The following is a 112,263-nucleotide window of genomic DNA, read 5'->3' on the forward strand; positions in this document are numbered from 1 at the left end:
ACGCACACCGGGTCTGTCGCGATACGCCCTGTAACCAAGAGGGGGAACGATGTCAGTGGATGGATTTCGGGCGATTATGAAGTCGGTAAGGGGCCCGGTGGAGCGCCTCGACCCGCCCGTCGTGGTCGCTCAGGCGGTGGCGTCGGTGATTGGCGCAAGCTCGATCGAGAAGGCCGCTGTTGCTAAGAACGACATCCGGAGCGAAGGCGAGGCGCCGGCAACGACGTGGCGCTATGTCGCTTTGACTGCTGGTGGCCTGGTTGTGGCGGAGGTGACGAACGACGTCGCGGATTGGGAGATGGGCTCGCAGGACACCGACCCCGAACCGTCGATCGACGCGCGCCTCGTTCCGATCCGGGAGATCACGTTCTGCCGTGTCGATCGTGTCGCGAGGTTCTCGACCGGCCCAGAGGAGTGGAGTGTGAGCTGGAGCATCGGTCTACGCGGTGAGAAGCCCGTCCAACTTCCCGTGGGAACGGTCGAGAGAGCAAGGACGCGGCCTCTGATCTCGGCTACGCGATCGCAGCCAGGTTGAGAGCCGAACGCTAGCCGCGCGTCTGGTCGATCGTGCGCTCGAACTGTCGGTGCCGCCGAAGAGCTTGCGGAAATTGTGATTCCGTCAGCTATCCCGCGCCTCGATCCGGGCCCCGGATCCGGCGCTGATTCCGGCGGCATCACCGGTGTCGGCGGCACGGAGCTCGAGCTCGTCGACGGCGGTCAACACGACCGCCGTTGATACGCACACCGTGCCACGATGGACAAATGGAGGAGGCTCGCGACCTGCTGGAGGCGCAACGACGACAAGCGCTCCGACGGCTGGCGAGCCTGACAGGAGACTTTCACGAGGTGGTCGCCGCCTCACGAGACTCCAATGCCGACGACGAACACGACCCCGAGGGCGCGACGATCGCCTTCGAGAGATCCCAGGTCACGTCGCTTGTGCAACAGGTCCAGAACCAGCTGGCGGAGATCGACGCAGCATTCGACCGACTATCAGTCGGCACCTACGGCACGTGCGAACACTGCGCCCAACCCATCCCTCGAGCCCGCCTACAAGCCAGACCCGCTGCTCGCACCTGCATCACCTGTGCCCAGCTCAGTCCACGTGAAGTGAACCTCGAGGGAGACCTCGAGCTTCGTGTCCCCGGGGGTGATGTGGATTTCGGACTCGAACCCGGCCTGGGCGCCCAGAGCCTGTTCATGGAAGCCGTGGTGGCTGTAGGTCTCCGAGATCCCGGTGACCGCGCCGAGGTTGCGCCCGGCCAGTTCGGCCAACTCCTCGGCCTTCTCCCGCGCCTGCCGAAAGGCCAACGCCCGAGCCTTCGTCAACGGCGCGGCCTTGTCCCCGACGTCGAACCGGATCGCGTGCAGGTCGAGACTGTTTCCGGCCGCGTCCACAGCCACGTTGAGCAACCGCCCGAAGCCGAGCAGGTCCCGGCTCGTCACGGTCAAGCAGATGCGCCGCGCCGTACATCTGCGGCCGCCCCGGCTCCCGGTAGTGCTGGGAGACCTCGACTTCGGTGGTCCTGATCGCGGACGTGTCCACGCGTTCGGCCCGCAAAGCTGCCATGACGGCATCGGTACGCTCGGACACCTCGGCGACAGCGGTCGCCACGTCGTCGGCGTTGTACCCGACCGCGAACGACATCCGCAACACATCGGGCGGCGCACTGGCCTACCCCGACCCCACAACTGTTATCCCTGCGTCCATCTCGGCAGTGTGCCACTGGCGACAGAGGTTCGATGCCGGCGTTGGCAGGAGGCCAGGGCGTGGATCTGGCAGTAGAGGTCCTGCTTGCGGGTGGACACGCGCGTACCCCACTCGATTCCGGTAGGCACCACCGCGTCGATGTCCCCAGCCCTGTCAAAACTGACGGCACTGCATCGGTGCGACTGGGACAGTTTCGGGAGGTGGCGAGGCGGGGGGCCAGCGGGCGTCCCAGAAGCCGGGTTCAGAACCGTGATTCCGAGACACCGCTGAAACGACATACAGGGCTTGGTAGCACCGCGGGTCAGCCGCCCGGCGGTCCACTTGGGGTTTGAGAAAGGCGCGCTCGTCTCGCAGGTGCTGGCTGATTCGACGGGCACAGATGAATGTTCGCGGCCCGCAGGAGATGGAGCGCTAGAACGCGCCCGGGTGCGGCGGGCGGTATCAGAAGAGGGACAGGCGCATCATCTACTGGTGGGTCTATCGGGAGGAACGCATGGTCAAGCCTTTTATGCTCCGCAGTAGACGCGAGGTAGCCGAACTGCGCGCTGAGCTAGAAGCGGCCCAGCAAGAGAATGCCCAGCTGCGCACAGAGGTCAAACGGGTCGCAGCTGATGCGCAGGAACCGACGCGGCAGCGTGGCCGTGGATGGCGGCTAGCGGCGGAAGCTGCGTTCGTAGCGCTGATCGGCGTCGGCGGTTCCCTAGGTGGCGCCTACCTCGGCGCAGATGCGGCCAGCCAGGGCGTGACTCTTCAGTTGCAAGCAGAACGCGATCGCGAGGCCAGAGAGAAGGTCGGTCAGGTGTACGCAGACTACCTGTCCGCACTTGCCACCTACTCAGCCGAGGTTGGAGAAGAATTCAGCCCTAAAAACGGAGTACCCACCCCGGACGACCTGCAGCGCCTCTTCCCGCTGTACCGAGCGTTCAGGGACAAAGCCGATCTAGTCGCCGTCTACGGCAGCGACGATGCGCAGCGCGCGCACCAGCTGATCAAAGCCGGCCTGCCTGAGATAGTTGCGCTCGGTACCCGCCGTCGTCTCGAGGTCGTGTGGCCTCAAGGTTCCGCCGCCAACGAGTACTCGCGCGGTTACGCGGACTTTCAGGCTGCCTTCTGCAGAGAGGCCTCCGCGCGGCCGCGCAGCGGATGCGCGTGAAACTACGCAAGCGAGCGTTCGAGAGCATGTGGCCGAGCGATCCAGCAAAGCTGCTCCGCCGGGGTGAGCCAGGACGAAGAAGGCCTGCTCCCTGAGCGCGCTCGGGTTCGTGGCAGCTCTTGACGGTCGTCCTGGGATGCAACACGTACCGCGGCAACTTTGTTGGCGTCGATCATTCGGGATCGTCGGTCGATGGAAACGCCTCCTCCCCGGTGGCGAGCGGTGTATCAACGGCCGGACGTGAATGCTCCGTCGGTGTGTGGGAGGTTCGCAACCTGCCGATCCAGCCGGGGGCATGTCATGGGTATCCGTAAGAACGCCAAGTTTCTGACTGCGGCCGAGCGAGAGGGCTTCGTCAAGGCGTGCGTGCTGATGAAGGCCGACATCGTTAACCTGGGCGCGTCGGCGGCCGCGCAGTACAGCCGGTGGGACGAGTATGTCGCCGTACATCAGATGATCCAGCGGGGCCGCGCACCCGGGGCGACGGTCGGGGTGAACTTCGGGCACGGTGGTACCGGCTCGTACAGCTTCCTCAGCTGGCACCGCTATTTCCTGCACCGGTTCGAGCTCCAGCTGCAAAGCTACGTACCCGGCGTGATGTTGCCGTACTGGGACTGGACCGATCCCACTCCGTTGCTCGTCGACTCGTTCCTCGGTCCGAACGGCGCGGCCGGGTCCCAGATCGTCAGCAGCGGGTACTTCGCCCCGAACCGGCCCGGCACCGTCGGTAATCCGACGCCGCTACCGCCCTGGTATCCGGCCGGTCTGAATGGCTGGAGCCTGCATTCCGACTTTGGAACCGGGGCCGGCGGGCTCAAGCGCAACCTGGGTGGGTTCGGAGGCCTGCCGTCGGTCGCGGACCTCAGGACGGTGCTCGGGCAGACCGGCTACCGCAACTTCCAGGTCATGCTCGAATCCGGGCGTGACGAGTTCGGTACCTCGGTCCCGTCCGGCAACCAGCTCCACAACGGCATGCACGGCTACATCGGCGGTCACATGGGCAATCCGATGATCTCGCCGTTCGACCCCATCTTCTATCTGCACCACTGCAATATCGACCGGCTGTGGGCGATGTGGCAGGCCGACGGGCACGCGACCGAGTACCCGGCTGCCGGCGCCAAGCCCGAGCACGGGCCGGCAAGCCCGATGTATCCCTGGGTCGGCGCCATTCCCGGCTATTCGTCGACCGCTTCGTTCCCGACGATCGTCATGCCGGACACCTCCCCGCTCGGCACAGTGCGGAACCAGGACACTTTGAACTACCGCGCAGCCTACGGTTATTCCTACGACACGCTGGCGGTGATCGGCATCGGCCTCGACCGTACCGGCAGCATGGCCGCGTTGACTCCGGACCCGATGACGGGCAGCGGAACGGTCACCAAGTGGGAAGCAGCCCGGCGTGGCGTCTCGGCCTTCCTGCAGGATGCCGAGACGGTCCAGCAAAGCGGCGCGATCTACGTCACCGCTGGGGTCAAGACGTTTCGCTCGCTGGCCTCGAACGAGTTCAGCCCGGTCTTTCCCGGAACGCCGTACGGTCTGGTCAAGGCGGGTACGTCGTACAGCAAGGCGACGTTCGACGGGGCCGCCGCGGGTATGACGCCAGGTGGAGGTACGCCGCTGGCCGACGCTCTCCAGGATGTGGAGGACACGCTCGTCGAGCCGCCCGAAGGCTGGACCCCGGCCGACGAGCCGCGCTACCTGGCGATGCTGACCGACGGTATCCTGACGTCCGGATCACCGCTGTCCGCCATTCCCGATGGATCGTTCGCCGGTACCGGCATTTTCGCGATGGGCTTCGGGACGGCCGCGGACGTCGACTATGCGACGCTGGCTGCTCTGGTCGCGAAGGGCCGGTCGCTGGGCTTCAGCCAGGTCTTCCACGGTGAGAACGCGGGCACGATCGACAAGTTCTACTCGAACGCGCTAGCTCGTGCCATCGGCTTCACCACCGTGTTCGATCCGGTCGTCGAGCTCTACGCGGGCGAGCACACCCATCTGGAGTTCTGGGCGACGAGCGGCGAGGAGGTCTTCCTGATCACCGCCCAGGGAATGGACTTCAGCGACCCGAACTGGTCGTTCCATCTCCAGGCACCGGACGGCACTATCGTCTATGCCGACGGATCCGGCCACGACGAAGCGGGCGGGACGTCACAACGGCACAGTGGTCACGCGGGCCATGGCGGCGGTTGCGGCTGCTGCCGTAACCCTGACGTGACGGTCAACCGGTCGAATGGCCGGCTGACTCTCGTCCTGCAACGCGACAGCGCGGACGCGCCGTGCTGGGTCGGGCTGTGGCGGCTGATGGTGTCGTACCGCGCTCGCGACGAGACTGCGATGACGATGTTCCTGCCGGGTGAGTTGATGATCCCCGTGAGTGCCGGACCGGTCCGCGGGCCGCGCTACGCGCGCATTCTCGACCAGAAGCTCCAGACGAGCCCGGTGCGCGGGATTGCTTCGCCGGCTCGGCATCGCCTCGACGTCGGAGCGACCGGTACGAACAACGACGACGCGGATGCGTGTGCCATCGTAGTCAACATCTACGCCCGGAGCCGGCTGCGCGTGGAGCTGGCGCCCGAGCGCGAGCTCGTGGATCGCGCGGACGGGTTCAAGGTCTCCGTCGCCGCAGATACGCTCGCGGGCGGCGTCGCCGGTACGGCGGTCTTCGGACGGCTCGTCGGTCCCGCGGTCGACCTCGCGGAGATCGTCCGCGGTACCGGATCGGCGGACGTTCCACGTCGGGCGACGTACCGCGTTCCGGGCGACAAGCGATCGCGGCGCCGGATCGACACCGCGATCCTGCTGGCGCTCCTCGAACGCGACCGGCCGGAACTGACCGAGGTGATCGACGAAGAGGTTCTGGTCTCCGAACACGGCGACGGTCCGCCACACTTCCATGTCGAGGAGAGGCCAGCCGCCGGCGGCTGGCACCTGGGGGTCTATGTCGAGGGTTCTTACTGCCCGGAGCACGACGCGATCTCCGGCGGGCACGAACACGAGGAGGCCGACCACGATCACCACGATCAGGTCGAGGCAGACAGCCTGCACGCAGGTTGCACGCTGGAAACGTTTACTCGGTTCCTGAACACCTCGGTCGCGACCGTCGAGCCACGAAAGTAGCGGCCTTATCCAATCTGTTGGTGATGGCAACGGGGCTGTGGTCTTTGGGGACTAGCATCGCTGCACGTCTCTAGGTGCATGCGGGGGACTAAGGGCTGATTCCGCCAGGATCGAATCAACGTTGTCGGTTCGAGCTGTAGTCGTACCCGGCCGGCACCTCGCGCTCGATCGTGGCATGGAACTGCTTAGGCCCGATCGTGCGGTGCCGGGCATCCAGCGATCCCATGACGGGTGCCGGTGGTGATGTCGAGTGCTTGCGCACGCCGAAGGTGCCAACTCGGTTGTGGCCGTGACTGGCTCGTACCGGCGCGCCAGGCATTGTCGGGCGCGGTGCGTCGACGAGTCCGTGGCGTCATTGTCGGAACGGTCGCTGTTCTCCTGCCGGAAGTCGTAACCGGCATGCTCGGCTCGCGGTCAGCAAGAGGCATGGACCCCTCTGCCCTGGAGATCAGTCGAGGAGGTCCGGGCCTGCTGACGGCCGGTCGTGGGTGCACATCGCACGTCGTATTTGACGGATGCGGTTGAAGGCGCCCTCGACGCACACCTCAAGAGGTTCCCTGAACCCCGCAACGGCCGCGTAGGTTGCGGTGGTGCTCGAGCAAGCGGGCGTGGTGGAGATCCATCTCGCTCGTCCAGCACATGTCAGGCTGTCACCAGACTCGTAAGCAGGCCGCGGACTCGTTGAGAATGTCAGTCCGCGCGTGGTGGCCGGGCGACCGCGAGGAGTTCGAAGCCACAGCGCGATGTATCACTGCTTCCTCGCGCCGCTCCGTATGTTGGGGCGGCCACGCATTGGTCGCAGAGAGGCGGCGCATGCCGTGTTCACCATCATGACGTGGAACGTGGAGAACTTCTTCACGCCGAAGCCCACTGACCGTGCAGCCTATGACGTCAAGGTGGCCGAGCTAAAGAACGTGATCGAAACGGCCGCGCCGGACCTGCTCGCGCTGCAGGAGATAGGCGACGAAGCCTCGTTCGAGGCTCTCCGGGCGGCACTAGGCGGCAATTGGACTGGAGTGCTTTCGACGCATTTCGAGAGTCCTCACACGATCCGCGTTGGCTGGCTCTCACCCGGCGACCTGTCCGATGTGCAAGAAGTCGTGGACCTGCCGGCCGCACTGTCGCCGGTGACGGTCGACGACCACGGCACCGCAATGACCCAGCTGGGCCGCGGGGCGCTCGCAGTCACCTACACGACCCCCGCCGGTGCCACGATCCGGGCGCTGACCGCGCACCTCAAATCGAAGCTGCTCACCTTCCCCGGTCACCGATTCGACACCAAGGATGAGACCGAGAGAGCGCGCTACGGGGTGTACGCCCTCGACCGGCGCGCCGCCGAGGCTGCCGCCGTCCGGGACTGGGCCACCGCCTCGCTAGCCGACACCTGGGAAGCCAAACCACTGCTGGTCTGCGGCGACCTCAACGACACCATGGACGCCGCGACGACCCAACTGCTCTACGGCCCACCCGGCTCGCAAATCGGCACAGGCGGGTTCAACCACCCCGACGACGGCGACCCTCAGCGGCTATGGGACATCGGCTACAAGATGACCCCTCCCAACGACTACTCCCGCATCAACCAAGGCCGCCACGAGCTCATCGACCACATCCTCGTCTCGCACGCCATGATCAGTCACCTCACCGACGCGGCGACCGTGCCACTCGACGTGCCCAGCGTCGGCCTCCAACCCAACACGGCGCCGCGAACAGACCCACCCTCAGATCACCGACCGGTCGTAGGCCACTTCGACATCTGAGATCTAACGCAAACGAAGCACTGGCGACTCGCACGGACTGGGTTGACCCGCTGCTGCGGTTGGTCTGATCGGCTGCCAGGGGCTTGTTGGTTCGGCGCGGCTTAACGCGCGATCGTCCCGCCGCGCTTCGCCTGCAGGCGCGCAACCCACGCGCTGTCTGTGGAGACGAGCCAGTTCGGGGCCGACGAATACGACCACGTCATCGCCCGGGAAGATCAGGCCGCGCAGGTAGATGAAATCCGCCTGTAGGTCGGCAGGCGTCACGTCATTGGCGAACAGGTCCGTCGCGCCGCTGACAGTTGCGATGCCGAGCCCGGACTGCGCGGCACTCAGATCCGAAGCGCCTGTCCCGTCCTATGAGGCGCAGGTCAGTCACCACTCGACTGCCAGGTCCCGCAGCTCCTCGACGGTGCCGCACCGCTGTGCGGGTGGCTCTGACGGCGTCGGTGTGACGCTGACAGTCGAAGGTGCCGCACACCGGCTGATTCCATCGCCTTGTTGCAGCCGGTGGCGGTGAGGGCGTCGAACTGGCGGTGCAGGTTCTGGTCGCGGGTGGGCACGCCTGCGTAGCCGAGCGGCGTGCCTCCGCCGATGACATCGAGGGCGTCGGGATCGACCAGCAGCGCGGGGCGGTGGGCGAGTTCGGTGGCCGTCACAGCCATGACAGCATGGAAAAGGGCGGGTCCTGGGGTTGTTGGACACTCCGAGTTCGCAACACGCTTCTCGACACCATGGGTCCGGTGCTTCCGGCTACGCGCGGCGTCAAGATCCGGGGTGTTGAGAAACGATCGATTCTCAACACTGGGTGCGAACTGGTCACCTTCAGATCAGGTGGGGCTGTGCAAGTAGCCGACAGGACGCTGCCCCGACTTGAGATCGGGGGCAGCGCTCTTTGGGGCACAATCGCGTCAGCGGCCACCTTTCTCTCCGACTTGTGCACCGGGAAGACCGAGCAGAACACCTCGGACACGGCGCTGATGAGAAGAAGCAGCAGACCCGGTCCGAGGGGCAAAACCAGAGACGTCAACCCGCCGGATGGAACATGGGGTCGATGAGCCAAGGCCGGCATGAGCGGGTTGAGAATGAAGGCAGCAAAACCGAGGTTGGCCGTGCTGATCCTCGCAAGCCCCGTCAGTCGTGCGGCGCTGCCTGACACAGCCGCGCAGAGCAGGTAGGCAGTCACCGCGATCCAGACGTCAACCTGACCAAACGTGGCGAACGCCGTGCGTGTAAGCCCAAACGCAGATTCCCCAGGCTTCGTGCTGTAATTTGATCGCCCTAGACGGCAGGGCAAATTTACAAACCCTGCCGTCTAGTTGTCTTCTCGGCACCCGCCCCGACCGAAGTGCTGAGGTTCTACCGCGAAGTCGGCAGCGGTTCGCACGCCGGTGCAAAGCATTCGTGGCTGGCTCAACGATCGAGGCAGCCTGGCCGCCGTGCCCCGGGGAGCGGATTGCTTCATCTCAGGCGGTTGTCGTCACTGCACGCCCCGGACGGTGCCGCCGTCGACGCGCAGAGATGCTCCGCTGATGTAGTCGGCGAGGGGGCCGCACAGATAGGCCACTGCTCCGGCGATCTCGTCGGGGCGGCCGAAGCGATTGGCGTCGTTCGGGACGAGTTCGCGGACGGAGTTCGCCTCGATCTCGGTCCAGGTGCTGCCCCAGCCGCGCTCGTCCGCGATGCCGGTCAGCAACTCCTGGACGGCGGGGACGAGAATCGCACCGGGGGCGACCACGTTCGAGGTGACGCCGGTGCCTTTGAGTTCGCGGGCGAGGGAGACGGCCAGGTTGTGCCGGGCCGCGAGGGTGGCGTTGTACTGCGGGTGGGTGTTCATCGGCTGCCCGCCGAGGCCTCCGCCGATGGTGATCACCCGGCCCCAGCCGCGTTCGCGCATCGCCGGAACCAGACGCTGGATCATCCGGACACCGGAGATCACGTTCTGGTCGTAGGTGACGGCCCACGCCTGCGACGTCGCCTCGTTCCAGTTCAGGTGCTCGTACGCGCCGGCATTGTTGACCAGGATGTCGACCGGTCCACCGGCCAGAGCGGCCTCGGCGACCGTGTCAGCTCCGGCGTCGGTGGTCAGGTCGCCCACCGCGACCGAGGCGCGACCGCCGGCCGCGATGATCTGGTCCGTGATCACCCGGGCCCGCTCGGGGTTGCGCCCGTGAACGATCACGGCCGCGCCCTCCGCGGCGAGCATCCGGACGGTCGCTTCGCCGAGTCCGGAGGTCGAGCCGGTCACCAGTGCGCGCCGCGACGTCAACTGCAGATCCATGGTGCTGCCTTTCGGTATGTATACGACTGTAGACTTAGGATTCGAGTATACACGCGTAGACTTGGTTCATGGAAAAAAGATCACGCAACGCCGGCGCCACCCGTCAGGCGATCCTCGACTCCTCGATCGCGGCGTTCACCCGGCACGGGTACAACGGGGTGGGCGTCCGTGAGATCGCTGCGGAAGCCGGCGTGACGGCCATGCTGGTGAACCGGTACTTCGGGTCCAAGGAAGGCCTGTTCACCGAGGTTGTCGACGTCGTGTTCGCGCCGCCGACTGTTGTTCCGGTGGACGCCGAGGCGCCGGTCGGCATGGCGCGGACGATGGCCGAGGCGCTCGTCGCCCGGACCGCGATCGGTGCTGAGCATCTCGGCCCATTCGAGCTCATGCTCAAGTCCGCAGCCAATCCGCGCGCGGCCGAGATCGTCAGGGCCGGAATCGAACGCCATGTCGGTGCCCGGTTCGAGGCCGCCCTCACCGGCTCGGACACCCGGGAGCGAGCCGAGATCGGCCTGGCGGTCCTCGCCGGCATCTGGCTCATGCGCTCGGTGATCGCCACTCCCGCACTGCGCGACGCCCAACCGCATCAACTCGCAGACCGGCTGAGCGCGATGCTCGCCGTCGTCGTCGAACCGTGAGACGGAGCGGCGCATGCCTGGGCTGCGTTCCGGTTGAGCAAGCCGGCATTGCTGTTCTTCAGCGGGTGTTCGTCGTCAGCCTCGTTGTACGGGCGCGCTGCCGGCTACCGCTGGTGCCGGCGAGTTTGCGGCGCTGTGGCGCGCGGAGGTCCGGGAGCCCAGGAGTACGACTACCGCCAGGATCACGGCCAGGACGAAGAAGACCGCGGCGCCGGTGAAGGTGGCGTGGAAGGCGGCCGCCAGTTGAGCGGGGTTCTGGGAGTCGGTGTCTCCGGCGGCCTTGGCGAAGACGATGGTGAGGATGGCGATGCCGAGGGAGCCGCCGAGCTGGTGGGCGACATTGACCAGGCCTGAGGCGGCGCCCGCGTCCTGCGGCGCGACATCGGAGACGCCGGCCTGGGTCATCAGGATGATGGCGATGCCTTGGCCGACGCCGATGACGAGCAGGGGCAGGACGACGTCGGGGAAGTACGACGAGCCGGCGTCGATCTGGGCCAGCCAGATCATCCCGGCCAGCGCCACGACGAGCGACGCGACCAGCAGGATCGGCCGGCCGAGCAGGTTCACCAACGGCCGTACGACGTACACCATCGCGAAGAACATGCCGGTGATCGGGACGTAGGCGAAACCGGTCTGCAAGGCGCTCAGGCCGAGGACGCCTTGCAGGTACTGGCTGAGGAAGTAGAAGGTGGAGAAGGTGGCGCCGACGATCAAGACGCGTCCGGCGTAGGCCCCGGACCGCTCGAGGCTGGCGAACAGCCGCAGGGGAGTGATCGGCTGCGGCACCCGTCGCTCGATCAGCACGAAGGCCACCAGCAATACCGCGGCGAGTACGAAGGAGCCGATGGTCACCGGGTCGGCCCAGCCGGCGGCCGCCGCCTGGATGAAGCCGAAGACGAGCGCACTCATGCCGATCGTGGAGGTGAGAGCGCCGGCCAGGTCGAAGGTGCCGGTCCGCCGCTCGGTCTCGGGCAGGAAGCGGAACGCGAGGGCCACGATGGCGATTCCGATCGGGACGTTCACGAGCATGCCCCAGCGCCAGGACAGCAGGTCGGTGAAGACACCGCCGATGACGATCCCGACGCTGCCGCCGGCGCCGATCACCGCGCTGTACAAGGCGATCGCGCGGGTCCGGCCTGCCGGGTCGGGGTAGTTGGCAACCAACAGGGCCAGCGTGGAAGGGATGGCGAACGAGGCGGCGATGCCCTGCCCGACGCGGGCGATCACCAGCCACTCGTCGCTCTGTGCCAGCCCGGCGGCGAGGGAGGCGACGGTGAACAGCGCGACCCCGGCGACGAAGACCCGGCGGCGGCCGAGCAGGTCGCCTGCCCGGGCACCCAGCAGGAGCAGCCCGCCGAAGGCGAGGACATAGGCGTTCTGCACCCAGGACAACCCGGCTTGGGTGAACCCGAAGTCACGTTGCACGTGGGGAAGGGCGGTGGTGATGATCGAGGTGTCGAGCACCATCATCAACTGGCAACCGAGGATGAGAGCGAGTGCGACGGACCGGGCGCGGGGCGGGGCGGGCGTGGACATGTTGACGCTTCTTTCGTGGGGTTCGCAGTCACCCCTTTCCGGGGTGAGCAGGGTGGGTTCAGAAATCGGTGGAGGTGGTGACGTCGGCCCAGCGGGCGGCTTCGTCGGCCCGGGACGTCGAGGCTTTGGCGGCCAGCTCGAAGGCGTCCTTGCCGAGCAGGAGCCGCAGGGGTGGCTCGTCGGTCGCGACGATGCCGACGATCGCCCGAGCCGCCTTGGCCGGATCGCCAGGCTGGGTGCCGTCGGTCTCCGCGCGGTACCGGTTGATCTGGCCGACCGTGGAGTCGTAGTCGTCGCCGACCTGGTGCAGCGTCATCGACGAGCCGCCCCAGTCGGTGCGGAAGCCGCCGGGCTCGATGATCGTCACCTTGACGCCGAACGGCTTGACCTCGTTGTTCAGTACTTCGGAGAAGCCCTCGACCGCGAACTTCGCCGTCTGGTACGCGCCCATCCCGGGCGTTCCGCCGGCGCGGCCGCCGATGGAGGAGAACTGCAGGAAGTGGCCGCTGCGCTGCTTGCGGAACAACGGGAGAGCTGCCTTGGTGACGTTGACGACGCCGTACAGGTTGGTCTCGAGCTGGGCGCGGAAGTCGTCCTCGGCCATCTCCTCGATCGGGGCGCTGTTGGCGTAGCCGGCGTTGTTCGCGACGACGTCCAGGCCGCCGAAGGTGTCGACCGCCGCCTGTACTGCGGATCGCGCGGCGGCGGCGTCGGTGACGTCGAGCGCGAAGGGGCGGATGGCGTCGCCGTACTCCTTCACCAGGTCGTCGAGCTGGTCCAGCCGGCGGGCGGTGGCCAGGACGCGGTCTCCGCTGTCGAGCACCGCCTTGGTCAGCGCACGGCCGAGGCCACGCGAGCTTCCGGTGATCAGCCAGGTCTTACTCATGATGATGTCTCCAGTACTTGTCGAGAAAGTGGATGCGGCGGACGGTCGAATCGCTGGTGTCAGAGGACCGCGGGGCCGCTGCCGGGGTAGTCGGTGGAGTGAGCCAGTTCCTTGCCGGCCTCGAACTCGCGCTGCAAGGCTTCGAGCTTCACGCCGATCCGGCGGTAGGCGTCGCTGCCGAGCGGAACCCAGTGCGGTGGGTTCTCAGAGGTGACGACCTCGTAGACGGCCTTCGCGGCTCGCGCCGGGTCGCCGGGGAACATCTCCGGCGTCAGCGAGCCCATCATCTGGCGGAAGGCGCCCGCGGTCGCCGCGTAGGCGTCGATCGGCTGACCCGACACCAGGGTGCGCTGCTCGATGCCGGTCCGGAAGGAGCCGGGCTGGATCACGATCGCCCGCAGGCCGAGCGGCTCGATCTCCTGCCACAGCGCCTCGGTCAGGCCTTCGAGGGCGAACTTGCTCGCGGAGTACAGGCCGTTGGCGGGCAGGCTGGCCAGGCCGTCCATCGAGGAGATGTTGACGATCGTGCCGCGGTCGCGTTCCCGCATCCCGGGAAGGACCAGCCGGGTCAGCGCGAGCGGGGCGAAGAAGTTGACCTCGAAGACCGCTCGGTAGTCGCTCTCGTCCTGCTCCTCGATCGCGCCGACGAAGTCGATGCCGGCGTTGTTCACCAGGACGTCGATGCCGCCGAACTGCCGCTCGGCGCGGGCCACGACCTCGGCCCGCTGGTCGGCGTTCGTCACGTCGAGGCTGAGGACCAGCGAACTGTCGGGGTACTTCGCCGCCAGGTCGTTCATCGGTTCCAGCCGCCGCGAGGTGAGAACGACGTTCTCTCCGCGGCCGAGCACCTCCTCCGCCAGTGAGTGCCCCAGGCCGCTCGCTGCTCCCGTGATGAGCCACGCGCTCATGGTCTACCGCCTCCTTCAATCGTTTACTGTCACACGAATGTAGCAGTTAATGCAGAAATCACCACATGAGCGAGGTCACACGGCAAATTTCTGTCACGCGCGATAGATTGGTTCCGTGAGAGCTGACGCAGTACGGAACCTCGAGAAGATCCTCAGCACGGCCGCGCGTGTGCTGGCCGCCGATCCGGGCGCGAGCATGGTGAAGATCGCGGCCGAGACGGGAGTGGACCGCCGGACCGTCTACCGTCAGTTCGAGTCCAGGGAGGCGCTGCTCGCCGCGATCTACGCGGCGCGCTACGACGCCGTCGACATCGTCTTCGAGAGCGCCAGGCTGACCGAGGCGCCCGTGGCGGTGGCGCTGCACCGGTACGTCGAAGGCATCATCGACGCGACCCGTCAGTGGCCGGTGGCCTTCGACCAGATGGTCGCCGACCCCACGACCGCGGCCCGGCGCGAACTGCTCGGCAAACGGCTCGACGCCTTCATCGGCCGCGCTGTCGACGAAGGCCTGTTCCGCGCCGACCTGCCCGCCGGCTGGATCGAGGCGCTACTGCGCCAAGTCATCCGAGTCGCTGCTGAAGACGTTCCCCACATCAAGGCAGCCCAGGCGGCCGACCTCGCGGTCGACGCCCTCCTGCACGGAGTCGGCCAGGCCTGAGAACGGCATCGCCGGTCAGAGATGGTCCGCGTCGACGACGGCCTGCGCGAAGGCGGTGGGGGCCTCCTGCGGGAGATCATGGCCGATGCCCAGCAGGGTTCTGTGCACGTACGGGCCGGTGAAGAAGTTGCGGTACGTCGAGCCGTCGCCGGGTGCGGTGAACGGGTCGCGTTCGGGATCCAGAGTGACGGTCGGCACGGTGATGACCGGCCGGGCCGCGAGCCGCTTCTCCAAGGCGTCGTAGCGTCGTTCGCCGGTGGCAAGGCCGAGGCGCCACCGGTAGTTGTGGATCACGATCGCCGCATAGTCAGGGTTGTCGAAGGCAGCCGCTGTGCGCTCGTACGTGGCGTCGTCGAAGTCCCAGGTCGGCGAGACGATGTCCCACACCAGCCGGCACAGGTCGTGGCGCAGGTCTGGGGTGTTCATCGCGGTGCGGCCCCGCTCGGTGGCGAAGTAGTACTGGTACCACCAGGTGTGCTCGGCTGTGGGCATCAACGGGGTCTGCTGAGCCTCGACGTTGGTGATCAGGTAGCCGCTGACCGAGACCAGCGCCTTGACCCGCTCGGGCCACAGCGCCGCGATGATGTCGGCGGTGCGCGATCCCCAGTCGAAGCCGGCCAGTACGGCTTTGTCGATTCGCAAGGCGTCCATCAAGGCGATGATGTCGAGCGCGATCGCCGACTGCTGCGCATTGCGGAACGTTCGGCCGGACAGGAACCTCGTCTCGCCGTGGCCGCGCAGGTACGGCACGATCACCCGGTACCGTTGGGCCGCCAGCAGTGGCGCGACATCGACGAAGCTGTGGATGTCGTATGGCCAACCGTGCAGGCAGATCACCACGGGACCGTGCGCGGGCCCGGCCTCCGCGTAGCCGACGTTCAGCAACCCGGCCCTGACGTGCTTCAGCTTGGCGAACGAGGTATGGGTGCCTGGGGCAACCATCGGTACGGTCGGCGTGCCGGTTCCCCGCTGCGGAACGGTCGAGGAGACCGCCGTCCCCACTACGTTCGTCAACGGGATCGCGGCCGCGGCCATCCCGATCGCCTTGCCGAAGGTGCGTCTGTTGATCATGGGAAACCCTCCAGGTCTCTGCTGTCCGTCGTACTGCGCTGGCCTCACCCACTCTGTCCGCGCCGGACAGGGGCCGCATCCGTCACATGACGGTGACCTGTGACGCAAGGCCGTCGGTTGCCGCGCGGCGACTCTGAGTCATTCGACTGTTTCCGTGATGGGGAGCCTGCGCGATCCTTGATTGGGCCCGGCCGGTCGGCACAGGGCACCCACCCCCTCGGAGGCCTCAGCTGTGAACCGCACTCCCGTCGTCCTCATCCACGGCGCCTGGCTGCACCGGTCGTCGTGGGATTCGTGGGCCGCGTTGCTGACCGACCAGGGGTTCGAGGTGTCCGCACCGGGCTGGCCGGCGGAGCCGGTCACCGTTGGCGAGGCACGGCGCGAGTCCGGCTGGCTTCGGGGGCTCGGACTCGACGCGCTGACCGACCACTATGAGCGCATCGTCCGGTCGTTCGACCATCCACCGGTGCTGATCGGGCACTCGGTGGGCGGGCTCATCGCGCAGCACCTCATCGGCACGAATCTCGGCCGGGCCGCGGTCGCGATCGCACCCCTTCCGCTCGACGATCTTCCGCTCAACGACCTGCCGCCGACGTACTCGAAGACCGGTCTTGATGCCCTGAGCGGTGACGAAGAACTCGGCGAAGACGGTCTCGTGCCGCTGCCGGACCACCAGTTCCGGCAGGTCTTCGCAAGCGCCGTGAGCGCGGAAGAATCCGCGCTGATCTTCGAGCGGTACGCCGTCAGTTCACCGCGTCGGCTGATCACCGATCTCCGCGGCCGCAACGCCGCCCGGGCCACTGCGGATATCGGCAACACAGTGCGGGGCCCGCTGCTGCTGATCTCGGGGCAGGAGGATCGGATCGTCGCCGATTCGGTGACTCGCGCGGTGTACAAGCTGTACGGCGATTCCGTTGCCGTGAGCAACCTGAAGCAGTTCGCGGACCGCGGCCACTCGTTGGTGGTCGACAGCGGCTGGCACGCGGTTGCCGACTACGTCCTCTGTTGGCTAGCGGACCATGGCATCCGCCCCGAGCTGCCGGCGGACTGACCGGGTACCGATCACACCTAGGACAGGTCGCGCGTCCTGGCCAGAGCGTCGCGCAGCCCGGCGCGTGCAGTGATGCCTAGCTTGGGGAACACCCGGTACAAGTGAGAGCTGACGGTGCGTGGGGACAGGTGCAGCCGCTCGCCGATCTCCTTGTTGGTCAAGCCGCTTGCGGCAAGATCGGCGATGCGGCGCTCCTGCCAGGTCAACGCCCCCAGGCTCGGTACTGCGCTCGAGGCGGTCACCCCCGAGGTCCGCAACTCGGTCATGGCCCGCTCGGCCCAGGTCGCGGCACCGAGCCGTTCGAACGATTCCGCAGCGCGGGACAGTAGATCCCATGCAGCCCTGGGGCCTTGGGTATGCCGCAGCCGGGTGCCGTGCGCGAGCTGGATGCGTGCCAGTTCGAAGGGAAAGCTCGACGCGGCCGGATGAGCCTCGGCACTGGCGTACATCTCGGCGGCCTCCTTCTCGTTGGTCGCTGTCATCGCTAGTGCGCCATAGGTGATCAGCGCAAGCCGAGGGGAGAGGTCCGGCAGCCCCGCGTTCCGTGCCGCCACTGCATGGTGGCGGGCCTGTTCCGAGCGGCCGGTGTGTACCGCAGCCTCTACCAGGTCGAGCAGGGTGCGCGCGGCCTGATGTGCGTACGGCTGGAACTTGCCCGGCGTGGTGATGCCGACGGCGTGCAGGTAGGCGGCTTCGTAGTCGCCCTCGCTCAGCCCAGCAGCAGCGCCGGCGGCATCGGCGATCTGACTGAGGAAGCCGATGCCCCGCGGGCGGGCCCAGGAGTCGACGGTCGCCTGCAGTTCTCGAGCGCGATCCAGCTGGCCACGCATGGCGGCCAGCAGGGCCAGGTACGCACGACTGTGGTGGGCGAACAACGCGTAGCCGTGCCTGCTGGTGAGTTCCAGCCCACGCTGACCGGTTCGTTCTGCCTCTTCCCATTCGCCCCTGGCGATCTGATCGAGCATGATCAGGTGCAACATAGTCATGCCATTCGCGACAGCCCCTGTCTCGACCTCTCGGTCCACCGTGCGCTGCAGGTACGGGCGGTAGCTGCTCAGCATGTCGACGTGGTAGGCGGCGACGGCCAGCCGGGTGAGTTCCCACGGCTCCAGACCGGACTGGTCGGTGAAGGCCTGCTCTATCCGTTCCGGCAGGCCGGCTCCGTGACGGATCACGTCACTCCAGGCGCAGCCGTAGATGCGCGAACGCTCGGGGACCAGATCGCCCAGCGCATCGAGCAGCCGGTGGGTCTGTTCCCATGAGGTGCCGGCGCTCTCGTACTGGTTGATGGCGAGCAGCAGATTCACCAGCCGGGTGAGCACGTCGGTCGACTTCGTCGGCCCGTCTCGCCGGATGCTTTCGATCGCCGTCATGACCTGGCGCTGGGAGGAACGCACATCGCCGTCCTGGTAGAGCGCCAGGTAGGAAGAAGCGACCACTGAGGCCGGGGACTCGCCGCCGCTGGGCGTCAGATCGGACAGTACGAGTCGCTGCGCCTGGTCGAGGCGGGCCGTCTGTCCCGCGATGAACGCGGCGTTACCGAGCCGCCGGGAGCGGTCCTCGTGGTTCTCGCTCAGCTCCGCGGCCCGGGTCATCCAGGCCACGGCGCTCACCGCTCCACCACGTCGGGTCGCGGATGTCGCCGCGGCCTCCAGCACTGCGGCGACCTCCTCATCAGGGTCGACCGCGGCCACCGCCAGATGCGTGGCACGGCGCTCGACATTCTCCCGATGCAGCTCCGCGAGCAACGCATGCGCCGCGCGGCGCTGGTTGGGGGTGGCTAACTGGACGACGGCGGATCGGACCAGAGGATGCCGGAAGACGACCTCGCCACTGGCTGGATCGACGGCCAGCAGACCACAGGCGACCGCCTCGTCCGCATCGCGCATGCGGTAGCGCAGGCCCCGTACCTGACCAGCGGCCGGTCCGGCACCGGCACCATCCAGCGCTCCGAGCAGAAGCTCCCGGCGTACGGCCTCGCCGAGCGTCTCGATCCGGGTGCCGTAGAGGTGCTGGAGGCGCCGGGGCAGGGTTCCTTGATAGCCGAGGAACTCGTCGGCGGCGCGGTCCTGCTGACCGTCGCCGACGTGCACGGGCAGTTCGAGCAGGGCCAGCGGATTGCCCCGGGCCTGGTCGAGGATCAGGTCGCGGACCCGGCTGTCCAGCTCGGGGTGACGCTCATCGAGCAGCCTGGCCGCTGCCTCCGCACCCAGCGCGGGCACCGAGATCTCCTCGAGTGCGGCGCTGTCGAACGGCGACGCGACCTCGGTCCGCAGTGCGATCACCAGCTTCACCGGGGTGCCGGCGAGTCGACGTCCGACGAATCCGCAGACCTCCGCGCTCGGCTCGTCCAGCCAATGGCCGTCGTCGAGCAGCAGCAGCTGTGGCTTCTCCGAGGCGGCGAGGGACAGCAACCCCAGTACTGCGATGCCGAGCGACATCACCGACGGTGGGTCTGCCTTGCTCTGCCCGAAGACGGCGTCGAAGGCGGCCCGCGGCCCTTCGCCCAGCCGGTCGATGTGCGGGAGCAGGGGATAGAGGAACTGGTGCAGACCTGCGTAGGGCAGCTCGGACTCCGCCTCGACCCCGGCGGCCCGCACAACGTGATGCCCCTCGCTTCCTGCCAGCGCGGCGGCACGGTCGAGCATCGCGCTCTTCCCGACGCCCGCCTCGCCCCTGAGCACGGCAGCCTGACCACCGGCAGCCGTCACGATCGCCGACAGCCGGCCCCACTCGCTGTCGCGGCCGATCATCGTTGTGGCGAGTGATTCCACGGCGCCTCACTCCTTTCACCGCAGACCCGGGCCGGGCTCTGCCGCACTTCAACCAGTGCCACATTACTGTAGCAGTTGTCTGAATAATTGCCTCAGCCCGTGACTCTCGGTTGACGGCATGACGGCTGACCGTCAAGTGACTGATGTGCCGGTCGTGGCCGACGGCAAAGGTTATGGATGTCTCGGCCGCTTCGGTGAGGCCCGGACAAGTCGCCACTTCCTGGCGCATTCCATCACGAAAGGTCTGTCATGAAACGACGAATTGTGACCGCGGTCCTCGCGGCCGGTGTGCCGTTGGCACTGGCGGCGTTCCTGCTGCCGGGCGGCGCCGCGGACGCCGCGGTCGCGGACCCGGCCGGCTCGCCCTGCCCGGCCGTTCCGGTGCAGACACCGGCAGGCACGGCCGTCGAGTCCGTGACCCACGAGCTCAACCCCGGCGGGACGATTCACGGGACCGGGTACCTGGGCGGCGATGTCGAGGGTGTCCCGGCGTTCTGCAGCGTGACGGTCACCCTGACCCACCCGGGTGACGGCGACCACGCCAAGGTGCAGGTCTGGCTGCCGCAGACCGGCTGGAACGGCCGATTCCAGGCGCTGGGTGGCAGCGCCTACGCCGCCGGGGACAACGGCACCGGGCTGGCCACGGCAGTGAAGCAGGGCTACGCCGCCGCAACCACAGACGCCGGCATCGGCGATGTCGTCGACACGAGCTGGGCCCTCAGCAGCTCCGGCAAGATCAACACCGCGCTGCTGAAGAACCTCGCTGACCGCTCCCACCACGAAGCGGCGATCGTCGGCAAGCAGCTCGTGCAAACGGTCTACGGCACGGCGGCCTCGTACGCGTACTTCAACGGCTGCTCGACCGGTGGGCGTGAGGGCTACCAGGAGGCGCAGCGCCACCCCGACGACTATGACGGCATTCTGGCCAACGCGCCCGCGATCAACTGGGACGAGTTCGAGCCGGCGACCCTTTGGCCGCAGGTCGTGATGAACCAGCAGAAGACCTTCCCCACCAAGTGTGAGTTCGATGCTTTCAACCAGGCCGCGCTCAAGGTCTGCGATCCGCTGGACGGCGCAAAGGACGGCCTGATCAGCGACCCGCAGCGGTGCACCTTCGACGCCCGCAAGCTGATCGGCACGAAGATCGAGTGCGACGGCAAGCAGTTGACCATCACGGCCGCGGTCGCGGACGTCGTACGCAAGATCTGGGACGGTCCACGAACGACGTCCGGCAAGAAGCTCTGGTACGGCCTGCCGGTCGGAGCCGACTTCACCGGCCTGGCAGACATGGGCACCAACCCGGACGGGACTGCCTTCGGCAAGCCGTTCACGGTGCCGGCCATCTGGGTGGCGACGTTCGTCGAGAAGCAGCCCGCCTTCGACCTCTCGACGATCACCTACAGCCAGTTCACCCAGATCTTCGAGCAGTCCCAGACCGAGTACGACAAGCTCATCGGCTCCGACGACCCGGATCTGTCGGCCTTCCGCAAGTCCGGCGGCAAACTGCTGACCTGGCACGGCTCGGCCGACCAGTACATCCCCACCCAGGGCATCGTCGACTACCGCGAACGCGTCGAGCACAAACTCGGCGGCGCCCGGCAGGTCGACGACTTCTACCGGCTTTTCATTGCCCCCGGCACCGTTCACTGCGGGCTGAAGGGCAGCAGCAACGACCTGGCTGCGCTGACTACCTGGGTCGAGCAGGGCAAGGCGCCTAGCACGCTGGCAGCCACTCTCACCAACGCCTCGGGCGAGATGGTCACCCGTGACCTGTGCCGCTACCCCTTGGTGTCCCGCTACATCGGCCACGGTGACCCGGCCGCCGCCAGCAGCTTCCGCTGCGTCTCACCCAGCCACCACTGACCTACCCATCCCACCCACACGAAAGGCCGGCCGCTGATGACCGACACCTTGACGTCCGGGGCGCCATCGGCGACCGGCGAACGCTCTACCCTGCTGAAGCTCTACCTGATCCGAGGCGTCCTGGCCGTGGTCTGGGCCGCGGTCTTCGCCGGCGCCCATGACAGCCTGGACGCTGTCGCGATCACCTTGCTGGTCGTCTATCCGCTGATCGACGCGGTGTCATCGTTGGTCGACCACCACGCCCTTCCGGCGGGCTCCGAGCGCCGGATCACCGCGTTCAACGGCGTACTGAGCACACTGGCCGCCATCGGCGTCGGAGTCGCCGGTACCGCCGGCGAGGCCGCGGTGCTCGCGGTCTTCGGCGCCTGGGCCGTCATCTCGGGCGCGGCCCAACTGGTGGTCGGCCTGCGGCGGCGCGGGCCCGAACTGGGCAAACAGTGGCCGGTACTGATCGCTGGAGGCCTGTCCTTCGTCGTCGGCATCTTCTACGTCATCCAGGCCACCGGCAACGACCCGTCGCTCGACGTGCTGTCCGTCTATGCCACCGGCGGCGGCGTCTTCTTCATCGTTCAAGCCGGCCTGCTCGCCCTGAAGGCCCGCAGCTCCCGGCACCCCACCACCGGCTGATCCCACCAGCGCAAGCTCACCCGCGCCGACGGTGTGGTCCAGAACTTTGGACCGCACCGCCGCCGTCTGCTTCTGCGGACGACGAGATTTCTGGAGGAGATCAGACGTGGTGGGTGAAGACGACATCTCCGGGTGAGTCCCGAGGTGACAGGCCGCTGGCTCGTGCAGCCGTGGCCTTTTCGTCGTTCCGTCTTCCTGTCTCCCGCTGAGCGGCTGCTGCGCGCTCGGCATCTCACCTTGAGGGTCTCCGCATGTCTGATGCGTTTCTTGTCGTTTCCAACCTGTCCTTCTCCTGGCCTGACGACACTCCTGTCTTCGACGGGTTGTCGTTCGCGATCGGTGCCGGGCGCACCGGTCTGGTCGCGCCCAACGGCGCCGGGAAGAGCACGCTGCTCAAGCTGATCGATCGCCGGGCAGCTTCAGCCCACCGCGGGGAGCGTCTCCGTGGAAGGGGTGATCGGGTATCTGCCGCAGACGTGGCCCCTGGCCGGTGATCTGACTGTCGCGAAGGTGCTCGGCGTCGCGCCGATCATCCAGGCCCTGAACGCGATCGAGTCCGGTGACGTCGCCGAGGAACACTTCACCACGGTCGGCGACGACTGGGACATCGAGGAGCGCACGGTCGCCCAGCTCGATCGGCTCGACCTCGGAGAGTTGGTGCTCGAGCGGAGCCTGAGCACGCTCAGTGGAGGCCAGGTCATCTCGCTCGGTCTGGCGGCCCAACTGCTCAAGCGGCCGGACGTCCTGCTCCTCGACGAGCCGACCAACAACCTCGACATGGTTGCCCGACACAAGCTGTACGACGTATCTGGTCCATCCGGTCGAGCAGTGCGCGATCGTGGCTGACCAGGACGTCGACATGTCGCACGACGAGGCCGTCAGCATGTCTTGCGCAACTCTGCGACGCGCTCGCCGGCCGCTGGGGTGCAAGCCGATAAAATCGCGTGTAATGAGCGTCAGTCAGCTTAGAACCTTACATGAGGCAGCATATCGGCAACGGACCCGACCAGCCCGATGGGATCGAGCAGCGGTTCGGCGTCACCAGTGTGCCCCGATCACCTACGCTCCAAGCCGTTTCGTGCCCACCGCAACTCACCGTTTTACTCACCGGATTGAAGGAAACATACCGAGCCCAGCCGCCAGCTACTGCTTACTCTCCAGTGGAGAGTAAGCAGGTCAACGGCAACTTTCGGGTAGTGGTGCGGTAGGACGACAGGCGTGGTCCGGTAAAGCGGGGGTTAGGGGTTCGAGTCCCCTCACCGGCTCTCTGACTGGGAAGATAAGTGGTCGCTTATGACCTTCGGAGCGGCTACTCAAGGTTTACTCGAGGTTTTGCGCCGGAGAGCGCGCCACTTGTCGTCGATGCGCGCCCTCGATCGGCGCTGCTCGATGGTGTCTGGACAGCATCAAGACGAGCACTCGCGATGTGGCCTTGTGCCAGCCCGATCTAGATCGAGGTCAACGCGGAGGCGCGCCGGGCGTCAGACCCCTATGCGATGAGCCCAGGACGAAGGCCGTGAGGGTGCCAGCAGCGGCCAGACCTGTACGACGATCGGCGTCCGGCGGACCAGCAGCGGATCGATGCTCAAGGCTGCTTGAGCTGACCTCACCGCCTGCCATCAGCACGTGATGAAAGGTGCCGGCCCAAAAGTTTTGGCCCAGCTCGTCTCTCGGCGCACCGAGATCACGCACGCATGACCGGACGTCCTGCCTCAAGATCTGACGACTCACCATGTCCGGGAGATGCTCGTGGCCACGGGCATCCTGCCCCGGCGGCAGGAGAAGCTGGCACGCCTCGAGCTCTGGCTCGACGACGTCCTCAACCAGCTATCACCCGCACCAGAAAACCATCATCGCCCCGTTCGCCGAATGGAGTGTTGTTCGCGATGCCCGGCGCCGCGCGGCTCGCGGCCGCTACACAACCCGCGCCAGCACGCATGACCGCGCCGACATCCGTGTCGCCATCAAGTTCCTGACCTGGCTCGACGCCAACCAGCTCGACCTGACCGCCGTCAACCAAGAAGACATCGATCTCTGGCTGACCACCCACCCCACGCCGCACCGCTCGATCGGCTCCTTCATCCGCTGGATGGTCACTCGGCGGCTGACCGGCCAGCTCACCATCCTCACCAGACGGCCCGGTTTACCGTCCCGGTTCCTCGGTGACTAGGAGCACTACGACCAGCTGAAACGATGCCTCAACGATCAAGAACTTCCACTCGAAGTACCGATCACCGGCGCACTGATCGGGCTCTACGCCATTCCCATCTCCCGCCTCGTCGAGCTGACCACCGACCGCTTCCACCGTGACGGAGGAAGCTCGTACCTCACCATCGAACGCAATCCCGTCCTGCTGCCGCCTAAGCTCGCACACCGCCATGCTCGACGCAGCGACCGAGCTCCCGCCCGTCGTGATCAGCGACCTGTTCGGAATCTCACCCAGGACCGCCTACGACTGGGCCCGCTACGCACAAGACAGCTGGGCCGACGACCTTGTCGCCTGCCAGGACACTGAATAGTCAGCATTCACCAGAGGTTTGGCCGGCTGTGGACTGGCCGAGCTCGGCTCCCGACTTCCCCGAAATGGCATGCACGGATGACGGGGAAGCACGCGATTGCTTAGTCCTAATTGGCTGGCGCCGCTCGCATCTTGGTTTGTAGGGTGTTCGTTCCGCTGCGCGGTCCACAGACCTTGCGAAAGGCGTCGACGTGAACGATGGCAGGCTTGGCAACATCGAGGCCGTCGTCCCGGCGTCCCTGGCGGACCGGATCCGCTCGTATCACTCCGCCGGCTCAGCATGGCTGCAGGATCTGCCGGACCTGATCGCAAGCTGTGTGACCCAGTGGGATCTCACGTTGCTGCCAGCGTTCGAGCCGGGTGGCGATTCGAGCTGGACGGCGCCGGTGAAGCGGAGTGGCGGAGACCTGGCGGTACTCCAAATTACGGTTCCGCTGCCGGTCCACCACAATCACATCCCTGCCCTGCAGGCATGGTCAGGGCGAGGCGCGGTGCGGCTTTTCGCCCACACCCCAGCGATCGGGGCCACCTTGATGGAGTGCTGCGTCCCGGGTATCGACGCAGCGGATCTGTCGCCGGACGAGGCCGATGACGTCGCCGTCAAGGTCCTATCGCAACTGTGGGCGGTCACTCCTCCGGCTTCGGGTCTTGAACCCCTCACCGCGGCCGCCGTGCAGCGTGCGCGAGTCATGGAAGCTCGTGCCGACCAGTTTGGTGACGTTGTTGATCCAGGGCCGTTCCGCGAAGCAGCCCAGCTGTTCACCTCGCTGCCTGCATCATCGGCTCGTACTGTCCTGCTCCACGGCGACTTCCATCGCCGCAATGTCCTTCTGTCGGGACGAGGCTGGCTGGCCATCGACCCCTCATCGATGGCCGGCGACCCGTCGTTCGACGTCGCGATGTTCCTCCAGCACGACATGCACAACCCCGCCACGACCACACGCGTCGACGCACTGGCCGACCGGCTCGGGCTCGAACGCCAACGCACGAGGGCATGGCTGTTCGCTCTAGCAACCCAAGCGGCATCCTGGCACCTGTCCATCGGAGACAGGCCGACGCACGACGCATACAGCCGCGCTGCGTCCACGCTGCTGTGATACCGACTCGCTGGAGTTGCCGTCAGGCCGCACTCACCGCGGACGACTCGTAATGAGCAGTCGCCCGTGGATGTAGACCGCGATGACCAAATCAATGGCTCGGACTGCCTTCGGCTGCCAGGGTTGGTCGGATGCTGCTGATACTGACTGGTTCGAGTTGCTCGGGTAAGACGACGCTGGCGCGCGCGTTGGACGACCGGGTGCCGGGCGTGGTTATCCATGATCACGACGAGATCGGCGTACCAGAGGATGCGGACACGGAGTGGCGAAATCGGACGACAGAACAGTGGATCCGCCAAGCCTTGGAGTATCAAGACCGTGGGCTGGATGTTGTCTTGACCGGGCAGTCCCCGCTCGGTGAGGTCTTGGCCTCGCCCTCAGCGCCTCAGCTCGATGGCATCGCGGTGTGCCTCGTGCACGTCGCCGACGAGGAGCGACGGCGGCGCCTCGACCGACGAGACGACGGTCGCTGGCCACCCGCAGTCCTCGACTCTTTCGTCGGTTGGGGTGCCTGGCACCGTGGGCACGCTGAAGACCCCCGCTACCGGCCTGACGTGATCATTGACGGTAGCTGGGCGGAGATGGCCTGGGATCGATGGTCGACGTGGACCAAGGAAGATCGCCGTTGGGACACCTACTTACTCGACACCACGGGACGATCCATCGCTGAATCTGTCGACGACCTTGAGCACTGGGTCATGGGTCAGCGCGCAGCCCATCGATCCGGACAGCTCGCGCTCTCCAAAGGCTGGGTTGACGTCGAACCCTGATCCGAGCGGGTGCTGTCGTTGCCAACAGGCTCGCCCAACTGCGCCACGGATCGGCCGGACACGGATCACACCCCTAGGAATAGCGCAGACTTCAAGTATTGGACACTCCACCAGTCCATCGGTTCTGCCCGCTCCGCGCCGCGCCGCTGCCGGTGGCAAGCCCGCGGATTGTTGTGTGGCCGCGTTGGACGGGCTGGCGCAGCTGGAGCAGCGATGAGTCCCGCGCGTCGTCGGACTGAGATCAAGCAGGTGCGGATCCCGGCCGACCTGGCCGGGCCGGTCGAGGTTGCGCTGGCGAGATCGGTCAACCAGATCCCCGGCCCGCGGGCGATGCCGGGCGGATCACGGTATGAGGTGAAGTGGGACGGCTACCTTCACTGAGCTCGTCAAGCATGCAGGTTGCGAGAGTGGCCTTGTGCGCTTTTGTGGAGTGGAGTCGTTAGATCGGCGGCTTTCGCAGAGAGTGTTCCGGGGGATTCTTAGGTGCGCCGGACTGTCTTGATTGGGGAGCGGGAAGGGAACGGGCCGCTGCCGTAGATGTTGATTTCCTCGATGGTGCCGTCGGTATTGCGGATGATGTGGCGGGCTTGGGCCCAGCTCGGGCCGCGGCGAGCTCATCGCCGCGTTCCTCAAGCTGCCGGCGCAGCGCGAGGAGTTGTTGCGCGCGGTCGGCGAGTGCCTGCTGGAGGCTGCGGATGTCGTCGGGTGCGCCCAGCCCACTGTGGAGAAAGAGGTCCTCGCCAAGGCTCTCTGATAGCCGGTTTTCCAGGGTCCGGACGTGCTGCTGCAGGGCGAGTCGTCACGAGCGGATGAGGATCGACCACGAGCTCGCCGGCTACTAGGAGATGTCGATCTGCCGTGGTACCGCGGCCCGTTCCCCGTTCACGTCCTCGGGCACTGAGGAAGCTGACTTGGACCAGCGGCAATGAGCACAGGTCCGGGGGAATAGCGCAGGTTTCGATATGGCCTACTCCCAGCGCACCGGCCGGACCTACGACCGGACGACCTCCCGACCCTGCCGGACAGCCTCAGCTGACCACCTCGTCGATGTCTCGTGTGATGTCTCACGACATCGGTGACAGTTCTGCATCAGGACATCGGTGGCCCTCGATGTGTCATCGTCGGTGACGATTCGCTTGGTCGGTCAGCTGGTGGCACGGGCGGCGTCGATGATCACGCCGGTGACCGCGTCCGGGTCGGAGATCATCGACAGGTGCGGCGCGTCGACCTTGGTGATGTGCGCGCCGGCGCGCTGCGCCATGATTTGCTGCCCCGCCGGTGGCAACACCTTGTCCGCCGTACCGATGAGGTCCCAGGACGGGATGGTCTTCCACGCCGGAACACCAGCGAGGGTCTCACTGAGCGTGCTGGCGGTCAGTGGCCGCTGGGTGGCGGCTAGGACGGCGGCCTGCTTGGTAGGGATACCACCGGCGAAGAGGCCTGCGAACTGATTCGGCTTGATGTAGACGTCGGCGTTGACGACGTTTCCGCCAGCGTCGTGGATCGGCACCGTGACGATCGAGCTGTTCGGGTCCAGTTCGGAGCCGGGCACTGCGGCGGCCAGCGAGCCTACGCTGTCGCCTTGGTCGGGGATGAAGGCATCCACGTAGACGAGGGCCTTGACGTTCGGGTTGCCTGTGGCAGCGCTGGTAGTCACCATGCCGCCGTAGGAGTGCCCGACGAGCACGACCGGGCCAGGGATTGTGGCCAGCAGATCACGCACGTACTGCGCGTCGCTTGCGAGGCCGCGCAACGGATTTGCCACGACATCGGCGGTGTACCCGGCGCTCTGCAGCTTTGAGGTGACGGCAGACCAGCTCGAGCCGTCGGCCCACGCGCCGTGCACGAGCACGATCGTCGGTTTGACCTTCGCGTCGTCCTGCGTGGTTTGCGCGCTACTGACCGTGGCGCTACCGACGCCCAGCGCGAGCACGCCGGCGGTGAGAGCCGCGACGGCCAGGGGCAGTGACTTCTTCGATGTACGCATTGCAGGTCCTTTGCAGGGGTTCGTTGTCCGCTCAGCGGGCTCGCCGGGCGGGGGTTTCAGCGGCGGCGCCGAGCTTGGACTGGAGCTTCGGCAGCGCGCGCCGTGAACAGCTCGGCGTGCGTCCAGACGGGGCGTGTGGGCCGCCCGTCGAGGACACCGTCGGTGGTGTCGGAATCGACGCTAGGGTCAGACGGAGTGGCCGGCCCCGTTGCGCGCGTTATCCTGCACACCGTGCAGAGACCTGTGCACGAATGGTCGACCTACGGTCAGACCCCTGCGCGGTAGGCACTCCAGTGATCGATCTCTGCGAGCGCGCAGGGCCCGCGAGTATCATTCTCAGCGAGCCGGCGCCGCCTGTCGCGCCCGGTCCGCACGCCCCTGAGCCCGCGGCCCGCGAGTACGGAGGACTACGCCGTGATCCAGATTGTCGACTCGCGCACGATTGCGGCCGGCATGCGGGCCGAGTCCATGCATGCAGTGGCCGCCAGGATCATTCCGGTGGAGCTGGATTTCCCGGAGCCGGGCCCTGTCGTACGAGGGAGGCTAGCCGACCTTGGTGGGCTGCGGATCTCCTCGATCCGATCCAATGTCACCAAGGTTGAGCGCACCCCGATCCTGGCGCGCGACGATCTGGCACCCAGCCTGATGCTCGGTCTGCAAGTCAGCGGATCCAGCCTCGTCGTTCAAGATGGCCGCGAAGCCGTTGTGCGCCCCGGGGACCTTGTCGTGTACAGCTCGACATCTCCATACACACTGGTCGACTCCGAGGGTTACCGACAACACCAGTTCCGCATGCCGTTGGAGAGGCTGGCCCTGCCGAGGGATGTCGTGCGGCAGGTGACGGCGACGCGGCTCAGTCCTGGGCATCCGGTTGCAGACCTGGCCGCAGGCTACTTCCGGCACCTCGCCGGTCGGCCGGGAGCGTTCGCCGACGCCGGGGCCGACGCGGTCAGCCAGTCGTCCATGGAACTCATCCGGGCAGTGATCAGCACGCATCTCGACGTCACCTCGGCGGCGACCAAGGCATCATTGAAGGCCACGTTGCAGCTGCGGATCTTGGAGTACGTGCGTGCGCACCTGGGTGATCCGAGCCTCAACGCCGCTCGAATCGCTGCCGAACACCACATCTCCCGCCGCCAGTTATACAACGTCCTCGCCGCGGGCGGCATCTCGCTCGGTGACTGGATCCGCAATCAGCGGCTGGAGGGATGCCGAGACGACCTCGGCAGTGGCCTGTCACAGCACGTCACCATCGCCTCCGTGGCCCAACGCTGGGGATTTCGCGACCCATCGAGCTTCGGGCGCCTCTTCCGCGCCGAGTACGGGCTCTCACCACGGCAGTGGCGTCAGACCGCGACCAAGGCGCAACCTGCCCTGGCGAGCGACCCCACTCCAGCACGTCTGTGAGGATCGTCAACTGAGGCAGCCCCAACGCTACAACCCAGTTGTAGAACATAAGTTCGATTAATGTCATGATGAGGTCATGGTGGGACGCTTCAATGTCCGGCCCGGTGAAAGCGGGGACGGCGACTGGCTGGTTTGGGACAACGCAGGTCCACGGTGCCGAGCGCCCCGGCGTCCACCAGACCGCTGAATGCAGCCGCGGCTTCGGAGCCGATCTCGGCCTGGATATGGAGGGCCTCACTGGCCGTCGACGAATGGGCGAAGCACATGGCGACTCCTCGAGCGATGTCTGGGTCCTTGACCTCCACGGTGGCCCTGGCCGGGTCCGGTTCGCGCCCGTGGTTGTCCCGGGCAGACCCTGGCCCGTGGGTTGCTCGCCGCCTGTGTCCTCGAAGGGATGCGCGCGGGCGCCGAGCATGCAGCCGGCGAAGAAGGCGAATCGCAGCGGCCACAGCGCGAGCCACGCGGCTCGGTCGGCAGCCCGATCAGCCTGCCGCAACCCGTCCCACCGTGAGACCGACCGTTGACGCCACGATGTTGTCGGCCATCACCGGTGTGGACGGCGTGCTCAGGTGGAGCGACGCGTTCTGACAGGCCATCGCGGCCCCAGCCAGTACGGCGATCAGGACCTCGCCGCCCGAGCCAGGCCAAGATGTGCTGCGGAGCGTCGCAGCGGCGGTCGCGGTGAGAAAGGCGAACTGCAGCCAAGGAACATGCCGGCCCAGTCTTACGGCGCCCGACGTGAGCCATCGACCGCGACCGTGAGTGCCGCCGTCACCCCGATGAACACCACCTGCAAGCACCGTGGACGAGCGGACCGGTCGATGCACGCAATGTCTGCTGCGAGCACGACGAGGTTGCCGGTGACATGCGCAGTGAAGAGGCCCTTCAACAGAACGAACGACGCTCCCGGAGTACCAGAACGAGACACCCTGGGACGCCGTACAGGTCGCGCGACCGGGCCGCTGGCCCTGGCGCCAGTCCTCGGTACGGCGATGACGCGGCCGTCGTCGTTGCGTCGGGACCTGGACCGGAAGGTTGCCGCGGGCTACGCCTGGGAAGCCGCGGCACCCGCCCATCTGGATTCCACTCGTCTCTCAGCTGACCTGTCCGGCGAGGATCGGACCCAGTACCTGGACCGGAGGTATGCCGCCGGGCCAGGCCCGTAGGGCGCGTACGCTGCGTAGCCGCACCAGGTAAGTCGGACGCCTGCCAACTTGAGCTCTAATGGATCAGGGCCTCGGCAGCGGGTCGGCGCTCGGGCGACGGCCTCGTCGCAGCCCGAGAGCACGGATCGCGTTACGTTGCTGTTATCAGGCCGGATGGGCTGTCGAGTGGTCGCGGCGGCGCTGGATGCCCAGGGTGATCCCTAGGCCTACGCCACCCAGCGCGATGGCGCCCAGTGCACCGAGCGCGGCTGAACTCACGTCGACGGCGGGTTCGGGCTGCGCGGCCTCGGGTGTGGGCATGAGCGGGTGATCCAGTCCGACGTGCACGTCACCTGGCTCGGGTGAGACGTACACGTCACCTGGCTCGGGTGAATATTGCGCCATCGCCGGCGCGGCGGTTGTCATGAGGGCGAGGCTGATTGCGGCGCCTGCCGCCAACTGGGCGAGCCGGGTGGTCATGGACTGCTTCGTGGTGCGTGCGGCGTTGGTCATGGCTTCCTCTCCTCTGTCGGCGGGATCTTCGTGATCGACGATCCAGATGCGCCTCGAGGTGTTGGCACTGTTGTCGCGCGCGGCGGTATCGGATCGGCGCACAGCGGTATCAGCGTGGTATCAGTCGCCTTGACGGGTGCCTGAGAGTGGTGGACTGTCGAAAACGTGGTGATCGCCGTACTCGGCCCACTAACCATCGAGGGGGAGTGGAGGAACCTCGCACGACGCGATCGCGTCGTCCTGGCCGCACTCGCGGTGCATCCGGGAGAGGTTGTCAGCGCTGGGGTGCTCGCTGACGCGCTGTGGGGAGAACGACCGCCCGCCTCGGCGGTCAAGGTGATCCAGGGTTGTGTGGTCCGGCTTCGGAAGTTGCTCGGCAGCCATTCGATCGAGACGTCACCGGACGGTTACCGGTTGACCATCCCGCACGACCAGATCGACAGTCAGCGCTTCGAGCGTGCGGTCGGACGGGCTGGTGCGCTGCTGGCCGTCGGCGAGGCAGAACGCGCGGCGGTCGTGCTGGCCGACGTACTGACGCTCTGGCGCGGTAGGCCGTTCGAGGAGATCGCGGAGTGGGACAGCGCCCGGATCGAGCTGGCCCGGCTGACTGAACTGCGGCAGTTCGCGCAGGAGTTGTACATCGAGTCCGCGCTGCGGTCCGGCGGCCATGACGGGGTCTTGAGCCAGGCCAAGGCGTTGACCGCGGAGGCGCCGCTGCGCGAGCGGAGGTGGGCTCTGCTTGCGACGGCGCAGTACCAGGCCGGCCGGCAGGGAGAGGCGCTGGAGACTTTGCGACGGCTGCGTGTGGTCCTCGACGACGAACTCGGGCTCGACCCGAGTCCGGAGATCGACGCGCTCGAGCAGGCGATCCTGCGCCAGGATCGGGCGCTGTCGAGTCCGAGCGCACTGCCGGAACCGAGCGCGGCCTGTCCGTATCAGGGGCTGAGGCCGTACGACGTGGACGACGCCGAACTGTTCTTCGGCCGCGACACCGAGGTCGCTGCCGGATTGCGGAAGTTGTCCGATCATTCGATGCTCGCTGTGGCCGGTCCGTCCGGCTGTGGCAAGTCCTCACTGATCAGAGCAGGTGTGGCCGCGGCGTTGCGTGCCGACGGCGGCCATGTCGTTGCGATCACACCGGGGCTCCATCCGATGAAGGCGCTCGCTGCCGCGCTGCCGGGCGTTGGGCCACGGCCGACTCTGGTCGTCGATCAGTGCGAGGAGGTCTTCTCGCTGTGTCAGGACGAAGGGGAGCGGCGGGCGTTCTTGTCCCGGTTGACCGAGCAAGCCACGGATGCGGCCCTGATCCTGGCGTTCCGAGCCGACGGGCTGGCAGACATTTCTTCCTATCCGGGCTTTGCCCATGCCGTGGAAGAAGGGCTGCACCTGCTCACTGGTATGTCCGAAGCAGAGCTCCGAGCCGCGATCACCGAGCCCGCGCGACTCGCCTCCCTGATCGTCGAACCTGGACTGGTTGACCTGCTGGTGGCTGAGGCTGCGGGTCGGCCGGGTGCTTTGCCGCTGCTGTCGCACGCCCTGGCCGAGACCTGGCAACGCCGGGAAGGCCGGACCCTGACTGTCGCTGGCTATCGCGCTTCTGGTGGCATCCAGGGCGCAGTGGCACAGTCGGCGGAGCAGGTCTATGCACAGCTCACCCCCGGGCAACGGCCTATGCTCAAGGCATTGCTGTTGCGTCTTGTGGCGTCCGGGCCTGACAGACAGCCCGTGCGCAGCCGGTTGCCGCGGCGTTCGGTCGTCACCGGCCCGGAGTCGGATCAGCTCGTGAACCGGCTGATCAGCGCTCGCCTGGTGACCAGCGACGACGGCGTCGTCGAACTGGCGCACGAGGCGCTCGCGCGGGCCTGGCCCCGGCTGCGCGGCTGGCTCGACGACGACCTTGAAGGCCAGCAACTCCTCCATCACCTCACCCAGGTAGCCGACTCCTGGGATTCCCTGGGGCGTCCGGACAGCGAGCTGTACCGCGGCGTCCGCCTCGCGAAGGTATGGCAGTGGCGCGACCAGGCGGCACCCGACCTGACCGCTACGGAACAAGATTTCCTCTCTGCGAGCAGACAGCTCGCTGATGCGGAGTTGCGTGCGGCCGAGAACCGGGCCAGGCACGAAGCGAGGATCAACCGGCGGCTGCGTGCCGCGCTCGCCCTGGCCGCCACCCTGCTGGTCGGTGCCTTGATCGCCGGTGTCCTGGCGGTCGGCCAGGCACAGCGAGCCGATCGCCAGGCGGCTGCCGCGGAACAGTCCGCGACGATCGCCGCGGCCGGCCGGGCCGGTGCGAAGGCCGTCGTACAAAGCGACATCGACACCTCACTCCTCCTCGCGGTGGCCGCGGTCCGGATGAACCCGTCGCCCGAGTCGCGAGCGAACCTGCTCGCAGCGCTCGCGAAACACCCGCAGCTGATCAGCTCCCTCGAGACCGAACGGGTGGATTCCTACGGTCTGGAGGTCAGCGCGGATGGACACCAGGCATTCATCTACACCGCGACGAACCATGTACTCAGCTACGACCTGACCACCGGAAACGCCATCGCGTCGTACGAGCCGCCGAACCGCTCGGGTGGAGCACGTCACCTGGACCTCCTGGGCCCGATGGCACGCAGCCCTGGTGGTCGGGAGCTCGCGGTCGGCACGCCGCCACCAACCACAGAACCAGTCCTGTTGCTCGATCCCACGACGCTCCAGCCGACCGGCCGGCGACTGCCGGGCTTCACCAAGACGCCTGCTCGTGCGACGCACGTCGGGTACAGCCACGACGGACGCTCACTCGTAGCGATGATCCAGTACTACGGCAACGGCGCGACCAGCGACTTCAGCGCCGGTGCAGTGTTTGTCTGGACCATCACTCCTGGCGCTTCGCCCGCTTTGCGAAAGGTCGTGCCACTACCCGCGGGAGCTGTTCAGGATGTCGTACTCAGTCCGGCCGGCGATCGGTTCTATCTGACGAAGCCGGTGGCCGCCTACGAAGTTGCCACCGGCAAGCAGCTCTGGTCGAGGGCCGATCTTGCCTTCGTCGACGCCGACGTCAGTCCCGACGGGAAGTCACTCGCGCTCGCGTGGGAGGCCAAGGACACCTCCAGCGCTGAGTACAGCGATGTGCTGGTGCTCGACGCGTCGACGGGAGCAACTGTGCATCGCTTGAGCAAACACACGAGCGAACTCCGTCATGTGCGGTTCTCCCACGCCGGCACGTGGTTGGTCTCGACCGGAGCCGACAATCGCGCCGTGGTGTGGGACACCGCGAGCGGAAGTCCGTTGGAGGAGATGCCGATCTTCGACGGTGACACTCTGACGGCGGCGTTCAGCCCGGATGACGACACGCTCTACACCTCGGGGGGCGATGGTGCCATCCGGAGCTGGGATCTGCCAGGGCGACATCGCTACCTCAGCTGGACGCGGAGGGCGCAGAACTTCCAGTCCGGATGTCGCGTCATAGCTCCCGGCGGGCGCCGCTACTTCCGGCTTCTCGACTACGATGCGGGCTACTTGGACCCAGGTGATCCCGTCGGAGGCTTTGTCGACAGCACCACCGGAAAGGTCGTCCCCTTCGATGCAAGCCAGATCGGCGTCTCGACACGATCCTGCGGCACCTGGCACCCGGATGGAGCCCGGTTCGCCATGGGCGATTCGAACGGGAAGGTCTTTGTCGAGGATGCCCGGACCGGTCGCTTGCTGGCCAACCGGAAGGTGACCGCCTCCAGTGTGCTGGATCTCGACTACAGCGGACTGGACGGCAGCCGCCTGGTCGTTGGTGACGAGTCCGGCCTCGCCAGGATGCTGGATGGAGCCACCCTCCGCGATCTCAGCAAGCCCGTTCAGGTTGGTGGTCCTGTCGCCTTCCTGTCGGCGAGCCCGGACAATCGGTCCGCCTTCGTGGTGATCGGAGGCCGCCACATCTCCGACCGGCTTGACGTTGACTCCAATCGTTGGGCGTTGGTCGACTTGACGGCCGGCCGGGTGGTCCGGCGTGGGAGCTTCTCGATGAGCGTCCCCAGCCTCGTCGCGTTCGCCCCGGACGGGACGCGGGTGGCCGTCGGCAGTGAGAAGGGAGAGGTGCTGGTCGTGGATCCAGCGACCGGCAAGGACATCGCGGCACCGCAGCTCGTCCATCAAGGCTTTGTCAACGGCATCGCCTTCTCGCCCGACAGTTCGCTGCTGGTCTCGGCCGGCTTCGATGCCGGGGTGAGTCTCTTCGACGGCAAGACCGCGGCGTTGCTGGGCTCAATCGCGACGCCCCACCAGCAAATGGTCACCGCCGATTTCCTGCCAGACGGCCACACTATCGCGATCGCCGCGTACGACGAGGGTGTCTATCACTGGGACACCCGGCTGGAGCACGCCGTCGACACCGCCTGCCGGATGACTGGGCGCGATCTGACCGCAGCGGAGTGGCGGGAGAACTTCGGCGATCGGCCCTATAGGACGACCTGCTAAAAGGGCGCGCAGCAGCATCAGGCAGCGGGGGACGATTGCGCTCGCTCGAGGAGACCAGCCCCACCAGCACACCGCCAGACGACACGCGATCCCGCAGCGGAGGGAGCAATCACGTCGACTGCAACGTCCGACCCGCGCACGCACATGGATCAGCGATGGCGACCGTGATCGGCCCATGACATTGCGGGGTACAACCGCGGCAGTGGCCGGCCCACCCCCTAGCTGGACCGCGAGGCGGTCCCCGGGCGCTCCCCATCCGCCGGGGGCCGCCTCGGCGTGGTAACGGGCAGATGCCGGAGATCCACACTGGTGATGCGGTCATCCGAAGATGGATCCATGGCCGGCCGCGTCGAAGCCGCGATCAGGGCTGCGCGGCCCGCCATCAGTGGTGCGGCGGAACCGGTGCCGTCCCAGAAAGCGTTCACGTAGGCCTCAAGCGCGGCGAAGAGTTGACCACGCCCACCGGTCGGGGCATGTTCTCCATGGCGCGATACACCGACGACGGGCTGGTACTGCAGTTAGGTCGGCAAGAGGCGTGGACCGTTCTGCCTTGGAGATCGGTTGAGGAGATTTCAGACCTGCTGCGTGACCGGTGGTGAGTGCGCATCAGCACGTCGTATTCGACGGGCGCGGTTGAGGGCACCCTTGACACATGCGTCAAGAGGTTCCTGACCGCGCAACAGCCGGGAGGTCTGTGGTTGGTCGGGGTCGTCGGATCCGGTCACATGCTTGAACGTCGTCGGAGGCGGCACGTGCGGCCGCTGCGATCGACTGGCAGGTCGATGCACAGTTCAAGGAACGCTGCTTCGGCGAGTTCGCGGGCACTTGCTGTTGCTCCGAAGAGGCGGGTGGTTTTCTGGCCTGTGCCGGAGCCGGCCGGTTGCCGTAGTTTCTGGTTATGAACAACCCCCGGTTTCTGTGTTTGGGTTGTGGTCCTGGGGGCCGGCCGAGGGGTTGGTAGTCGAGGGTGAGCTCGCGGAGGAGTTCGCCGGTGGCGGCGTTGATGATCCGGATGTGGAGGTCGTCGACGAGTTTGAGGACGCGGGTTCGGGCGTGCTCGGTGCCGATGGGCATGTGGTCCCGGAGATCCGCTTGCGGCTGCTCGCCAAAGTCGATCGTCAACGGAACGCCGCGACCAAGGCCACCTTGTCGTACGCGTTGGACGCGTGGCTCGAAGTGCACGAGGCAGATGACTCGACGCTCGATCGGTACCGCGAGTTAGCCGATCGGACCATCGGGCCAGCCCTCGGCGACGTACCGATCCCGAGTTCGGAACCCGGCGGAGACCGGCCGGCGGCTCGTCATCGAGGCGGACAGCATGGCCGCCGCTTCGTCGTCCGCCAGCGGACCCGCCGCGCACGAAGGATTCGTCCCGGCTCGCTCATCGCTGGCTTTCCTCACACGGTCGGGCGTGGAGCCCGGACCGTGCGCTTCGTCGATGGAACGAACCGAGACGGATCCCTGGCCGTGCGTCAGTTGGGCTGGGTGCCCGTCACCGTGACCTCGGCCAGGCTGATCACACCGGCGCTGGTGGCCGGCGACTGCACCTTGACGTAGCGGGCCACGGTGTTGGTCGGCAGACTGGTGACCGCCCCCGGCGTCGCCCCGAGGTTCAGCTTGGTCACCGTGGAGTCGGCCATCAGCTGGGCGTAGGTCCGGCCCGACATGCTGGCGGTGGAGAGGAACACCACCGCGTTGTTCAGCTTGTCGCCCGAGGCGTCGGTCCGGTTGTGCACCGTGACGTTGCCGACCCGGGAATTGGTCAGAAGGTCGACCTGCCACCACGGCTGCGAACTGGACGCCGTCCGGCTCACCGACCCGGCGGCGAAGACGCCGTTGGTGTTCCCATCCACGGCCCGGGCGGCGGTGCCGACGTCGGTCGACGACTGCGTGGCCGGCCGGTTGGTAGACAGGTTCACTGCGCCGGTGGTGCCGCCGACCTGCACCTCGGCCAGGTTCAGGGTGGTGAAGATGCTCGACAGCTGCACCCGCACGTACCGGCCGGTGGCGTTGCCCGCGTTCAGGGTCAGGCTGTTGGTGGTGGACGAGAACGCCGAGAACGACATCTCCTTCACCGAGTTGTCGGCCTGCAGCGAGGACATCGACCGGCCGGTCATGTCGGTCGAGGAGATGAACACCGAGCCGCTGCCCATCCGGTTCGAGTCGGTCCGGCTCCACACCGTGACCGTGGAGACGGCCGCCGCGGAACCGAGGTCGACCTGCCACCACGGCTGGATGGAGGTGTTGGTCTGGGTCACCGAGCCGCTCGCGAACACGCCGTTGGTGTTGCCGTCGACCGCCCGGGCTGCCACCGCGGTACCGCTGGTGCTCGACTGGGTGGCGGTCTTGCCCCGGGCCAGGTTCGGACTGGTGACGGTCACCGTGGTGGTCGACACCGCGCTGTCCACCTTGCCGTCCCGCACGACCAGGCTGAAGGTCAGCGTGGCCGGTGTGGCCGGGGCGGTGAAGGTCGGCTTCGCCGCCGTCGTACTGGACAGCGTCACCGCCGGTCCACCGGTCTGGGTCCACGCGTAGGTGAGGTCGTCGCCGTCGGCGTCGCGGCTGCCGGAGCCGTCCAGCGTCACCGTGATACCCGTGTTGACCGACTGCGCCGTACCGGCGTTCGCGACCGGTACCTGGTTGACCGGGGTGGTGGTCACCGTGGTGGTCGCCGCCGCGCTGTTGGCCTGGCCGTCCCGCACCACCAGGCTGAAGGTCAGCGTGGATGCCGAGGACGGGGCGGTGAAGGTCGGCTTCGCGGTCGTCGTACTGGACAGCGTCACCGCCGGTCCACCGGTCTGGGTCCAGGCGTAGGTGAGGTCGTCGCCGTCGGCGTCGGTGCCGGACCCGTTCAGAGTCACGGTCGTACCAACCACGACCGACTGCGGCGCACCGGCGTTCGCCACCGGGAGGCGGTTGCTCGACTCCGACAGCGGCCGTGGGGTGCAGTTGCTCATCGAGACCGTGAAGGGCTCGAGGTCGTTGTTCGTCTCGATCATGGCGCCGTCCTCGGAGCCGCTGAGCGAGATGGTGTGCGCCTGACCGGCGTACACGAGCGTCTCCCGCCACACGTCCGTACCGCGCTCCCACTCGATGATCAGGGCCCGGCCGGTGACCACGCGGACGGTGCACCCGTCGGCCCAGGCACCCATGTACGGGTAGAGCGGAACGCCCGACTCCGAGTAGACGGTGCGCGCGTTGTAGCCGGAGCGGCCGTTGCCCTGGTAGGCCGTGCCGACCGGCCAGGTGATCACGCCGCCGTACCAGTCACCGGGATCCTCGCCGGTTCCGGCGTAGCGCCAGCGGGCGTTGACCCAGGAGACCGGGTCGCAGGTGGTGGGGTCGGTACAAGCGGGCGGCGGCGGCGGGCCCGGCTCGCCGGGCACGAAGGCGTACTCGAACGGCGAACCGCTCTGCACGCTGACGATGCTGCTGCTGCTCAGGGTGCTCGACACGGTGTAGCTGTCGCCGGTCTGCAGCGCGGCCAGCGACGAGTGCGAGCCGTCGGCCGGGCCCGCGTAAACCGTGGCGCTGCCGGACGTGACGGTGATCTCCCAGCCCGCCACCTTGGACACCGGGGCGTAGACGTCGTGGGAGACGGTGTAGCCGTAGCGGGCCCGGACCGGCTCGGCCGCGGCCGGCCAGACTGCCGTGTTGCTGGTGTCCGACGGGCCCCACGGGCACGGGCTGCTGGTGCAGTTCCAGGTGGCCAGCACGGAGCTGTCACCGGAGGCCGGCGGCGGGTCGGTCGGGGTGCCGGGGGTGATCGTGTACTCGAACGACCCACCGTCCTGCACGCTGACGATGCTGCTGCTGCTCAGGGTGCTCGACACGGTGTAGCTGTCGCCGGTCTGCAGCGCGGCCAGCGACGAGTGCGAGCCGTCGGCCGGGCCCGCGTAAACCGTGGCGCTGCCGGACGTGACGGTGATCTCCCAGCCCGCCACCTTGGACACCGGGGCGTAGACGTCGTGGGAGACGGTGTAGCCGTAGCGGGCCCGGACCGGCTCGGCCGCGGCCGGCCAGACTGCCGTGTTGCTGGTGTCCGACGGGCCCCACGGGCACGGGCTGCTGGTGCAGGACCACGTCGCCACAACGGAGGACGCAGGATCACCCTCGGCTGCCTGCGCGGGCGAGGCGGTGAGGCCTAGCACCATCACGACCGCAGTAGTGAGAACGAAAAATGCGGTCGCGAAACGTTTCGACATGCCGGCCCCCGGATTATGACTCTCCCCTTGCGGCAAACGGTAGCTCAAGTCGCTCTCTGTCAACCGAAAAAGAAGCGAAAAGACACCGACGGCGAACCATTTGTTATGGACTTCATCACGCTATGGAAAGCCCCCATTACTCATTGATGAGAAATGGGGGGATCGCGAGGCTCGGTGCCGGTTTCGCTGAAGGGCGCCGGTGCGCGCTCGAGCATCCGCCTGCAGGTGAGCCGAACGCTGTCACGCCGGCCGCAACGCACACTGTCGCCGACAAAGCGGCACCGGATGAGATTGAGCCGACCGGATCGGCCCACCACGATCGATCCATCGAACCCGTGACCGACGACGACAACGAACGGGTTGTCGCGGCGATCGATCGGATACCTCGACCGACTCCAAGACGGGCATTCATCCAGGCTGGCTTGTAAAGCGGGGGTTGGGGGTTCGAATCCCCTGACCGGCTCTCCGACCTGGGAAGATAAGTAGTCGCTTATGATCTTCGGAGCGGCTACTCAAGGTTTACTCGGCTGGCCTCCGCGGAGCACCCGTCGCCGCGCTGTTGCGTTGGGACCAGTCCTGAGGGAATCCTCGTCCCGGCGCTACTCGGTGGGCCGGGGCGCGCGAGACCCAGTTCTCGTGCTAGACCGCACTCGACGTGTCCCGGCTCGACCGAGCTGTACCCCGTGGCCGCTGACAGCGGCCCAATGGCTGCGCGGGTGATGTGACCGCTCCGATAGTGCAGACCGCCGCGAAGCGTGCGGGAGCGCCGCGACGCGCGGACGGTCGTAGCCGTGGAATTCGGCCATCTGCTGTCCTTGCGGACTGGACGGCGGCCCCACGCTGTTGGAGGGCTATGCCTCCATAGGACAACCGGAACCAGCCACCGTCAACCTGCCATCGTTGTCATCCGGAGCGGGCAAAGGCTGACGTGAGGTATTCCGGGTACCGCTCAATGATTTGTTGCCTGAACCGCCTTGATCTGACCGCGGACCGTTGAATCGTCAATGGCCGGAGCGTCGGATCGCCGCTCTGACAAGGACTCTGGCAAGGAACGGGCGATGCTTGCCGTAGGCGCCGCACTACGGCTTGCGCCAGTCGTCCGTGGTGAGGTGGCTGCCGGCCATCGGTCCCATTTGGAGCATTCCGCCGTCGACGACGATGCTGGCGCCGGTGAGGTACGACGCTTTGGGCGAGGAGAGGAACGCGATTGTCGCAGCGATCTCCCTGGCATGGCCTGGTCTGCCGAGGGGAACGCCGGGCCGGTGTTTGCGTCGTGGGTCTTCGTCGGTCTGCCCGGTCATCGGCGTAGCGATTTCTCCCGGGGCGACGGAGTTCGCGGTGATTCCATGTTCACCGAGTTCGATGGCCAAAGTCTTGATCAGCAGGCCCAGCCCGCCTTTCGCGGCGTCGTACGGCGCGGCACCGACACGCGGCTGATGTTCGTGGACGCTGGTGACCGCGATCAACCGGCCGCCGCGCCCGGCCGCGATCATCCGGCGCGCGGCGCGTTGCAGGCAGAGGAACGCGCCGTCGAGGTCGACACTGATGACCTTGCGCCACTCCTCGTAGTCGAGGTCGACGGCCAGTTTGCTGGTTCCGGTTCCGCTGTTGGCAACCAGGACGTCGACGCCACCCAGTTCGTCGGCGAGTTCGTCGATCACGTTGGCGGCGTCCGGCAGGTCCTCCAGATCGAGGCGAGCCACCGATGCCTGTCTTCCGAGCTCGCGGATCTCCGCCGCGGTCTCTTCGGCACCGGGCTGATCGGCGTGCCAGGTGACGCCGACGTCGAAGCCGTCCTTGGCCAGTTCCACCGCTGTGGCACGGCCGATACCACTGTCAGATCCTGTGACGATCGCGTAGGGCATGCCCGGCCGGTTCCCTCGCGCGTCGGGCGGAAACAAGTCCGTGAACCGTGTTGTCAAAGGCAACTCTGATGCCGGTTGGTCAACGTCCTCGAGTGTCAGGGTGCGGTATCGCTGCGGCCCGTTTCGGAGGAACGGGGTCGGGCACCGGATGCCTCAGTCCAGCGAACCGACCAGAGGATGTGGCCAACGATGCAAAGCAGAGTCAGGATGGCGAGCGATCGCGCTTCCCTGCCGGTGCCGGAGTTCGACCTCCTCCCGGCCCGATGCCTGCCGTCACGCATCCAGGCTCTGGACGTCCAGCAGGTGGAGCAACTGATCGGGTACGAACGCAACCACGCGCAGCGGCTCGAGGTCCTGAACGTGCTCGAGCACAGACGCGTTCAACTCCGATGAGGTCACACGACAGACGCGGCCGGCGGGTGCTGACCGCGATTGGTTTGCGGCCGGGTACTGCGGCGGGGAGGAGGTCGTGTGGACGGGAAGATCCGGGTGGCGACGCTCAACGTCTGGGGCCGGCACGGGGACTGGACGACGCGACGGCGAGCGCTGCGGGAGTGCTTTCGGTCGTTGCACCCGGATCTCGTGGCGCTGCAGGAGACGATTGTCGACGGCACCTGTGATCAAGTGCGTGAGATCTTCGGCGAGGACTATCACGTTCTTCATCAGGGTCGTCGTACACCGGTCGGACTAGGGTGTTCGATCGTCAGCCGGTGGGCGCCGGACCGGGTCGAGGAGATCGACCTGGTGGTTACCGGACGAGTCGATGCGCACGACTTTCCCGGACGATCGACCGCAGCGGAGTTCGCCACCGAACTGGGGCCGGTGCTGTTCGTCAACCACAAGCCGAACTGGCAGGTCGGATACGAACGAGAGCGGGAACTGCAAGCGCTGGAGGTTGCCCGCTGGATCGAGCGACTCGTTGAGGACCGCGACGACGTGCACGTTGTTCTCGGCGGTGACTTCGATGCAAGGCCGGAGACCGCGAGCGTACGGTTCCTGACCGGGCGGCAGTCGCTGGGCGGCCTGAGCGTGAGCTACCAGGACGTCTGGGAGTTCGCCCGGCCAGGAGAGAGCGGCCACACATTCACCCTCGACAACCCGCTCATCGTGATGGAGGCCGACTGGGCCCGCATCCCGCCGCGGCGCATCGACTACCTCATGGTTCGGTGCGACGATCGTGGGCCGACCCTACGGATCCACTCGGCCGACCGGTTGGCCGATCAATTGGTCGACGGCACCTTCGGTAGTGACCACTTCGGAGTCACAGCCGACCTTGGGCCGGTCGACTGACGACCGGTCCCGAGGAACCGCTGCAGTCCCCGTTTCGCGCTTGATGGCGCGGGAACCCGGCAGGGACGGGCGAGCCGAAGGAGAAGATGATGAGCCAGGCAGGCGAGGACGACTACCGTCCGACCCTCGACGACGTGGACCCGAGTGCGCTGGCGGTCAACTCCGTGGACGACGACGTACGTGTCGCCGCGGACCCGTCGGAGACCGAGATCGTCGACTCTGCCGGCGAGACGCACCGAGTCGACCAGGATTCCAACGGCGGCGAGGTCCTGCCACCGGACGGGACGGTCAGGTCAAGGGATGAGGAGTAGGCATGCGGGCGCCGGTTCTGAACTGCACGCCGAAAGCGTCGCCGGAGCCTTCGAACACCGATCAGTTGACCGACGTGGTGGTCGAGGCGTTGGAGAAGGCGGAGGTGGAGGTGAGCCGGATCCGGTTGGCCGATCGCAACGTCAAGCCTGGGGGTGAGTAGCGATGAGGGTGCCGATGGACGCGATGCTGAGCGAGACCGACGACCAGGACCGGCCGGTCGCCTACGACCGGGTTGCCGGTGTTGTTGTCACCGGCAATGAAGACGGTGCGCATCATGTGATCTCCGAGATCTGCGGTGGTTTGATGGACATCGGTTACACCATCCCGGGCCAGGCGTGGACGTACTGGAACAAGGGGCCCGGTCCTGGTCCGAGCTGTTCGGAGACCGACGAGGGTCGCGAATGGTCGGCGAAGACAGGTCGCGCGATGGCGAGCAACCTGATCGCGGTCGCCGAGGCGTTGTCGGAGCACCCGGTCCCGTCCGTGCCGAGCTGAGCACCCGCAGCGGATGGGACATGCACGGACCGGCCTGGCGTAGGCACCTCGCTGGGTAGGGGGCGGAGAACTGTCGGGTGTGGGTTCTGGTGGGGACGAGCTGGGCACCGGGTGGGGGCGGTGTGGAATCCGGAGGGGGCCATGAAGGACACCTTGGCGAGGGCCGAGTGTTTGCGGTCGGTGTTCGCCGGCACGGCTGCGGGGACGGTCGGGCTGGAAGAAGAACTGCTGCTGGTGGATCGCCGGAGCTGGCTGCCTGCGCGGGCGTCTGAGGTGCTGGCTCTCGTGGACGACGTCCGGATCAAGCAGGAGTTGCCTGCCTGCCAGGTGGAGATCGCGACCTCGGTGCACAAGGATCCGGACGTCGCTGTCGCGGAACTGCGCAGTTGCCGGTCGCTGCTGGCGGACGGCTGTGGCTCGGGCCTGGCTGTGGTCGCTGCGCCGGTTCACCCATTGGTCGACGGACCTGTGGAGTTGTCGGCAACGGCGCGAGCAGTCGGTCTCGACGACCGGTACCGTGAGGTGATCCGTCGGCAGCTGGTCTCGTCGTTGCAGGTGCACCTGGCGTTCGGTGACGCCGACTGCACGTTGGCGGTCTATCACGCGTTGCGAGATCTGCTGCCGGAGCTGGCCGCGCTCGCAGGCGCCGCACCATTCGTCGGCGGACGCGACAGCGGCCTCTGCTCAGTGCGTCCGGTGATCGCCGCGCAGTTGCCGCGCCAGGGTGTGCCGCCGATCATTGCTTCGTGGGAGCAGTTCGCCGCCGACCTGTGCTGGGCGGTTCGCGGGCGCGCCGTCGACGACCCGTCGGAGTGGTGGTGGGAGCTCCGGCCACATGTCTGCTTCGGCACGCTCGAGCTCCGGGTCCTCGACGTACAGGCGACGACGGATCTGACGAGCGCGATCGTTCGGTTCGTCTATGCACTGGCCGCCAGGCTGGCCGAGCTGCATCATCTCGGTGAACTTCCTGCGCCGGCGCCGTCCTGGCGGATCGCGGAGAACCGCTGGGCAGCGCTCCGGGACGGAGTCCGGGGTGAGCTTCTCGACCTTCGTACCGGCGTCGCCCGCCCTACCCGCCGACGCCTGCATGAACTCATCGATGCCGCCGAGGTGCATGCGCCGGGTGGGTTGGCCGACGTACGGGCACTGGTCGAGAACCCTCCGGTGGATCACCTTCGAATGCTCGGTCCCGACCGGGTCGTGCCGTGGCTCGCGGAGGTGTTCATCGCATGAAACTGGTGACGCTTCCCGGGGTCTTCGCGCCGATCTCCGACTCGTGGATGCTCGCCGACGCGATCCGCGAGGAGCGACTGGACGCGCAGTCGCGCGTGCTCGACGTGTGCACGGGTAGTGGCTTGCTGGCGCTGACCGCGGCGGACTGTGGTGCGGCCGCGACTGCCATCGACGTATCACGGCGCGCGCTGCTCACCGTCCAGCTCAACGCGTTCCGGGCCGGCCTGCACGTGCGGACGCTTCGTGGCAGGACGTTCGGGCCGGTCGCGGGGGAGCGGTTCGATCTGATCGTCAGCAACCCGCCGTACGTGCCGTCCTTCCGTCCCGATGTGCCGGCCTTCGGCGCCCGCCGGGCATGGGAGGCGGGGTACGACGGGCGCATCGTGCTCGACGCGCTCTGCGATGGCGCGGCCGCTCATCTTCGCCCGGGGGGAGCGCTACTGGTGGTGCATTCGTCGCTGATCGGGATCGAGCGGACGATCGAGCGGTTGCGGCGTACCGGCCTCGTGGACGTCGACGTCACGGCCAGGGTCCGAGGTCCGCTAGGGCCGTTGATGCGCGCGCAGCAGAAAGCCGGGACGATCGCCGCGGACATCGAGGAAGAGGACGTGGCGATCATCCGCGCGTGTGCGCCGCCGGCCGGCTGATCGGCAGTGGACGGGGGCCGTCCTGCTCGGGGTGGGTCAGTCGGCGACTTCGCGGTATCGGACACGTTCGTAGCGGAAGAAGCTGAACATGAGGACGACGAAGGCTGTCGCGCCGACCGGGTAGGCGATCGGCAGCGCGTCGCTGCCGACGACGCGTACGACGAGCAGCGTCGTACCGATGCCGGCGATCGCCGCGGTGATCAGAGCCGCGGTGGTGGCGATCGAGAACACCTCGGGACGCTTCTTGGTACCCAGCATCGCGAGCGCCTCGGTGGTATCGGGAGGATCGTCGTGCCGGCTGTACTTGCCGAAGTACGCGGCGTGGTCGGTGTCGAGATTGCGGTAGTACCGGCGGATCCGGGCGATCGACTGCTGGTACATGAGCCCCTGCAGACCGGTCTCGACGAGCCGGATCGTGGTCACCACACCGAGTCCGAACAGCAGCGGCAGGACGGCGGAGATGAATGGCCAGAACACGTTCTCGTCGTGCACGGTGAAGCCGATCGCGACCATCGAGCTCGACATGGCCAGGATGAACGAGGTCAAGCGGTTGCCGGCCTCGGAGATCGCCGTCCCGGCCGCCGATTGCAGGACGTAGTGCTCGGTGGTGAGCGCCCCGAGCAAGGTGGCACGTTCTTCGCTGTCCATGGCGGCCCGGTACCCAGTCATCGAGATCTCCGAGCCGAGCTGGCTGGATCGCGTACGTGCCGGTGCTGTGGGTACCGGCGAAGGACGCGCTCGACCTGGGAGGCGCTGATGGCGACGTGTGAAGTGTGTGGCAACGAGTACGACGGGGCGTTCGTGGTGATCACGCCCGACCGGCAGGAGCATGTCTTCGACAGCATCGAATGTGCGGCGCACGCCGGCGCCAACGCGGTCAGCGACCGTGCATGATCCACGATGGGTTTGGGGTTCATCCCCCGGACCCCCGGGGGCACCGCTCTCCCCATGCGGTGGGCGCGGATCGCTGAGCGGGCTGGGGATATCGCGGACCACGGTCATCAACGCGGTGAGCTCTGATGCGCCGCCGAGGTATGCGCGCAGGCCGGGTCCGACGTCGTTCACGGTGTTCAAGCCTGCGGTGCGGGCGCTTAGTCGGAGGTGCCGGACATGCCGGCGACGGTGCTGGCTGAGCGGGTGGCTGGACGGGGTCGATCCGGTGGTTCCGCGAGAACGTTTGCGTCCCGGCCACACGATCCGGCTGACCGGATCGTGTGACAGCCCGGTGATGCCGCGTAGTGCGACCTGTGTTTCCCGCCGCGCACGATCCCGCTCGAGGACGGCACCGCGAAGCTGTTGCCGGTGCTGGTGATCGCCGCCGCGCACTCACGGTTCAGCACCGGGCGGATTATCCCGACCCGGAAGACCTGGTCAGTTGAGGAGCCCGTCGATGGGGGCGTTGTCGACGTAGATGCGTTGGTCGGTGAACTTGCCGTCGGCGAGGGTGAAGGTCGAGCAGGCGTTGATCTTCATGACGGTGTCGTCGTGGAAGCGCCAGATGCTCGTGACCTCGAAGATGACCACGCCGTCGTCTTCCTGCCAGACGTTGATCAGCGGGTGGGCCAGCGACGCGACCTTGCCGAGCAGGGTCGTCATCTGGTCCAGCATGGCGACCCGCCCGTTGATCGTCGGGGCGTTGGCGAAGGTCAACGAGACGTCATCGGCATAGTAGGAGCCGAGCCGGTCGAAGTCCTTGGCCTCCATGGCGTCGAAGTAGTCGGTCAGGAGGTCGATGGTGGGCTGGTCGGCTCGAGGCATGACAGCTTTCTTCGCTGGTGTGACGGACTGGTCCACTCGTCAAGCAGGGCTCAGGCTGTCGGGCCATCGCCATCTCCGCCGGAAAGCCTTCGGACTCCACCACCGGACCGGTCAACCCGCCACGAGTGCAACCCCGACCTTTGAAGAGGCACTAGATCGCAAACTCGACGCGGGCACGTTCAGCCTCACAGCAACTCACCGCTTTACTCACCGGATTGAATGAACATACCGAGCACAGTCACCAACCGCTGCTCACGATCGGGACTGCTCGATGGATGTCGGGACGCTGTCAAGACGAGCGCTCGCGCTGCCGGCCGGTCTCGATCGAGGTCGGGCCGGAGGCGCGCCAGCCGTCATACCTTCAGGCGACTGACTGCCTTCTCGAATGTCCCACGCTCGTCCGGCTTCGGGGCGTAGCAGACGATCTCGTCGAACCCGATGTCCCGATAGCGCTCAGTCAGCCTGGGCAGTGCGTCAGCGCCGGACCACGGCTGCAACGACCCGTACGCGAGCAGGATGCGGCGAACAGTGCCGGGTTCGCGATCCCGTTCCAGGCAGAGTCGGTCGAGCGCGCGCATGCGTTGGATCGACGCGTGATAGAAGTCTTCTTCAGCCGCCTGGCCCGCGAACGTGACCCACGCGTCGGCGTAACCGGCTACCACCTCGAGACTCGCCGAGGCATTCGCGGCGACGATCAGCGGGATGCGCTGCTGTACGGGCGCCGGGCTCATCGCGGCGTCGTGATACGAGTAGTACGCGCCGTCGTGGTCGCTCGCATCGCCGGAGAGCAGCCGGTCGACGATTCGGACGAACTCATCGAGCCGCGCCGACCGCTCCTTCGCCGGCCACGGTGGCACGCCTCCCATCGCATGATCCGTCGGCCACATGCCGGCACCGACGCCGAGCTGGAAGCGACCGGCCGAAATGTGGTCCAGCGTGACGGCCTGCTTGGCCAGGAGCATCGGACTGCGGAACACCACGTTCGCGATCAGCAGGCCGACCGAGATCCGGGTCGTCGTCGCAGCCCATGCTGCGAGAAGCTCCGGACCGGCGTGCACAGGAGTCGACGGGTCCCGAGGATGGCGGATGTTGTCTCCAGTCCACAACGCGTCGAAGCCGACATCTTCGGCTGTCGCAGCCCATTCCGATGCTTCGTCCCATGTCGCGGGATTCACCTTGAGTCCGTACCGCATATGTCCCACCCCCGTCTGTGCACGTGATCCATTGGATTGCGCCCTGTGCGCCTGATCAAGGGCTGCGTCAATACGCGGCATCGAGCTTCGCGCGCTGCTCCGTGGTCAGCTCGAGATCGACAGCTGCGAGGCTCTCGTCGAGCTGTGCCACCGAGGAAGCGCCGACAAGCGGAATGACCGGGAGGTCTCCTCCGATCAGCCAGGACAGCACCACCTGGTTCGCGGTCGCACCGGTCTCTTCGGCTACCTCGCGGAGCGCCGCGAGCCGCACCGGCGTGCCCGAATGATCGAACTCGGCGCCCAGCGGCTTGTCGGTGCGTACGTACGCACCGGACAGCAACGGCGAGTAGGCGACCAGCGTCAGCTCGGGATTGGCCCGCAGGTAGCTGAGCAAGTCCCCACCGACCACGCCGACGTTGCCGTCAGGCGAGCGCAGGGTCGGCAGGTCGGTGCGCCGGCGAAGGTAGGTGTGATGGTATTGAAGAACCTCGTACGTCGGCAGCCCGGCAGAAGCCGCCAGGCTCAGGGACTGTTCGAGTCGCCACGCCCAGTGGTTGCTCGCACCGAGCAACCCCACGGCGCCGGATCCAACCAGCTCCGCGAACCCCTCGACCGTCTCCTCTACCGGCACCTCAAGATCGTGGATGTGTGCGTAAAGGAGGTCAAGTCGCTCGACGCCCAGCAGTTCGCGGCTGCGCTCCGCAGATTCGCGGATGACTTTCGCCGACAGACCTTCGATGTCAGGGGTGAATTCCCGCATCGGGACGTTCGGCCGCCCGCCGAGCTTCGTCGCGATGACGACCTCGTCGCCTATGCCGCGGCTGCGGCGCCATCGCCCGAGCAACTGTTCGCTCTCGCCGCCCTGCGTGCCGCTGAGCCAGAACGCGTAGTTGTTGGCAGTGTCAACGAATGTGCCGCCGGCCTCGACGTATCGGTCCAGGATCGCGTACGCCGTCGTCTCATCTGTGGCGGTACCGAACAGCATGGCGCCGAGGCTGAGAACGCTCACCTCGCGTCGCGTCTGCGGATCGTTGCCTATCGTGCGGTATCTCATGGAAGGTCCTTTCAGCGGCCCGTCGCCGGGCGATTGAACAGAGTGAACCTCCTAGAGAAGGCTCTAGGTCAAGCGCATCAGCGCAGATCGAGGATCGATGCCGGCGCCCGGCGGACGCCGATGGACAGGGTGTCTACGGTCAGCCGCTGCAGCGCCACCTCCGCCGCCGCGAGATCCTGCACGCCGAGACCGATCAGCTTCGCGATGGAGATCTGGGTTTCGTTCTCGGGATGCGGCCACCCGGCACGATCTCTCCCAACTCCGCTCTGATGCTTGCTTCGGTGATGACTTTCGCCATCACCACACTAGAAGGGGTTCCAGCGGGTCAGGACGAGGATGAGGACGCACACGGCTACGTAGATCGCGTTGATCAGCAGGACCGGCGAGGGACGGCGGGCGATCGGCTCCTCCGGCAGACCGGTGTGCGAACGGAGCCGGAGCGTCTCGAAGACACCTGCGACCCTGGTCAGCTCCTTGTCCGCGATACCGCCGACGACGTGCCAGTCGTCCCCTGCCTCCAGGCTCAGTCCGTCTTCGTCGCCCTCGATCGACTGCACGGACCGCCAGGACAGCCGCTGTTCGAACCAGCCGGTGCGTATCCACAGGTCGGTCGCGGTGGCAGTCACCCGGAAGAGCGCGCGGGTGCCGAGTGAGTGCACCAGCGGTGCACCGATGCCGGTCACCAGGACAGCGGCGCACCAGTCTCCCCAGGTTGCAAAGGTTCCGACGGCGAGCGGGGCGACGAGCAGTACGGCGACGAGCGCCGGGAGATTCCACCAGGACCGCGCCCGGAGTGGCACCTCCCACGGCAGCGTCGGGACCTCCCGCGCCGGCTCGATGGGTGGCGGGGCGGGTGCGTCCTCGGCCGGCTTGAAGTCCTTCGGCAGGCGGCTTGCGGTTTCGTTGTACCAAGGCAGCTGTCTGGGTGCCCGGAACGGGCTGGTCGGCCGCAGCGCATGGGTACCGATCATCAGCGTCGGCCAGCTGCCCTCAGCGAGGTCCCCGACGAGCAGTGCGTCGCCTCGGTACCGCCTGAGGGTTTTCGCCCACTCTTGTGTGAGCTTGGCCGGGGCAGCGGTATGGGCGGGGACGAGGTCGTCGGGTTCGGTGTGGAGAAAGCCCAGCAGGACCGTGCCGTCGGCGGACCGAACCGTGAACGCGTCGGAATAGTGCCGATCGATCCGAACGGGCATGGCCGGGCCGCTCCAGGACGTCCGTGGACGGGCTCTGCGGAGGCGGAGGTCACGGAGGACGAACAGGAAGGACACGGCCCAGGCAGCACTGGCCACCGAGTACCAGTACGTGTTGTCGGCCGGCTCTGCTCGGAGCCGGAGCCAGTGTGGGTCGGCCGGGTCGACCAGCACCGGTACCTGCGTGCCGGTGTCGTAGTCGTCCAGCGGAAGCACGCTGCGGGTGGCGCCGTCGGGCAGTTGGAGTACGACCTCGCCGTCGTCGTTGATGCCTTTCACGACGGCGATCTTCTCGACGGCACGTCGTACATGCGTTTCCTCGCGTTGGTCGAGCGCATGCATCACGCCGAGCCCGGCGGCGCCGACCAGCACCAGACCGGCTGCCACGAGGAGCCAGAAGGTGACGCCGAGCGGTGCGGCCGCCGGAACCTGGACCTGGCCGCGCGGCATCCGCGCGGACAAGGACCGCTGGCTGCGGCGGCTCAAGAAGGTCCAGATCAGCAGGAGCGCGCTCAGCACGCCGTAGATACTCCAGGCGACCTGTGCGCCGGCGACATCGTCGTACCGGAGTTCCAGGACGAGGAACAGCACGCCGGCCAGGGCTGCGGCGCTCGGTTGCCACCACAGCAGGGCGAGTGACGCGAAGCAGGCGACGACAGCCAGCGAGAACGCCCTATCCGGGCCGCAGACCGTGGGGTTCTCGACGGAGCAGGTGCCGGAATCAGCGACGGTCGACGCCACGATCGCCCCGAGCCAGAGGGCAGGCAGCAGCCAGCGGTAGGTCCAGCTCGGTACGACGGTGCGAGCCCAGCGGGCCGCGAGAGCGCCTGTCATTCGAGAACTGTAAGGTCAGCGGGCCCTTTCCACGCGGCCTTCGTCCCAGACCGGCTCGTCGGGACCGAACCGTCGGCGCCGAAGACGGCGCAAGCGGTGCCCGCGCGACAACGCAGCACCGACCCGTCACTGTTACAACGACTGCAGGTCGCCAACGCACGCAACCGTGAACTCGCCGAAGGCAAGCAGCGACGCGGTCGGCAACTCGCGCAGGCCCTCGGCGAGTTACGAGCGATCGGAATGACAGCCGGACTGCCGGCTGATTCGTGCTCAAGAACACTTGCACTGGGCAACGTCTTGGACAAGGGCCCTGAATCCCGACCTCCAGGTCAGCCTCGGCGGCATGCCCGCCTTGAACGAGCGCGAACTAGGATGACTGTCGGTGTCGAGAGGGGCCGCCAATGTCGCAACCACGGGTTCGGGGCAAGATCGAGGTCTACCGGGTCGTCGAACGCGCCGCCCACGGCCGGCTGGGTGGGGCGGCATGAGGCGCCGCGAAGCCAGGCTCGATCGGAGGGTGGCCGCGTTGTTGGCGGCCAAAGCGTTCACCGAGATTCGCTATCTGGCCGGGGACGTCCGGCGCAGGTCGGAGGACAGCTCCTCTGATGAGGGTCTGGACCGCATCAGGTTCCTGGCCGATCTGTGCCACAACATGCCGGGGATCGCCCAGCCACGTCGCTGGCAGCAGGCCCGCAGAGGCGCCTCCCCCACTAGCCTTGAGCAGGCGATGGCGAAGCGGCCGATGAGCTGGATCTGGAACACCAGCAGCCACGAAGGGCGCGCATGGATGCTGGCCCACATCGAACAAGAAGTGCGAACCTGGATGCCACCGCCGCCGCTACCGTTGCATCGCAAGGGCCCGGCGCCGATGATTCCGCGGCACCGGGCCGGCGTTCTACTGGGGCGCTGGCCGGTCCGAGCCCCCGCCGGGCGCCAGCCGCTGTCTGCGGCAGCACACGTTCTCAAGGCCCTCGATACCGATGCGGTCTGCGCCCTGCACGAGGAGGCCGGACGGCTCCGGCTCGGCCTCGGCAAAGGCGGGCCGTGGCTCCGGGCCCACCTGGATCCCGACGGCGTCCACTATCTGGTGCCGGATCCGGCGGACTACTACTGGCCCGGCAACCCAGACGGTCGAGGTGGCGAGATCCGCTGGTGGCAGTGCACCGCACTCCTGCGGATGTATGACGGCGAACAGGTCAGCAGCATGGTCTCCGTGCTCCCAGAGACCTTCACAGCGTTGCCCTCGACCCTGCCCCGAAGGGAACAACTCCGACTCGTCCACCTCGCTCGTGCCACCGAGCGAGACACCCACCTCTGGGGCCGGGACCACGAGGCCGAATGCGACCCACAACTCTGCGGCTACGTCGCAGAAGCCACCGACAACCCTCCGCCGGCCAACTGACGAGGCAACTCTGCTCACCGCTGTCTGCAGAGGACGCCAGACATCCGCGCACACGACCTCGGAGATCGGCGACCACACGCCGACAGATCTGCGGAGCAGACACACCGCACGGGTGGGCCGCGAGCACCTGTCTCGCCGCGACGCAGCATGTGATCATTTGCAGGTGATCCCACGACCATTCTTCGATCGACCGATCCAGACCGACCCACTCTTCTGGGTTGGGATCGTCGGAGGGCTGACGATAAGCGTCATCGTTGAGGTGCACCAAGATGCCTCGACCGGGGACTTCATTTGGGGGGTTCTCACGGGCACCTTCTTCTTCACGTGGTGGATCGCTGGGCTTCTCCTGTCGACGATCCGACACCAGTTCCGCCGCCGTCGGGCGACGAAGCAGTCCGAGGACCAGGTCGCGACGGAGTGAAGCATCGGCAGTCGGCTTTGCCAACCAGACTGTGGACGGCTGTAGACCACCTGGCGTGGTTCTGGCGGCCAGCACGCTCATTGCTGGAGGTGGCAGCGTGGCCGTGTAGACCAGGGTCGACGGCGGATCAGCAACTTTAGCCAGTGCAATCGCCCATCGTGATCGGATCATCGTTCTGGCCGGGTGGCGCCGTTCGGCATCGGCGTTGTGATTGGTGGTGGTGCCAACGTTGCCCTTGCCGCTCTGGCGGTGAGGGCCGGCCGTCGCGCATTCGGTCCACCTCCCGAATCGTGGGCCGGGCCAACGGACAGCACACTGTCAACGCCCGGGAACTCGAACGGCGATTGATGGCATTCAGCTGTCGGTGACGGTGGCAGTCGATAGCGAGGCCTCAGGCCTTCGCGTTCGTACGTCGTGCGGGTGCCGTTGTCGAGGTCGTGTGGGTGTAGCCCTCGCCCAGGCCCGCCGAGGAAATGTCTCGGTCGGCGCGGACTTACGCCGAGCTTGTAGCGCCTGGAGGTTATGTCCCGCGGTACCGACGGGCTGTGGGGGTATGCCGAAAGAGTTCGGGCGGAGCAGCATGTAGTTATGGCGGCGAGGGATTTGGTGTTCGGGGTGGGGGACAGGGTTCGGACTTGGGGGCGGTTCGTGGCCCGGGCGGACGGTGATTGGTTGGACCTGGCCCGCGTGCATGATTTGACGTGGAAAGCGCCGGGTTGGAAGTCGGATCGGTCGGTTCGGTTGATCGGGGCAGCTGGCGAGGCAGTCGCTGCCGGCATCGCAGCGAACCGAGGTCTGGGCTATGTCTCGGTGGTTGGGATCTGGGGCGACGAGAGCATCGAGGTCGAGGTGCTGTCGGCGGAGATCCCTGCTCGGGAGGCGCGTGCAGCTCGGAGGGACCCGCCGTGCCCGCCGCCGCCCGGTGGCTGGCGGCACGGCGTGGTCGAGCTGGACGTTGACCTCCGCGACCGCGAGTCGTCCGGACCGATCGTCAACCTGGCGATCTTCCGTCCTTCACCGGAGCAGGAAGTGTTGGTCGTCGCTGCCACCGATGTGGACGCGGTGATCCGGCGGTTGTCGCCGAAACTGCCACGACAGTTATGCGTGGTGCCCAGTCGGTTCACCCGCGCTCAGATCGACGAGGTGTACGACGTCCTGCACGCCAATGGGCGAGACTGGCGCCTGGAATCCTTCGGCACCGGCTCGGATGAGCAGGCTCAGCCGTTCATCGCGGCGATGATGTTCCGGGTCACCGCTGAGATGGCGGAATGGGCCGACGCGCTGCCCGAGGGACTGGTCCGCCTCGAGCCGACGCTGAGCCCGGCCTGACAATGCGGTCGAGTAGCTGACCCGTGATCACCGCCGCGATGATGCGCGGACTCCTCCGGTTTGCTGTGCCTCCGGTTGCGGCGCCGTGCGGTTGTCGTTCTGCGGTCTGCGGTCAGTTCGTTCTGTCGGTGGAGTGTTGCTATTTGGGCTGCGCGAGGCACCAGTCGATGGCGGTGTCGTGTCCGGATCTGTCGCTGTTCCAGTCTGGATCTATTCGCTGGTCGGGGAAGACGGCGGCGGTATCGGCGTCGGAGAAGCGGTAGTGCCGGGTTGCGCAGTGCGCACGCAGGCTCGATCGGGGTAGATCGAAGGTGCCAAGTTCCTGGTAGCCGACGGGCCGGGCGCCGGTGGGCTCGCCGACAAGGATGGCTTCGGTTTCGCGGCGGAAGTCGGTGGCGGTGACCATTGCGGCGGAGTAGGTGTTCCTGCCGATCAGTACGTACAGACCGCCGGGTCGGTTGATGGTCGGCAGCCTCCAGATCGGGTAGATGAGGATGTGGCGGGCGAGGGTGTAGTCGCCGCCGCCGTTGTCGCGAAGGTCGAGGATCAGTCGGGCTGGTGCGGTGTCTTGCAGGTGCGCAATCAGTTGTCCAGCGGCCTGTTCGAGGCCGTCGTAGCGGCGGAAGTTCGCATAGGTCGCGTCCGCTGTGGGAAGTGCGGTGTAGGCGAGCGGCTCGTCGGGGTTCCGCATCCGGAGCGGGGCGTCCGCCGACGGCGGCGGCGGCCACGACGGTGCCGTCCCAGGTGGTAGGGATGCCACCTCGGCTGTGAAAGACGCGTCGTTCTGGCCGACGAAGCTGAACTCGCCGGCGGCGGTGTCCGGCAGGCAGTTGAGGGCAGCGAGCACGTCGGCGCGGGTGAGTCGATCCGCACTGCGGGCCCGCTCGTGCCAGGCGTTCTCGCCCTGTGGAATGAGTGGCTGGAGTCGCCGGTCTATCTCCTCGACGGCGATGCCACCGATCGCAACCAGTCGGGCACCGAGCACTCGAGGGTTGTCAGTGAGTGCCTTCACTACCCGCAACTGGTCGCCGTACCAGAACAATTCCAGCGGAAAGCGTCGGTAGTGATCGTCGGTCTCGACGCTGGTGTGGCCGTCGCCGATCATTGCTGCTATCTCGTCGAAGCCGACCAGGATTGCGGTGCCGGACAGAGCTGGGATCCGGTCGTGCAGGCGGGCCACTGTGGCGTCGAACTGTTCCGGTGAGATCGTGTGGAAAGGGTTGCGATGCCGCTCGAGGAGGCCGCTGGCGAGGGCATCGAGGTCTGCGTGCCAGTCGTCCGGCTCCATGAGCCGCAACCTCTCGGCAGCGGTCGGTCCTGGTCGATCGTCTGCCGCTGTTGCGGCGAACATTTCGGACGGTCGGACCGGGTCCTTCGTCGTGTCTGCCATCTGTCCTCCAACCTCTACTGAGTGGTTTCCGGACGCATTCAGTGCCGCATCGGCAGGTCGGCTCCCCGGCTCGCCGCCGTGCCGGTGGATCGTGAGAGACATGTTTCGAGAGTAATCTCTCGGATTGTCCTCGACAACACGATCAGTCCGCAGACCGGGCAGTCACCGTAGTAGGCATAGCGTTCGCGGCGACCTTGGTAGTCGCTCCACCAAGCTCCCAGCCGTTCGACTGGATTCACGGGCTCAGCGCCAGGCCGTGAGTGCGCGTTCCAAGCTGGCTACTAGTCGAGCGGGGCCTCCGGCCAGACGGCCGAAGTCAGGCACTCGAGCACTGCGGTTCAGGGGATCAGTCCGACGGCCGTTGGCACCGCGGCGGGCCAATCACCACCATTCCTTGCGGGAAAAGGCGATCCTGACGGCCACTTCGCATGTCCTGCAGGCAGATGGCCGGCGTTGCAACAAGGTGCAATCGCGGCGCGTTCTGTCCCTCGCGCACGTTGTGCTCGCGCACGATCTCGAGGCCCATCGAGGTCGCTCATGTCTTGAGGGGGATTCCCAGTATGAAACTGCAGCGCTTCGCGCTCGCCCTGGCCGGGGTCGGCATGCTCGCCGCCACGGCCGCCGCCGGCCCGGCCACCGCCGCCGTCCGGTCCGACCCGACGCCTGCGATCGCCAACCCGGCCCAGGGCAACCTGAAGACCACGCCGAACACCAAGCTCGCCTCCGGGGGATGCGTGCAGGACGTGGGCTTCAACACCCCGAAGCCGGGGATCAACGACGTCCTGGTCACGCCGGGCAAGCCGCCGCGCGGTGAGTTCTTCGCCGAGTTCCCGTTCGCCGGCACCCGTCTCAACACGACGTGGTACGGCGTGCAGACCGACGCGCACTTCTACTACCACAGCCTGTTCGTGCAGAACGGCACGCTGTACCGCGGTGTCACCTACTTCGACACCGACAACGCGCGTCCGACGTACGCGCGGATCGGCTCCGGCTGGACCAGCTTCACCCAGCTCGTGACGTCGAACTACGCGATCACCGCGCCGAACCGCTCGTACCTGTACGGGCTGAGCACCAACGGCAGCCTGTACCGCTACGCGGCGTCGGGTGGCACCTTCCGGGCGCTCGGCCACTTCCCGGGCTTCAAGGGCTTCAAGGCGATGACCGTTGTCTCCGAAACCCCGACCTACGACACGCTCCTGATGACCACCAAGGCGGGTGCCCTCTGGACGGTCCGGATCCCGGCCGCGGCCTCGACCAAGCCGATCCTGAAGCTGGTCCGTAGCGCGGGCTTCGCGGCGTACGAGTCGCTGGCCGCCAGGGAGTGCGGCGCCAGGGGCGGCACGCTGGTGACCGGTTTCGACAACGAGACCGACGCGGCGTACCAGTACGCGATGAGCAAGTTCAACGGCTCGAAGACCGCGGTCACGTCCTACGGCCGGGTCACCGGCGGCACCATCCCGGGCACCGGCATCTTCTCGGTCACCGGCCACTGGAACCAGCTGGTGGGGGAGTGATCCTGCAGTAGTGCAGAGCCGGGGCGCCGCTTGACGCGGCGCCCCCGGCTTGTTTCAGAGGTCCTTCTGGTAATCGATGGCTCGGGTCACGATGTGGTAGCCGGGTTGTTCGGTGATGCCGATCATGTGGTTGTTGGACTCGGCGTTCCAGTTGTCGAGGCATACTCGCCGGCAAGCCGGATGATTTGGAAGGAGAACCCATGGTCCACGAGAACCTGGAGTCCACGTACCTGGCGTACCTCGACGTATTGAACGGCCGGCGGTTCGACGAGCTGGACCGCTATGTGTGCGACGAACTCGTTTACAACGACAAGCAGCTGACCCGCCAGGAGTACGCCGACATGATCGCGGAGGATGTTCGTGCGGTCCCGGATCTACGCTTCGAGGCTCACCTGCTGTCCACTGGTGGTGACATGGTGGCCTGCCGGCTCTGGTTCGACTGCACCCCGACAAGTACATTCCTCGGCCTAGAACCGACAGGGAGCGCGGTCTCCTTCGCCGAGCACGTCTTCTACCGGTTCGAGGGCGGACGGATCGCGCACGTCTGGTCCCTCATCGACCGCGATGCGGTCGCGTCCCAATTCAATGGTCAGATTCTTCCGTCGCGACAGGCCTGATAGGCGGTGGGCACCTTCGGTCGGAAGCCGAGGCTTCGAGCGAGGGAGATGTCCATGTGGCCCTGCCAGGGGTTGGGCAGGGGCTCGCCGGAGGACTCGTAGGTCGAGCCGACGAGTTGGGCCATTTCGTAGGCGGTGAGGGGTGAGTCGTCGGCAATGTTGACCGTTTGGCCGTCCAGTTCGCCGGTCAGGGCGAGGTTGATCGCGATTGCGATGTCCTCGTGGTGAATGACGCTGAGTTTGCGCGCAGGATGCCATCCCATCTCGGCCAGTTGGTGCGGGGCCGCTTCGAGATGACCGTCCTGGTCGCCGTACACGAAGGGGAAGCGCAGGATCACCCAGTTCAGCCCGCTCGCGCGGACTTCCGCCTCGGCCTGGATCTTGCTGGCCGGGTAAGCGTGCGTCGCGGTCGTCGCGTCGGTCTCGCGACCAGGATGGGTGAGTTCTGGACCGTAGACGTTCGAGGTGCTGGCCAGCAGGAACCGGGCCTGGGGACTGATGGCTTGCGTTGCGGCGATCAGGTTGCGGGTCCCGTCCGAGTTGACCGCCCAGATCCGGGCTTCGTCCGTGGTGCGGAACACGGCGGCCAGGTGAACGACGGCCGTGACGCCGACCAGGGCTTTGGAAAGCGTCTCCGGATGCAGGACGTCTCCCTCAACTGGCTGAATTCCTTCCGGAACGGTCTTACCGGGACGCACGAGCGCTCTGCAGTCGGTACCGTTCGCGGCGAATCGCTTCAGCAGACGTGAGCCGACCAGGCCGGTGCCACCGGTGACGAGGATCGTCATGGTTACTTGTTCTCCGTTCTGTGGTTGACGAGACGTTCGGTGGCTTCGCTGAGTACGCGCTGGGCGGTTGCCAGGTCGGTCGGATCGACTCCGGCGAAGGCGACGGTGGTGATCAGCTCGATCGGATCCGGGATCGTGCTCCAGAGGTCGGTGCCGGCCGCCGTGATGCGCAGGACCTTCTGGCGCTGGTCCGCGTCGTCGGCAAGCTGTTCGATCAGCCCCTTACGGACGAGAACGCCGGTGATCGTGCTGAGTGTCGCTCGCTCCACTTCGAGCAGGCGGGTGACCTCACGCTGGTTCAACGGACCGTTGATGGCGAGCAACTGGAGCACGTACCACTGGGTGTGCCCGAGATCGTAGGGACGCAGCACCGAATCCATCAGAGCCCGGCTGGCCAGGAAGTATCGCTTGGCCCAGGCCCCAGCACCGTCCAGATCAGGGGTTCGTATTCTGTTAGCCACCTGACAATCTTGTCAGGTGGCTAACAATTAATCAAGGGACCAACACTCGGGCGGCCGGCGCCCGCCGGCCGCCCGCTCGCATTATCTGAGCCCGAAGGCCCGGACGATCGTCTGGCTGATGCCGCCGCCGTTGCGCTGCTTGGCGGTGACCCGCACCGACACCTGCCCGGCCCGCGGCGGTGCCTGCAGCCGCGTCTCCCAGCTGCCCTTGCTTTCCTTCAGTTGCAGCCGTTGCCAGGTCGCCCCGTCGTCGTACGAGACCTCCAGCCCGACCGAGACCACGGCGTCCTGCCGGGCATTGCTGCCCAGCACCACGGGCTTGACGGCGAAGACCGAGTTCCGCTTCGCCCGCCCGGCCGCGTCGACGTCCACGCCGTAGTCGAGCTGGGCCAGCGGCAGCGGCTGGTTCTCCGCCTCCCCGGACGTGAAAGTCCACTCGGTGTGCGTGCTCGTCGAGTACGGCGTCAGCTCGGCGTTCCCGACGGTGTCGGCAACCAGGCGGTACGGCCGCTTCTCCGGCGCCAGGTCACCCACGCCGAAGTCCGGCCGCGGACCGTTCCCGACCAGCTTCTCCTCGCCCTGGTACAGCGCGAAGCTGCGCGTCATCAGCGAGTCGCCGCTGTGCGCGGACCCGCCGTCACCGAACCCGGCGATCATGCCGCCCATCGCGTTGCCGACCCGGTGCGGGAGCTCGAACTCGAGCATCCGCGGCCGCACGATCGGACCGAACCAGCGCTGGCTCTGCACGCTGCGCGGCTGGTAGCTCGTGATGTCGGTGAATGTCGCCCAGCCGTTGATCGAGGCGTACTGCTGCCACTTCGCGCCTGCCGACACCCAGTCCGTCCGGTGCCCCACCGCGGGCTTCGCCGGGAACCGCGGCACCCGGATCGACCCGTACACGGCGTACGGGAAGGAAGCCGGCCAGTACTCGTACGCCGGGCTGTCCTCGCGACTCTCCAGGACCTGCTGCCCGTTCGGGGGAGCGAAGTCGTTCTCGATCCGGGCGAGGCTGCCGGGGTCCGTGGCCGCGGACGGGTCGTCCGGGACCTTGCCCTGGTGGTAGTCGACCAGGTCGTACAGGTACGACGGCACCGGGTTGGCCGCGACGGTCAGCTCGGTCCGGTGCGTGGTGAGCTTCTTGATCAGGGCCTCGCCGTCGTCGAGGGTGAGCGACGCCGTCGGGATCGGGCCGGGGGTCCGGCCGTCGGCTCCGCCGTACCAGTCGTTGTAGCGGCCGATGCCGTCGTTGACCACGAGCAGCATGGCCGCGCCGGCGGCGTGCGCCGCGGCGGCCCGGTCTGCTGGCGGTACGTCGATGCTGTTGCGGATGACGACCGCCTTGCCGCGCGCGTCCAGACCGGCGTACTCGGCGGGCGTGCCGGTGCCGGCGAAGACGGCCTGGACGCGCGTCGTGCCGGCGCGGAACGCCGGGGAGCCGGGCTGGACGAGCAGCGAGTCGTCGAGGCTGCGGCCGTCGTAGCTGATCGTCAGCGGTGTCTGCTCGGCCCGGAACCGGGTGGTCAGTACGAAGCTGCCGGTGCGGACCTTGTTCTTCGTCGGCAGCGCCCAGAAGCTGTCGTAGTCCGGCGGCGGCATGAAGATCTCGTGCAGCGCCGCCCTGTCGTCGGGGGTCGGCTGCGCCGAGGTGAAGGACCGGAAGATGTCGAACCTGCTCGTGGTGACGGTCGTCGGCTTCGGCGTGTCGACCTTGATCGGACGGCTCCGCGACGCGTCGAGGACGACGGTCCGGTCCGCGGTCAGGTCGACCTCGGGCGCGGTCAGGAAGGCCAGACCGAGCGAGTGCGGGCCGTGGCTGCCGGGCACGTCCAGGGTCGAGACTATCGTGTACGAGCCCGGCGCCCAGCGGCTGGTGAGCTCGCCGTCTGTTGCCCACAGCACGGTGGATTTCCCGTCCGCACCGGTGACCTCGACCTCACCGCTGACCGGCTTGCCGGCCTGGTCCTTCAGCTGGACGTTCAGGTTGTACTTCTTCGGCTCGACGGCTAGCCCGACGGCCGTGTGCACAGTGCCGGTCGAGGAGGTCGCGATGACCTGGGCCGCGTACTGGCCGGGAGCCAGGCCGTTCGGGTCCGCCGTGAAATCGACCGCTGCGGTGCCCTTCGCGGGCACTGTCACCTGGGACGCGGCGAGGCGGAAGATCCCGGCGTGGTCGGTGGACAGTCGCAGCATGAGCGGCTTGTCGGTGGTGTTGCGGTAGCTGATCTGCCGCCTGACCGGCGTCCGGGCCGGGTTCGGCGACCACTGGACGAGCCCGGCGTCGACCGATCCGGTGGCGGTGAGCTGACCGTGCAGCGAGGCAGCCGCGACGTCGACCCGCCCGGTCCCCGCCTGGTACGGCGTGTACGCGGGCGTCAGCTTGCTGGTGCTCATCAGTGCGTCCTTGAGCTGCTGCCCGGTCCAGTCCGGGTGCTGCGCGGCGAGCAGTACGGCCGCACCGGTGACGTGCGGAGCCGCCATCGACGTACCGCTGTCGGTCCGGTAGTAGCCCTCGCCGCCGTCGTTCGTGTACTGCGACCGCGCGGCCAGCACGTCGACGCCGGGTGCGGTCAGGTCGGGCTTGAGGCCGTCGTCCATCAGCCGCGGGCCGACGCTGGAGAAGTCGGCCAGCTGGTCCGAACCGTCCACCGCGCCGACGGTGAGGGCGGCGTCCGCGGTACCCGGTGAGCTGACGCTGTACGGGCTGCTCCCCGAGTTGCCCGCGGCGATCACGAACAGGGCACCGGTCTCGGCGCTCAGCTCGTTCACCGCCTGACTCAGCGGATCGTCCTGGGTGTGCCAGGCCGGCGTCCCCAGGCTCATGTTGATCACCTTGGCGTGCTCGGTCCGCGCCGCCCACTCCATCCCGGCGATGATGCCGGAGATCGGGCCGGAGCCGTTGTCGCCGAGCACCTTGCCCACGATGAGATCGGCGTCCGGTGCGACGCCACGCTCCTTGCCGTCCGAGGCCGCGCCGGTACCGGCGACGGTCGACGCGGTGTGCGTGCCGTGACCGTTGCGGTCGACGACGTCTTCACCGGCCACGAAGCTCTTGGTCGCCACGATCCGCGGTGCCAGGTCCGGGTGTCCCAGGTCCACACCGGAGTCCAGCACCGCGACCCGCACGCCCGTGCCGGTCACGCCCGCCGCCCACGCCGCGGGCGCGCCGATCTGTGCGGTGGTGTCCGCGAGCATCGTCCGCGCCTTGCTGTCGAGCCAGACCTTGGCGATCCCCGTCGCGAACGAGGGCGCCGCGGCGGTGCTCGCTTTCGCCCGCGGGCCGCTCTGCCCGGTCAGCGCCGACCAGAGCGCGGCCGCTTGCGCCTTCTCGGCCTTGACGGCCGCGCCGTCGACCGACGGGAGGTCGACCGTGGTGGTTGTGCCCGGCAGCGCCGAGCGGCGCGCGGACTTGGCGGCCACGCCCGGCGAGCCCGTGACGACCAGCGGGAGGTCCTTGCTCCGGGCATTGTCGTACCCCTCGGCCACCAGCTCGCTGACGTTGAACAGCTGCTTGTCGAGCTGCCCGGTCGCCAGGTACGGCATCGCGGCGCCGGGGTAGACGAACGTGTCGCCGTTCTCCACGCTGACCCGTACCGGTCCGGTCGACCGCGGAGCGCGTTCGACGGCCTGCACCGACACGGCGCGGCCGGGCCCGGCCGCGACCGTGACCTTGTCGCCGGTGATGAGCGTGAGGTCGAGGGGTGTCCCCCCTGCCGCGGCCGCGCCGCCGGCGGTGGGGAGCGGTGGGGGTGGTTCGGCGCCGGCCGTCGTCGGAGTGGCAAGACCGACGACCAGGAGAAGCGCAGCGGCCGGCACGAGTAGCCGACGGGCAGAAGAACGCATGGTGTCCTCTCGGTGGTCAGGAGTGACCGAATCTGATCAGCACCGAGGACAGGTGTAAACGAATTGCCCGTTTTCGCCAGCAACACCGGGATTTGGCAAGAATGGGCACCCAGTCAGCGTGGAGGTCTTGCTGGTCAGCCGCCGTTCAACGGGTCGTAGGCCGGGGCGAAGCGGAAGTGGTCGAAGTCGCCCCAGTTGATGGTGACCTCACCGAGGTTTCTGATCGCGGTCTTGGCGCCGTTCGCGTGGCCGACGACATACAGGTACTTCTTGCCGGTGTCGTAGTCCATCGCGAGGACGATGGAGCCGGTGCCGCACGGCGCCGCGATCATCTTCTCGAAAACTTGCCAGCTCGACGTGCGGACCGGGGTCGCCACCGGCTTGAGCGGGTTGGTGGTCGGGATCTTCAGCGTGTACAGCCCGCCGGCCCGGTTGTTGACCAGGAACAGGTCGTACGTCGCGGTCGTGGCGATCAGCGCGAATGCCTTCATCGTGCTGAGTCCGGCGACATAGCCGGTGTTGCGGAAACCCGTGCCGAGATCGGTCCAGCGCCCGAACCTGCCGGAGGTGTCCTGCGCGTACAGCGTCGTACGGGACGGCTTGCTCGCCGCTGACGCCTTGTACCGCGCCTGGACGAGGAAGCGCTTCCCGCCCCAGCCACCGCCGTACCTCTTCAGCACGTTCGATCCCCGCACCAGCGAGCCGTCGGAGCGGACGATGGCCGAGCTGTCGTACAGGTACCCACCCATGACGATCTTCCCGACCCGGGCCGTGCGGCCGCCGGTCATCGGAGTCTCGGTGAACGTGGTGGGCGTGACGCCGACGCCGAACGGCGACTGGTAGATGTTCGAGGTGTTCAGCACCGGCCCGACCGTCGGTGGTGCGGTGGCAGTGACGATCTGCTTGTTCTGACCCCACTGCGCGTTGAACGACCCGAGCGCGAGGACACAGGCCGCCGTCTGACTCGTCTGGACCGCCTGGGCCGGTTGGATTGCCGTGCCGAGGGTCAGTGCCAGACCGGCGGCGCCGGTGAGGCCGATGGCCTTGCGGAACATCTCGTGGTCCTTTCGATCAGTCGCCGTTGGCGATGTCGTAGACGGGAATCGGAACCCAGCGGAAGTACACCGGGTCGTCGAACGTCCCGGCGACCTTGCCCAGGGACCGGATCAGGGTGGACAGGCCGTTCGCGTGACCGACGGCGTACAGGTAGCCGGACTTCGTGTCCTTGTCGATGCCGAGCAGGAGCGTACTGTTCCGGCCGCACGCCATCGCCGACAGCACCTCGAAGCCCTGCCAGGTGCGGCTCCGGACCGGCTTGACGATCGGCCGCATCGGCACCGACGACGGGATCCGGATCGTGTAGAGCGCTCCACCACGGGTGTTCGCGAGGAACGTGTCGTACGTCGGGGACTTGCTGATCAGGGTCATCGACTTGACCGCGGCGAACCCGGCGTACGAACCGTTGCTCTGCCACGTCCCGTTGACGATCTTCCACCGGTACAGCACGCCGTTCTCGCGCATCCCGTAGGCGACCGAGCGACTGAAGTCGCCGTCGATGGTTTCGTACGTCGAGGTCTCCAGCATCGTGAACGGAGTCCAACCACCGCCGACCCGCCGCAGCAGGTGCTGCTCGTCGGGGTCGATCTGGCCGGTTGCCGCGTTGATCGCGTAGTTGCTCCAGTAGAGGGCGTCACCGATGACGACGTAGCCGTACCGGTCCGGGCCGGCGACGTTCGGTTCGCTGGTGGTCCGGGCGCTGAGCCGGATCTGCCCGGGCTGGAACGCCCCTTCCGTGATCCGCTGGTCCAGAACCGACGGCGGGGTGGTCGCGGCCACCTCCGACGACGTGTGCTGCCCGGACGCAGTGACCGACCCCTGCCAGATCTCACAGACCGCGGCGGCACGCTGCCCGGTCGTCCCCGCCCTCCCTGATGTCTCAGCGCCCTGGGCCGCGGCCGGCGTGAGCGCGGCGGCCGCGAGCGCGGCGCCCCCAGCCCAAACCACCATGCGTCGCTTCATGTCCGCCAGTCCTCCCCGCGCCCCGGGGACGCTCTACCCGCTAGATGCCGGGCAGGCACGGAAAGTTGCTACCCCGTCGGACAGCACCGCAGGGACAGCCGCCCAGAACCCGATCCGGCGCATGTCCCGCGTTACGTTCTCAGCGTGGGGCGAGAAGCTGGCGTTGGCAGGCGTCGGCGAACCAGGTTTCCCATTCCTCGGGCGTCCAGCCCCGACCATCTACCAGCAGAAGCCAGACGTCTGGATGATTGAGCGTCCACAGCAGGTCGGTGGCATGGTCGATGTCGAGGCCCGGCCGTAGGGCCCCCTTGGTGTCCAGGCTTTCGATGATCGCGTGTTGATTGGCCCAGAAGTCCGTCTGGATCAGCTCCCACAGCGCCGCCAGGTCCTCGTCGACCGGGGCGGCGTCTCGGATCACCTTGAGCATCGGCCCGATGCGCGTCTTGACGACTCGTGACGCCGCAGCCGTCATCGCCACCTGCCGCCGCGGGTCAGGCTCGGACATGAGCGAGGTGTACCAGGGCCGCTCAGCGACCGGGGCTTCGTCGAGGTCGCCCTTGAGCGACATGTCCCACACCGCCCTGAGCAGACCGGACTTGCTCGCGTAGGCGTTGTAGACGGTCTTGAGCGAGACGTTTGCGCGCGACGCGACCGCGTCCATGGTCGTGGCCGGATAGCCCAGCTCGACAAAGAGATCCTTCGCGGCCGAGGCGAGCGCCAGACGCCGATCCGCGGCCTGCCGCGCGCGGAGGGAGGAGTCATAGGTACGCGGGGTCTTGACTTCGTCCGGCACAGGCCTCATGTTAGCAATATTCGTTACACGCAGCGTGTAACGAATCGCCGAAGGAGGCGAGCAGTATGTCAACAGAGACTGCCCAGGTGCCGACGCCCCAGCAGATCCGCAAGCACGTCCATCGGATGTGGGGTGCGGTCGCCGAGTCATGGGGCGTACACGCCGATCATGTCGAGCAACGCTCCGAGCTCGTCACCCGCCTGATGATCGAGGCTGTCGGGCCGACTCCGGGCGACGAGGTGCTCGAGCTTGCCTGCGGTGCCGGTGGGCTGGGCCTGGCCATCGCCGACAGCGTCGCTCCCGGAGGCCGCGTCGTACTCTCCGACGCGGCGCCGCAGATGGTGGAGATCGCGGCCGCTCGCGCCTCGCGACGAGCAGGCAAGGGTGGAACCACCGCAGCGGTCAGCGCGCGTGTCATCGACCTGGAGCAGATTGATCTGCCAGACGCCTCCTTCGACATCGTCGTCTGTCGCGAGGGACTCATGTTCGCGCTGGACCCCGTCAAGGCGGCGAGCGAGATCGCCCGCGTACTGCGCCCCGGCGGGCGAGTCGCCGTCACCGTGTGGGGTCCGCGCGACCGCAATCCGTGGCTCGGAGTGCTCGCAGACGCCGTGCAGGAGCACACCGGCTCGCCGGTTCCGCCTGCCGGCTTCCCAGGTCCCTTCGCGCTGGGTGCGGACGGCGCTCTCGCCCAAGTGTTGGCCTCGGCCGCACTCGAGAACGTACGCGTCAAGGAGGTGCCCGTACCCACGCATGACGCGTCCTTCGAGGACTACTGGGACCTGCGCACAGATCTAGCCGGCCCGCTGAAGCGGATCCTCGGAACTCTGCCTCCGGAAGACCTCGCCGCCATCAGGGAGAAGGTTCGCAGCAGGCTGGCGAGATACCAGACAACCGACGGCCTCAGGATCCCAGGCGTTGCCTACGTCAGCTCCGCCCGCCGCCCGGATGACGCACACCCGAGCCGGACCCCCGCCGACTGACTGACCTCCAGGCGCTGGGTCCGGCCAAGGAGAGCACCACTCAGGGAGGGTGCGCGTCGGGCAGCATGCGCGGGTGGAGCGGGTGCCCCAACTCACGGCGTACTCACTCCGTTGCCATCGCGCCGTCTCGAGTAGTTCGTCCGGCGGAGGCGGGTGGCTCGAGAGGCTGCGCAGGCTGTTCACCTCGGTGGTGGTTCGGTGTCGGTGGTGGCGCGGATCAGGCGGTTGCCGTCGGGGGTGCGGTAGTAGAGGACGGAGCGTCCGGCGCGGCGCCGGCTGGATGGGCGGTACGTCGGTGGTCAGAGGGTGCTGACCATGCCGCCGTCGATCAGGACGTCGCTTCCGGTCAGGTTGCTGACCGTGCTGGAGGCGAGGAGCAGCACGAGTTGGGCGACCTCGTCGGGCCGGGTGAACCGTCTAGTGGGTGTGCCGGCAACCGCGGCGTCGCGGACGGTGGCAGGGTCGACGCCTTGGGCTCGGCTGAGCGTGTCGGCCACCCCACCGGGGCCGAGCCAGAGTGCTGTCTCGACTGGTCCGGGACTGACGGTGTTGACGCTGACGCCCAACGGTCCGACCTCCTTGGAGAGGGACTTGCTGAAGCTGCGGAGGGCCGATTTTGCTGCGCTGTAGTCGATCACGCCCGGGTCGGGCAGGGTGGCGTTGACTGAGCAGATCGTCACGATGGCCGATGGCGCTGATTCGATCAGGTGCGGCAGCGCTGCGCGGGTCGCGCGGACGGCGGAGAACAGATTCAACTCCAGCGCCCATTGCCAGTCGGCGTCGGTGACTTCGAGGAAACCGCCTGTGCGCGGTCGCACCCCGCCGACGTTGTTGATGAGCAGGTCGACGCCGCCGAAGCGGTCGACGGCCAGGTCCACGAGTGCCTGGCAGCCCGGCATGGTGGTGAGGTCGCCGAGCACCGTGGCGACACCGGCCTCGGCCAGGGCTGTCAATTCCTCCGAACCGTTGAGAGCCCCTGCAGCTACCTGCGCGCCTTCGGCGACCAGAGCGCGAGTCACAGCTAAGCCGATGCCCTTGCTGGCGCCCGTTACGACTGCGGTCCGGCCTGCGAGGTCGAGCTTCACAGGGACTGCTTCCGCAGCCAGGTCAGGCAGGTCTCGGCGACCTCGGGCCACCCGGAGTCGATCGTCAACGAGTGACCGCGGTCCGGAAAGGTCGTCAGGTCCGTGATGGCGTCGGAATGCCGGTACTGCTTGAGTGTCGCGAGCGTCACCGACTCGGGGACGGTGTGGTCCTTCCCGCTGGCGATCAACAGGAGCGGTCCACGGGTCTGGTTGTCGGTGTCGACCTTGGCGGGGGAGTGCGGGTTGAAGTTGGCCGACGCCGCCTCGAACAGTGGCTTACCGGGTGCCGGGATGGTCCAGCGCTCGAACAGTTGGTCGGACTCCTCCTGGGAGACGGCGTTGCCGAAGGCGAAGCGGAACTGGTCGGCGGTCAGCGAGACAGCTCGGTGCTTGTTCGCGGGGTTCTTGAACACCGGCAGGGTGGCGCGCAGCGCCGACAGCGGGACAGGGAGGACGCCCTTGATCTGGGCGGCGTCGATCGCGACGGCGGCCTTCGCGCGGTTCTGGCCGAGGAGCTTCTGGGCGATCATCCCGCCGAACGAGTGCCCGACCAGGATCGGCAGTTCGGGAAGCTCATCGATGATCGCGGCGAAGTGGGCCACGACGTCGTCGATGCCGTGGTCGCCGATCGCCTCCGGGGCTCGTCGCGAGGACTCCACCGTCTCGCCGTCACCGGGCCAGTTCGGCGCCTGCGGCTCATAACCCTCGTCCCGGAACCGTGCCAGCCACGGCTCCCACGAACTTGCATGCAGCCACAGCCCGTGAACGAACAGCACTGGTGTTCTCACAGTCGCCTCCTTGGTCGATCTCGGGTGCTGGAGCGCACCAAAGCGTCTTCGGAGACTAGGACGACCGGGCTCTCGCCAGCTTCAGTCGGATGACTGAGTCTGCTTCAGCACAGTTGAGCCGACGGCCAGCACGCCTGCGAGTTGCTGGCGGCTGGTCACGCCGAGCTTCGGGAAGATCCGGTAGAGGTGGGAGCCGATTGTCCGGTGTGAGAGGAAGAGCCGTTGGCCGATCTCCCGGTTGGACAGGCCCTGAGCGACCAGCTCGGCGATCTGGGCCTCCTGGGGCGACAGCTGCTCACGGGCGTTGTCGGTCGGTCGCCAGCTGCGCTCACCGGTCGCCCGTAGCTCCTGGTCGGCCCGGAGTGCCCACGGCTTGGCACCGAGTGCGCCGAATGCCGTCCGAGCAGCCCGGAGCGGATCACGGGACTCGGTCACCCGTCGCTGGCGACGCAGCCACGACCCGTACGCATGCTGAATCCGTGCCCGGTGCCACGGATACCGGCGGGCGGGCCCGGCGAGCGCACGCTGGAACAGGTCCTCGGCTGTCGCGTCATCGGCCAGCACGGCCCGCGAGTACTCGAGTGCGATCGTCGTACCGACCGCGGAGGAGCCGTTCGCCCGCTCCTCGACCGAGCCGACCAGGTCTCTGGCGGCATCTCGATGACCCGTCCGGATGGCGGCTTCGGCGAGGTAGCTGATTGTCCAGATCTGCTGGACCCGCTGACACGCGGGGTCGGTGGGTTCGAACACGCGAAGGAGCTCGCCGTACGCCTGCTCGGGTCTGTCCGCACCAAGCTCACCGAGGCCGCGGACAAGCTGCGCCCCGGCCAGCAGCGACGAGCTCGCATTCGGAAGCTGGAGCGCGGTCTGCTCGGCCTGAGCGAGCAGCCGATGATGCGGGTCCCAGTTCCCACCGACCGCGTCGATCAGGGCCAACGCGATGCGTGCGGTCCCGGCCCACACGCGCTGACCGGTCTCGTCGGACAGACGCATGCCCTCGTCCGCCGACCGGGCCGGGTCGAAGACGCCGAGGTTGATCTCCGCCCACGCACGGATGGCGAGCGCCTCGGCGAGCAGGCTCAGCCGGCCTTCGGCGCGCAGGTCGCGGATCGCCGTCGAGAGCGACGACTCCGCGCGCACGAAATCGCCCGCGCAGAAGGCCGCGATACCCAGCAACGCCGCCGTGTCGGCGTGTCCGCCACCATTTGCCGCGGACCGGTTCAGCTGCTCGATGACCGGCGCGCTCAACTCGAGTGACTCCGCCAGGCCGAGCACGGCCAGCACCCTGGCGTCCTCGGCAGGCAGCGGAACCTCGCGGGCGGCACGGACGATCTCTCGCCGAACCGCCTCACCGGGGTCTCGCCACCAGACCCTGCGGGCCGCGCCGAACAGCAACTGCATCGCCAGGTCGATGTCCGCCTCGCCGGTGGCGTGCCGCGCAAGGTCTACCAGATGGCTGACAGCCGCAGGCTCGCTGGTGGCACCATCGTGGAACGCTCCCGTCAACCACGTGAGCCGTGAGCGGTCCCTAGGTCGCAGCGTCATGCGGGTGACCTGGTGCTTGATCTTCTCCACCTGGGCGAACTTGCCGAGTTCGTATCCCACCTCAGCGGCGCTGAGCAGACGAGCAGCCTGGTCGCGCGGATCCGGGCTCAGCGCCGCCGCCCGTTCGAGCCAGGACAGTGCGGTGGCATGCGCGCCGCGCCGGCGAGCCTCGGAAGCTGCCAGTTCGAGTTCGGCCGCGACAGGCTCGTCGTGTCCAGGCACCGAGCCGGCCCGGTGCCAGACCGCGCGTTCCGGTTCGACGGAGAGGACGGTTGCCAGAGAACCATGTCCCTGCTCACGCCGTTCGCGCGACATCGCCTGTCGCAGCGCCGAACCGATCAGGGGATGGGTGATGGTGTACGTCGCGCCCGCGATCGTGAGCAGCCCTAGTTCGGCCGCGGGCTGCGCGTCCTGCCGATCCACGACGGCGCCGCACAAGATGGCCGCGGCGGCGAGGACCTGGTCGAAGTCGTCGCCGTCGTCGAGGGCCGCTACATCGACGATCGCGCGGGCGGCCGGCTCGAGTTCGTCGGCCCGCGCCGCGAATGCCCGCTCCAGGCGTGCGGTCATCGGAAGCGCATCGTCCAGCTCGCTCCAGCCGTACGTCGTGGTGCTCAACGCTTTGGCGAACTCGACAAGTGCGAGCGGGTTGCCGCCCGCCTGTGCGATCACGCGATCGTGCAAGCCAGGGCTGAGGTCGGGGGCACGAGACCGCAGCAGTGCGTGCGCAGCCTCGTCCGGAAGCCCCTGCAGCTCGATCCAGGTGACCGCCTGGTCGTCGCCGAGGAGCTGCGGGTCAGGTCGCCGCGACGTGGACAACAGCACCACCCGCTCGGTCGCGATGCGGCGGGCAACGAACGCCATCGCGTCGACGGAGGGCCGGTCCATCCATTGCAGGTCGTCGAGGCACACGAGAAGTGGCGCCTCACTGGCCGACTCGGCCAGGAGTTCCAGGACCGCAAGTGAGGTGAAGAAACGGTTGGCGTCGGTGTTCTCGACCATGCCGAAGCAGGCGAGCAGCGATTGACGTTGCTGAACTGGCAGCAGGTTGACGTGCGCAAGGACCGGTCGCAGCAGTTGATGCAGGCCGGCGTACGGCAGATGCGACTCGGACTCGCTGCCGCTCGCACTCAGGACCGCGAACCCTGCGGTCGCCGCATGCTCCATGACGCGGGCCAGCAGCGCACTCTTACCCACTCCAGGCTCACCGTTGAGCCCGACCGCGAATCCTCCATTCTCAACGTCGTCCAGACTGTCAAGCAGTCGGCGAAGCACGTCGTCACGGCCGAACAGCGGTACCTCATCGGCCGCAGTCATGGTCCGAGCATGAGCCACCACCTGGGGTTCCGTCCACCTCGACTGAGCCGCCGGTCAGTCGCGCGTTCGCCGTTCTGCACCAGTCGAACAAGCAGCCCATGGTGTTGTCCTGCCTGGCGAACCGAGGACCGGTCCGGGGGAGTTCCTGGGGCGAGACCGGCGAATCGCAGCCGCCGGCTGATACATGCCGTCCGTTGGTGGCGGGTACTGAATTTTGGTGGCGCGTGTAGAGGATCGACTGGTGGCGGGGCGATACAGGCTGCATGACGTCCTCGGTCGGGGCGGGATGGGGGAGGTGTATCGGGCGACAGACGAAGTACTCGGTCGGTCGGTGGCGGTGAAGGTGATGCGGCCGGCTACCGAGACGCTCGCGTGCCCTGAACGGTTCCTCCGGGAAGCGCGCGCATCGGCGCAGATCGTGAGCCCCCATGTCGTCGCGACGTACGACTTCGGCAGTGACGGGGACCTGTACTTCCTCGCGATGGAACTCGTGGAGGGCGGGTCCGTCGCCGACGAACTCAGAACCAGCGGTCCGTTCTCGTCCGAGAGGGCGCTGGATGTCGTCCGGCAGGCCGCGGCCGGCCTGGCCGCTGCCCACGCCCTGGGGATGGTGCATCGCGACGTCAAGGCGAGCAACCTTGCCCTGTCCGACGACGGGACGGTGAAGCTTGCCGACTTCGGCATCGTCAGATTTCTGAACGACGCCCCGACAACGATGACGTCCAACGGCCACATCGTCGGGACGAGTCTCTACCTCTCGCCTGAGTGCGCGATGGGCCAGCCCGCTGAACCTGCCGGGGATGTCTATGCATTGGGGTGCTTGCTGTACCAGCTCGTAGCAGGGCATCCACCGTTCATGGGTGACTCGCCGTCATCGATCATGTACCAGCATGTGCATGCCGAGCCGGTGCCCCCGAGCGGGCTCAGGCCCCAACTCACGAGTGAAGTCGAAGCTCTGATCTTCTGGATGCTCGAGAAGGATCCGAGCAGGCGTCCTACGGCAGCTCAAGTCGCCGAGGGTGCGCAGCCTCCATGTCTTGCGGGTGACCCCGACACAACCGTCGAGCTCTCTCCTGTACGTCGACGTATGTCGACGTACAGGAGAGAGCTGGCGGGTGCGGTGGCCGCCGTCGTATTGGTGGTTGTGGTGGCTGTGGGAATTGCGTTGGATACGCGAGGTGTAGAGCTGCCCGCGACGACCGAGCTAGGGCCGACGCAGGGCCGGTCCGTTGCGCCTCAGGTCAAGCCTCGTGTCACACCGACTCCGACACGGACCAGCACTCCGACGGTCACGTCTCGGCCGCAGCACAGGTCGACCCCAGACGTCGGAGCGACGAAGCGGGCGCCGAAGTCCAAGGTCTCTCCTGGGCATGGCCAAGGTGCGCCGAAGTCGAAGCACGACAAGTCAGAGTCCGGGAAACCGAAGAAGCCCAAGGCGTAGCCGGGCTCGTCGAACCAGCAATTGAAATAGTCGTTTATTTGAACCGACGCGTAATGCATTCGTTTCGGCGCGCAAAGTAGGCGGTGCCGTAGCAGTTTTGTTGCAATTTGTGTTGGGTACCGCAGGCCTAATCCGAAATTCGGAACGGGGCGTGCCGTTAGGAGGATCCATGGGAATCGGTATGTCCGTATTCCTGCTGGCTGTAGGCGGAATTCTGTCGTTCGGTGTGTCGGACCGGATCAGCGGCGTCGATCTGACCGCCGTCGGATACGTGCTGATGGCCGCCGGGGCGATCGGTCTCGCCGTGGCCCTGATGTTCGCCAACCAGCGGAGCCGGACCACGCATACGTCCGTCCATGAACGCCGCGACATCCACGACGACTGATACGCCGGGAGTGAGGATGCCTGAAGCGCACACGCGGCCCGGGCCGCGGGAGTTGATGCTGAACCTGTTGCTCGACAAGGTGGCGGAGCAGCGCTTTCCGTCGCTGGCGATGCTGGACCTGGTCGAATCCCTGCTCCAGCCGGACGAGGTGGAGATCTACGTACGGCTTCTGGTGCGCAGGATGCGTGAGGAGAACTATCCGAGCCTTCCGATCATGCGCCGGATCGCCGAACTCACGCAGTAATCCATCCAACCGTTGCCTTAGGCCACATCGAGATATCGCCGAGGGCGTATCACTGTAGGGAGAACCCATGAATACCACCGCCAAGGTGGCGGCTGCCGTCGCGAGCGGCTACCTGCTCGGCCGTACCAAGAAACTCAAGCTGGCGATCACGGTCGGCGGACTGCTGGCCGGCAAGCGGATCGCAACCGATCCGCGTGCCATCGTGCAACAGTTGGCGGAGGTGGTCGAGCAGAACCCCGAGTTGTCGAAGCTGTCCGATCAGGTGCGCGGCAAGCTTGTCACCGCGGGCCGGGAGGCAGCCGTGGCGGCGGCGAGCAATCGCCTGAACCGGGTCAGCGACTCCATCCGGGACCGTACGGATCGCATGCTGTCGACGGGCAGTCGGCAGGCCGAGGACAAGGCCGGGGACGAGGCCGAGGACGAGGAACGGCCGAGGCGGCGCATGAGGCCGGGCCGACGTGCCGAGGGCGCGCGCGGGCATCGCCGGAGCCGCGAGGAGGACGGTGCCGAGGCCGGTGACGACCGCGGATCCGACCGCCCTGCGAGGCGCCCCCGCTCCGCGGACGGCAGAGCACGTCGGAGCGCGGCGGACGAGCGGTCGAGCGGCTCCACGTCCAGCGAGCGGTCGAGCCGGCGCTCGTCCGACGATCGATCGGGCGGACGCTCGGACGACGACGGATCGAGCCGTAGCTCGTCCGACGAGCGGTCGAATCGCAGTTCGGCCGGCGAAGGGTCACGCCGTACCGGCAAACGGACGGCCGCGCGGGCCGAGAGCAACAATGACTCGGGACCGAGCGCACGGAAGTCGGCCCCGGCGAAGCAGACGGCCGGCAAGAGCGCGTCTCCGGCGAAGAAGACCGCCAGCAAGAGCACGTCTCCGGCGAAGAAGACCGCCAGCAAGAGCACCTCTCCGGCGAAGAAGACGGCCGCGAAGAAGGCGACGGCGAAGAAGAGTACGGCTCCGGCGAAGAAGACCGCGGCGAAGAAGACCGCCGCCAAGAAATCCGCGGCCAAGAAGAGCGCGAGCAGGTCGACGGCCGGCTCGTCGGCTCGGAAGCGGGGGTGATCGGCGATGGCCGAACGATCGCGCGGCGAGGAACAGAACGGCTTCCGGTCGATCCTCGACGAGCTCCCGGTCGACCGGTTGAAGGGCGAGCTCCAAGATGCGCTCTCGGTTGCCGCGGAGCGCACCGCCGAGGCCGCGACCGGCAAGATCTCCAGCCTCACCGATCGGCTGATCGACATGGCGGCCGGCGGAGGTGTCACTGGTAAGGCGATGGCCGAGGGAGGAAAGGCGGCGGCCAGGGGAGGTTCACCGCTGCTCGGCGCGTTGAAGGGCGGACTCATGGGAGCCAAGGACAAGGCGTCAGGCCTGCTGAGCGGTGGATCCGGTGGATCCGGTGGCTCCGGTGGCAAGGAGAACCCGCTCAAGGCGACGACGATCATCGAGTCGATCGACGTCGGTCTACCGATCGATGTCGTGTACAACCAGTGGACGCAGTTCCAGGACTTCTCCGGCTTCATGAAGAAGGTCGAGCGGGTCGAGCAGAAGACCGACGAGCAACTCGACTTCAAGGCGAAGATCCTGTGGTCGCACCGGACCTGGGAAGCGACCATCATGGAGCAGGTTCCGGACGAGAAGATCGTCTGGCATTCGAAGGGTGAGAAGGGCCATGTCAACGGGACCGTCACCTTCCACGAGTTGGCATCGAACCTGACGCGTGTGCTCGTCGTGCTCGAGTACTACCCGCAGGGCTTGTTCGAGCGGGTCGGGAACATCTGGCGTGCCCAGGGACGTCGGGCACGCGTCGAGCTGAAGCACTTCCAGCGTCACGTGATGACGAACGTCATTCTGCACCCCGACGAGGTCGACGGATGGCGCGGCGAGATCCACGAGTCGCGGGTCGAGAGTGACGCGGACGAGGACGCCGAGGAAGAGGACGTCGACGAGGAAGCCGACGAAGACGAGTACGACGAGGACGAAGAGCCGTCCGCTGAGGACGAGTACGACGAGGACGAAGAAGAGGAAGAGCCCGTCGACGAGTACGACGAAGAGGACGACGAGTACGACGAAGAGGACGAGGACGAGGGCGAGCCCGTCGACGAGGCTGAGGACGAGGACGAAGCCGAAGAGGACCTGGCTGAGGACGAGTACGAAGAGCCCGAGGACGAGGAAGAGCCCGTCGACGAGGCTGAGGACGAGGACGAAGCCGAAGAGGACCTGGCTGAGGACGAGTACGAAGAGCCCGAGGACGAGGACGAGGAAGAGCCCGTCGACGAGGACGAAGACGAGGACGAAGCCGAAGAGGACCTGGCTGAGGACGAGTACGAAGAGCCCGAAGACGAAGACGAGGACGAATACGAGGACGAGGACGAGGACGAATACGACGAGGGCGACGAGTACGACGAGGAAGACCAGCCCGAGGACGAGTACGAAGAAGAGCCCGAGCAGCGGCCTCGCCGCCGGGCGAGCTGATCGAGTCGACTGGAAGGAAGAGCCATGACCGTCGCGGCCACCGGCCAACGCCGATCCGGAGGGTATCTGGACAGGCCGGCCCCGAGCAGTCTCGCGGACGTCATCGACAGCATCCTGGACAAGGGGCTCGTGATCGATGCCTACATCCGGGTGTCGCTGGTGGGTATCGAACTGCTGACCATCGACGCACGCATCGTCGTCGCCAGCGTGGACACCTACCTGCACTTCGCGGAAGCCACGAACCGGCTGGATCTGGCCGAGAAGAGCAAAGATCTCCCCGAGGTGATCCAGGACATGACCGAAAGCGGCGCGCAGGGCAAGACGCGTGGTCTGCTCTCGGGGGCGAAGGAGGCTCTGTTCGGCTCCGACGAGGACCACCAGCGCGACCGGGAGCTGGAGCAGCGCGACCGGGGGCGGGACCAGCGCGACCGGGAGATGGAGCAGAGGGGCGAGCGCGAAGAGCCGGAGTACGAGGAGGAAGCACCTCCGCGTCGCCGGCGGCCGGCCAAGAAGGCTGCAGCCCGTCGCAGGAGGACTGAGGAGTGACCGTGACAACGCCGAGCGACATCGGCCTGGGGTGCTACGTGTACGGCATCGTGGCCGCGGACCTCGTCGTACCGCCGGACCTCAGAGGTGTCGGTGATCAGCTCGTCTGCTTGGCCCCGAGCGGCGACGTCGCCGCTGTCATGAGCCTCGTGGACAGCAACGTCGCGCTCGCCGGGCGCGCGGACCTCCTGGCGCACGGCCAGGTGCTCGACAAGATCGCCGAACTGGGGCCGGTGATCCCGGTCCGGTTCGGATCCGTGCTGGAGAACCGGGAAGCCGTCGCCGGCGATCTGCTGGAACCCGGCCGCGAACGCTTCCGGGCGATGCTTCGAGATCTCGCCGGTCACGCGCAGTTCGTTGTCCGGGCGCGATACGACGAGGAGCAGGTGCTGACCGAGGTCGTGGCGGAGAATCCCGAGATCGCCCAGCTTCGCAAGCTCACCCGTGAACAGCCCGAGGATTCGTCGTACGGCGAACGCGTCAGGCTGGGCGAGTTGGTCGCGAAGGCGCTGGAGACGAAGAGCGCCGCGGACGGGCGCGCCATGCTGCTCGAGATCGAGCGGCACGTGACCGCGCTGAACGTCCGGGAGACCGCCGGGATCAACGGCCTGCTCGATGTCGCCGTACTGGTCGAGGACAGCCGTCGTGCGGAGTTCGAGCAGGCGGTCGAGGGCCTGGCGGAGAGGTTCGCCGGTCGAGCCCGGCTGAAGCTGATCGGGCCGACCGCGCCGTACGACTTCGTGGATACGGAGGAGTGATGGGCCTGATGACGAACCTGCTGACCCTGCCGCTCGCGCCGGTGCGGGCCACGATCGCACTGGCCGAGCAGATCCGGCAGCAGGCCGAGGCCGAGTACTACGACCCGGCCCGGATCCGTCTGCAGCTCGAGCAGATCGACACGCTCAGGGAGAACGGTGAGATCGATCCGGACGTGGCCGCGGCCTGGGAGGACGAACTGGTCAGCCGGCTCTACCAACCGCGCGAGGAGACCTGAGCACTGATGGCAACCCCGAGGAAGTCCACCCCGAGCCGTACGACGAGGCAGCCGGAAAAGGGACGTACGACGGCCAAGCGGGCGGCCTCGCCCGGTGCGTCGCAGAACGGGCAGCGCCCGTCACCGCCGCAGTCGTTGCGGAACGTCGCGCTCATGGCCGCCAGAGAACTGGCGCAGCTGATCGGACATGATCCGGAAGGAATCGTGGCTGTCGAGAAGCGCGACGAGGGCTGGCTCGTCCAGGTCGAGGTGGTCGAGGCGCACCGGATCCCGGCAACGACCGACATCCTCGCCGTGTACGAGGTCGAGGTCGACGCCGACGGCGGCGTGACCGGGTACCGGCGCAAGGACCGTTATGTCCGCGGGCGAGTCCAGGAGTAGCGCGATGAGCGAACCTACGATCTCTTCTCGCCGTGGCGCGTTCGACCGCTACGGATCCACGTCGCCGGCATCGCGTCCGGACGGCCTCGCCGACATCCTCGAGCGGGTCCTCGACAAGGGCATCATCATCGCCGGTGACATCAGGGTGAACCTGCTCGACATCGAACTCCTGACCATCAAGATCCGCCTGTTGATCGTCTCTGTCGACAAAGCGATGGAGATGGGCATCGACTGGTGGCGGCACGATCCGATGCTGTCCACCGACGCTCAGGCGCTGGCCGACGAGAACCGGAAACTGCGCGAACGTGTCGAGGAGCTGGAGCGCGATGGTGAGTGAATCCGGCACCTATGTGTACGCCGTGGGGCGGAACCTCGACGAGGAGGTGCTGTCCGGGCTGGAGGGCGTCGGCGGCTCCTCGGTCCGGATGATCAGTCACCGCGAGCTGACCGCCGTCGTGAGCACCGTCGACCTCGAGGAGTTCGGCGAGGCCGCCTTGCGCCGCAACCTCGAGGTTCTGGCCTGGGTGGAGGAGACCGCCCGCAGACACGACGAGGTCGTTCGGCGGGCGGCGGCGATCACCACCGCGCTCGCGCCGTTCCGGTTGGTCACGATCTATCGTTCGGACGACGCGGCGTGCGACCGCATCGAGGAGTTGTACGACGACCTCGTCCTGGTGCTGGACCGGGTCGACCGGCGCAGCGAGTGGAGTGTCAAGGTGTTCTGCCGCGCCCGGTCGGTGCCGTCGGCAACTGTCGAGGCAGCGAGTTCGGGTGTTGCCTACCTGGAGCGGCGCAGGGCCGAGATCCGTGATCGGCAACAAGCGGCCGGCGAGCAGCAGATGCTGGCCGACCAGCTCTTCTGGGACCTGGTGCCCGGTGCGGCCGCGACCAGGCGGCTTCCTCCTCAGGACCAGAAGCTGACCGGTCGCCGGGAGCCGATGGCGCTGAACGCTTCGTTCCTCGTCGACGACGAGCACAGCACCGACTTCTTCGAGCTGGTGAACGAGACGCGAGCCAGGTACCCGTCGCTCGACATCGAGGTGAACGGACCTTGGCCGCCGTACTCCTTCGCAGTACTGGACAAGCCATGACCGTTCAGACCCAGACGGCGGTGACGACGGAGCCGAGCCTGGTCGACCTGCTCGACCGGTTGCTCGGCAAAGGTGTCGTGGTCACCGGTGATGTCGTCGTCTCGCTGGCCGGGGTCGACCTGGTCCGCATCCAGCTGTCAGCCGTCATCGGCTCGGTGCGCAAGGAGATGGGGAACCTATGACTGAACCTCTGCTGCCGCTGACCGATCGGATCGAGGCCAACGCCGACACCGTCGAACGCGAGCTGCTCAAGCTCGTGCTGACGATCGTCGAGCTGGTCCGCCAGTTGATGGAACGGCAGGCGATCCGCCGGATGGACGAAGGTGACCTCAGTACGGCGCAGGTCGAGGAGCTCGGGCTCGGCCTGATGCGACTCGAAGATGCGATGACCGCTCTGCGTGAGCAGTTCGGTCTGAGCGCGTCCGATCTCAACATCGATCTCGGTCCGCTCGGTTCTCTCCTGCCTGAATAGGTCTGGACGTGGTGATGATGAAAGTACTTCGAGGACTCGGCGCGGCGCTGGTGTGGCTGCTCGCGACGGTCGTGATGATCCTGGCGGCGGTGCTCTGCGTCACCGTGGTTCTGCTACCGCTCGGACTACCCCTGATGGCGCTCGGGCTCCGCCTCTACGGGTACGGCGTACAGATCCTGGTTCCGGGGGCGCCGGAGGTGAAACGCGGGATGCGCAAGCGGCTCGGCCTGCGTGCGCACGGGGACGTCCGCGGTGACGTCAAGCGTGCGGGCAAGCGGGGCAAGAAGTCCGGCCGGAAATTGCGGAAGAAGGCCGGCGATGCGGTTGACGACGCCGGCAAGGCCGGCCATCGCGGCCGCAAGCGTCTCGCCGGTGTGTTCGGAGGCTGATGATGAAGCTCTTGATGAGACTGGTCGTGAACGCCGTCGCGCTGGCTGTCGCGGCGTGGCTACTGAAGGGCATCGCGTTCAGCGGTTCGAGCACCACGAGCAAGGTGATCACGCTGGTCGTGGTCGCGGCGATCTTCGGGCTGGTCAACGCGCTCATCAAACCGCTGGCCACGATCCTGTCGCTGCCGTTCATCGTGCTGACGCTCGGCTTGCTGATCTTCGTGATCAACGCGCTGATGCTGCTGCTCACGTCCTGGATCAGTGACGGCCTCGACATCCCGTTCACGGTGGACGGCTTCGGAACGGCGCTGATCGGCGCGCTGATCGTCACCGTCGTCAGTTGGCTGATGAACGTCGTACTGCCGGACAAGCTCGAGACGGACTGATCGGAAGGAACCGGAAGAATGAACCTGACCCAATCATGGAACGACGCGGTAGGTGCGATCATCACGTTCCTGCCGAAGTTCGTACTGTTCCTCGTCATCCTCTTCATCGGATGGCTCATCGCCACGGCGCTGCGCAAGGTCGTCAACGTAGTGCTCGGTCGAGTGGGCTTCGACCGCGCTGTCGAGCGCGGCGGTGTCGGACGGGCGCTCGCGCAGTCGAAGTACGACGCCAGCGGCCTGATCGCAGCACTCGTCTACTACGCCGTACTGCTGATCGCGCTGCAGTTCGCCTTCGGCGTCTTCGGTCCGAACCCGGTCAGCGACCTGCTGGCGGCGATCGTCGCGTGGCTGCCGAGAGCGGTGGTGGCCATCGTCATCGTGGTCGTGGCGGCCGCGATCGCGAACGCGCTGCGCGACCTCGTCGGGAGCGCGTTGTCGGGACTCAGCTACGGCCAGTTGATCGCCAAGGTGGTGCAGATCTTTGTCATCGCCCTCGGCGTCATCGCGGCGCTGAACCAGATCGGGGTCGCGACGGCGGTGACCACTCCGGTGCTGATCGCGGTCCTCGCGACGGTCGGCGGCGTCATCGTCGTCGGTATGGGCGGCGGGATGATCCGGCCGATGCAACGCCGCTGGGAGCGCTGGCTGGATCGCGCCGAGCAGGACTTCCCGAACGCGCGAGCCCGCGAGGAGGCCTACCAGCGAGGCCGGGAGGATGCTGAGCGCAGCCAGTGGCAGACGGAGCCCGGAGAGTCGTCGACCATGGGGCTGACGGGCGACCCCCTTGGCGGTACTCGCCGGTCCACGCCGCCGCCGCGAAGCGACGGCACCACCTGATCGAGGGGCCAGGTGCATCTGTGGGAAGCGTCCCTGAGCGCCATGCTCGACTGTGCGCCCAGGGACGCTTCGTGCTCAGAGCCGGGGGAGATCCTGGAGTCCGGAGCGAAGGTCGGACGCCGCCAGACTCGCGGTGGCCAGCAACCGGACCGTCACCCAGTCGTCGCTCCCCGCGATGCGTTCGAATCGCCAACCACGTTCAGCTGCCGAGTCCTGCACACCCCGTGCGTACGCCGCCAGCTCGACCGGGCCCGCTGATCCGACCGTCAGACCGAGGATGTCGCGAACAGCGGCGGCATGCTGATCGATCGCTGCCTGCAGGCCCGGACGGCGGACGTTCAGCCTCTCGAGAAGACGACCGCGTAACGTCGTCAGCTCTCGTTTGGCAGATGCCTCTCGAATGATCCTCAGCCACGCCATGACTCAATAGATTAAGGCATGGTGGCCGATGTCCGCGGGTACCGGCTAAACACCGCTGCTGCGGAAGGAGTCATCATGCCTGACGATTCACTGGGCGACAAGCTCGGACGACAGGTCAAGAACATCAAAGGTGGACTGAAGGACGTCGCGCACGCGTTCACGGACGCGGATCCGGAACGCCGCACCGACGCGATGGCCGGGCGGGTCACCGGCATGAGGTCACGCACTTCCTCCAACGCCCGGGAAGGCATGTCGAAGGACGAGCTGTACGCCGAAGCCAAGCGCCTGGGCATCAAGGGACGCTCGAAAATGACGAAGGAAGAGCTTCTGCGCGCCGTTCGACGCGCCTGACCCGTCCTGTGTCTCGCCGGCCACGTCGAGTGAAGAAGTACCGAGTTGTGTGGCAGAGCAGTTGCGGCATCTGCCTTGGTGCCGGAGTCGCGGCTGCGGTTGTAGTGCTGCCCCTCGCGTTGTGGATTCTGGTGGGCGTCGTGTGGGCTGCGATGGCGTCGACGGTCGCGTACGCCGCCAGAACCAGCGAGCCGGCCACAGTAGGCCCACCTGGACGGTGGGTGTGGATCATCACGCTTGGGTGCGCTGCGTACCTGGCGACATCGGCATTTGCGACGTCTGTAGGTGCCGCTGCATTCCTCCCGGTGTTGGCGGCGGGAGCATCGGCGCCGTCTGCGGTGCGCTGGTACCTACGTCTGCTGAGTCAGGCAGGCTTTTCACAGCCGCTCAGGGCGATGGGTATGGACGAGCTGTGTCGGCGGTGGCTGGACAGTGACGGCGCGCTGACCCATGCAGGATCGGACCGAGCCCGACTTCGAATCATCAACTCCAGACAGCAGTGCCTCGACGAACTGGAGCGGCGTGATCCCGAAGCCTTCCAGGCCTGGCTCGATTCCCCGCCCGGTACTGGCATAGATCCGCGCCGGTTCTTCACGGACCACGGCAGTCGGGGATGACTCAGGAGGTCTGGAACCGCGGACTGTGATCGTGCTTGCAGCAGATCAGTTCCTCGACGAGGTCGCCGGCACCAGAGACCCCCAGCGGACGCGAGTGCGTGGCGCTACGGACGCATCCAGGATGCACGCAGTACGCCGTACTGTCGGGGACACAGGCCGCATGCCTGGACCAAGGGAGCCTCAACCTTGTCATCGGTGCCACATCCTTCATCACTCAGGCCCGCTCCTCCTGTCGGTACCCGTTGGCGATAGAGCGAATCCCTGCTCTGGAACGCGTTACGGCGTTTGCGTGCGGGTACCTGAGGGCGTGGTCCACAACACGGAAGCACTGGGGAGCGGCTTACTTCCGGACGGTCAAGAAGCGGCCTGGAATTGTGACCTTGCAGCAGGAGGTTGTCGATGTACCAGGAGCGGACAGTCAAGTCCTCACAGGAAGAGCCCGTCATCGATGTGGAGTGGTTCCGTCGGGAGCTGCATCAGGAGCGCCAGTTTCGGCTCGAGCAACTGACCCAACTGTCCTACGAGACGGCAGCGCCGTGCCCACATGCGGTGGCGGAGGTGCAAGCCGCGCTGAAGGCCGGTGCGAGGCGGGCCCTGGCGGAAATCGAGGCGGCGCTCATCCGCCTCTCCCGAGGCACCTTCGGCGCCTGCGAGGTCTGCGGAGAAGTGATGGCCATGCACCGGCTAGAGGCAATACCCACCACCAGGCTCTGCCTACGCTGCGAACACCGCCGGCGTTCCAGGTGAACTGATCGTTTGATCGTCGATCCGCGGAATACAACGGTTCGGATCGTGGTCGGTGGTGCGGAATCGGGCCCGAGGTGGGTACCGAAGCTGCACCGTTCTGTCTGGAGGCTTGTCATGAGTGAGGATGCAGAGCTGGTTCCGCTGTCGGACGAGGAACTGAATGCTCAGGTCGGCAGTGTGTTGCCCGACAAGGAGGTCGTTTCGATCCTCGACCTCAACGTCGACCTCGCGCTCGCCATCGACGCCGCGGCACCGATCGAGCTGGCTGTGGCCGCGAACGCGAACGTCGCCGCGCCGATCGACGCCGCGGTCGGCACGAACATCCTGTCCAGTGGCTCCGAGGCCCAGGCACTGGCCGATCAAGGTGTGCTGATCACGCAGGGCATCGATGCGGACGCGACCGCGCACGCGGTCCAGGTCAGCGGGATCGATCAGTCCGACGACGTGGTCGATGCCGGGTCCTCGACCCCGGTGGAGAGCGGCGCGCCAGATGACGTGTCCAGTGGAGGTTCTGAGCCTGCGGGTGGCCCGACCGCCGCTGGAACCGAAACGCCGACGGAGTCGAGCACCGGATCAGCTGATGAGCCGAGTACCACCGCCGAAACAGCCGGCGAGGAGCAGGCCGCAGTTGTGCCGGGAACCGGGTTGGAGACGCCTGACACCAGCCAACTGCTGAACGGCAGCCTCCTCGATGTCAACGTGAACGTCGATGCCGATGTCGACCTGGCCGCTCCGATCGCCGGCGCAGTCGCGGCGAACGCGAACGTGGCGGCGCCGATCGACGCTGCAGTGGCGGCGAACGTGGGCTCTGTCGACAGCCAGGCGGTGGCAGTCGCGCAGCAGGACGCCATCATCAATCAGGACATCACCGGCTCGGCGACCGCCGACGCCGAGCAGACCTCCGACATCGAGCAGTAGCCGGACCAGTGTCCGCCGTACAGGATTCGCCGGTGCGGACCGGGCTGGCTCCGGGTGTGCCCGTCCGGGCGGCCGACGTTGTGCTGTTGGGTGAGATGGCCGGATCGGGCTATCGCACCCCGCCGGCGCTGGTGCGTCGCGCGGACGGGCAGATGATCCAGCTGACCAGGCTGTTGTATCTGGTGCTGAAGGCGATCGACGGGCGACGTGACCACACGCAGATCGCGGAGCTGGTCAGCGCGAGTTACGGCCGGTCCGTCTCGGTGGCCAATGTAGAGGCCTTGGTCGAAAAGCTCCGGCCTCTCGGTCTGGTGCGCGGTGTGGACGGGTCCGAGCCGCAGGTGCGGAGGTCGAATCCGCTGCTTGCGCTGCGATTCAGGTACGTCGTCACGGACAGGCGCCGCACCGAGCGGATCACGCGGCCGTTTGCGGGGCTGTTCGGCCGGCTGCCCGTCGTGGGCTTCGTCGCGGCGTTCGTGTACGTGTGCTGGTGGCTGCTGTTCGACAAGGGGCTGGCGTCGGCTGCCTATGAGGCGTTCCACAAGCCCGGCTTCTTGTTGCTGGTCTTCGCGGTGACCGTGCTGTCCGCGGGGTTCCACGAGTTCGGTCACGCGGCGGCCGCACGGTACGGCGGATCGACGCCAAGCGCCATGGGGATGGGCTTCTACCTGTTCTGGCCGGCCTTCTACACCGATGTCACAGACTCCTACCGGCTCGGGCGCGGCGGTCGGATCCGCACCGACCTCGGCGGCCTGTACTTCAACGCCATCGTTGCAGTCGCAACGGTCGTGATTGCCGAGCTGACCGGGTACGACGCACTTCTGCTGGTCGTTGCGACGCAGATCCTGCAGATGGTCCGGCAACTGCTGCCCACGATCCGCTTCGACGGCTACCACGTATTGGCGGATCTGACTGGTGTCCCCGACCTGTACCACCACATCAAGCCGACCCTGATAGGTCTCCTGCCCTGGCACTGGAAGGATCGCAAACGGGCGCTCAAGCCGTGGGCCCAGGCCGTCATCACCGTATGGTGCCTCACGGTTGTGCCGCTGATGCTGGTCATGCTGACCATGACAGTGGTGACGCTGCCGCGGGTGCTGGCCACTGCCAGGGCCAGCGCCGACGAGCAGTGGCGCATGCTTGTCGGTGGCTGGCACGACGCGGACCTGGTCGAGGTGCTGGCCCGCGGGCTGGCCATGATCGCGCTCGCGCTGCCGCTGCTTGGTCTGGGACTGCTGCTGTGGCGCCTGGTCGGCAGGATCGTGAGGTCGGTGTGGCGGCGTACGGCGGGTAAGCCCGCGCAGCGTTCAGTCGCTGCAGTCGTCGCGTTGCTGATCATCGCCGCTCTCGGTTGGGCTTGGTGGCCCGACGATGAGCGGTACCGGCCGATCACCCCGAACGAGCGGGGCACGATCACCGAATTCGTCCAGCGGGCAAAGCACACGACAAGACAACCGCCCACCGGACGCCGGCAGTTGCACGAGGGGCAGATGAATCAGGCCCGAGTTCTGTGGCCGGCCGGCATGAACCGCCCTACCCGTCAACGCCCAACGTTGGCTCTCGTCATGGTGCCTCGGCTGCCGAGCGCCACTCGCACGGTCGCACCGGCGATCCCGTCACCGAGTGCCGCCGTACCCACACCCGCTCCGACCGCTGTGTCCCCGACCTACCCGACCGACGCTCCGGTGTGGGTGTTCCCCTTCGACAGGCCACTTCCCGCGGAGCCGGGCGGTAACCAAGCGCTCGCCGTCAACACCACAAACAACACCGTCAGCTATGACATCGCCTTCGCCTTGGTCTGGGTCGAGGGTTCCGAAGATCCGGTGACGAACACCAACGAGGCCTATGCCTTCGCAAGCTGCTCGAACTGCGCGGCGGTGGCGATCGCCTTCCAGGTAGTGCTGGTAATCGGCGACGCGGACGTCGTCGTCCCCCAGAACCTCGCCGGCGCGCTGAGCTACGACTGCGTGCAGTGCCTGACCTACGCCCTCGCAACCCAACTCGTCGTCACGCTGGACCGCCCCTTGTCACCCGCTGGCACCACAGCGCTCAACCAGATCTGGGCGCAGCTCGCGGACCTGGCCCGCTCGATCAAGCAATACCCGCTCTCCGAACTACGCGCCCGGCTCACCACCTTCGAGCAGCAAATCCTCAACGTCATCGCCGCCGACGGCGCCCTGACCACCCCCGCCGCACCCGCAACCCCAACCCCACAATCCCCGACCGACTCCACCACCGCGCCACCTACCACCGAGGCTCCCACCCCGTCGCCTACCCCAAGCGATCCCTCGCAGATCGCCCCCACCACTGACCCTCCGACAACGACCCTCCCGTCGCCGACACCAACCCCCTCCGAGTCCGCCTCACCAGCTCAGACCACCCCAACTCAAACCCCGCCGCCTCCATCCCCCTCGCCAACCCCAACCGAAACCCCAACCCCCACCCCCACGGAACCCCAAACCACGACCCCAACAACGCCTTGACCGCCCTGGCTCGTCAGTTCGTGGTGAAGCCGAGCATCCAGCTGTAGATGTCCTGGCCCTGGCTTCCGCTGTAGGCGTGGTCCCATGAGTTGTGGTCGACCTGTGGGTAGATCGTCAGGCGTAGGTCCTTGGCGGGCGGAGCTGGGCAGGTGCGCAGGCTGTTGATTGTGTCGATGCTGCCGGCAGGATTGACCACGTCGTCCGCGTCACCGTGGAAGGCCCAGATCGGTGTAGACGCCAGGGCGCACCCCGACGATCCGAGCGCTGGACGCCCCTCGCCGGCGATCGGGACCGCGGCCGCGACCGTGGTCGCACCGGACTGGCCCAGCGACTCCCAGACGCCGTAGCCGCCGCAACTGAGACCGGTCAGGTAGACCCGCGCCGGGTCGACGTCGTAGTGCGTCAGCGCGTAGCCCAGAAAGGCCTGAACCTCAGAGGGAGTCCAGCACGGCGAGCCTGCCGGCAAGGGGTTGCCGTAGCCGTGCTGCAGCTGCATCACACACGACCCGCCAAAGGGGACGTCGCACGGGTAGGGGTATGCCGGGCTCGGGACGTCGTTGTGCTGGGGCGCGAGTACTACGAACGGACGATCAGTGGCCCAGCCGTTGTTGGCGATGTACAACGGGATGCCTGCATCGTTGATCACGTTGGGCAATTGCGCCGGACTGCCGTCCCCGGTGCCACCGTAGCCGTGCAGGAAGACCAGCAGCGGCTTCTTGGTGCCTTGCCCGTAACCCGGTGGGAGGTACTCGTAGTACCCGAGCGGCGATGAGGTCGATCCGAGCGGGTGCCCGGCCAGCCGGCTCGCCGAGCCGGTTCCGATCAGCGATCCGGCCGCCGAACACAGGGACACCTGCGGATCGTGACCCGAGACGGTCGCGCCGAGGAATTCGACGTCCTGGCCGCCGGGGACGTTGTCGCCGCCTGTGTCGAACAAATACCGGAAGGTCACCGCGCCGGCGAACCGGAACGCGACCTTGCCCGTCGAATCCTCGACGACGAAGGACTGCCCGACGTTCATGGCCTTGACCTCGAAGACGTTGCCGCCGACCGGCTTCGCCTGGACATCCTTGAACAGGCCGTTACCACGGACGACGAACCATCGCCCGGTGGCCGGGTCGGTGTGAACCTCCCGGAAGGAGTAGTTGTCGGTAAAGAAGAAGAACGAGGTCGCCGGCCCGGTTCCCGTTCGAACGCTCGTCCTCCCACTGAACGTCGCCGCGACATCGGTCCGATAGCCGCAGCTGTCGTCCATCCAGGTGTCAGTTCCCGAGTACGGCGTTCCTTCGACTACGGCTGCATCCGCCTGCGTGGACAACCCGATCGCGCCGAGCGTGACCACAGTGAGCAGGCAGATCCACTGACGGGAGCGGTTTCGTGCGAAGACAGACATGGCGCGGGTCCTTCCAGGGCGCGCAGAACACGGATCGACTGAGGATTCCGCGATCGACGGAATCGTGCGGCGGCAACTGCCGCCGGCCATGACGTCGGCCCGCATCCCCATCTGACGCGCCAACACAAGACAGATTGGTTCCCCGTGATGTCCCCCTCCCCAACCCCTGCATACCGGTATAGAACCCGGTCGGACCCTGGTCAACCGCCAAGGCCGGTATGGAGCAGCGAACCTGCGGGCGATCAGTCCCAGAGGGTCAGGCGCTCCCAGGTGTGTTTGGCAATGAAGTGGCGGCGGTTCTCGGCCCACTGGGACAGCGCTTCCACGACATCGCCGAGATCGACGCCCTTGACCTGGTAGTGCTGCTGCGGTGAGCCGTCGCGGTACTCGAGAGTGAGTGTTCCGTTGTCGTTGCGTGCTGTCCTCCGTCGACTGATGCGCGACACTCGTCCGCCAGGTGATCTGCGACAGTCGAGCGCGCGGATCGGGGCAGTTCCGGACGTTCGAGGATGCCGCGAGTACCGGGGTCGTTCTTAGCAAGCCCTTAGGATCATGCCGGACGGCGGGCTCTGTCAGAGGAACGTCGAGCAGTCCACATCTCCAACAGAGAGTGCGCGATCAACCGTCACAGTGCCACTCGGATCGACGACGAAGGTGGCCGTGGTCAGCAAGCCCTTGAACGGCCCCTCGAAGGACGTATGCCGTTCCAGGACGACTTGTCGGTCACCAGAGATGTCAGCGTTGAAGACGGATACCTCCACGTTCCTGTCTTGCCATGTGACTCCACGGAGGGACGCGGGGACCTCAGTGCTATCACTGAAGGTCAGGCTGCCGTGAAGGATGTCCCGGTAGTTCACATGCAAGGTCCCAGCCGTGGTCTCCTGCACGATCAGTTGATACTGACCGCTGTCGCTGAAGGTCGCGGGCCACCCGCAGATGTTTGGATGCTGGTCGGTGTCTGTCAGCGGACCGCGCTCTCGGTAGTCGATCGTGGCTGAGGCGACTCCAGCGGACGCGAATAAGGCGGCGGCGGAAACAACTCCGACGACGAGGCATCTCAGGATCGAACGGTTCGTCATGGCGCACGCTCCTGCCCTAGACATGGCCAGCGGGAGTCGCGTGCCTATCATCGACAGTCCTCCGCGCCTCGAGGATTGGCAAGAGCTATCGCGTCGGTCGAACTTCAGTCGGGCGAGCTGTCTGGATTAGCCGAGATGTCGACCGATGACCAGGCTGGCGATGAACTCGCGACCACCTGGGCGACCTTCGAGCACAATCCGCTCATCGGCACGACCGCGCCTTACTATCCGCGGCAGATCCGGACATCATGCGGCGGGCTCAGCTTGGAGCCGCAGGCTCGAGAGTGGCTCCCACAGCACTGGCATCTTTCGCATGATCAGGGCGTCGTCGAGTTCGGCGGTTCCGGCCGGGAAGATCCCGGCGTCGTCGAAGAACGACGAGCGCGCATGAGTTACCGACGTGGGTTCAACCTTCCACGCGGAGGTCTTCAATCCCAGCCCGTCGAACCGGTCGGGCCGGCGTGTGGCCGAGTATCCGACTGAGCCGGTCTCGAAGAAGGCTGAGGCCTCCTCAATGCCCCCGAAGAGGCGACTGTCGCCAAACTCGTCGCTGATGTTCACCGAGACGTCGACCCAGGCGGCGCCGTCCAGAGAGGTGTAGGCCACCCGGATAGCTTCGTCGGTCTCGTCCACGCGGAACCGCGCCCGGTGGTGCTCGCCGGGATAGACGCGGCCACCGAGCACGACGTTGGCCCACGAGTCGCTGTCGCGCCTAGGGATGTAGACGCCTGTCTGCGGGCCGTTCGCCGTGTCCCACTCGACCGCCACGCGGTGCGCGGCGTTCTCGCTACGCAGCCCGACCCATCGCGGCGCATGTGTCGGGCGCATCTGGCCCAGGCGGATGAGGCAGATGCCGGCAACCGCGGCGCCACCGACCAACTGCGGCCGGAACGGGTGGGGAAGCACGCGGGCTATCACCTCAGGGTCCACCCGGTAGTTCACCAGTAGCCGGCGCTCGATCTGACCGTGGATCCCAGGAAGCAGCACGTTCTCCTCCGATCGGTGGTCTCCATTGTCCCCTCGGAATACCGACCGCCTGAGGAGAACCGGGCTGACAGCAGACTCTCGCACACGCGCGGACAGCAGCATGACCGGACCTGCGCTGACAGCCCACGCGGAACCGATGTTACGTTCAGCGGTGCTTGTCCGGCGGCACGATCTGAGTCTTGCTCTTGTCCTCTGCCTTCGCGTGCTTCTCGGCGCGTTTCTCCTTGAGAGACTTGCCCGCCTTCTTGGACATGTGTTGCCGAGGCGATTTGTCGGCCATGACTGCTCCTTGAGCGGAAGCCTGGCTGGCTTCCTGAATCCACCGTACGCCGGGATTGGCGCGTCCGCTCATCGGCATAACAGCGCGGAATGCGGCAGATGAGGGCGTTGGATCTACGCCCTGGGCGCAGCGAAGGCCTCGATCAGCGAGATTGCAAGCCAGTGACCGCGAAGCCGAGCCATGTGGAGAGCAGAGCCCACCCCGCCGCCTGCAGGCGACGCAAGTGGATCTGCGCCGCGGGCGAGGAGGTACGCCGTGACGTCGACGTGGAGCGGGTCGCCCGTCTGAGTGTGTCCATCGATTTCGACGTCGACCGCGTGCTGGAGCAGAGTCAGACCGCCATCGATCTCTTCGATGTCGACACCGCCATCGAGCAGCTCCCGCAGCCTCGGCAGGTCCTCGTTCTCAACGGCAAGGTGCGCAGGTGTCATCGTGATTCCTCTGGTTGACGCAGAAGGTATCTGCGTAGCACACGTGGACGACGTTGGCCGCAGTTCTCGCGGCCTGGTCGGACGCCTCCATCCCGACAGCGGCATGAGAGTGCGTTCGCTCACGCTCCGGGCATCGAGTGCGCGAACGGGCTCGGGTTGTAGTACTCACCGGCGTCCTCGGCCTGGAAGCAGGCACCCGCGACAACCCGCCCGGACTAGCCGACTTCCGACACGGCGTACTGATCTCCTTCGCGCTCTATCCGAAGCCCATCAAACGTGGTCGGCAGGTCGATGGCCTTAACGGCCTTGAACAGCACGTCGATTCGTGAAGCGTGGTGGTCACTCTTCACGCTCCGAAGCAGGAGCTGGGCGTGTCCCACCTCGTATCGCCAGATCTGGAAGTGGCGATCGCTTTCGAGGGTGTCGATGGGTGTTGAGCCATCCCCGGTAGGCATGAGCCACAGGGTAGACCGGCGGCTCCAGGAATTCCTGGCTGCCCGGCAGGCTAATCCGTGGCAAGCGCGGTCCAATGCTCGACTGGATGAGACATTCCGAGGTGTACGAGATCGGTCGCGGCCTGCAGTAGTGCCTGCGCCGCCGCCTTGGGCGTAACCGCACTGATGTCGCCCCGGTCGTAAACGGTCTCCATCGCCTTATGGTCCACCACGTGTTGGCAGTCGACCTCGATAGTCGCCTCGATGGTCCACACCCGGTCACCACTTCTATCGCCAGCGCACCAAGACGGCGCGAGCTCGACAAGAAAATCAGCCGCGTGCTCATCGGAGTCCGTGGTCTCGACGTAGCTGTTGATCGAGAGCTGTCCCGATGCCAACAAGCACAGTTCAAGCCCTGTGCTCCCCAAACCGGCATGGTTGGACCCGAAGTGCTTCGCTAGGGAGAGCAGCTGGTCATCTACCGCAGCGAGGATAGACCGGATCTGCGCGTCTTCCTCGTGCGTCAACGGGCCGAACACCCCGTCCAGCAGCGGCCGGCCGTTGGCAAGCGATACCTTTTCCACACCGTCACGATATCGACGGTCGAGAAACCGGCGGTATCACCGAACGCCCGCACATCGGCAGATCCGTGCGTTGGCCGGCTCCCAAGGTTGGTCGCCAGACGTCTAGCCTGTCGCGCATCAACTGGCGGACATGTGTCGCGGATCTATTGGCGGATCACACGTTGTCGTTGCGTGCCTGGGCGAAGCTATGGTCACGGCCGCTGTCGACGACCACGTAGCCGTCGAAGTTGCGCAGTTCTTCCGACAGGAAGAAGGCCCAGCGGTCGGGTAGAGCTACTCTCCCCCGCGAGGTGGTGACGGCCACCTCACCGCCGTTGACCGGCGCCGCCGGTGCCTTCTGCGGGTCGAAGAAGACGAGGCCGTGTTCTTGAGCGAGTCGCTCCGCGACTACTCCGACCTCGTCGGCCTGGCTGTAGCTGACCGCGACGTACAGGATCGGCCCCGAACAATTGCTGCTCGGGCCGCCAGCTGCCCAGGGAGTGTCCTCGCTCTCGCCGTTCGGGAACCTCGCGGCCAGGGCTTCGGCGTACGCCTGGATCCTCGCGGTCGGCGCCACCAGGTCGGCATCGAGGTACCGGGTGAACAGCTCTTCGAAGGTGGCCGCCGTACTGCGCTCGCCAGTGGAAGCGTCGCCCTCCCAGATCGCGAAGTCATAGCTCACTCGGCGGAGTATGCCATTCCGACGTGGCCTAGCGCCCCTGGTCATTGGTGGCTTCAGTTCCCGCCGCAACGGGAACCTGTAGGTCATGCGGTACGTCGAGCTGCGACGGCACACCGACAACGATGGCGATCGCCTCACGTTGCGGGGCGTGGCGGATGCGCACGTCATCAGCGGCCGGCTGCATCCGCCGTACGACGTGTTCGTCTCGACAGGCGCTGCCAGATGCACGCAGATGCTGGAGATCCTGCGGAGCGCGGCGGGCCAGGACGATGTGCCGGTCACTGACGCCCCCGGGCTGCGGTCCTCGGTCGAGGACCGTTGGCGAGAGGCCTCCAGGGCTGCTGGGAAGGGCGCCGATGTCGAGGCGATGCGCGTGGTCGATCCAGATCTGGTCGAAAGGGAGTCGTGGCTACTGGGCGAGACGCTGCGCCAGGTGGTGAACCAACTGCCCGACGGTGGACGGGCTCTGGTTGTTGGGCACAGCCCGACGAACGAGGCCGCCGTACTCGGTCTGACGAGACGGCCCGTTCCGCCGCTCGGCAAGGGCGAAGGCGTCCTGCTGGTCGAGGACCACGGGGCCTACCGCGTCGAGCGACTGGACTGACAATCGTTTGAGCGGTGTCGTGTCGGGCACGCGCACGACAGCGTCGGGTCGAGGAGGTGGACCGATGTGGCATGTGCTGAGTCAGATTCGGCACTGAGCACGGCAGCGTGCTTGCCGCTGGCGGGTGGGGCCGAGGATCCGCAGGTCAGGCCCGGGCTGCCGCGCGGCTATGAGCAGCTGTTCCATCAGGTCGAGCCGACTGCCTTTCTGCTGGCTCGACGAGACCAGCGCGATCACCCAGGTGTCCTCGACCACCGGCAAACCCGCGGATCCGCGGCATCCGTTCGCAACCCTCGACACCTGACGGTCCCGGGCTGATTCTCTCGTACTACTTCAACGCCGCAGCGATCCGTACGACGCGTTCGGCCTGGACTGCCGCGGCGATGCGGGCCGTGTTGTCCACGGCACCGTGTGCGGACACATGTGAGGTCCCGTACGGATTGCCGTCTTCGAACTTCGATGGGTCGGTGTAGCCGGGTGGAACGACAATGCCGCCCCAGTGGTAGATCGTGTTGTACAGCGCGAGCAGGGTCGACTCCTGGCCGCCGTGCTCGGTTTGCGACGAGGTGAATCCGCTGTAGACCTTGTCGGCCAGCTGACCCTGTTCCCATTGCGGGCCGAGCGTGTCGATGTATTGCTTGAGTTGTGCTGCCACGTTTCCGAAGCGCGTGGGGGAGCCGAAGATGACGGCGTCCGCCCAGACGATGTCGTCCGGGACGGCTTCCTCGATGGAGGCTGTGTCTTCGAGATTGGCTCGCCAGTCGGGGTTCGAATTGACGGCCGCGTCCGGTGCCAGTTCGTGCACCTTACGCAGCCGGACGGTGGCGCCTGCCTTCTCGGCGTACTCCGCGATCGTTCGAGCGAGGTCCGCGATCGTCCCGGTGGACGAGTAGTAGATGACGCTGACGTTGACATTCGGCTGATCGGCCATCACGTGCTGTCCTCCTTCTCGTGGATCCCTGTTGAGTTGCCCGTGCCCAACTGCCCGGAGTCCATTCGGGATCGCATGAGATCCGGCACTTGGGGTACGCGATGCAGAAGAGCCATCGCGTTCGCTCAGGACAAGCGCGGGCCGCCAAGATCTGTGCCCTCTTGGCGGCCGGGCGCGACAACCCGTGGTCGATTGCCCTCCCGCCGGGGCGGAGGCGGTTGGGCACCGCCGCGGGGAATCCCGGCGGCCGGCGACACTCAGTCGCCGGCCGCCGGTGGTCTTCAGTTGAGTGGTTTTGCTCAGGCGGTGGCGTCGTTCGGCATCTCGGTGACGGCCATGTTGGTGGCGCTGGTCTACATGCCGGCCGCGAGCTGGGTACGAGCGTTCCTCGCATTGGGCTTGCTGTACGTCGTAACGTCGACAGTCGTCCTGTGCAAGGTAGTACGCGACCGCCAAGAGATGTCGGAAGTCACAAACCGAGTAGACCAAGCCAGACGGACAAACTCCTAACAGAACACGACCCCTTCAAACCCAACCCCTGGCCCTGCGCACGGCTCGGGGAGCGTGCGATGTCTGACCGCCGGAAGAGCCCGCTCCTGGGGAAAGTCCGGGTCGGCAGCAACGCGTTGATGGAACTGCTGGACGCCGACATCCAGTGGCTTGCGGCAGCGCGAGCGTGGGCAACCAATCGTCGCGAATCGGTGCCTGAAGCAACTGTTACGAGGAGTGGATGAACTCCTTGATGAGGTGGGACAGTCGCGTCGGTTGGTCGAGAGGGATCAGGGTGCTGGTGTCGTCCACTTCGACGAGTCGGCCCTGGGGTAGCAGTTCTGCGAGGCGGCGGCCGTGCTCAGGTGGCATGACGCGGTCTCCGGCAGCCCAGACGACCAGGGCGGGCCTGTCGAAACTGCGGAGGCGTTCGGCCGCCTTGATCAGGAGATTGCGGTCGGCAAAGGCAGCGCGCAGTACTCGTACAGCGTCCCGCCGGATCTCGGGTTGCTCCAGCAGTGGCCGAATCCACGCGACAGTCGCCGCGTCACCTCGTTTGGTCAGCCAACCGAAGGTGATCGGCAGTCGTCGTACGAACCTGAGGCGCAGCTGCTGCATGAAGACCCCCAGCAGCCCGGGCGACAGCTTGCTGACCAGCGCGAGTGTCCGTCCGGTCAATCCTGGTGGGAGATTGTCGAACGCCTCACAGGAGACGAGCACGATCCGCCCGACGCGCGGTGAGTCGATCAGCTGAACCAGTGCGCCGCCGGTGTCGTTGCCGACGAGGGTGACGTCCTGGAGATCGAGCTGGTCGAGGAACTCTTCGACCAGCCGGGCGATCCCCGGCAACGAGAGATCGGCATCGGCGTTCATAGCACGCCGATGCGCCCCGAACGGAAGTGTTGGTACGACGCACCGGTGATCGCCTGACAGCTCTGCGACCGGCCCGTCCCACAGTGACCCGTCCATGACCAGCCCGTGCAGAAACACGATCGTCGTGCCGGTGCCGGTGTCGTCGTACTCGATCGACCCCGCCGTGAGCAACAGATCGATCATGCCGCCGGCCAGGCGGCACAGGCGACGTCGCCGCTGATGAAGCAAACCTTCGCACGTGCCACGCCCATGCCAACCCCACCTCGAAGAACCGCTGGATGATGACAAGTGAACCACGTGGTTCGCAAACTGTCCACGGGCCGCTACAGTTCCTTCATGCTGGATGCCGAGGAGCGATTTGTGGCCTCCGGGCGGCTCCGGATCTGGACCGAGCGGGTCGGGGATCCTGGGCTTCCCGCCGTTTTGATGGTGATGGGGTCGGCTGCTCAGGGGGTCCTCTGCCCTGATGCATTGGTCGGTCGGCTTGTGGAGCGTGGGGTTCAGGTGATCCGGTTCGATCATCGAGACACCGGTCGGTCCAGCGTTGTCGACTTCGATGCGCACCCGTACACGATCGGGGACATGGCTCGCGACTGCCTGGCCGTGCTGGACGGTTATGGATTGGGATCGGCCCATGTGGCCGGGACTTCCCTGGGCGGAATGATCGCGCAGTGGCTGGGTGTGCACGCGCCGGACCGGGTCCGGTCCCTGACGCTCATGTCGAGTTCGCCGATGGGTCATGATCCGAGTTCGGCGTGGGCACGGGCGCGGGCCGGGGAGCCGGCCGACCCAGATGATCTGCCGCCGCCGTTGCCGGCGTTTCTCGCCCATCTGGACGCCGGACTGCCGCCGGGCGTGGAGTCGGACGTGGCCTTGTTCCGGATCTTCAACGGGCCTGTTCGGCCGTTCGACGAGCCGGCCGCCCGGGTGATGCTGGAGCTGGCGCTGTCCCGGGCCGGCGACCCGGCGGCCGCGGCCAACCACGGCCGGGCCGTGTGGATGGACGACCCTGACCTACTTGCCCCGCTGTCGTCGATCACCGCGCCGACCTCGGTCGTGCACGGCGATCAGGATCCGGTGTATCCGCTCGCTCACGGGGAGGCTCTGGCGGCCGCGATTCCGGGCGCGGTACTGCAGGTCGTGCCCGGGATGGGTCATGTCATGACCTCACCCGGCCTGCCCGAGGAGGTCGCCGACCTGATCCGGCTGTGACCTGCCACGGGGTCAGCTGTGATCGCGGGCCGCTTGTTCCGCCGCCGGTCGGTAGTGCTCGACGAAGAGCTTGCCGACCAGTTCGCCGCGCGACGACACCTGGGTCTTCTCGAAGATCGCCTTGATGTGGTCGCGCACCGTGTGTGGGGACAGGAACAGTTCCTTCGCGATCTTCTCCGTGGGCAGGCCGCGGGCGACGTACTGAGTGACTTGGATCTCGCGCTCGGACAGCTCGTAGGCATCGGCGATCAATGGCATCACATCGGAGGCCTTCGCCGGTTCGATCACCACGGCTGACCCCTGCGGCGCTCCGCCGACCTCACTCATCGGCGAGGCATGGCAGACCAGCCACTGACCGCCGCGGGTGCGCAGCCGGATCCGCGTGGGACCGGTGCAGGCCTTCCTCGCGACCGTGTGCAGCCAGGGCGGAACCGGGAGCCCAACCGGGCTATCGGTCGAGGGGCCGCCGTCGGGAAGGTCTTCGAGATAGTGCCGGGCGTCGTCATTGACGGAGACGAGCGAGCCTGCGGTGTCGAAGAGGAGCAACCCCGGACCGCCCATGGTTGCCGCGTACGGACCGGGTGTCGCGTAAGAGCGCAGTCGCGTGGCCAGTCGCGGCACCAGCGAATTCACGAACTCCACATCGGCGCGGCTGAAGGCTTTGCTGGTGCGGAATAGACTGATCGTTCCCTGCGGGCGGCCGCCGACGCGCAGGACGGCCCGTAGTTCGTCGTACAGACCACGCGGCTTCATGAAATCCACGTAGATTGCACTGGTCCCCGGAGCACCGCCGGTGGATTCACGCAGCGCCGCCACCGGGATCGGCGCCGTGGTCAGATCGCTGTAGAGGTTGACGGATCCGGCGCGGAGCTCGATCTCCCAGTAGGCGAAACAGCCGCGGGCGTCGATGTTCTCGCCGTGCATCGGTGTGGTCAGGATGCCGGTCTCGGGGTCGGTCACCCGCCAGACCGCGGCATCGAACGGCACCACGCGCTGCAACCGCGCGGACGCTTGCGTGAACATCCCCAGCGCGTCCGGCTCATCTGTTGCCTTCGACAACAGTGCTCGACGCTCGACGTCCGATCGACTCATCCGCTCTCCTTCGCCATCACCAGCATAGGACGCAGGGAAACCCCTCAAACGAGGGATGGGATGCGCGGCGCGCGCCCCACAGACTCCAGGTCATGACAAGTCTGGAGAACTTGATCGGCGACCAATTGCTGACACCGGGCAGCCCGGGTTGGACCACCGCGGTGACCGGTTTCAACACAGCCGCGGCCCATCGGCCCGATCTCGCCGTCGCTGCCGAGCAGCCTGACCACGTCGTACGAACGGTCCGGTATGCCGCGGAGCACAACCTCCCGGTGGCGGTGCAGGCGACCGGCCACGGCATCTCCGTACCGGCCGACGGAGGCATCCTGATCACGACGAGCAGGCTGTCGGGGGTCTCGGTCGACGCGCGGGCGGGAACCGCCACGGTGCAGGCAGGGGTCCGCTGGGATCAGGTGATCGCGGCGGCCGCGCCGTACGGGCTGGCGCCGTTGAACGGTTCGTCGCCGCTCGTCGGAGTGGTCGGCTACACCCTCGGCGGCGGCCTCGGGCCGATGGCGCGGCGGTTCGGGTACGCCGCCGACCACGTGCGATGGATCGACGTCGTCACCGCCGACGGGGTCCTGCGGCGGGCCGACGCGGTCGGGGAGCCTGAGCTGTTCTGGGCGCTGCGGGGCGGCAAGGGCAACTTCGGTGTTGTCACCGCGATGGAGTTCGACCTGATGCCGGTCCGCACCTTCTACGGCGGAGGGATGTACTTCCCAGCGGATTCGATCGAGGAAGTGCTCGACACCTGGCGGCAATGGACTGCGGAGATCCCCGAGTCCTTGACGACCTCGATCGCGCTCCTGCGGCTGCCCGACCTTCCGATGGTGCCCGAACCTCTTCGGGGACGAGTGACCGCGCATGTCCGGGTCACGTTCCTCGGCGTACCGGACGACGGGGAGCGGCTGCTGTCGCCGTTCCGCGGGCTAGGGCCCGTCCTCGACACGGTCGTGCAGCGTCCATACCCGGAAATCGGTGAGGTGCACCAGGACCCCGTCGACCCGATGCCGGTGCAGGAACGGTCGATCTTGCTCGACGGCTTCGACGAGCAGGCCGCGAAGGCGCTGCTCGAAGCCGCGGGCCCGGGCTCCGACTGCACGGCGTACGTCGTCGAGGTCCGGCACCTCGGCGGTGCAGCAGAGAGGATGCCCGTGACGCCCGGAGCGTTCGGCAACCGCGCTGCGCCGTACGTCCTGGCGACGATCTCGCCACCGGACGGCATGTCCGCGTCCGTGCTGGCAGCGCTCGAGCCCTGGGGCAACGGTCTGGCCTACATCAACTTTCTCAACGGTCCTGGTGCGGAGAAGGAGACCGCACGCGCGTTCGAGCCGGCTGTCTACGAGCGGCTGGTCGAACTCAAAGGGCGTTACGACCCCGCGAACCTCTTCCGCTTCAACCAGAACATCTCTCCGATCGGAGGCAGGGCGTCATGACTGCTGCTGCACGCTCCACCGGCCTTCGCCTCGGCAGCCTGTTCGGCCCGGCGATCTTCGGGGTGACCGCCGCGGGAGTGGCTCTGCCCGATGTGACGCGGGCGCTCGGCACGACACCGTCGACGGCGGCGTGGGTCCTGATCGCGCATGCTCTTGCCCTAGGCATCGGTACTGCGCTGTCCGGCCGGTTCGCCGACTCGCGCGGAGTCCGGTTGACCATGCTCGCCGGGGCCGGGATTCTCGTCGCCGGCGCGGTGATCTGTCTGTCGGCACAGGGGATCGCCGCGCTGGTGATCGGCCGGCTGGTGCTCGCCACCGGATCCGGAGCCATCTCCGCGTCCGCGTTGGCGTTGGCGTCGTCATCCTCGCCGGAGCAGCGACCGAAGGTGCTGGCGACGTTCGGCGCCACGATCGCGGTGTTCTCGGCCGGGGCCACTCTCGCCGGTGGTGCGGTGACGCAGTGGTTGACCTGGCGGCTCACGGTGGTACTACCTGTTCTTTCGGTGCTGGCCGTGCCCTTCGTACTCCGGGCTGCCAAGGACCGTCCGGGTTCGAACCGCCCGATCGACCTGACGGGGGCGGGCCTGCTCAGCCTCAGCGCTGCCTCGTTCGTCATCCTGATCCAGTCGTCGGCGCTGGATCTGTCCTGGAGCGCGGTCTCCGGTTTGGCGGCGGCTTTGGTGCTGAGTGCGGCGGGTCTGACACTGCGGGTTGCGCGGGTACCGGAAGGGTTCGTGCAACGCGGGCTTGTCACCGACGCCACCTTCCTCCGGGCGATGGTCACCGGAGCCGGTGTGTTCGCCGGGCTCTTCGGATCGATGTACGCCGTACCGCAGTTCCTCGTCCGTGAGCACGGCTGGTCGATTCTCGCGGTTGGTGTCTGGCTCCTGCCCGGGGCCGTGCTCGGTGGCGTCCTGTCCCGGGTGGCGAGCAGGCTGGCCGCGAGCGGTGGAGTCATGATCGCGGCGACGGCGTTCTCGTCGGCTGTGCTGCTCGGTCTCGCGGGGTCGACGGACAGTTCGGTCCTGGTGATTTGTGCTGTGTCGCTGGGATTCGCGGCCTTCGCCAGTACCCAGGTGGTCGCGACCGGACTGATGTCCGCGCGGATCCAGCCCGCCCGACGCGGAGGTGGGCTCGCCCTGCTGAATCTGACCTTCTTCGTCGGTGGCGGCGCCGGCTCGGCTCTCGCAGGGGCACTCACGAAGTCCTTCGGGCTGAGCACGGTGATCGCCTCGATCGCCGTCTTCCCATTATTGGGTGCCTTCGCCGCCCTCACGCTGCGCCGGCAGGGGCTCGCCGACGCATCTCATCCCTAGGCCGTGGAACGCCTCGGGGTCAGGGGCTGATCAAGCCTGTCCGACAGGCGATGACCACGAGTTGCGCACGATCGCAACGGGACCGGGCTCATCCCCCTCCTCGACGGCACGAGCTACTACTCCTTGCCCAGCCTGGCGACGCGGGGAACGCTCAAGGTGAACAACCGCACGTACCCGGTGACCGGTGAGTCGTGGATCACGGATCGCGAGTTTCCGTACGCCACGGTGCTCCACCCGGACGGGACCCACGAGGTCGTCGCAGTGAAATAACCGGATCTGCTGCAGCGTGACGCAGACCTCACGACCGAACGATCGACAACATGGAAAGCATATAATACGGTTTTCATATTATATCTTATGCGAATCCGGACCCTCCGGACGCGAAGGAGCAGTACTGTGAACACAACGTTGAACGTCGTCCTCTGGATCGCCCAAGGCTTCCTTGCCCTCTTCTTCTTCGCGGGCGGCGTCCCGAAGGTCGTGGGCCGCGGCATCGACCGGTGGACCGGATTCTCCGACCTGCCGCGTGCCCAGGTGATCCTCGTCGGCGTGACCGAGGTCCTCGCCGCCGCGGGGCTGGTGCTGCCCAAGGCGACCGGCGTACTGCCGTGGCTGACTCCGCTGGCGGCCATCGGGCTCGCCGTCATCGGCCTGATGGCCGCTGGATTCCACGTACGTTTCAACGAGCATCTCAACGTCCTCGAGACCTCACTCCTGGCTTCCATCGGTGGAGTGATCGCGATCGGCCGCTGGGATCTGGTCGACTCGAGCGCCGAGGTCGCGCCGTGGACGGTGGTCATCGCGCTCTGCCTGCTGGTCCCTGCAGCCGTCGTCAACGTAGTCATCCTCTACAAGGGCGGCGCTCAGCAGACCGCCTCGGCGCACAGCAGTTCCGGACAACCCATGGAAGCCCGGCAGCCCGTCGCCTGATACCTGGGCGTACTCGATCTGTCTATTCGCACGATGAACGACCGCGGGCGCCGCAGAGGTCGGCGGCGATACTGAATAATCGGACGCGTTCTGATTGCCGATGCTGTTGATCGTCCTGGTGATCGAGTGCGCGATGGTAGATCTGCCGCATGACGCGGTCGGCGGCGTCGGCCGAACCGAGCATGAGGTGGCAGAACAGTCGCAGCTGCGCGTGAAGCTCCTCGTTGTGCTGGGTGATGTTTTCTGGTTCGGACATGCCGTTGGCCGTGTCAGAATCCGAACAGTGGAAACAGCCCTGAGCCGTGGAACGCGACGATTCGGCAGGCGCCCTCGGTTGTGAGTGTCAGTACGTGCAGCGCATGTGGGTGGTGTGCGCCGTCGCGGCCGCGGGCGTACACCGCGAAGGCGGGTTGTCCGTTGGCGGAGGTGGGGACCAGTGCGGCCGGTCCGATCACTGGCATCTGTTTGGCCAGGAAGGCGAGGATGGCGTCGCGGCCTTCGAACCAGGTCGCGATCGGCGGCATTTCCCATCTGGCGTCCTCGGTCAATACCGCGACGAGTTGATCGACGTCGGCGGTTTCGAACGCGGTGACGTATCGGTCGAGCAGGGCCCGCTGTCGTGGCTCGTCGGGTTCGATCAGCTCGTCTTGGCTGAGCGGAACCTGGGCTCGGGCGCGCTGGAGCGCGCTGTTGACGGCCGCTGTCGTCATCTCCAGTAGTGGCGCCACCTCGGCCGTACGCCATTGCAGCACGTCGCGGAGAATCAGCACGGCTCGCTGTCGCGGCGGTAGCTGCTGGAGTGCTCCCACCAGCGCGAGCCGCATGGTCTGTCGTTCCACCACGACCGTCGCCGGATCGGCCGGAGTGGTGGTGAACAGGAAGTCGGGTATCGGCTGGAGCCACGGCACCTCCCGAGCTCGGGGGCCGAGCGCCGCATCCAGGTCTGTCTGGGGGGCGCCGAGATCCGCGGGTAGAGGCCTGCGCCTGATTTTCTCCAGCGCCTTGAAACACGCCCGGGTCGCGATACGGTACAGCCAGGTTCGCAGCGACGACCTTCCCTCGAACGCGTCGTACGCACGCCAGGCTTCGAGGTAGACGTCTTGCACCACCTCTTCGGCCTCGTCGACCGAGCCGAGCATGCGGTAGCAGTAGGCGAGCAGCTCGCGCCGGAACGGTTCGCTCAGCGTTCCGAAATCCTTGTCGCCGGCGGCCTCGGCATCAGTCATGGTGTGCATGATCCGCCGATTCGGTGGTGGCGGCGTGCGCGGCTCGCGCGAGATGGACGACCTGGGCCCGGTAGGTGTTGATCATCGTCATGTCCTTGCAGAAGGAATGCGGATCAGCGGACGGCGATGTCAGCCATGTCGATGGCGACGAAGACGATCTGGTCGTCGCCCATTGCGGCGTAGGCCCGTCGCGTGGCTGGGATGATGATGCCGTCGACGTCGCGGTAGTCGGCCGCATAGAGGTGTGATTCGGTTGTCGGATCGACGATGTCGATGGTGAAGTCGTGGCGGCGCAGCAACCCGTCCGAGCCGAAGCAGAACACCTGCGTACGGGTGTGGCTCTTGATGTGATCGGGGAACGTCACGCTCAATCGCCGCCAAGTTTCACCGTCGGCCTCAATCGGGGCGATCTCCTCGCAGACGAACCCCGGCCAGGTGAACAGGAACGGCGTATTCACGTACGTCCACAGCGCTTCCCCGGTGAAGTACGCCAGATGCAAGTCGTCCCATGGTGTGTGGAACTCGTGGTCGGCGAACGACCGCTCCGGGTCCTCGCGTGTGTCGACGACCGTGCCGTCGGATTGCTGCAGGACGACCTGTTCGGGCCGGAACAGTGACCGTCTGTCTTGAGCGAGGTAGTCCATGGTCAGCCGTTGCTGCGTGGTGTCGACCTCGAAGCGGACGTTGCTCATCGCGTCCGCTTTCCCCTTCATCTGCCAGAAGGCCCCACTGATGGCGGCCTTGATGTTGATGGTCTTGATCTGGTTCCACCGGTCCAGACCGCCGTGTGCGGCGATCGCGGTCGCGAGTAGATCGTTCATGGCTTGCTCCTTGAATTGAAGGGTGCCCCGGGCGCCGATGGGAGTGGCAGCCGGGGCGTGTTGTGATCAATCGACGATGATTCCGCCGGTCAGGTTGGCGACAGTTCCTGTCATCGCCGACGCTTGGTCGGAGGCGAGGAAGACCGCCACTGCGATGAGTTCGGCCAGTGCGGTGGGGCGCTTGCGGTGGGTCATCGAGGTGACCATGGCGGTGAACTGCTCTTGGGGGATGCCCATCGCGTCGGCGTGCAGCCCATAGACGACGTCGATGTTCGGTGTTTCGACCATGCCCGTGGTGCGCAGGCAGATCGAGCGGACACCGTGCTGGGCCCATTCGGCCGACAACGCGCGGTTGAGCGCCTCCATCGCGGCCCAGGCCACGCTCATGCCCCCGACCAGCGGCAGACTCACTCGGGCGGGTTCGGGCGTGTGCATCATGATCACTCCCGATCCTTGGGGGATCATGTGCCGCGCCGCCGACTTCGCAGTGATGAAGTGGGCCTGGGTGTACGTCGTGATCGGTCGCATGAAGTTGTCGACCGGTAGGTCGGTGAACGGGATGCCCTGCAGCCCCTGCTGAGGGATTCCGATCGCGTTGAACGACACGTCGATGCGACCTGCGTCGGCGATGACGGCGTCGAGGTGTTCGTTGACGGATTTCTCATCCAGGGCGTCGACCACAGCGGTTTCGGCGATTCCGCCCGCGGCGGCGATTTCCTTTGCGACGGCGTCGACACTGTCACGACTTCGCCCGGCCAGGAAGACCCGGGCACCTTCGTGGGCGAATCCGCGGGCGACCGCACCGCCGACCGCTCCGCCCGCGCCATAGATGACCACGTTCTTGTTTTCCAGCAACATATCCTTCTCTTTCTTGTTGTTCACGCGAGCGCGTGAAGTCCGTGGCCGGTGAGCTGGTATTCCCCGAACTCGTCCCGGTTGCCGGTGTCCCCGCACAATCGCGCGATCTCGGCGCCGACGATGGCGGGCGTGAGCAGCGGCTCAAGTGCTGCCGTGAACGTGGCGGTGTCGATTCCCTGGCGCTCGGCGTACGCGGCGACCCCGGCGGCGCCGAGTTCGGTGGCAGGTGTGAGTTGCGGCAGCACGGTGGCGAAGCGGATGCCCAGGCCGGCGCGGCGGGACTCGTCCGCGGCGTAGGAGGCCAGGAATCGGATCATCGCTTTCGCGCCCGCGTATCCGCCGCTCAGAGGTGAGCCGCGCAGTGCGGCACCGCTGGACATCGACACCACCAGGCTGCCGGGCGTCAGCGGGTGCCGCAGCGTCGCGCGGATCCAGTGGAATGCGTGTTGGGTGTCGACGTGCCAGTTCTGGCTGAACGATTCCCACGATTGTTCGTGCACAGGGACGGTGGCGGGTCTCGCGCCGGCGTTGAGCACGAGCAGTGTCGGTTGGTGTTGCTCGATCAGGGTGCGGGCGGTCTCCGCGTCGGTCGCGTCGGCGACCACCGGGACGAACGCCGCCCCCAATCGTCGGTGCACGTCCGCCAACGCGTCGGCGGTGCGCGCAACGCCGACGACCTGGTGACCTTGATCGATCAGCGCGGCGGCGATCGCCGATCCGAAGCCACGGCCCGCTCCGGTGACTATCGCCGTGGTCTGTGACTTGCGCGATGGGTTCATACCTATACAGAGGCGAGCTCACCACGAAACTCATCGCTGCGACCCAGTTCGGCTTGCCGCCGGTGAACCTGGACCGCGCGATCCGGCCGTATGAGCAGGTTCGAGATCGCCCGGCTCACCGCCCACCGTGACATGCAACGGGCAATCTGCTCCTGGCGGCACCGGGCCCTTCGAGCCGCCCAAGGGCAAGGCCAAGAAGGTGACAGGCGACGCGACCGACAATCGCGATCTGGGGGACGAGATCCGCGTGGATGTCAAGCAAGCAGTGGTGATCCTCGGTGGTGAGGTGTCCTCCTGACTGGTCAAGCGGGCTGCCGGTGACGATGCCTGGGATACCGCGGGTGTGGTGGACGTCAGCAACCAATTGCAGCCCCGTGCCGAAGCAGGCGACAGCAACTGAACACCTCCGGCGAGCAGCCGGACCGCCACACAGACGTGAGATGCAGCTGATGCCTTGCGTGCTCAGTGCATGTAGAGGCCGCCGTCTACGTTGAGGGTTTGGCCGGTTATGTAGGTGGATTGGTTGGAGAGTAGGTAGGCGATTGCGGATGCGACGTCGTGGGTTTCGCCGACGCGGTTGACGAGGAGGGTGTCGATCAGGTCCGCGCGTGTCTCGGGGGTTAGGGGGCCGCCCATGATGTCGGTGTTGATGGGGCCTGGGGCTATGGCGTTGACCGTGATTCCAAAGGGGCCCAGTTCTCGGGCTAGGGCTCGGGTTAGGCCTATTACGCCGGCCTTGGCGACCGAGTAGGGGGTTTTGCTGTAGGTGCCGCCGCCTCGTTGGGCTGAGGTGGAGGAGATGCTGACTATTCGGCCGTAGTTGTGGCGGACCATGGACTCGGCTACTCGGCGGGTTACGTAGTGGACGCCGTTCAGGTTGGTGTTGATGACTCGGTGCCACTCGTCGGAGGTCAGTTCCAGGTAGGGGACGGGGGAGCTGACGCCGGCGATGTTGGCCAGCGCCGCTAGCGGTGGGAGGGCGGCCTCTAGTTCGTCGATCGCTGTGCGGACCTGGGCTTCGTTCGAGACGTCGGCGGTGACGGCGTACGCCGTGACGTTGTGGTTCGCGGCGATCTCCTCGGCGAGTGCCTTGCCGCCGACAGCGTCGATGTCGAGGATGCCGATGTTCCAGCCCTGCGAGGCCAAGAGCAACGCGGTGGCTCGGCCGATGCCCCGCGGGGATGCCGCGCCGGTCACGACCGCGGTACGCGCGCCGGGTGCGTCCGCGGTGTGGTCGGCGGTGTGGTCGGCGGTCACTTGGCGGCTCCGTAGTCCTGGCCGGGCTTCCAGTCGCTGAAGGCGTAGTCGGCTTCGGAGACTTTGGCGCCGGCGGCCTTGGCCTTTGTCAGGGCCTGGGCACGGTCGGCCGACGTGGCGTCGCTCAGCTTCTTCAGTTCGGCCTTGAGGTCCTTGATCGATCCGCCCAGGTAGCCCTGGACGATGTTGCCGACGTGCGGGGTGACCGGCTTGCGCAGTGCGTCGACGCGCGCTATCGCGGGGTTCTTCACGATCGCCTGGGGCATCAGGAACACGTTTTTCTTGCAGTACTCGACGCCCTTCTTGTACGCGTCGACCACGTTCGACGACGCGACGAGGTCGAGGTTCAGCGGCGGTTGGTCCATCGCCTCGACCATTCCCTTCTGGTAGTCGTCGGACATGAAGGACGCGATCAGCTTCCCGGCGACGTCGGGATTCTTGCTGTCGGCGGAAACGAAGTACGTCGCAGCCGGCCGGCCGCGGTAGCACCACGGATTCATGCCGGAAGTCGGCACCAGAATCTGTCCGGACGCGAGCTTGTCGACGATCGTCGGTGCCAGCGCCTTCGATCCACCGGCACACCAGATGCCGTCGATGAACGTCCCGACCGCCCCGGACGCGTACCGGGTGCGAGCATCGACGACACCGAAATTGTTGGAGCCCGGCATGATCAACTTGTCGTCGTTCAGCTGCTTCAGGAACTCGATCACGCCCACGTAGGCGTCATGGTGATAGGCGTACTCGCCGGTGGTGAACTGCAGCCCTTGGTATCCGGGGAAGCCGGCAGCCTGCGCCATGTCGTCGACCTGGTCACGGATGCGCCCGCCGTCCGCACCGATCGCCAACGTGAGCGGCTGGATCCCGGCCGACTTGAGCTTCCCCAACGCATCCTTGAACGCGGCGTAGTCCGTGGGGACGTTGTTCGGGTCGAGTCCGGCCTTGGACCAGTGGTCCTTGTTCACCCACACCAGCGTCGAGCTCTGCCGGAAACTGAACATCGGGAAGCCGTACAGCTTGCCGTCCAGTTGGGTGATGCCCTCGGTGAACGCGTCCTTCGGAAGCTTGGCCTTGATGTCAGCCGGAATCGTCACCTCGTGTACCCATTTGCCACTCACCAGGGCAGGCAGCGGGAGCCCGATCACGTTCGAGTAGACGTCCGGCATCTTGTTGGCCTGATGCGCGAGCTGGAACGCCTGGGTCGCCTTGGACGCGTCGTAGTACGTATGGGCGACGTTGGTCTTCAAAGACGGCGATTGGGTCTTGGCCCAGTCGTCATTGAGGTGCTTGAACGAACTGAAGTGGTCCCACCAGTCCAGCGTTCCGGTGGCGCCTCCGCTCGTGCTCCCGGACTGAGAGCTCGAGCCGCTGCATCCGGTCGCGGCTCCGACGGCGGCGAATACTGATGCGCCGAGCAGACTGCGACGTGTCATCCCGGTCATTTCTACTCCTTAGGACTTGACTGCTCCGGAGATTCCCTCGACGAAGTAGCGCTGCAGGAAGATGAAGAGCACGACCACGGGGACGATCGAGATCACCCCGGCCGCGGCCATGCCGGACCAGTCGGTCGCGGTCTCGCCGACGAACGCCTGCATGCCGACGCTCACCGTCCGGAGATCCGGCCGGCTGAAGGTGAACACCAGCGGCAGGAAGAAGGCGTTCCAGGTCGTGATGAAGGTGAGGACCGCGACGGTCGCCGTGACCGGCATCGCCAGCGGCAGCATCACCGAGAAGAAGATACGGACGAAGCCGGCGCCGTCGACGACCGCGGCCTCCTCCAGTTCGCGGGGGATCTGCCGGAAATATCCGTAGTACAAGAGGATCGCCGACACGTACGCCCCGCCGCTGAGCGCCAGGATCATTCCACCCAGCGAGTCGATCAGGTGCAGCTGCATCGAGATCTTGACCACCGGGATGATCGTGTAGCCGGTGGGGACGAACAGCGTCGCGATCAGTACGCCGAGGAAGAGCTTGGACCCGCGGAATCGGTATCGGGCCAGGACATAGCCCGCAGTCGCGCAGCGGATGGTGACGATGACGACGGTGATGACTGTGGTGACCACGGTGTTGATCAGGTACCGGCCGAAGTGCGCGTCGTTCCAAGCCCGCGCATAGTTGTCCCAGACGAACTTCGAAGGCCACAGCTTCAGGCCGCCCGCGAACATCTCCATGTTGTCCTTGAGCGATGCCGACAGCATCCACAGGAACGGGAAGATCCAGAGCACCGCGATACCCACCAGGAAGAGCGCGGCGATCCACCAAGGCAGCCGGTGCAACAGCCGCCGTTGCCGATCCGTGCGTACGACGACTTGCGCTGTCATCGCTGGTCTCCTCTCAGCCGGCGACCGGCGTACACGCCCCACAACTGAAGGGCTCCGACGACGGCGACCAGCAGCCCGAAGATCACCGCAGCCGCGGAGGCGTGTCCGAGCTGCGGGATCGAGGCGGCGAAGGCCCAGCGGTAGATGTAGATCTCGATGATCTCGGTGTGGAAATACGGTCCACCGCCGGTCAGGGTGTACATCAGGTCGAAGTTGTGGAAGGTCTCTTCGACCGTCAGCACGGTGATGATGATCAGGAACGGCTTGAGCATCGGCAGCGTGATGTGCCGGAAGAGTTGCCCGGTCCCGGCGCCGTCGATCCGGGCGGCCTCGTACAACTCGTACGGGATGGTCTGCAGCGCCGCGAGCCAGTAGATCATCGTGACGCCGAAGAACTTCCACACGTACAGAACGGCTGCCGTCGGCAGGGCCAGGTGCTGGTCACCCAGGAAGTCGACGCCGCCGAACCCGAGCTTCGTCAACGCCGTGCTGACCGGTCCGCTGGCCGGATCCAGGATGAAGCGCATCACCACGCCGATGATCGCCGTCGTGGTCACCACCGGGATGAAGAACGCCGAACGCAGTAAGCCGATCAGCGGCAGCTTCGGCGAGTTGAGGACCATTGCCAGCAGCAACGTGAGCAGCACCCGCGCCGGCACCACCAGCAGCATGAAGAACAACGTGACCTTGAACGAGTTCCAGAACAGCGGATCGGCGAAGACTTCGCGGTAGTTGCTCAGGCCAACGAACTTCTGATCGGCGTCGAAACCGTTCCACTCGACCAGCGAGTACCAGTAGCTCGCGATGATCGGGTAGATGGTGTAAACGCCGTACAGCACGACGGTCGGCACCAGGAAGATCCAGATCCAGGTGGTCCTGAGTCGTACAGATCTGCCAGTCATGATCCGGCTACCTGATCTGGCTGAGCGCGAAGGTGCGGGGATCGTTGCCGATCCGGTGGCCGGCCTCCAGCGCGGTGATCGAGGCGACCTCGTCGTCGGTCAGTTCGAAGCCGCCGAGATCGAAGTTCGCGCGGATCCGTTCGGGAGAGACCGACTTGGGGATGACGAGATGTCCTTGTTGGAGGTGCCAACGGAGCACAATCTGGGCCGGCGTCACGTGATGAGCGCCGGCGATCGACGCCAGTACCGGAAGATCGAGATCGTGCCCCTGACCGAGCGGTGAGTACGCCGCGATCGCGATCGACCGCTCGCGGCACAGTTCGGTCAGGTCGCGCTGCTGATAGCTGGGATGCAGCTCGATCTGGTTGACCGCCGGAACGATCTCGCTCTCCTTGGCCAAGCGGTTCAGGTGTTCGGGCAGGAAGTTGGACACACCAATCGCGCGTACCCGCCCGTCGGCGTAGATCCGCTCCAGCGCACGCCAACTGTCGACATAGCGATCGGCAGTCGGGTGGGGCCAGTGCACGAGATACTGATCCGCGTAGTCCAGGCCGAGGCGCTGCAGCGTTTCGTCGTACGCCGTCAGTGCCGACTCGTAACCGTGCTCTCCGTTGCGCAACTTGGTGGTGACGAACAGTTCGTCGCGCGGAAGACCGCTGGCCCGTACGGCGGCACCCACACCGGCCTCGTTGTTGTACGCCGCCGCAGTGTCGATGTGGCGGTACCCGACCTCGATCGCCTGCTCGACCACGCGCTGGGTGTCGCCCGGCGGGACCTGGAAGACGCCGAAACCACGCTGGGGAACCTGTACGCCGTTGTTAAGTGTGATCATCGCGGTCAGCTGCTCGGTTCGAGGATCAACAACGATGCTGACGGCAACGGCAGTGAGATCTCCAAAGACACCTCGCCGTCGACCGTGAGGCTGCGTTCCGGTTCGAACTCCTCGAGACCCTGCCGGCTCTTGATCGTGGCCAACTGCTCGTCGGTCGGGTCCTGGGGCGAGCCGAGCCCTTGCCAGACGGTGAAGGCATTGCTGTGGTCGGCGTCGATGCGCAGATGCCGCAACCGGTACGATCCCGCAGCCAGATTGCGCAAGGTCAAGGTCACCGGTGTCAGGTCAGGGCTGGTCTGGTACTGGTCGTCGATGTGCCGCCAGACCAGTACGGCGACGCTCCCGTCCTCCGAACGCGAAGCCAGGGCGTCGACTTCCTCGGGCATGCTGCTGCCGTCGGTGCCTTCGAGTTCGCTGACCTGCCAGGCCGCGTCCGAGGTCGTGCGGAGACGGTCCTGCCCTAGCAGCGACAGCATCCGATAGGCGTTGAGGAACGGCTTCTCGACGCCGCCAGCGGTGAGGAAGGAGCGGGTGCCTTCGAAGTAGCGTTCGGCCTCGAAGTAGAAGCTCCACGAGGTGGCGTACGCGACCTGCGCCGGCTCAGTCGCGTTCAGATCGAGGATCTTCTTCATCAGCTTCGCCTGGAAGACCGGGTAGTACTCGGTGTTCTGGAAGCTGTAGTTGCGGTTGTCGTAGCGTCCGAAGTGCGCCGGCACCGCCGCGTCGCACTCGTCGACGATCACCGGTAGCTCGGCGTACGCCTCGTACGAACCGATCAGCCGGTTGAACTCGCGCAGGTCGTACAGCATCTTCGTCGACGACGGGCTGAGCTGCTCGGCCGCCGGCTCGGCGAACGGGCGGTAGTCGCGGGTCGGGAAGTGGCAGCCTTTGGTGTGGTACGAAATGAAGTCCAGCGGCTCGCCGCGCCGCGAGGTGTAGTCCAGGAAACCCTGCAGGAAGCTCAATCCGCCGCTGGTGACGGCCGGTCCGCCGACCTTCGCCTCGGGCAGCACGGCTCGGATCGCCTGGACCGTTGCGGTGTAGAGCTCGTTGTACTGATCGAGAGTGCCGCGCCAGTAGT

Annotated in this window: 114 protein-coding genes and 2 pseudogenes (1 of these 116 running past the window's edge); 61 read left to right on the forward strand and 55 right to left on the reverse strand. The window is 66.7% G+C overall.

The genetic code is table 11. The features are described from left to right. Positions 1–97: 97 nt before the first annotated feature. Positions 98–535, forward strand: coding sequence for a hypothetical protein (locus EV647_RS16110; protein WP_134003481.1), 438 nt, complete (start codon positions 98–100; stop codon positions 533–535). A gap of 84 nt (positions 536–619) precedes the next feature. Here the strand turns inward: EV647_RS16110 and EV647_RS43390 are convergent, their stop codons facing one another. After that, entirely contained in the window at positions 620–745 is a 126-nt protein-coding gene (locus tag EV647_RS43390) for a hypothetical protein (protein WP_255517905.1), read from the reverse strand. A gap of 17 nt (positions 746–762) precedes the next feature. Here EV647_RS43390 and EV647_RS43010 point away from each other — a divergent pair. Further along, positions 763–1,050 (forward strand): annotated as a pseudogene (locus EV647_RS43010) (TraR/DksA family transcriptional regulator); the annotation flags it as partial. Here the strand turns inward: EV647_RS43010 and EV647_RS43015 are convergent. Together EV647_RS43015 and EV647_RS43715 are read right to left on the reverse strand one after the other, a co-directional pair. Next, entirely contained in the window at positions 1,051–1,446 is a 396-nt protein-coding gene (locus tag EV647_RS43015) for an SIMPL domain-containing protein (protein ID WP_255517906.1), read from the reverse strand. It lies immediately after the preceding pseudogene. An 82-nt stretch (positions 1,447–1,528) separates the two neighbouring features. Then, positions 1,529–1,648, reverse strand: a pseudogene (locus EV647_RS43715) (SIMPL domain-containing protein); the annotation flags it as partial. A 556-nt stretch (positions 1,649–2,204) separates the two neighbouring features. On the opposite strand from EV647_RS43715, the gene EV647_RS16125 reads away from it, so the two are divergent. The 3 genes from EV647_RS16125 to EV647_RS16135 all read left to right on the forward strand — a co-directional run bounded on the left by EV647_RS16125 (position 2,205) and on the right by EV647_RS16135 (position 7,738). After that, positions 2,205–2,864 (forward strand): hypothetical protein, encoded by a 660-nt coding sequence (locus EV647_RS16125; protein WP_134003485.1) that lies wholly within the window; start codon positions 2,205–2,207, stop codon positions 2,862–2,864. 300 nt (positions 2,865–3,164) lie between these two features. Continuing rightward, positions 3,165–5,981, forward strand: coding sequence for a tyrosinase family protein (locus EV647_RS42550; protein WP_202876177.1), 2,817 nt, complete (start codon positions 3,165–3,167; stop codon positions 5,979–5,981). An 818-nt stretch (positions 5,982–6,799) separates the two neighbouring features. Then, positions 6,800–7,738 (forward strand): endonuclease/exonuclease/phosphatase family protein, encoded by a 939-nt coding sequence (locus tag EV647_RS16135; RefSeq protein WP_166680341.1) that lies wholly within the window; start codon positions 6,800–6,802, stop codon positions 7,736–7,738. A gap of 368 nt (positions 7,739–8,106) precedes the next feature. Here the strand turns inward: EV647_RS16135 and EV647_RS16140 are convergent, their stop codons facing one another. Beyond that, a complete protein-coding gene (locus EV647_RS16140; protein ID WP_134003489.1) occupies positions 8,107–8,400 on the reverse strand; it encodes a hypothetical protein in 294 nt (97 codons plus the stop codon). Positions 8,401–9,215: 815 nt separating this feature from the next. Next, positions 9,216–10,016: an SDR family NAD(P)-dependent oxidoreductase gene (locus tag EV647_RS16145; protein ID WP_134003491.1), complete on the reverse strand. Its 801-nt coding sequence runs from the start codon at positions 10,014–10,016 to the stop codon at positions 9,216–9,218. A 68-nt stretch (positions 10,017–10,084) separates the two neighbouring features. Here EV647_RS16145 and EV647_RS16150 point away from each other — a divergent pair, with 68 nt between their 5' ends. Further along, positions 10,085–10,654, forward strand: coding sequence for a TetR/AcrR family transcriptional regulator (locus EV647_RS16150; protein WP_202876178.1), 570 nt, complete (start codon positions 10,085–10,087; stop codon positions 10,652–10,654). Between the two features lie 75 nt (positions 10,655–10,729). Here EV647_RS16150 and EV647_RS16155 read toward each other — a convergent pair whose 3' ends face one another. Genes EV647_RS16155 through EV647_RS16165 form a run of 3 tightly spaced genes read right to left on the reverse strand, consistent with a single transcriptional unit; the run spans position 10,730 to position 13,984 of the window. Then, complete coding sequence (locus tag EV647_RS16155; RefSeq protein WP_202876179.1) at positions 10,730–12,190, reverse strand: MFS transporter; 1,461 nt, start codon at positions 12,188–12,190, stop codon at positions 10,730–10,732. Between the two features lie 58 nt (positions 12,191–12,248). After that, positions 12,249–13,076, reverse strand: a complete 828-nt coding sequence (locus EV647_RS16160) for an oxidoreductase (RefSeq protein WP_134003493.1) — start codon at positions 13,074–13,076, stop codon at positions 12,249–12,251. A gap of 59 nt (positions 13,077–13,135) precedes the next feature. Next, a complete protein-coding gene (locus tag EV647_RS16165) occupies positions 13,136–13,984 on the reverse strand; it encodes an SDR family NAD(P)-dependent oxidoreductase (protein WP_134003495.1) in 849 nt (282 codons plus the stop codon). A 115-nt stretch (positions 13,985–14,099) separates the two neighbouring features. Between EV647_RS16165 and EV647_RS16170 the strand changes: the two genes are divergently transcribed. Beyond that, complete coding sequence (locus EV647_RS16170; RefSeq protein ID WP_134003497.1) at positions 14,100–14,642, forward strand: TetR/AcrR family transcriptional regulator; 543 nt, start codon at positions 14,100–14,102, stop codon at positions 14,640–14,642. Between the two features lie 15 nt (positions 14,643–14,657). Here EV647_RS16170 and EV647_RS16175 read toward each other — a convergent pair whose 3' ends face one another. Then, positions 14,658–15,713, reverse strand: a complete 1,056-nt coding sequence (locus EV647_RS16175) for an alpha/beta fold hydrolase (RefSeq protein WP_134003499.1) — start codon at positions 15,711–15,713, stop codon at positions 14,658–14,660. Between the two features lie 232 nt (positions 15,714–15,945). Here EV647_RS16175 and EV647_RS16180 point away from each other — a divergent pair, with 232 nt between their 5' ends. Further along, on the forward strand, positions 15,946–16,764 hold the full coding sequence (locus tag EV647_RS16180; RefSeq protein ID WP_134003501.1) for an alpha/beta hydrolase: 819 nt from the start codon (positions 15,946–15,948) through the stop codon (positions 16,762–16,764). A gap of 17 nt (positions 16,765–16,781) precedes the next feature. Here EV647_RS16180 and EV647_RS16185 read toward each other — a convergent pair whose 3' ends face one another. Next, positions 16,782–19,538, reverse strand: a complete 2,757-nt coding sequence (locus tag EV647_RS16185; RefSeq protein ID WP_202876180.1) for a LuxR family transcriptional regulator — start codon at positions 19,536–19,538, stop codon at positions 16,782–16,784. Between the two features lie 249 nt (positions 19,539–19,787). Between EV647_RS16185 and EV647_RS16190 the strand changes: the two genes are divergently transcribed. The 8 genes from EV647_RS16190 to EV647_RS42030 all read left to right on the forward strand — a co-directional run bounded on the left by EV647_RS16190 (position 19,788) and on the right by EV647_RS42030 (position 26,794). After that, positions 19,788–21,401 carry a tannase/feruloyl esterase family alpha/beta hydrolase gene (locus EV647_RS16190; RefSeq protein ID WP_134003503.1) on the forward strand — a complete coding sequence of 538 codons (1,614 nt, stop codon included), beginning with the start codon at positions 19,788–19,790 and terminating at the stop codon, positions 21,399–21,401. Between the two features lie 36 nt (positions 21,402–21,437). Then, positions 21,438–22,028 (forward strand): DUF308 domain-containing protein, encoded by a 591-nt coding sequence (locus EV647_RS16195; protein ID WP_134003505.1) that lies wholly within the window; start codon positions 21,438–21,440, stop codon positions 22,026–22,028. A gap of 444 nt (positions 22,029–22,472) precedes the next feature. Further along, positions 22,473–22,874, forward strand: coding sequence for an ATP-binding cassette domain-containing protein (locus tag EV647_RS43510; RefSeq protein ID WP_305016645.1), 402 nt, complete (start codon positions 22,473–22,475; stop codon positions 22,872–22,874). 886 nt (positions 22,875–23,760) lie between these two features. Continuing rightward, complete coding sequence (locus tag EV647_RS16205) at positions 23,761–24,198, forward strand: hypothetical protein (protein WP_134003507.1); 438 nt, start codon at positions 23,761–23,763, stop codon at positions 24,196–24,198. A gap of 208 nt (positions 24,199–24,406) precedes the next feature. Continuing rightward, positions 24,407–24,547, forward strand: a complete 141-nt coding sequence (locus EV647_RS42025) for a helix-turn-helix domain-containing protein (RefSeq protein ID WP_166679976.1) — start codon at positions 24,407–24,409, stop codon at positions 24,545–24,547. A gap of 190 nt (positions 24,548–24,737) precedes the next feature. Next, entirely contained in the window at positions 24,738–25,643 is a 906-nt protein-coding gene (locus EV647_RS16210; protein WP_134003509.1) for an aminoglycoside phosphotransferase family protein, read from the forward strand. Positions 25,644–25,774: 131 nt separating this feature from the next. Then, positions 25,775–26,413, forward strand: a complete 639-nt coding sequence (locus EV647_RS16215; RefSeq protein WP_134003511.1) for a hypothetical protein — start codon at positions 25,775–25,777, stop codon at positions 26,411–26,413. A 213-nt stretch (positions 26,414–26,626) separates the two neighbouring features. Further along, a complete protein-coding gene (locus EV647_RS42030) occupies positions 26,627–26,794 on the forward strand; it encodes a hypothetical protein (protein ID WP_166680342.1) in 168 nt (55 codons plus the stop codon). A 763-nt stretch (positions 26,795–27,557) separates the two neighbouring features. On the opposite strand, the gene EV647_RS16220 is transcribed toward EV647_RS42030, so the two are convergent. Next, entirely contained in the window at positions 27,558–28,400 is an 843-nt protein-coding gene (locus EV647_RS16220; protein ID WP_134003513.1) for an alpha/beta fold hydrolase, read from the reverse strand. A 414-nt stretch (positions 28,401–28,814) separates the two neighbouring features. On the opposite strand from EV647_RS16220, the gene EV647_RS16225 reads away from it, so the two are divergent. Then, a complete protein-coding gene (locus EV647_RS16225) occupies positions 28,815–29,807 on the forward strand; it encodes a helix-turn-helix domain-containing protein (RefSeq protein WP_134003515.1) in 993 nt (330 codons plus the stop codon). 482 nt (positions 29,808–30,289) lie between these two features. On the opposite strand, the gene EV647_RS16230 is transcribed toward EV647_RS16225, so the two are convergent. After that, a complete protein-coding gene (locus tag EV647_RS16230; protein ID WP_134003517.1) occupies positions 30,290–30,634 on the reverse strand; it encodes a hypothetical protein in 345 nt (114 codons plus the stop codon). 483 nt (positions 30,635–31,117) lie between these two features. Further along, on the reverse strand, positions 31,118–31,465 hold the full coding sequence (locus EV647_RS16235; protein ID WP_134003518.1) for a hypothetical protein: 348 nt from the start codon (positions 31,463–31,465) through the stop codon (positions 31,118–31,120). 165 nt (positions 31,466–31,630) lie between these two features. Here EV647_RS16235 and EV647_RS16240 point away from each other — a divergent pair, with 165 nt between their 5' ends. Both EV647_RS16240 and EV647_RS42035 read left to right on the forward strand, forming a co-directional pair. Next, complete coding sequence (locus tag EV647_RS16240) at positions 31,631–35,911, forward strand: BTAD domain-containing putative transcriptional regulator (protein ID WP_134003520.1); 4,281 nt, start codon at positions 31,631–31,633, stop codon at positions 35,909–35,911. A gap of 1,014 nt (positions 35,912–36,925) precedes the next feature. Further along, positions 36,926–37,468, forward strand: coding sequence for a hypothetical protein (locus EV647_RS42035; protein WP_166680296.1), 543 nt, complete (start codon positions 36,926–36,928; stop codon positions 37,466–37,468). Here EV647_RS42035 and EV647_RS16245 read toward each other — a convergent pair. Next, positions 37,384–40,116 carry a discoidin domain-containing protein gene (locus EV647_RS16245; protein ID WP_134003522.1) on the reverse strand — a complete coding sequence of 911 codons (2,733 nt, stop codon included), beginning with the start codon at positions 40,114–40,116 and terminating at the stop codon, positions 37,384–37,386. The two genes, EV647_RS42035 and EV647_RS16245, sit on opposite strands and share 85 nt — an antisense overlap. Positions 40,117–41,195: 1,079 nt before the next feature. Beyond that, positions 41,196–41,981 (reverse strand): SDR family oxidoreductase, encoded by a 786-nt coding sequence (locus tag EV647_RS16250; protein WP_134003524.1) that lies wholly within the window; start codon positions 41,979–41,981, stop codon positions 41,196–41,198. A gap of 207 nt (positions 41,982–42,188) precedes the next feature. Here EV647_RS16250 and EV647_RS16255 point away from each other — a divergent pair, with 207 nt between their 5' ends. The 7 genes from EV647_RS16255 (at position 42,189) to EV647_RS16280 (ending at position 45,958) form a co-directional block, all read left to right on the forward strand. Further along, the gene (locus tag EV647_RS16255) at positions 42,189–42,374 is read left to right on the forward strand and encodes a hypothetical protein (RefSeq protein WP_134003526.1); all 186 of its coding nucleotides are present in this window, start codon (positions 42,189–42,191) and stop codon (positions 42,372–42,374) included. Between the two features lie 78 nt (positions 42,375–42,452). Next, a complete protein-coding gene (locus tag EV647_RS16260) occupies positions 42,453–43,271 on the forward strand; it encodes an endonuclease/exonuclease/phosphatase family protein (protein WP_166680343.1) in 819 nt (272 codons plus the stop codon). 89 nt (positions 43,272–43,360) lie between these two features. Then, positions 43,361–43,582, forward strand: coding sequence for a hypothetical protein (locus tag EV647_RS16265; protein WP_134003530.1), 222 nt, complete (start codon positions 43,361–43,363; stop codon positions 43,580–43,582). 2 nt (positions 43,583–43,584) lie between these two features. Then, the gene (locus EV647_RS42555; RefSeq protein WP_202876181.1) at positions 43,585–43,743 is read left to right on the forward strand and encodes a hypothetical protein; all 159 of its coding nucleotides are present in this window, start codon (positions 43,585–43,587) and stop codon (positions 43,741–43,743) included. Between the two features lie 2 nt (positions 43,744–43,745). After that, positions 43,746–44,078, forward strand: coding sequence for a hypothetical protein (locus tag EV647_RS16270; RefSeq protein WP_202876182.1), 333 nt, complete (start codon positions 43,746–43,748; stop codon positions 44,076–44,078). A gap of 141 nt (positions 44,079–44,219) precedes the next feature. Next, on the forward strand, positions 44,220–45,311 hold the full coding sequence (locus tag EV647_RS16275; protein WP_134003531.1) for a YbdK family carboxylate-amine ligase: 1,092 nt from the start codon (positions 44,220–44,222) through the stop codon (positions 45,309–45,311). Further along, positions 45,308–45,958 carry a HemK2/MTQ2 family protein methyltransferase gene (locus EV647_RS16280; protein ID WP_134003534.1) on the forward strand — a complete coding sequence of 217 codons (651 nt, stop codon included), beginning with the start codon at positions 45,308–45,310 and terminating at the stop codon, positions 45,956–45,958. The genes EV647_RS16275 and EV647_RS16280 overlap by 4 nt, the downstream gene beginning before the upstream one ends. Positions 45,959–45,994: 36 nt before the next feature. Here the strand turns inward: EV647_RS16280 and EV647_RS16285 are convergent, their stop codons facing one another. Then, positions 45,995–46,627: a hypothetical protein gene (locus EV647_RS16285; protein WP_134003536.1), complete on the reverse strand. Its 633-nt coding sequence runs from the start codon at positions 46,625–46,627 to the stop codon at positions 45,995–45,997. 87 nt (positions 46,628–46,714) lie between these two features. On the opposite strand from EV647_RS16285, the gene EV647_RS42040 reads away from it, so the two are divergent. Next, positions 46,715–46,852 (forward strand): hypothetical protein, encoded by a 138-nt coding sequence (locus EV647_RS42040; RefSeq protein ID WP_166680297.1) that lies wholly within the window; start codon positions 46,715–46,717, stop codon positions 46,850–46,852. A 477-nt stretch (positions 46,853–47,329) separates the two neighbouring features. Here the strand turns inward: EV647_RS42040 and EV647_RS16295 are convergent, their stop codons facing one another. The 4 genes from EV647_RS16295 to EV647_RS16310 all read right to left on the reverse strand — a co-directional run bounded on the left by EV647_RS16295 (position 47,330) and on the right by EV647_RS16310 (position 51,987). Continuing rightward, positions 47,330–47,716, reverse strand: a complete 387-nt coding sequence (locus EV647_RS16295) for a nuclear transport factor 2 family protein (protein WP_134003538.1) — start codon at positions 47,714–47,716, stop codon at positions 47,330–47,332. A gap of 353 nt (positions 47,717–48,069) precedes the next feature. Continuing rightward, a complete protein-coding gene (locus EV647_RS16300) occupies positions 48,070–48,909 on the reverse strand; it encodes an LLM class flavin-dependent oxidoreductase (RefSeq protein ID WP_166680344.1) in 840 nt (279 codons plus the stop codon). A gap of 67 nt (positions 48,910–48,976) precedes the next feature. Beyond that, positions 48,977–49,963, reverse strand: coding sequence for an aldo/keto reductase (locus tag EV647_RS16305; protein WP_134003542.1), 987 nt, complete (start codon positions 49,961–49,963; stop codon positions 48,977–48,979). Positions 49,964–50,268: 305 nt separating this feature from the next. Beyond that, positions 50,269–51,987, reverse strand: coding sequence for a hypothetical protein (locus tag EV647_RS16310; protein WP_134003544.1), 1,719 nt, complete (start codon positions 51,985–51,987; stop codon positions 50,269–50,271). A 484-nt stretch (positions 51,988–52,471) separates the two neighbouring features. Between EV647_RS16310 and EV647_RS16315 the strand changes: the two genes are divergently transcribed. Both EV647_RS16315 and EV647_RS16320 read left to right on the forward strand, forming a co-directional pair. Continuing rightward, positions 52,472–53,389, forward strand: a complete 918-nt coding sequence (locus tag EV647_RS16315) for a hypothetical protein (protein WP_134003546.1) — start codon at positions 52,472–52,474, stop codon at positions 53,387–53,389. A 1,162-nt stretch (positions 53,390–54,551) separates the two neighbouring features. Then, entirely contained in the window at positions 54,552–55,139 is a 588-nt protein-coding gene (locus EV647_RS16320) for a hypothetical protein (RefSeq protein WP_134003548.1), read from the forward strand. Positions 55,140–55,278: 139 nt separating this feature from the next. Here the strand turns inward: EV647_RS16320 and EV647_RS16325 are convergent, their stop codons facing one another. Both EV647_RS16325 and EV647_RS43020 read right to left on the reverse strand, forming a co-directional pair. After that, positions 55,279–56,529, reverse strand: a complete 1,251-nt coding sequence (locus tag EV647_RS16325; RefSeq protein ID WP_134003550.1) for a hypothetical protein — start codon at positions 56,527–56,529, stop codon at positions 55,279–55,281. Between the two features lie 346 nt (positions 56,530–56,875). Next, positions 56,876–57,055 (reverse strand): hypothetical protein, encoded by a 180-nt coding sequence (locus EV647_RS43020; protein WP_238177242.1) that lies wholly within the window; start codon positions 57,053–57,055, stop codon positions 56,876–56,878. 34 nt (positions 57,056–57,089) lie between these two features. Between EV647_RS43020 and EV647_RS16330 the strand changes: the two genes are divergently transcribed. After that, positions 57,090–58,043 carry a hypothetical protein gene (locus tag EV647_RS16330; protein ID WP_134003552.1) on the forward strand — a complete coding sequence of 318 codons (954 nt, stop codon included), beginning with the start codon at positions 57,090–57,092 and terminating at the stop codon, positions 58,041–58,043. A 200-nt stretch (positions 58,044–58,243) separates the two neighbouring features. Further along, positions 58,244–58,660, forward strand: a complete 417-nt coding sequence (locus EV647_RS16340) for an ester cyclase (protein ID WP_134003554.1) — start codon at positions 58,244–58,246, stop codon at positions 58,658–58,660. On the opposite strand, the gene EV647_RS16345 is transcribed toward EV647_RS16340, so the two are convergent. From EV647_RS16345 to EV647_RS16370, 6 genes are all read right to left on the reverse strand, one after another. After that, positions 58,633–59,448 (reverse strand): NAD(P)-dependent oxidoreductase, encoded by an 816-nt coding sequence (locus tag EV647_RS16345; RefSeq protein WP_134003556.1) that lies wholly within the window; start codon positions 59,446–59,448, stop codon positions 58,633–58,635. The genes EV647_RS16340 and EV647_RS16345 overlap by 28 nt on opposite strands. 2 nt (positions 59,449–59,450) lie before the next feature. Then, a complete protein-coding gene (locus tag EV647_RS16350) occupies positions 59,451–59,819 on the reverse strand; it encodes a MarR family winged helix-turn-helix transcriptional regulator (RefSeq protein WP_202876183.1) in 369 nt (122 codons plus the stop codon). Between the two features lie 171 nt (positions 59,820–59,990). Next, positions 59,991–63,749, reverse strand: coding sequence for a S8 family serine peptidase (locus EV647_RS16355; protein WP_134003558.1), 3,759 nt, complete (start codon positions 63,747–63,749; stop codon positions 59,991–59,993). Positions 63,750–63,883: 134 nt separating this feature from the next. Continuing rightward, complete coding sequence (locus tag EV647_RS16360) at positions 63,884–64,804, reverse strand: hypothetical protein (protein ID WP_134003560.1); 921 nt, start codon at positions 64,802–64,804, stop codon at positions 63,884–63,886. A gap of 16 nt (positions 64,805–64,820) precedes the next feature. Then, entirely contained in the window at positions 64,821–65,768 is a 948-nt protein-coding gene (locus EV647_RS16365) for a hypothetical protein (protein WP_238177243.1), read from the reverse strand. A gap of 139 nt (positions 65,769–65,907) precedes the next feature. Beyond that, complete coding sequence (locus EV647_RS16370) at positions 65,908–66,561, reverse strand: TetR/AcrR family transcriptional regulator (protein ID WP_166680345.1); 654 nt, start codon at positions 66,559–66,561, stop codon at positions 65,908–65,910. A gap of 65 nt (positions 66,562–66,626) precedes the next feature. On the opposite strand from EV647_RS16370, the gene EV647_RS16375 reads away from it, so the two are divergent. Continuing rightward, positions 66,627–67,544, forward strand: coding sequence for a class I SAM-dependent methyltransferase (locus EV647_RS16375; RefSeq protein WP_134003564.1), 918 nt, complete (start codon positions 66,627–66,629; stop codon positions 67,542–67,544). A gap of 299 nt (positions 67,545–67,843) precedes the next feature. Here the strand turns inward: EV647_RS16375 and EV647_RS16380 are convergent, their stop codons facing one another. The 3 genes from EV647_RS16380 to EV647_RS16390 form a co-directional block, all read right to left on the reverse strand. Then, entirely contained in the window at positions 67,844–68,629 is a 786-nt protein-coding gene (locus EV647_RS16380) for an SDR family NAD(P)-dependent oxidoreductase (RefSeq protein ID WP_134003566.1), read from the reverse strand. After that, positions 68,626–69,417: an alpha/beta hydrolase gene (locus EV647_RS16385; RefSeq protein WP_134003568.1), complete on the reverse strand. Its 792-nt coding sequence runs from the start codon at positions 69,415–69,417 to the stop codon at positions 68,626–68,628. Before EV647_RS16385 ends, EV647_RS16380 begins: the two co-directional genes overlap by 4 nt. An 81-nt stretch (positions 69,418–69,498) precedes the next feature. Further along, positions 69,499–72,279, reverse strand: coding sequence for an AAA family ATPase (locus EV647_RS16390; protein WP_134003570.1), 2,781 nt, complete (start codon positions 72,277–72,279; stop codon positions 69,499–69,501). 241 nt (positions 72,280–72,520) lie between these two features. On the opposite strand from EV647_RS16390, the gene EV647_RS16395 reads away from it, so the two are divergent. From EV647_RS16395 to EV647_RS16470, 16 genes are all read left to right on the forward strand, one after another. Continuing rightward, the gene (locus tag EV647_RS16395; RefSeq protein ID WP_134003572.1) at positions 72,521–73,720 is read left to right on the forward strand and encodes a serine/threonine-protein kinase; all 1,200 of its coding nucleotides are present in this window, start codon (positions 72,521–72,523) and stop codon (positions 73,718–73,720) included. Between the two features lie 181 nt (positions 73,721–73,901). Then, positions 73,902–74,105, forward strand: a complete 204-nt coding sequence (locus EV647_RS16400; RefSeq protein WP_238175499.1) for a DUF6458 family protein — start codon at positions 73,902–73,904, stop codon at positions 74,103–74,105. Between the two features lie 16 nt (positions 74,106–74,121). Further along, positions 74,122–74,349 (forward strand): hypothetical protein, encoded by a 228-nt coding sequence (locus EV647_RS16405; protein WP_134003576.1) that lies wholly within the window; start codon positions 74,122–74,124, stop codon positions 74,347–74,349. Between the two features lie 67 nt (positions 74,350–74,416). Continuing rightward, positions 74,417–75,415, forward strand: a complete 999-nt coding sequence (locus tag EV647_RS42045; RefSeq protein ID WP_166680346.1) for a hypothetical protein — start codon at positions 74,417–74,419, stop codon at positions 75,413–75,415. Between the two features lie 6 nt (positions 75,416–75,421). Then, a complete protein-coding gene (locus EV647_RS16415) occupies positions 75,422–76,825 on the forward strand; it encodes an SRPBCC family protein (protein ID WP_134003578.1) in 1,404 nt (467 codons plus the stop codon). A 66-nt stretch (positions 76,826–76,891) separates the two neighbouring features. Then, the gene (gene gvpJ, locus EV647_RS16420; protein WP_370343371.1) at positions 76,892–77,371 is read left to right on the forward strand and encodes a gas vesicle protein GvpJ; all 480 of its coding nucleotides are present in this window, start codon (positions 76,892–76,894) and stop codon (positions 77,369–77,371) included. A gap of 2 nt (positions 77,372–77,373) precedes the next feature. After that, positions 77,374–78,129 (forward strand): GvpL/GvpF family gas vesicle protein, encoded by a 756-nt coding sequence (locus EV647_RS16425; protein ID WP_166680347.1) that lies wholly within the window; start codon positions 77,374–77,376, stop codon positions 78,127–78,129. An 8-nt stretch (positions 78,130–78,137) separates the two neighbouring features. Then, positions 78,138–78,365: a gas vesicle protein GvpG gene (locus EV647_RS16430; RefSeq protein ID WP_202871079.1), complete on the forward strand. Its 228-nt coding sequence runs from the start codon at positions 78,138–78,140 to the stop codon at positions 78,363–78,365. A gap of 6 nt (positions 78,366–78,371) precedes the next feature. Then, complete coding sequence (locus tag EV647_RS16435; RefSeq protein WP_134003586.1) at positions 78,372–78,746, forward strand: gas vesicle protein; 375 nt, start codon at positions 78,372–78,374, stop codon at positions 78,744–78,746. 4 nt (positions 78,747–78,750) lie between these two features. Further along, positions 78,751–79,083: a gas vesicle protein gene (locus EV647_RS16440; RefSeq protein WP_134003588.1), complete on the forward strand. Its 333-nt coding sequence runs from the start codon at positions 78,751–78,753 to the stop codon at positions 79,081–79,083. Further along, positions 79,073–79,837, forward strand: coding sequence for a GvpL/GvpF family gas vesicle protein (locus EV647_RS16445; RefSeq protein ID WP_134003590.1), 765 nt, complete (start codon positions 79,073–79,075; stop codon positions 79,835–79,837). The genes EV647_RS16440 and EV647_RS16445 overlap by 11 nt, the downstream gene beginning before the upstream one ends. After that, entirely contained in the window at positions 79,834–80,019 is a 186-nt protein-coding gene (gene gvpJ, locus EV647_RS16450; protein ID WP_134003592.1) for a gas vesicle protein GvpJ, read from the forward strand. Before EV647_RS16445 ends, gvpJ (EV647_RS16450) begins: the two co-directional genes overlap by 4 nt. Then, positions 80,016–80,309 carry a gas vesicle protein K gene (locus tag EV647_RS16455; RefSeq protein WP_134003594.1) on the forward strand — a complete coding sequence of 98 codons (294 nt, stop codon included), beginning with the start codon at positions 80,016–80,018 and terminating at the stop codon, positions 80,307–80,309. Before gvpJ (EV647_RS16450) ends, EV647_RS16455 begins: the two co-directional genes overlap by 4 nt. A gap of 17 nt (positions 80,310–80,326) precedes the next feature. Beyond that, complete coding sequence (locus tag EV647_RS16460; protein WP_166679893.1) at positions 80,327–80,698, forward strand: hypothetical protein; 372 nt, start codon at positions 80,327–80,329, stop codon at positions 80,696–80,698. A 14-nt stretch (positions 80,699–80,712) separates the two neighbouring features. Further along, on the forward strand, positions 80,713–81,084 hold the full coding sequence (locus EV647_RS16465; RefSeq protein WP_238175500.1) for a phage holin family protein: 372 nt from the start codon (positions 80,713–80,715) through the stop codon (positions 81,082–81,084). Between the two features lie 18 nt (positions 81,085–81,102). Beyond that, entirely contained in the window at positions 81,103–81,921 is an 819-nt protein-coding gene (locus EV647_RS16470) for a hypothetical protein (protein WP_134003600.1), read from the forward strand. A 75-nt stretch (positions 81,922–81,996) separates the two neighbouring features. Here EV647_RS16470 and EV647_RS16475 read toward each other — a convergent pair whose 3' ends face one another. Further along, positions 81,997–82,341 carry a DUF6401 family natural product biosynthesis protein gene (locus EV647_RS16475; RefSeq protein ID WP_134003602.1) on the reverse strand — a complete coding sequence of 115 codons (345 nt, stop codon included), beginning with the start codon at positions 82,339–82,341 and terminating at the stop codon, positions 81,997–81,999. Between the two features lie 75 nt (positions 82,342–82,416). Between EV647_RS16475 and EV647_RS16480 the strand changes: the two genes are divergently transcribed. The 4 genes from EV647_RS16480 (at position 82,417) to EV647_RS42050 (ending at position 87,457) form a co-directional block, all read left to right on the forward strand. Beyond that, positions 82,417–82,692 (forward strand): Rho termination factor N-terminal domain-containing protein, encoded by a 276-nt coding sequence (locus EV647_RS16480; RefSeq protein ID WP_134003604.1) that lies wholly within the window; start codon positions 82,417–82,419, stop codon positions 82,690–82,692. A gap of 1,016 nt (positions 82,693–83,708) precedes the next feature. Then, positions 83,709–84,056, forward strand: a complete 348-nt coding sequence (locus EV647_RS16485; protein WP_134003606.1) for a TraR/DksA C4-type zinc finger protein — start codon at positions 83,709–83,711, stop codon at positions 84,054–84,056. 114 nt (positions 84,057–84,170) lie between these two features. Beyond that, positions 84,171–84,974: a peptidoglycan-binding protein gene (locus tag EV647_RS16490; RefSeq protein WP_134003608.1), complete on the forward strand. Its 804-nt coding sequence runs from the start codon at positions 84,171–84,173 to the stop codon at positions 84,972–84,974. Positions 84,975–85,006: 32 nt separating this feature from the next. Beyond that, positions 85,007–87,457 (forward strand): hypothetical protein, encoded by a 2,451-nt coding sequence (locus EV647_RS42050; RefSeq protein WP_166680348.1) that lies wholly within the window; start codon positions 85,007–85,009, stop codon positions 87,455–87,457. Between the two features lie 13 nt (positions 87,458–87,470). Here EV647_RS42050 and EV647_RS16500 read toward each other — a convergent pair whose 3' ends face one another. From EV647_RS16500 to EV647_RS43395, 5 genes are all read right to left on the reverse strand, one after another. After that, a complete protein-coding gene (locus tag EV647_RS16500) occupies positions 87,471–88,850 on the reverse strand; it encodes a hypothetical protein (protein ID WP_134003612.1) in 1,380 nt (459 codons plus the stop codon). A 242-nt stretch (positions 88,851–89,092) separates the two neighbouring features. Further along, positions 89,093–89,296: a hypothetical protein gene (locus tag EV647_RS16505; RefSeq protein ID WP_134003614.1), complete on the reverse strand. Its 204-nt coding sequence runs from the start codon at positions 89,294–89,296 to the stop codon at positions 89,093–89,095. A 126-nt stretch (positions 89,297–89,422) separates the two neighbouring features. After that, positions 89,423–89,929 (reverse strand): hypothetical protein, encoded by a 507-nt coding sequence (locus EV647_RS16510; protein WP_134003616.1) that lies wholly within the window; start codon positions 89,927–89,929, stop codon positions 89,423–89,425. A 246-nt stretch (positions 89,930–90,175) separates the two neighbouring features. After that, positions 90,176–90,916, reverse strand: a complete 741-nt coding sequence (locus EV647_RS16515; RefSeq protein ID WP_202876184.1) for a DUF2071 domain-containing protein — start codon at positions 90,914–90,916, stop codon at positions 90,176–90,178. A gap of 145 nt (positions 90,917–91,061) precedes the next feature. Further along, complete coding sequence (locus EV647_RS43395; RefSeq protein ID WP_255517830.1) at positions 91,062–91,196, reverse strand: hypothetical protein; 135 nt, start codon at positions 91,194–91,196, stop codon at positions 91,062–91,064. Positions 91,197–91,357: 161 nt separating this feature from the next. Between EV647_RS43395 and EV647_RS42055 the strand changes: the two genes are divergently transcribed. Continuing rightward, positions 91,358–91,645: a hypothetical protein gene (locus EV647_RS42055; protein ID WP_166680349.1), complete on the forward strand. Its 288-nt coding sequence runs from the start codon at positions 91,358–91,360 to the stop codon at positions 91,643–91,645. Between the two features lie 197 nt (positions 91,646–91,842). Here EV647_RS42055 and EV647_RS16525 read toward each other — a convergent pair whose 3' ends face one another. The 3 genes from EV647_RS16525 to EV647_RS16535 all read right to left on the reverse strand — a co-directional run bounded on the left by EV647_RS16525 (position 91,843) and on the right by EV647_RS16535 (position 93,306). Next, the gene (locus tag EV647_RS16525) at positions 91,843–92,082 is read right to left on the reverse strand and encodes a hypothetical protein (protein ID WP_134003620.1); all 240 of its coding nucleotides are present in this window, start codon (positions 92,080–92,082) and stop codon (positions 91,843–91,845) included. Between the two features lie 50 nt (positions 92,083–92,132). Beyond that, complete coding sequence (locus tag EV647_RS16530; RefSeq protein ID WP_134003622.1) at positions 92,133–92,645, reverse strand: hypothetical protein; 513 nt, start codon at positions 92,643–92,645, stop codon at positions 92,133–92,135. Between the two features lie 154 nt (positions 92,646–92,799). Further along, complete coding sequence (locus tag EV647_RS16535) at positions 92,800–93,306, reverse strand: hypothetical protein (protein ID WP_134003624.1); 507 nt, start codon at positions 93,304–93,306, stop codon at positions 92,800–92,802. 85 nt (positions 93,307–93,391) lie between these two features. On the opposite strand from EV647_RS16535, the gene EV647_RS16540 reads away from it, so the two are divergent. Further along, positions 93,392–93,910, forward strand: coding sequence for a hypothetical protein (locus EV647_RS16540; RefSeq protein WP_134003626.1), 519 nt, complete (start codon positions 93,392–93,394; stop codon positions 93,908–93,910). 81 nt (positions 93,911–93,991) lie between these two features. On the opposite strand, the gene EV647_RS42060 is transcribed toward EV647_RS16540, so the two are convergent. Beyond that, a complete protein-coding gene (locus EV647_RS42060; protein ID WP_166680350.1) occupies positions 93,992–94,165 on the reverse strand; it encodes a hypothetical protein in 174 nt (57 codons plus the stop codon). A gap of 73 nt (positions 94,166–94,238) precedes the next feature. Further along, the gene (gene wrbA / locus EV647_RS16545; RefSeq protein WP_134003628.1) at positions 94,239–94,841 is read right to left on the reverse strand and encodes an NAD(P)H:quinone oxidoreductase; all 603 of its coding nucleotides are present in this window, start codon (positions 94,839–94,841) and stop codon (positions 94,239–94,241) included. 75 nt (positions 94,842–94,916) lie between these two features. Here wrbA and EV647_RS43720 point away from each other — a divergent pair, with 75 nt between their 5' ends. After that, on the forward strand, positions 94,917–95,351 hold the full coding sequence (locus tag EV647_RS43720) for a YiaA/YiaB family inner membrane protein (RefSeq protein ID WP_370343228.1): 435 nt from the start codon (positions 94,917–94,919) through the stop codon (positions 95,349–95,351). 207 nt (positions 95,352–95,558) lie between these two features. Here EV647_RS43720 and EV647_RS16555 read toward each other — a convergent pair whose 3' ends face one another. Next, complete coding sequence (locus EV647_RS16555) at positions 95,559–96,386, reverse strand: alpha/beta fold hydrolase (protein ID WP_134003630.1); 828 nt, start codon at positions 96,384–96,386, stop codon at positions 95,559–95,561. A gap of 153 nt (positions 96,387–96,539) precedes the next feature. On the opposite strand from EV647_RS16555, the gene EV647_RS16560 reads away from it, so the two are divergent. Then, positions 96,540–97,415 carry an alpha/beta fold hydrolase gene (locus tag EV647_RS16560; protein ID WP_134003631.1) on the forward strand — a complete coding sequence of 292 codons (876 nt, stop codon included), beginning with the start codon at positions 96,540–96,542 and terminating at the stop codon, positions 97,413–97,415. A gap of 12 nt (positions 97,416–97,427) precedes the next feature. Here EV647_RS16560 and EV647_RS16565 read toward each other — a convergent pair whose 3' ends face one another. Continuing rightward, positions 97,428–98,375: a response regulator transcription factor gene (locus EV647_RS16565; protein WP_238177244.1), complete on the reverse strand. Its 948-nt coding sequence runs from the start codon at positions 98,373–98,375 to the stop codon at positions 97,428–97,430. Positions 98,376–98,599: 224 nt separating this feature from the next. Between EV647_RS16565 and EV647_RS16570 the strand changes: the two genes are divergently transcribed. The 4 genes from EV647_RS16570 (at position 98,600) to EV647_RS16585 (ending at position 102,189) form a co-directional block, all read left to right on the forward strand. Continuing rightward, the gene (locus EV647_RS16570) at positions 98,600–99,943 is read left to right on the forward strand and encodes an FAD-binding oxidoreductase (RefSeq protein ID WP_134003635.1); all 1,344 of its coding nucleotides are present in this window, start codon (positions 98,600–98,602) and stop codon (positions 99,941–99,943) included. Further along, positions 99,940–101,259 (forward strand): MFS transporter, encoded by a 1,320-nt coding sequence (locus tag EV647_RS16575; protein WP_134003637.1) that lies wholly within the window; start codon positions 99,940–99,942, stop codon positions 101,257–101,259. Before EV647_RS16570 ends, EV647_RS16575 begins: the two co-directional genes overlap by 4 nt. 90 nt (positions 101,260–101,349) lie before the next feature. Beyond that, entirely contained in the window at positions 101,350–101,529 is a 180-nt protein-coding gene (locus EV647_RS16580) for a lipocalin-like domain-containing protein (RefSeq protein ID WP_134003639.1), read from the forward strand. A gap of 126 nt (positions 101,530–101,655) precedes the next feature. Continuing rightward, complete coding sequence (locus EV647_RS16585; protein WP_202876186.1) at positions 101,656–102,189, forward strand: DoxX family protein; 534 nt, start codon at positions 101,656–101,658, stop codon at positions 102,187–102,189. A gap of 22 nt (positions 102,190–102,211) precedes the next feature. On the opposite strand, the gene EV647_RS16590 is transcribed toward EV647_RS16585, so the two are convergent. The 5 genes from EV647_RS16590 to EV647_RS16610 form a co-directional block, all read right to left on the reverse strand. Next, positions 102,212–102,445 (reverse strand): hypothetical protein, encoded by a 234-nt coding sequence (locus EV647_RS16590; protein ID WP_134003643.1) that lies wholly within the window; start codon positions 102,443–102,445, stop codon positions 102,212–102,214. Between the two features lie 13 nt (positions 102,446–102,458). Continuing rightward, the gene (locus EV647_RS16595; protein ID WP_134003644.1) at positions 102,459–103,415 is read right to left on the reverse strand and encodes a sigma-70 family RNA polymerase sigma factor; all 957 of its coding nucleotides are present in this window, start codon (positions 103,413–103,415) and stop codon (positions 102,459–102,461) included. 113 nt (positions 103,416–103,528) lie between these two features. Beyond that, positions 103,529–104,236: a hypothetical protein gene (locus EV647_RS16600; RefSeq protein WP_134003646.1), complete on the reverse strand. Its 708-nt coding sequence runs from the start codon at positions 104,234–104,236 to the stop codon at positions 103,529–103,531. 66 nt (positions 104,237–104,302) lie between these two features. Beyond that, positions 104,303–105,118: an SDR family NAD(P)-dependent oxidoreductase gene (locus EV647_RS16605; RefSeq protein ID WP_134003648.1), complete on the reverse strand. Its 816-nt coding sequence runs from the start codon at positions 105,116–105,118 to the stop codon at positions 104,303–104,305. Beyond that, positions 105,115–105,873 carry an SDR family oxidoreductase gene (locus tag EV647_RS16610; RefSeq protein WP_134003650.1) on the reverse strand — a complete coding sequence of 253 codons (759 nt, stop codon included), beginning with the start codon at positions 105,871–105,873 and terminating at the stop codon, positions 105,115–105,117. The genes EV647_RS16605 and EV647_RS16610 overlap by 4 nt, the downstream gene beginning before the upstream one ends. A 127-nt stretch (positions 105,874–106,000) precedes the next feature. Between EV647_RS16610 and EV647_RS42065 the strand changes: the two genes are divergently transcribed. Next, positions 106,001–106,171, forward strand: coding sequence for a hypothetical protein (locus tag EV647_RS42065; RefSeq protein ID WP_166680351.1), 171 nt, complete (start codon positions 106,001–106,003; stop codon positions 106,169–106,171). A 164-nt stretch (positions 106,172–106,335) separates the two neighbouring features. On the opposite strand, the gene EV647_RS16615 is transcribed toward EV647_RS42065, so the two are convergent. The 6 genes in view from EV647_RS16615 to EV647_RS16640 are tightly spaced (at most 9 nt apart) and all read right to left on the reverse strand, a layout consistent with a single transcriptional unit that may run on beyond the window. Next, entirely contained in the window at positions 106,336–107,130 is a 795-nt protein-coding gene (locus EV647_RS16615) for an SDR family NAD(P)-dependent oxidoreductase (protein ID WP_134003652.1), read from the reverse strand. Then, a complete protein-coding gene (locus tag EV647_RS16620) occupies positions 107,127–108,569 on the reverse strand; it encodes an ABC transporter substrate-binding protein (RefSeq protein WP_134003654.1) in 1,443 nt (480 codons plus the stop codon). The genes EV647_RS16615 and EV647_RS16620 overlap by 4 nt, the downstream gene beginning before the upstream one ends. Before the next feature lie 9 nt (positions 108,570–108,578). Continuing rightward, the gene (locus EV647_RS16625) at positions 108,579–109,448 is read right to left on the reverse strand and encodes a carbohydrate ABC transporter permease (RefSeq protein ID WP_134003656.1); all 870 of its coding nucleotides are present in this window, start codon (positions 109,446–109,448) and stop codon (positions 108,579–108,581) included. After that, entirely contained in the window at positions 109,445–110,350 is a 906-nt protein-coding gene (locus EV647_RS16630; RefSeq protein WP_134003658.1) for a carbohydrate ABC transporter permease, read from the reverse strand. The genes EV647_RS16625 and EV647_RS16630 overlap by 4 nt, the downstream gene beginning before the upstream one ends. Before the next feature lie 7 nt (positions 110,351–110,357). Next, positions 110,358–111,182 (reverse strand): aldo/keto reductase, encoded by an 825-nt coding sequence (locus EV647_RS16635; protein ID WP_134003660.1) that lies wholly within the window; start codon positions 111,180–111,182, stop codon positions 110,358–110,360. A gap of 5 nt (positions 111,183–111,187) precedes the next feature. Then, on the reverse strand, positions 111,188–112,263 hold the 3' portion of the coding sequence (locus EV647_RS16640) for a glycoside hydrolase (RefSeq protein ID WP_134003662.1). The gene runs 643 nt beyond the window's last position; only the last 1,076 of its 1,719 coding nucleotides appear in the window; its start codon lies beyond the right edge, outside the window; the stop codon is at positions 111,188–111,190.

This window comes from Kribbella sp. VKM Ac-2566, assembly GCF_004366005.1.
GTDB lineage: Bacteria > Actinomycetota > Actinomycetes > Propionibacteriales > Kribbellaceae > Kribbella > Kribbella pratensis.

What these genes read in the sequence shown, in the direction of transcription:
- EV647_RS16125 (WP_134003485.1), top strand. Translation starts at nt 2,205, where the DNA reads ATGGTCAAGCCTTTTATGCTCCGCAGTAGACGCGAGGTAGCCGAACTG.
- EV647_RS42550 (WP_202876177.1), top strand. Translation starts at nt 3,165, where the DNA reads ATGGGTATCCGTAAGAACGCCAAGTTTCTGACTGCGGCCGAGCGAGAG.
- EV647_RS16140 (WP_134003489.1), bottom strand. Translation starts at nt 8,400, where the DNA reads ATGGCTGTGACGGCCACCGAACTCGCCCACCGCCCCGCGCTGCTGGTC.
- EV647_RS16145 (WP_134003491.1), bottom strand. Translation starts at nt 10,016, where the DNA reads ATGGATCTGCAGTTGACGTCGCGGCGCGCACTGGTGACCGGCTCGACC.
- EV647_RS16150 (WP_202876178.1), top strand. Translation starts at nt 10,085, where the DNA reads ATGGAAAAAAGATCACGCAACGCCGGCGCCACCCGTCAGGCGATCCTC.
- EV647_RS16155 (WP_202876179.1), bottom strand. Translation starts at nt 12,190, where the DNA reads ATGTCCACGCCCGCCCCGCCCCGCGCCCGGTCCGTCGCACTCGCTCTC.
- EV647_RS16160 (WP_134003493.1), bottom strand. Translation starts at nt 13,076, where the DNA reads ATGAGTAAGACCTGGCTGATCACCGGAAGCTCGCGTGGCCTCGGCCGT.
- EV647_RS16165 (WP_134003495.1), bottom strand. Translation starts at nt 13,984, where the DNA reads ATGAGCGCGTGGCTCATCACGGGAGCAGCGAGCGGCCTGGGGCACTCA.
- EV647_RS16175 (WP_134003499.1), bottom strand. Translation starts at nt 15,713, where the DNA reads ATGATCAACAGACGCACCTTCGGCAAGGCGATCGGGATGGCCGCGGCC.
- EV647_RS16190 (WP_134003503.1), top strand. Translation starts at nt 19,788, where the DNA reads ATGAAACGACGAATTGTGACCGCGGTCCTCGCGGCCGGTGTGCCGTTG.
- EV647_RS16195 (WP_134003505.1), top strand. Translation starts at nt 21,438, where the DNA reads ATGACCGACACCTTGACGTCCGGGGCGCCATCGGCGACCGGCGAACGC.
- EV647_RS16205 (WP_134003507.1), top strand. Translation starts at nt 23,761, where the DNA reads ATGTCCGGGAGATGCTCGTGGCCACGGGCATCCTGCCCCGGCGGCAGG.
- EV647_RS42025 (WP_166679976.1), top strand. Translation starts at nt 24,407, where the DNA reads ATGCTCGACGCAGCGACCGAGCTCCCGCCCGTCGTGATCAGCGACCTG.
- EV647_RS16215 (WP_134003511.1), top strand. Translation starts at nt 25,775, where the DNA reads ATGCTGCTGATACTGACTGGTTCGAGTTGCTCGGGTAAGACGACGCTG.
- EV647_RS42030 (WP_166680342.1), top strand. Translation starts at nt 26,627, where the DNA reads ATGAGTCCCGCGCGTCGTCGGACTGAGATCAAGCAGGTGCGGATCCCG.
- EV647_RS16220 (WP_134003513.1), bottom strand. Translation starts at nt 28,400, where the DNA reads ATGCGTACATCGAAGAAGTCACTGCCCCTGGCCGTCGCGGCTCTCACC.
- EV647_RS16235 (WP_134003518.1), bottom strand. Translation starts at nt 31,465, where the DNA reads ATGACCAACGCCGCACGCACCACGAAGCAGTCCATGACCACCCGGCTC.
- EV647_RS16245 (WP_134003522.1), bottom strand. Translation starts at nt 40,116, where the DNA reads ATGTCGAAACGTTTCGCGACCGCATTTTTCGTTCTCACTACTGCGGTC.
- EV647_RS16250 (WP_134003524.1), bottom strand. Translation starts at nt 41,981, where the DNA reads ATGCCCTACGCGATCGTCACAGGATCTGACAGTGGTATCGGCCGTGCC.
- EV647_RS16255 (WP_134003526.1), top strand. Translation starts at nt 42,189, where the DNA reads ATGGCGAGCGATCGCGCTTCCCTGCCGGTGCCGGAGTTCGACCTCCTC.
- EV647_RS16265 (WP_134003530.1), top strand. Translation starts at nt 43,361, where the DNA reads ATGAGCCAGGCAGGCGAGGACGACTACCGTCCGACCCTCGACGACGTG.
- EV647_RS42555 (WP_202876181.1), top strand. Translation starts at nt 43,585, where the DNA reads ATGCGGGCGCCGGTTCTGAACTGCACGCCGAAAGCGTCGCCGGAGCCT.
- EV647_RS16270 (WP_202876182.1), top strand. Translation starts at nt 43,746, where the DNA reads ATGAGGGTGCCGATGGACGCGATGCTGAGCGAGACCGACGACCAGGAC.
- EV647_RS16275 (WP_134003531.1), top strand. Translation starts at nt 44,220, where the DNA reads ATGAAGGACACCTTGGCGAGGGCCGAGTGTTTGCGGTCGGTGTTCGCC.
- EV647_RS16280 (WP_134003534.1), top strand. Translation starts at nt 45,308, where the DNA reads ATGAAACTGGTGACGCTTCCCGGGGTCTTCGCGCCGATCTCCGACTCG.
- EV647_RS16285 (WP_134003536.1), bottom strand. Translation starts at nt 46,627, where the DNA reads ATGACTGGGTACCGGGCCGCCATGGACAGCGAAGAACGTGCCACCTTG.
- EV647_RS42040 (WP_166680297.1), top strand. Translation starts at nt 46,715, where the DNA reads ATGGCGACGTGTGAAGTGTGTGGCAACGAGTACGACGGGGCGTTCGTG.
- EV647_RS16295 (WP_134003538.1), bottom strand. Translation starts at nt 47,716, where the DNA reads ATGCCTCGAGCCGACCAGCCCACCATCGACCTCCTGACCGACTACTTC.
- EV647_RS16300 (WP_166680344.1), bottom strand. Translation starts at nt 48,909, where the DNA reads ATGCGGTACGGACTCAAGGTGAATCCCGCGACATGGGACGAAGCATCG.
- EV647_RS16305 (WP_134003542.1), bottom strand. Translation starts at nt 49,963, where the DNA reads ATGAGATACCGCACGATAGGCAACGATCCGCAGACGCGACGCGAGGTG.
- EV647_RS16310 (WP_134003544.1), bottom strand. Translation starts at nt 51,987, where the DNA reads ATGACAGGCGCTCTCGCGGCCCGCTGGGCTCGCACCGTCGTACCGAGC.
- EV647_RS16315 (WP_134003546.1), top strand. Translation starts at nt 52,472, where the DNA reads ATGAGGCGCCGCGAAGCCAGGCTCGATCGGAGGGTGGCCGCGTTGTTG.
- EV647_RS16325 (WP_134003550.1), bottom strand. Translation starts at nt 56,529, where the DNA reads ATGGCAGACACGACGAAGGACCCGGTCCGACCGTCCGAAATGTTCGCC.
- EV647_RS43020 (WP_238177242.1), bottom strand. Translation starts at nt 57,055, where the DNA reads ATGGGCCTCGAGATCGTGCGCGAGCACAACGTGCGCGAGGGACAGAAC.
- EV647_RS16330 (WP_134003552.1), top strand. Translation starts at nt 57,090, where the DNA reads ATGAAACTGCAGCGCTTCGCGCTCGCCCTGGCCGGGGTCGGCATGCTC.
- EV647_RS16340 (WP_134003554.1), top strand. Translation starts at nt 58,244, where the DNA reads ATGGTCCACGAGAACCTGGAGTCCACGTACCTGGCGTACCTCGACGTA.
- EV647_RS16345 (WP_134003556.1), bottom strand. Translation starts at nt 59,448, where the DNA reads ATGACGATCCTCGTCACCGGTGGCACCGGCCTGGTCGGCTCACGTCTG.
- EV647_RS16355 (WP_134003558.1), bottom strand. Translation starts at nt 63,749, where the DNA reads ATGCGTTCTTCTGCCCGTCGGCTACTCGTGCCGGCCGCTGCGCTTCTC.
- EV647_RS16360 (WP_134003560.1), bottom strand. Translation starts at nt 64,804, where the DNA reads ATGTTCCGCAAGGCCATCGGCCTCACCGGCGCCGCCGGTCTGGCACTG.
- EV647_RS16365 (WP_238177243.1), bottom strand. Translation starts at nt 65,768, where the DNA reads ATGAAGCGACGCATGGTGGTTTGGGCTGGGGGCGCCGCGCTCGCGGCC.
- EV647_RS16375 (WP_134003564.1), top strand. Translation starts at nt 66,627, where the DNA reads ATGTCAACAGAGACTGCCCAGGTGCCGACGCCCCAGCAGATCCGCAAG.
- EV647_RS16390 (WP_134003570.1), bottom strand. Translation starts at nt 72,279, where the DNA reads ATGACTGCGGCCGATGAGGTACCGCTGTTCGGCCGTGACGACGTGCTT.
- EV647_RS16400 (WP_238175499.1), top strand. Translation starts at nt 73,902, where the DNA reads ATGTCCGTATTCCTGCTGGCTGTAGGCGGAATTCTGTCGTTCGGTGTG.
- EV647_RS16405 (WP_134003576.1), top strand. Translation starts at nt 74,122, where the DNA reads ATGCCTGAAGCGCACACGCGGCCCGGGCCGCGGGAGTTGATGCTGAAC.
- EV647_RS42045 (WP_166680346.1), top strand. Translation starts at nt 74,417, where the DNA reads ATGAATACCACCGCCAAGGTGGCGGCTGCCGTCGCGAGCGGCTACCTG.
- EV647_RS16415 (WP_134003578.1), top strand. Translation starts at nt 75,422, where the DNA reads ATGGCCGAACGATCGCGCGGCGAGGAACAGAACGGCTTCCGGTCGATC.
- EV647_RS16430 (WP_202871079.1), top strand. Translation starts at nt 78,138, where the DNA reads ATGACGAACCTGCTGACCCTGCCGCTCGCGCCGGTGCGGGCCACGATC.
- EV647_RS16435 (WP_134003586.1), top strand. Translation starts at nt 78,372, where the DNA reads ATGGCAACCCCGAGGAAGTCCACCCCGAGCCGTACGACGAGGCAGCCG.
- EV647_RS16440 (WP_134003588.1), top strand. Translation starts at nt 78,751, where the DNA reads ATGAGCGAACCTACGATCTCTTCTCGCCGTGGCGCGTTCGACCGCTAC.
- EV647_RS16445 (WP_134003590.1), top strand. Translation starts at nt 79,073, where the DNA reads ATGGTGAGTGAATCCGGCACCTATGTGTACGCCGTGGGGCGGAACCTC.
- gvpJ (WP_134003592.1), top strand. Translation starts at nt 79,834, where the DNA reads ATGACCGTTCAGACCCAGACGGCGGTGACGACGGAGCCGAGCCTGGTC.
- EV647_RS16455 (WP_134003594.1), top strand. Translation starts at nt 80,016, where the DNA reads ATGACTGAACCTCTGCTGCCGCTGACCGATCGGATCGAGGCCAACGCC.
- EV647_RS16460 (WP_166679893.1), top strand. Translation starts at nt 80,327, where the DNA reads ATGAAAGTACTTCGAGGACTCGGCGCGGCGCTGGTGTGGCTGCTCGCG.
- EV647_RS16465 (WP_238175500.1), top strand. Translation starts at nt 80,713, where the DNA reads ATGAGACTGGTCGTGAACGCCGTCGCGCTGGCTGTCGCGGCGTGGCTA.
- EV647_RS16470 (WP_134003600.1), top strand. Translation starts at nt 81,103, where the DNA reads ATGAACCTGACCCAATCATGGAACGACGCGGTAGGTGCGATCATCACG.
- EV647_RS16475 (WP_134003602.1), bottom strand. Translation starts at nt 82,341, where the DNA reads ATGGCGTGGCTGAGGATCATTCGAGAGGCATCTGCCAAACGAGAGCTG.
- EV647_RS16480 (WP_134003604.1), top strand. Translation starts at nt 82,417, where the DNA reads ATGCCTGACGATTCACTGGGCGACAAGCTCGGACGACAGGTCAAGAAC.
- EV647_RS16485 (WP_134003606.1), top strand. Translation starts at nt 83,709, where the DNA reads ATGTACCAGGAGCGGACAGTCAAGTCCTCACAGGAAGAGCCCGTCATC.
- EV647_RS16490 (WP_134003608.1), top strand. Translation starts at nt 84,171, where the DNA reads ATGAGTGAGGATGCAGAGCTGGTTCCGCTGTCGGACGAGGAACTGAAT.
- EV647_RS16500 (WP_134003612.1), bottom strand. Translation starts at nt 88,850, where the DNA reads ATGTCTGTCTTCGCACGAAACCGCTCCCGTCAGTGGATCTGCCTGCTC.
- EV647_RS16510 (WP_134003616.1), bottom strand. Translation starts at nt 89,929, where the DNA reads ATGACGAACCGTTCGATCCTGAGATGCCTCGTCGTCGGAGTTGTTTCC.
- EV647_RS43395 (WP_255517830.1), bottom strand. Translation starts at nt 91,196, where the DNA reads ATGGCCGACAAATCGCCTCGGCAACACATGTCCAAGAAGGCGGGCAAG.
- EV647_RS16525 (WP_134003620.1), bottom strand. Translation starts at nt 92,082, where the DNA reads ATGCCTACCGGGGATGGCTCAACACCCATCGACACCCTCGAAAGCGAT.
- EV647_RS16540 (WP_134003626.1), top strand. Translation starts at nt 93,392, where the DNA reads ATGCGGTACGTCGAGCTGCGACGGCACACCGACAACGATGGCGATCGC.
- wrbA (WP_134003628.1), bottom strand. Translation starts at nt 94,841, where the DNA reads ATGGCCGATCAGCCGAATGTCAACGTCAGCGTCATCTACTACTCGTCC.
- EV647_RS43720 (WP_370343228.1), top strand. Translation starts at nt 94,917, where the DNA reads ATGAGATCCGGCACTTGGGGTACGCGATGCAGAAGAGCCATCGCGTTC.
- EV647_RS16555 (WP_134003630.1), bottom strand. Translation starts at nt 96,386, where the DNA reads ATGATCGATCTGTTGCTCACGGCGGGGTCGATCGAGTACGACGACACC.
- EV647_RS16560 (WP_134003631.1), top strand. Translation starts at nt 96,540, where the DNA reads ATGCTGGATGCCGAGGAGCGATTTGTGGCCTCCGGGCGGCTCCGGATC.
- EV647_RS16570 (WP_134003635.1), top strand. Translation starts at nt 98,600, where the DNA reads ATGACAAGTCTGGAGAACTTGATCGGCGACCAATTGCTGACACCGGGC.
- EV647_RS16575 (WP_134003637.1), top strand. Translation starts at nt 99,940, where the DNA reads ATGACTGCTGCTGCACGCTCCACCGGCCTTCGCCTCGGCAGCCTGTTC.
- EV647_RS16590 (WP_134003643.1), bottom strand. Translation starts at nt 102,445, where the DNA reads ATGTCCGAACCAGAAAACATCACCCAGCACAACGAGGAGCTTCACGCG.
- EV647_RS16595 (WP_134003644.1), bottom strand. Translation starts at nt 103,415, where the DNA reads ATGACTGATGCCGAGGCCGCCGGCGACAAGGATTTCGGAACGCTGAGC.
- EV647_RS16600 (WP_134003646.1), bottom strand. Translation starts at nt 104,236, where the DNA reads ATGAACGATCTACTCGCGACCGCGATCGCCGCACACGGCGGTCTGGAC.
- EV647_RS16610 (WP_134003650.1), bottom strand. Translation starts at nt 105,873, where the DNA reads ATGAACCCATCGCGCAAGTCACAGACCACGGCGATAGTCACCGGAGCG.
- EV647_RS16620 (WP_134003654.1), bottom strand. Translation starts at nt 108,569, where the DNA reads ATGACCGGGATGACACGTCGCAGTCTGCTCGGCGCATCAGTATTCGCC.
- EV647_RS16625 (WP_134003656.1), bottom strand. Translation starts at nt 109,448, where the DNA reads ATGACAGCGCAAGTCGTCGTACGCACGGATCGGCAACGGCGGCTGTTG.
- EV647_RS16630 (WP_134003658.1), bottom strand. Translation starts at nt 110,350, where the DNA reads ATGACTGGCAGATCTGTACGACTCAGGACCACCTGGATCTGGATCTTC.
- EV647_RS16635 (WP_134003660.1), bottom strand. Translation starts at nt 111,182, where the DNA reads ATGATCACACTTAACAACGGCGTACAGGTTCCCCAGCGTGGTTTCGGC.